Raw genomic sequence first — 115,343 nt, 5'->3', positions numbered from 1 at the left:
CGGCGCAGACTGGCAGTGTTCCTGCCGAGGCCTGGTGGTTATTCTTCGCCAACTGGTGCTGGACCGTAGCCTACGACACCATGTATGCCATGGTGGATCGAGAAGATGATTTGAAAGTTGGTATCAAGTCCACGGCTATCCTGTTTGGTCAATATGATAGGCAGATCATTGGCTTGTTTCAGCTAGCCGCGTTAGCCTGTTTTATTACGGCGGGTTGGGCGGCAGACCGTGGCCTGGTATATGCTTTAGGTGTGATTACTTTTGTTGGCTTTAGCCTTTATCAACAGAAGCTGATTTACGCTAGGGAACGTGCCCCTTGCTTCAAGGCGTTTCTCAATAATAACTGGGCAGGCCTAGCCCTGTTTGTTGCCTTAGGTGTCGATTACCTTATTTAAACTTTTCGAGACATTGAGCCTGGTGGTTCAATGTCTTTTCCTCTTCACTTTCTCCTGCTTTTTTTGCTCCATTCTCTATACTTCATCTAGTATTAGTTAGTGCTTCATTACGTCTATAGCTTCATCTCTAAATGGAATGTTTCTTGTGCCAAGACTTATGAATAGTGAGGCGTATCCCTATGTGTAATTTTATTAGATGCTCTAACGCTATTTTACCGTTGAAATTAGACGCGTATCGCGTTTGCAGAAATTCGTTTGGTATTTTACTACAATGTTAGGTTATTATTTGTTCACTTTCTCATGGTTAGAGTGAGTTTTACTGCAAAGAGTAAATGGATTTAGTTATTTATATGGAGGGATTCATGGCCTATTCAGGTACGGCTTTCGAAGCGGGAGAGTGGCAACTCTTCGAGCTTATTTTGGCTGCCAGTGTCGCAGCACTTATCATTTTTTGGTTGATTTTGACTCATTTCAAGCGCCAGGGATTTTTGTCCTGGGGCTTGGTGATTCTGGCGAGCGTTGGAATGGGGAGTCTATGTGTACATAGTCGGTTGAATGCCTTGCAGCTAGATAGCTTGCTGTCTCAAGGGAAGGGCATAGAGATTATCGATGGTGAGTTTCGTTATGGAGAGTATCATTTTCCCTATATGGCAGAGCATGGCATAGATTATCGTGAGATCAGTCTGGATGACAGAGTCATAAAGCTCTATCACTCAGGTTATCTGCCAAATTCTCGCTGTTATCGTGATTTTTATAGTGACAACCACTTCAATGATGATGTGAATCTGCGTCTCTATATTCATTGGTTCGAGAGTGATTATGAGTTCCAGCAAAAGACTTATAAACTCAAGGCACCCTGCATTATTAAAATTGAGCGGCTTAAAGCCACAGGTAATATGTCAGTGGCTACCACTATCTAATTCTGGCAGCTCAAACCTAATTTTATGTATCTCAGCCTAACTCCACGCTGTGTTGTAAGTCTAGGCTGAGTGAAAGTGTCATTGAAGTATTTTTTCTTATTAATGCCTTCCTAGTAAATAGATATCATGTAACATGATGACAACATCTGTTCGCCGGGGAGGGGGCTATGAGGCGTAGTATAAAGTTCAGGCTGATTTTTCTTGTCAGTGCAATCATCAGTTATACATTGGGTTTTCAGCTGCTTCCTGAAAACCTAGATGGGACTAATAGCCATCTCTATGTATTAGTCTTCTCAATTCTCTACTTCTTGGTACTGCCGATTACCTATTGGTATTGCATCATCAAGATGGGTGAGCAGAAGCTGTGGAAGATGCTGCTCATATTTAGCATGAGTAGCTTGATGACCAGACTTAGCTTTCCGGCCGAAATCGCCAGTTATTTCGAGTTTATCGCCTGGCTACGTTACCCGATAATTGCCATATTGCTGGCTATCGAGTTATATCTGATGGTGAGTATCATCAAGGCGTTGTGGCTGGCGCGTAACTTATCCGGTGACCCCAGAGTACACATCTTGGATTCTTTCCAAGAGGAAGACGATAAGAAGCGCTCTTTGGCATTAGTCTTAGCGTCGGAACCTGCGAGCTGGTACTACGCTATTCCTCGTTTATCACGTAATCATGTCGACGCCATTACCAAGCTAAAATTACGCTCGGCTGCTAGATGGCATTGGTTGGTTATGACTCTGGGAGCCCTTGTCATGGCCGCCTTAGCTTATGTGATCATCTCTCCCTGGAGTGAGTTGCTGGCCATTATTGTGTCGAGCATTACTGGTTATGGTGTGATCATGCTTGCTGCTAACTACAGGATCTCCCGCTATTTCTCTATCTATGGGCATCAAGATAAGCTGGTTATCAACAATAGTGTTTGGGGCTTTATATCGATAAAACTTGAGGATATAGAAAGTGTGGAAGTGGGCCGCTATCCAAGAAAAAATGACAAGGAAGGCCTGCATTTCGGCTACGGTGACAGCAGCAATATCAAGTTGAGATTTAGTAAGCCTCAGACCTATTTTGGCGGCCTGGGCCAGCTCACCGAGCGAGTCGATATTATCGATATGCATGTATCAGAGCCTCAGGTATTAGCCGACTATATCCAAGAATACTCTGAAAATATTTTTGTTAAAGATGCGCTGGTGAGTCAGAACCAAGATCGTGAACCAGCTAGTGATAACTGTGATTTCCCAGTTCAGGCTAACTCGGGTATGAATCAATGAAGAAGGCATAAATTTTTACGATTTACTCCTGTCCTTTAAAGGCTAGTCTAGGTAGGTTAGCTATTACGCCACATTAATTTATGCCAAGACTAAACAGGGATAGGTATGACGTTAGCAATAGAGCAGCTAGGTGAAGATATTTGGGCCCACGAAGATACTATGCCGTTAGGAGGGACTCAGTTAAGGCTACGAATGACTGTGGTTAAATTAGCCTGTGGTGGATTATGGCTACATACGCCCACTAAACTCAGTCCTGAATTGCAGGTGGCCATGGATAAACTCGGTCAAGTCCGCTATCTGGTTGGGCCGAGCAATGGCCATAATATTTGGTTAAATGACTGGCAAAGCGCTTATCCTGAGGCAAAAATGTATGTGAGTGGTGGCATACCGAAAAAAATCTCAATTGAAAATTATCAGGTGCTCGATGAACATTTCGACAATATCTGGAGTGATGATTTTGAAAGGCTATATATGCCTGGCGTTAGTTTTTTCAATGAATCAGTGTTTTTTCACAAGAAGTCAAAGTCGCTGTTGGTGACAGACCTTATTCAAAATCATAGTGATGCTTGTCCATCTGGTTTTGCAGGCTTGATGACTAAGTGTGTATTTAGACCTCTTGGTTTCAAGGACCAATGTGTTGCCCCTCCTTTGAAAATGGGCTTTACCATTAAGGACAAGCCAGCATTTTCCCTATTTATTACTAAGATCAAGGCTTGGGATTTCGATAAGATAGTCGTCACTCACGGCGATGTTATCACGCAAGATGCTAAAGCCGTGTTTGCTGGTTTAGTACAGAGGTTTATCGACTGATTCATCAGATAATTCATCGGTTAATGCTTACTTCCCAAAAGTCGCATGTCTTAATCAGCTGGCTTTATTTTGTTATGCCATATAGCTATTTACTCTTATAGCTTGATGTATTCTTCACAGATTAGGTTAGACTTTACACTTCTGCATTTTTTACAGATATTTCATTTTTACATCTTCTTCGTTCATTATTTAAGAGTTTACGTCATATGCGTTATGAAGTTTGGGAACAGCTTAGGGTAGAAGCCGAAGCCTTGGTTCGTAAGGAACCTTTACTTGCCAGTCATGTTTATTCATCGATACTCAATCATGAGTGTCTGGGATCGGCGCTCAGCTTCATCGTGGCTAATAAACTCTCAGATGGGGTAGTTTCTCCCTTTACCTTTCGTGAGCTATTCGATAAAGCCTTCATTCATTGCGATCAGATGCTGACCAATGTGGCTACCGATATCAAGGCGGTGAAAGAGCGAGATCCTGCTATCGTGAGCTACCTAACAGTTATATTGAATCTCAAGGGGTTTCAGGCGATTCAGGTGCATCGGTTAGCCAATTGTCTCTGGAATCAAGGGCGCACTGAGTTAGCGCAATTTATTCAGAGCCGTAACTCGGAAGTATTCGGTGTCGATATTCATCCGGCCTGTAAGATGGGCACTGGCATCATGTTTGACCATGCTACGGGGATTGTCATAGGTGAGACTGCGGTTATTGAAAATAATGTGTCTCTGCTCCAAGGGGTGACTCTTGGTGGTACGGGTAATCAGCAGGGAGACCGTCATCCAAAAATCCGTGCCGGTGTTATGATTGGCGCTGGAGCTAAAGTATTGGGTAATCTCGAAGTCGGTGAAGGTGCCAAGATAGGCGCGGGCTCAGTGGTGTTGTTCGATGTTGCTCCCCATACTACGGTTGTAGGTGTGCCAGCGAAAGTCGTTGGTAAGCCCGAGTCCATGTGCCCGGCGGAAACCATGGAACAAACTATATTCGGGTCTGACTGCTAACTCTTAATTTAAGTAAGATGAGCTTGGTATATTTGGTAATGATCATCGTTCTTCTTAGCATGATACATGGCTATATCCGCACTCTTCATTATACTTTTTCTGCTACCGCCGTCTTTTGGGTATTGAGCTATTCCGATGCTGACGCCTATGATGAGGGAATGGCTCTCACAGCTAATCTCTTTTAGTAACTCGTTTTGGATAGCTTGAGCTATGGTGACGGCATCCTCGGCCAAGATGCATGGAAGCACTACGGCAAGCTCATCGCCACCCAATCTCGCTGCAATGGCATCTTGTGGAATAACCTTCATTATCCTCTCTGCAACGACCTGCAGTACATGATCGCCTTCAGCATGACCGAAGGTATCGTTAATCATTTTAAAATCATCGAGATCCATCATAAGGCAGCTAAATATCAGGCCTTCTGTGGCGATCAGCTTGTCGATATCTTCATAGAATTGATTGCGATTGGGCAGGCCGGTTAATTGATCATGGTGAGCTTGGTAGTGCTTCTCTCTAATGGTTATTTTTAACTTAAAGATGGTCTCCCGACTCATCTTAGTCACTAGCCAGACAAAGCCACCTCCACCACAGAAGATGATAGCTATGATTAAATCTAAGGTATCGGTTTCATGAGTAAACAGGCTCCATAGAAACCCCAGATAGCCGAAAATAAACATAAAGATCATGCTGAGCAAAACTAGCCAGCCATTATGTTGATGATCGGGAATATTGCAGACCTGGTGAGTGGGAACCAGAGAGGCAATGAGCCCTAATAATCCAATAATTACCAAGACAATCGCAAGGATATCCATAATTTTTTGTTGATAGTTCCAATAAGTTATACCAATAGGTATTAAGCAGGCTTGTTGTGGACTTTTTTTATCTGGATTAAGTATAGATGAACTTATTCTGGGTGAGAGATGTGTGAATTAGGCTCTATTATAGGGGGATAATATAGGCGTTAGTCGTTTGCTTCTTTGGCTCCTTTTCTAAGCTCATTAAGGTGATACTCTAATAGGCGATCAAGCTCACCACTCTTTCTTAATTCAAGCACTTTCTTATTGAATAGTTGGTTAATTAAATTGCCATAAGCCGACTTCTTCGACACTAGCATATGAAATGGTTCAGGTTGTGAGTTGGGAACTACTTTCCCGGTAAGGAGTTCGCCTAGGTAGTACATATTATTGATGGCTAAGGTGCCTGCGAATGTCTCTTTTCGTGCTAAGAAAAAACGACAGCGACTCTTCTGCAGCATGGTAGGCAGTTGGGATATGTCATTTATCTCATAGAGCTTATCTAAGCTGTCCCAACCAAAATTGAGGTAGTTGAAGCCTACTATTCCGCAGACTTTTCCCAGCTTGTCTAGTTCACTCAGATTCGATATATCTAAACCATCGGGGTAATTAAACTCGAGGTAGAAGTAGCTTGGAGTTATATGATAGTAGGGAGCGGAGGGAATGTAGTCGCGTATTCGTTGTGGGTTCAATGAGGCACTCATTGCGGCGTCGACTATTCCTTCATAGACCTCTTTCAGGCATCTGCGCCATGGAAGAACTATCACTTGGTATTCTATGCCTGCTGGTTCGAAAACCTGTTTTAGCAGGTCAACATCATAACCACTGGATTCTGTCTTCTTCCCTTTGACGCGTTTGAAGTAGTTAAAGGGGGGAAATTCAGTCGACTCTACACAAAATTTGAGTTTTGGTTGTAAATAGTCTTGTTCGGCCAGAGGAGCAGAGATAACAAATCCAAATAGCAGAGCCGAGATGATCCAGCTAAAACGAATTATCATAAAGCTTCTTTAGATGGTCAAGAATAAACCAAGTATAGCCTCTGTGTTCGAGGCCGATTGTCTTGAATCGTTTTAGATAGACCTAGCTCTAAGTGTACCTATATTACCTTCAAAAAGGCCGCTACTATCGGGTCGTCTAATTTATTGTTTCTGCAACAGCAACCTAGCTCGAAGGGGGGATATCTATGGGGGTGGGGATGATTTGAATTCTATCTCGCACCGGACTGTTATTAATCACAATTTCAGGTGTGATACTCACCCCACATCCCAATGCCACCATAGAGGCTATTGCCTCTTGTCCGGAGACCTGAGCATAGATATTGGGAATGAGGCCCAGCTGCTTAAACCAGTTGTCGATGCGTCGTCTCCCCGGCCCATGTTCAGGCACGATAAAGGGCAGACGGTCCCAGGGAGTATAAGATTCCGTTAATAATTCCTGAACCTGACAGCGGTATGTTGGCGCTATGATGACCAGGGGAATGTCATCTATCTTGGCGAAGTGCAGATTCTCTGGGAAAGGATCCGGCAGCGCGGCGATGGCGATATCGACGCGGTTATTTTTGACTTCACTAACCGCGTTGGCGGCGTCACCTGTCGTCAATGTTATTTCAACAAGAGGATGCTCCCGCCTAAAGCTATCGAGTAGCCCGGGAAGATGGCTATAAGCTGCTGTTACCGAACAGTAGAGGTTCAATCTTCCCCTGAGCAGATCTTGCTTAGGATCAATCTTAGTCTTGAGCTTGGTCCAGTGATCTAAGGTCTGTTCGGCGAAGTGGCGATATTCGACGCCGGCGCTGGTCAGGGCAACACTGCGGTTATCTCGTAGGAAAAGCTTGGCACCTACCTCATCTTCCAGCCTCTGCATGACCCGGCTCAAGGTCGAAGGACTGACGTGCATCGCCTGAGCTGTTCTGGAAAAATGCAGGCTTTCCGATAAGTGCAGGTAAAGTTTGATTGTTTTTATATCCATTTTTACCTCATCAGAATCTAGGGTCGGAGCTAATCAGTATTGCAAAAAATGCAATGCAGTATCCCGAATATATCATTTTAAGCAATCAAAATCATGAGCTATAGTGATCTCAATCACTGCTCGTGCTCACGTTATCTAAGCGCATGAAGCAGCTCTCCTCAATTCGATACAGAAGGTGGTACATCAGATGGCTAACTATTTTAACTCTCTGAATTTGCGTCAACAATTAGAACAGCTGGCTCAGTGCCGCTTTATGGATCGTAATGAATTTAGCGAAGGCTGCGATTTCATTAAGGGGTGGAATATCGTCATTCTAGGGTGTGGTGCACAGGGCCTCAACCAAGGTTTGAATATGCGTGACTCTGGTCTGAATATCGCTTATGCACTTCGCGCCGAGGCGATCGAAGAGAAACGTGCTTCATACCAAAAGGCGACTGGAAACGGTTTCCGCGCTGGCACTATCGAGGAGCTTATTCCTGATGCCGATCTTGTGCTTAACCTGACGCCAGATAAACAGCACACTAACGCCGTGACTACTATAATGCCGCTTATGAAGCAAGGTGCAACTCTGTCTTACTCTCACGGTTTCAATATCGTTGAAGAGGGCATGCAGGTTCGTGAAGACATCACAGTCATCATGGTTGCCCCTAAGTGTCCTGGTACCGAAGTACGTGAAGAGTATAAGCGTGGTTTCGGCGTACCGACTCTGATCGCTGTTCACCCTGAGAATGATCCTAAGGGTCAAGGTTTCGATATCGCTAAGGCATATGCCAGCGCTACCGGTGGTGATCGTGCGGGTGTGCTCCACTCATCATTTATTGCCGAAGTTAAGTCTGACCTTATGGGTGAGCAAACTATTCTCTGTGGCATGCTACAAACTGGCGCTATCTTAGGTTACGAGAAGATGGTTGCCGACGGTGTAGAGCCTGGCTATGCGGCGAAACTGATTCAACAAGGTTGGGAAACCACCACTGAAGCGTTAAAGCATGGTGGTATCACCAACATGATGGATCGCCTGTCTAACCCTGCCAAGATCAAAGCATTCGACATGGCTGAAGAGTTAAAGGTCATTCTTGCTCCTTTGTTCGAGAAGCACATGGATGACATCATAGGCGGTGAGTTCTCTCGCACCATGATGGTCGATTGGGCCAACGACGATGCAAACTTGCTTAAATGGCGCGCCGCTACCGGTGAAACAGCCTTCGAAAATGCACCCGTTAGCGATGAAGATATCGACGAGCAAACCTATTTCGACAAAGGTATTTTCCTTGTGGCCATGATCAAAGCGGGTGTCGAGCTTGCGTTCGATACTATGACTTCTGCCGGCATAGTCGAAGCGTCGGCTTATTACGAGTCGCTACATGAAACACCACTCATAGCTAACACAATCGCACGTAAGCGTCTTTACGAGATGAACGTGGTTATCTCTGATACCGCTGAATATGGTTGTTACTTGTTTAATCACGCCGCCGTGCCTATGTTGCGCGACTACGTCAATGCCATGTCTCCAGAGTACCTAGGTCGCGGACTAAGCGACAGCAGCAATGGTGTCGATAACCAACGTCTGATCGAAGTTAATGCTGCCATTCGCGGTACTGGCGTTGAGAAGATAGGTGCCGAGCTACGTGGTCATATGACGGCTATGCAGCAAATCGTCGAAGAGAAGTAAAAGATAATTTCAAGATTGAGGCTAGGCTGACCGAAAAATCAAAGGATCATTTTTGACGTATCGTTTGAATAATGAAACTAAGTGTTTCTTCTCGGTAAAAGGTTTTTGTTGTGTTTTTTATTGGCTTTGTGGTATTGATTAGTGGTCTCGCGATCTTAATCGAGAAGACACCGAATTCAAGCAAACTAATTAGGATACAGTCTAAGCATGTTAAACCAGGCAGCCCTACTCATTATTGAGATTATTACCGTGGTGATTATTAGATCACAGCGGGGGGCTCCCATGGCGCATCGACAAACCTAATTAGGTAAAGATTGCAACTAACCCTCCGCTCCGCAAGGACCGGGGGGTTTTTCGTTTAAAGCCCGACTAAGAAAGATGCAAAAACGGCTTTACCCTACAAATACTGAACCGTTAAGGTTTGGCAGAAAGTGAGAGATGCAGATGGAACAAGGGCAGACACAGCAAGGCAATTCAGAGGCAGGACAAGCGGATAGTGGGCAGATGATGCGCGGCGCCGATGCCGTGATCAAGGTGTTAGTCGACCATGGGGTAACGAATATTTTTGGTTACCCCGGCGGCGCTATCATGCCGATTTATGATGCGCTTTACGGTGCGCCAGTGGAACACCTTCTGAGTCGTCACGAGCAAGGAGCCGCATTTGCAGCCTTAGGTTATGCCCGCGCGACAGGCAAGACTGGAGTGTGTTTCGCGACGTCGGGTCCCGGGGCTACCAATTTGGTGACCTCATTGGCCGATGCCTTGCTCGACTCCGTGCCTGTTGTCGCCATCACAGGTCAGGTCTCTACCGCCGTGATTGGCACCGATGCTTTTCAGGAAATCGATGTCTTGGGCATGTCGTTGTCGTGTACCAAGCACAGCTTCATGGTGACCGAAATAGAACAGCTGGTCCCCACCCTGTATAAGGCGTTCGAGATAGCGGCTTCGGGGCGTCCGGGTCCAGTGCTGGTGGATATTCCTAAGGATATCCAAATTGCTATGTTTGAGTACTCTACTCCCAAACAGGAGAAGTATCCTCAGCCTCAAGCTGATGCTAGTAAACTTGATGATGCTTTGACTCTGCTTAAGCAAGCCCATAAACCTATGCTCTATGTAGGAGGCGGCGTAGGTATGGCAAGAGCCGTTCCTCAATTACGTGAATTTATCCAGCTGACGGGTGTGCCCTCAGTGGCAACACTAAAGGGTCTGGGTACCATTGAGAAAGAGACGTCGGGTTATCTGGGCATGTTAGGCATGCATGGCTCCAAGGCGGCCAATATTGCCGTTCAGGAGTGTGACTTGTTAATCGTGGTTGGCGCTCGTTTCGATGATCGGGTTACCGGCCGTCTAGCGACCTTTGCCGAACATGCCAAGGTGATTCATTTAGATATCGATGCGGCGGAGCTCGGTAAGTTACGCCTGCCGGAAGTCGCCATTGCTGGCGATCTACGTCAGGTGTTGCCCGCATTGGCGACCGAGTTGGCTATTGCTCCCTGGCGCGAAGAGGTTGAGCAACTGAAAGCCGAGCATACGTGGAAATACGATCGCCCCGGTGAGCTAATATTCGCCCCTGCCATGTTGAACCGCTTAGCCGCTAAACTGCCGGAAGATAGCGTGGTGACTTGTGATGTTGGTCAGCACCAGATGTGGGTGGCCCAGCATATGTGGTTCCGTAATCCTGAAGATCACCTGTCCAGCTCAGGTCTGGGGACTATGGGATTCGGCCTTCCTGCCGGCATCGGCGCTAAGGTGTCCCGTCCCGATGCAACCGTAGTGGTCGTCTCAGGCGATGGCTCATTTATGATGAATGTGCAGGAACTCACCACCATCAAACGCCGTAAATTGGCGGTTAAAATCTTGCTGATAGATAACCAGAAGTTAGGCATGGTGAAGCAGTGGCAGCAGCTCTTCTTCGAGGAGCGTTACAGCGAGACTGACCTGTCCGATAACCCGGATTTTGTCACCTTGGCATCGGCATTCGATATTCCCGGTCGCACCATTACCACCACAGATCAAGTAGAAGAAGCGTTAGATCATCTGGTGAATTGCGAAGGCCCATACCTGCTGCATGTGAGGATTGATGATGCTCACAATGTTTGGCCACTCGTCCCCCGGGGGCCTGTAATCGCGACATGATGGAAGAGATGGACAAACAGACTTAAAGCCTAGTGCAGGAAAGAACAAGTGGATAGGGAGTAGAGATGAGTTATCAATTGAGCTTAACCTTAGTGCAGCAGCCTGAAGTACTAGAGCGTGTATTGAGAGTGGTACGCCATAGGGGCTTTAAAGTGACCAAGATGGATATGCAGTTAGAAGGTGAGCAAGGTGTTGGGCTCGCTATGCATGTCGAAGGTGAGCGGGCCATCGAGCTGCTGACTAATCAGCTAGATAAGCTTTTCGATGTTGTCGATTGTCGGGTACATGCTTAAGGCCTATAGATACTGACGGCAGATTATTAGATTAGCGATAATAACAAAGTAAACAGTTAACGCCTGTTGTAGTGAATATTGAAAGTAGAGTGAGGAAATAGAGATGACCGCGAAGAAAGCAGAGTTTATATGGTTCAATGGTGAGATAATGCCTTGGGGTGATGCCAAGGTACATGTAATGTCTCACGGCTTACATTATGGCTCTTCTGTCTTCGAAGGGATCCGTGTCTATGATACTCATCTGGGCCCGGCGGGATTTCGCTTAACCGATCATGTTCAGCGTCTGTTCGATTCGGCTAAGATTTATCGCATGCCAATTCCCTATATACATGATGAGATTATGCTGGCCTGTCGTGACAGCGTGCAGAAGAATGGTCTCAAGAGTGCCTACATTCGTCCGCTGGCCTTCTATGGTGATGTAGGCATGGGGATAACCCCGCCTAAAGATGCCGTGTGTGATGTCATGGTTGCAGCATTCCCCTGGGGCGCCTATCTAGGTGAAGACAGTATGGAAGCTGGGGTCGATGTGGCTGTGAGCTCATGGAATCGTCTGGCACCCAATACCATACCTACTGGCGCTAAGGCTGGTGGTAACTACTTGTCATCGATTCAGATCTCGACCGAAGCTAAGCGTAACGGCTTCGATGAGGGTATAGCCCTCGATGTGAATGGTTTGGTCAGCGAAGGTGCTGGCGCTAACCTGTTCGTGGTCAAGAAAGGTAAAATCTATACACCGCCAGCAACCGCTGCTATTTTGATGGGTTTGACCCGAGATAGCATCATCATTTTGGCTCGAGAGAAGGGTTATGAAGTGGTTGAAGAGGCCATGTCTCGTGAGTTCCTCTATCTCGCCGATGAGATATTTATGACTGGCACCGCGGCTGAAATAGTGCCTGTGCGTAGCGTCGACAGAATTGATGTCGGTGCAGGGAAGCGTGGTCCCATCACTAAGTCGATACAGGAAAGCTTCTTTGGCCTGTTTACCGGTGAGACCGAAGACAAGTGGGGTTGGTTAGAAGTGCTTTAAAAGAAGGCCCTAGGTTTTATGACCTAGGAGCTAGGTCATAGGAAAGACAAAGAATAAAGACACTTAAGATGCATTCATTCTTAGGTTTGAGAATTAACTAGAAAGGTAACAGCAGAGGGCTCCTAGGAACTAGGAACTAGCACCTCGAACCTTCTCAATAAGGACAATCGCAATGCCTAAATTACGTTCAGCTACCAGTACCGAAGGTCGTAACATGGCCGGAGCTCGCGCCCTATGGCGTGCTACCGGCGTCAAAGATAGTGATTTCGGTAAGCCAATTATTGCGATTTCCAACTCATTCACGCAATTTGTTCCCGGTCATGTGCATCTCAAAGATATGGGCTCGTTAGTCGCTGGCGCCATAGAAGAAGCGGGCGGAATCGCCAAAGAGTTTAATACTATCGCGGTAGATGACGGTATCGCCATGGGTCACGGTGGCATGCTCTATAGCCTACCTTCTCGTGAGCTTATTGCCGACAGCGTCGAGTATATGGTCAATGCCCACTGCGCCGATGCCTTGGTGTGTATTTCCAATTGTGACAAGATTACTCCTGGCATGATGATGGCGGCTCTTCGCCTAAATATTCCGGTAATTTTCGTCTCTGGTGGCCCTATGGAAGCGGGTAAGACTAAGCTTTCGGGTAACATCATCAAGCTGGATCTGGTGGATGCCATGGTGGCGGGGGCGGACGATCGGGTCTCGGACGAAGATAGCGAGAAGATTGAGCGTAGCGCCTGCCCTACCTGTGGTTCATGTTCCGGTATGTTCACCGCTAACTCGATGAATTGCTTGACCGAAGCCTTAGGCCTGTCTTTGCCGGGTAATGGCTCTATGCTTGCCACTCACTCCGATAGACGCGAGCTCTTCTTAGAGGCGGGTCGCCGTATCATGGACTTGGCTACCCGTTACTACAAGCATGATGATGAGTCTGCTTTGCCACGCAATATCGCTAACTTCAAGGCATTCGAGAATGCCATGACCTTAGATATCGCTATGGGCGGCTCCAGCAACACGGTATTGCATCTATTAGCCTCGGCCTATGAGGGAAAAGTTGATTTTACCATGGCTGATATCGACAGGTTGTCCCGCCTGGTGCCTCATTTGTGTAAGGTGGCACCTTCGACTCCCAAGTATCATATGGAAGATGTGCATCGCGCCGGCGGCGTGATGGGGATCTTAGGCGAGCTTGACCGGGCAGGTCTCATTCATAATGATGCCTATCATGTGGCAGGGGCAAGCTTGAAAGACGTGCTGGCCAAATGGGATATAGCTCAGAGTAAAGATGAAGCGGTACATAAGTTTTTCTCGGCAGGACCTGCGGGCATCCCAACCACTAAGGCCTTCAGCCAAAGTTGTCGCTGGGATAGTGTTGATGATGACCGCGAAGGCGGTTGTATCCGTAAGCGTGAATTTGCTTTTAGCCAAGAAGGTGGCCTAGCAGTGCTTTCCGGCAATATTGCCATCGATGGTTGTATCGTCAAAACTGCAGGTGTGGATGAAGAGAATCATATCTTCATCGGCTCTGCCCGTGTGTTTGAGAGTCAGGACGATGCCGTTGCCGCTATCTTGGGCGGTAAAGTGGTTGCGGGTGACGTGGTCGTTATTCGCTACGAAGGCCCTAAAGGTGGCCCGGGTATGCAGGAGATGCTTTATCCAACCAGTTACCTTAAGTCTCGCGGCCTGGGTAAGGCGTGTGCGCTTATCACTGATGGTCGTTTCTCCGGCGGCACTTCCGGCCTGTCTATCGGCCATGTTTCGCCAGAAGCTGCGGCTGGTGGCACCATAGGTCTGGTTGAGACCGGTGACAGAATTGAAATCGATATTCCGGCGCGCTCGATCAAACTCGCTATCAGCGATACTGAATTAGCGGCTCGTCGTACAGCAATGGAAGGGCGTGGTAAGCAAGCCTGGAAGCCTGTGGGTCGTGAACGCTCCGTATCTCTGGCACTCAAGGCTTATGCCTTGCTTGCGACCAGTGCCGATAAAGGCGCGGTGAGAGATGTCACCATGCTGGAGGATTAATATGTTGGCATTAGCCTCAAAATCTAAGTTAGATCTGGCTCACTATTATTTGCAGAAGACCTTATTGTCTTCTGTCTATGATGTGGCCAAAGTCACGCCACTCTCTAGTTTGAATAAGCTGTCGGCCCGCTTGGGCTGTCAGGTGTTCCTCAAGCGCGAAGATATGCAGCCTGTGCACTCATTTAAGCTGCGTGGTGCCTATAACAAGATCTCTGAACTCACAGCCGATGAGTGTCGGCGTGGTGTGGTGTGTGCGTCTGCGGGCAATCATGCTCAGGGTGTGGCAATGTCGGCCGCCGCCCGTGGTATCAGTGCGGTGATTGTGATGCCGGAAACGACTCCGGATATCAAGGTCGATGCGGTCAGGCGTCTCGGCGGTGAGGTGGTACTTTACGGCCAGGCGTTCGATCAGGCTAATACTTATGCTCAGGAGCTTGCGGCTGCAGATGGTCGCGTCTATGTGGCGCCATTCGATGATGAGGCAGTGATTGCCGGACAGGGCACCATTGCCCAGGAGATGCTGCAGCAACAAAGAGACTTAGAAATTGTCTTTGTCCCTGTGGGTGGTGGCGGTCTGATCGCCGGTATTGCCGCGTTTTATAAGGCTGTTATGCCTCAGGTTAAAATTATTGGCGTCGAGCCGGAAGATTCTGCCTGTTTAAAGGCGGCATTAGAGGCCGATGAGCGGGTTATTTTACCTCAGGTCGGCTTGTTTGCCGATGGCGTTGCCGTTAAGCAGATTGGTGCCGAGCCATTTAGGCTTGCCCGGGAATATGTCGATGATGTGATAACCGTTAGCTCGGATGAGATCTGCGCCGCGGTGAAAGATATCTTCGAAGATACTCGCGCCATAGCGGAGCCTGCAGGAGCCCTGGCTCTGGCTGGCCTGAAGAAATATATGGGTGATGCCGGTCAGGGCGAGAAAGTGGCCGCCATTCTCAGTGGCGCTAATGTGAACTTTCATAGCCTGAGATATATCTCCGAGCGCTGTGAGCTTGGGGAGAAAAAAGAGGCTATTCTGGCGGTTAAAGTCCCTGAACGTCCGGGGATCTTCCTGCGCTTCTGTGAACTGTTAGAAAAGCGTGTGATGACTGAGTTTAATTATCGCTTCAGCAGTCGGGATAAGGCAGTAGTTTTCGCCGGGATCCGTCTATCGGAAGGTCAGATCGAGCTGGATAAGATCATTGCAAGATTGGAGAATGATGGCTTCGAGGTGCAAGATCTCTCCCATGATGAGACGGCGAAATTACATGTGCGCTATATGGTGGGCGGGCATCCGCCGGAGAAGCTCGATGAGCGCCTGTTCAGTTTCGAGTTTCCCGAGCATCCTGGCGCCTTGTTTAAGTTTCTGACGACCCTGCAGAGTAAGTGGAATATCAGTCTGTTTCACTATCGAAACCATGGCGCCGCCTTTGGTCGCGTCTTGGCTGGCTTCGAGGTTCCCGAGTCCGATAACCTGGCATTCCAGCAGTTCTTAACCGAGCTGGGCTTCGTCTATCATGAAGAGACCCAGAGTCCGGCTTATAAGCTCTTCTTAGATAATCGAGATTAAGAGCGTGATTAGCCTTAGGCTTGCTTGGCTCGAAATACTTCGCTCTAATAGCGAATAAAATAGAGGACGCATATGCGTCCTTTTTTATGTTACCTTTTAAACGCTGGTTTGAATTTGGATATCAAGCATTAGTCTTTAGTCCATTGTTTATAGGTATAGATAGAAAATAAGATGCCATAAGGCACATGAATCGCTTCACTATAGTCAAAGTGACGCTAGATGATTTAATACGTAGGGAATGAGTATGTGGTCTTAAGACTAGGTACTAATCAATTAGTTAACCATTACCTTTAATACCAATCGGTATAAAGGTGTGGTCACTTTCTTATACCGATTGGTATATTGAGAAGGATTTTTCGAGGAAGTTATATGTTAGCAGCACCTAGTATCGATGCGTTTAATCCCCCGCGTAGAATCTTGATGGGGCCAGGTCCCTCCGATGTCTATCCTGAAGTATTAGCCGCTCAAGCTCGCCCCACTATCGGTCATTTAGATCCTCTGTTTATTGCCATGATGGACGAGCTTAAGGCGCTTATTCAGTATGCCTTCCAGACTAAGAATGAGATGACCTTAGCCGTGTCGGCGCCGGGTAGTGCCGGCATGGAAACTTGCTTCGTTAACTTGGTTGAGGCGGGTGAGAAGGTAATTGTTTGTCGCAACGGCGTGTTTGGTGAGCGTATGCGCCAAAATGTCGAGCGTGTTGGAGCCACGGCTGTGGTAGTCGATAATGAGTGGGGAGAAGCGGTCAGTCCTGCCGATGTCGAGGCGGCATTAAAGGCGCATCCGGATGCTAAGTTTCTTGCTTTCGTTCACGCAGAAACCTCTACAGGTGCACTGTCTGATGCTAAAACCTTGTGTGCTCTGGCGAAGCAGTATAATTGTTTATCTATAGTCGATGCCGTAACCTCAGTGGGCGGCGTCGAGCTTAGGGTCGATGAGTGGGGCATAGATGCCATCTATGCCGGCAGCCAGAAGTGTCTCTCTTGTGTACCAGGGTTGTCGCCAGTGTCATTTTCTCCGGCTGCGGTTGAGAAGATTAAGAGTCGCACCACCCCAGTGCAGAGCTGGTTTTTGGATCAAACCTTGGTCATGGGCTATTGGAGTGGTACCGCCGATAACAGTGTCAAACGCAGTTATCATCATACGGCGCCTGTTAACGCGCTTTATGCCCTGCATGAGTCACTGCGCTTGCTGGCCAAAGAAGGCTTAGCGGCTTCGTGGCAACGTCACGCCGATATGCACCAGGTGCTCAGACAAGGACTCGAGGGATTAGGGCTTAAGTTCGTGGTCGAAGAGACTTGCCGTCTGCCTCAGCTCAATACCGTCTATATTCCGGAAGGAGTCGATGATGCCGCAGTGCGTAAGCAGCTGTTGGAAAATTATAACCTCGAAATTGGCGCCGGCCTCGGCGCCTTAGCAGGTAAAGCATGGCGCATAGGCTTGATGGGCTTTGGTGCTAGAAGAGAGAATGTAGCGCTTTGTCTTAAAGCCTTGGAAGAAGTATTGAATTAGATCTAATATTGGTCAAAATAATCCGTAATCGAATGCCAGTAAGTTAGACTTACTGGCATTTTTTATCCGTTAACCTTTTTGCTTACCCCGAGTTAAGATTGTTACCGTAACAGCTCGCCTGAGGTAAGGGGGTGTCCTCTGTTATCTTTAATTCGCCAAAGCGTGCTGATATTTGGCTGTAGAGCTCAGGATACTTGAGTCGTAGCAGTGCTAATGCTCTTTTATGGTAGTCGTGTACAGGTGGCGAGAGTTGCATCAATACCTCTAGGTAATCCAATACTTCATTTGGATTGAAGTAATAGCTTGAATCTATTACTAAGTATAAAGGGTCTGTGCCGATAGGGTTATCATGATAGTCACTCCTTTGGCTGACTAAATAACGGAGTAAATCTAATTTACGTCTCTCGATGCTATGATAAATAAGCGTCTTTCCTGTGTGATCCCTTCCTGTAATATCGAGTCCATTGATGTGTAACTCTTCGAAATAAGTTGAGTTATTTCCTCCAAACATCATCAGTAACGTAAAATCTATCTGCTCCTGCCTAAGTTGACTACTTTGCAAAGCTTGATAATAACTGGCATCCCATGGGAGGATTTGATAGAAAAACCAGCGCAGCTGTGCCTCTGTTAAATTAGCGGATTCAATGATTTTTATTACTTCAAAAATTTTATTGTTACGCAGTTTCTTACCAAAAACCTTAGATTCTAGTTCTTTATTTCTTGGGTGGGAAAGTGGGAGAGCCATTTCTTGGCGGTTCATAGAACATTGTGCTAATACTGGATCGATATTGTGAAGGTTGCTCGCATTCACTGCTCTATTCTCATTTTCTAGCTGAGCAGTATAATAGTTAAGCGTTTTTGGTTGCCATTCTTTATCGATTTTAGAAATTCTAGCTTGGCAGGAAAGTAATTGTTCTGGTGAAGCCTCTTTCTCAAGTAATAGGTCTCGCTCTTGCGTGAGTCTAACGATCAGTTTTGCATCAGGGTCGAAAGGTAACCTTTTTCTAGCTTGTATTTGCGTTAGGTCTAGCTGATAGTGAGTTATCAGCGAGGTGAGTTGTTCTTCAGTAAAATGATAAGAGTTTCGCGGGAAGGAGCCTGATACTGATTGATCTGTTTGTGTATCGAAGAAGGCGGGTGCATTTAGGCCTTGTAGTTGTTCAATAATATTAACCTGACTGATAATCGCATCCTCCTCGTTATTACTTGCTAGTACATAGTATAAATTGGCTAAAGCATGCTCCATAGTTGAGCCAAGATAAGCATCGTTAGACAGTGTACCGTTTTGTTGTAATAGCTCGGCGACAACTTTGTCTTGTCCGTGAAAAGCTGCGACATCAATCAATAATAGCTTTTCCTTCCCCATCAATCCGTAGCCAAGTAGTTGGTTAATATCATTTAATTTATTTATGGCTTCAGTTAAGGTTTTTTGTGATATATCTTCCTGTTCGACTAACCAAGCGACATCATCAATACTTAACTCTGTTATTTCAATAAGTTGTAATGCGGCTTTATCGGTTAAATCGGCAATATTTTCTAAGACTGGTGTGGGTACTCGTGTTGTTATCTTGAAATATTCAGGTAGTTCAGGAAATTCATCCTTTAATTTTTCACTTATGTTTGCATCTTGCAGGTCTAATTTTGAATGTTGTTTTAATTGTTCAGCGCGCCAGCTGGCGGCGAAATTAGAGTTTGAGAAGTGATCGATTGCCGATGTGATGTCATCAATCGAGTATCCCTCATTGAGGTATTTACTCCAGTTTTGGGAACGACCAAAATTATCCGATTTAACACGGTTATTTTTAATGAGTTGCTTGCACTGCTGATAATCGGTGACGGATAGGCTGGGTGCGTGAGTATCCATCTCTTCTGATGCATTAACTGTGTTGGTCACAGTATCAATATCGCTCACATTAGACTGAGCCGGTACTTTTTGAGGGGTAGGCCATAAAAAGTAAAATACAATAGTCACAATTATGGTGACCATTGTGATGAGCCGTGTGCGTTTTTCTTTCACTTAGTTTCTTCCCTAAAGCTGAGTAAAATTAATTGAGGTATTATCTCTTTTTCGTCATTGATAAGAGAGTGATAGCTGATTTCTATCGACTATCACACTGAGTTTACAGGCTTTAATTCTTATGTGGAAATATATTAATAGCGCATAATTGCACTTGATATCCTTAACCCTATAAAGCTAGGCTTAGTTCTGTTTGAATTTGTGTTCTCCACCAGTACTGACTTTCTCTTATCTGTTTAGTTTTTGTAATTTCTACTATTTGCCCCATAACGGGTGTAACCAACTTTACATCTGCAGCGTCTGCCAGCTCTACAATTTTCTCTAGAGGTTCATACCAGCTGTGAAAGGCCAGATCGAAGGTGCCATTGTGGATCGGCATCATTTGATGTCCTCTAAGGTCTATATGGGCTTGCAGGCTTTGCTCTGGAGTCATATGGATTGTTGGCCAGTCTTTGTCATAGGCACCTGTTTCTACCATGGCCAGATCGAATGGGCCAAATCGTTCACCTATCTGTTTAAAGCCATCGAAATAGCCAGAATCTCCGCTAAAGAAGAGTTTGTTTGTCTCTGACTCTATGACATATGAGGCCCATAAGGTCTCATTTTTATCGAATAGTCCACGGCCTGAGAAGTGTTGGGTCGGAGTCGCGGTTAATGTCACCTTGCCAAAATTGGCCGATTGCCACCAATCCAGACTCTGAATGTGAGTCGCCGGGACTCCCCATTTTATTAAGTGCTTATCTACGCCTAAGGGACAACAAAATGCTTCACTTTATTAGCTAAAAATTTGATTGTTTGCTTATCCAGATGGTCATAGTGATCGTGAGAGATCATCACACCATCAATGTGTGGTAGAGATTCGAGACTGATCGGGGGTTGATGGAAGCGCTTTGGTCCGGCAAAACTGAAAGGAGAGGCTCTGTCACTGAAAACCGGGTCGATTAGCCACCTTTGTCCTGAGATTTGAATGAAAATGCTCGAGTGTCCGAGTCGAATAACGCTATCCTGTTCGAGTGGTAGTTGCTCGAGTGAATGTGCAGTTTGCTCAATGAGGGGGATAGCATTTTTCGGTAGTGCATCGATGCGATCTTCGGTGATATAGCGTTTTAGCAATGGAAGAATCGCAGTGTTCTCAGTGAAGTCTTTAGCGGTATTGATATAGCCACCATCAAGATTATGGTGCGGCGCTAGGCTATTAACTGTCTCAGATAAATCTGTTTGTGACTGTGTAGTGGCAAGCATAATGCCTCCTATGAGTAAGCTGATGATTATTATCGTTAGTTTCATAAATAAGGTGTTTAACGAAAGTAAACTATACTGTGTAGTTTACTTTGTGTTTTTGAAAAGTAAACTGATTAGTGTAATATAGTCGCTGGTAATCTGAGTTTAATGAAATAAGAAGCTGAAAATGCAAGAGAAAAAAATATCCCGCTCCGAGTTAAAACGTGCAGCTATTATTCAGGCTGCCATGACTGAGTTTGAGGCGAAAGGCTTTCAATCGGCGAGTATGGATGATATTGCCAAGGGAGCGGAAGTCTCTAAGCGTACGGTTTACAATCATTTTTCTAATAAAGATGCCTTGTTTAGCGCGATCATGGTTGAGATGATGTCGCTGCTTTGTGCATTTGAACATGTGCCTTTTTCAACTGAAGGTTCACTGGAAGATCAACTTAGGCTGTTAGTTGCCCATGAAGTTTCGCAACTCAGATCTGAGGCCTTTCTCTCTATGGCCAAGGTGATCATTGCCGAGGCTATTCACTCTCCCGAGCTTATTCAGGATGCGATGAATGAGTTCAGTAAGCAGGAATCCCCCTTGACGAGTTGGTTTTATGCGGCGGCGGATGCCGGTGTGCTTAAAACCAAACACCCCGAACTTGTGGTTACGCAATTTATGGCGGTGATCAAGGCGTTTTGTTTCTGGCCTCAGCTGATACAGGGGGCTGAATTTCCCGATGAACAGCAAATTGACCTGATTTCGGATACTGCGGTGCAGATGATACTGAAGCAATATACTTAGCATTACGCTAGCTAGTTTTAGCTCGAGTGAAATTAAAATGAAGCAACAGCAGGCATAGACTGCATCTGCTGTCATTCGTTTTAAACTAGACTACTTAATGGCTTAGAAATGATGAGTAACGACTCTACATGATTCGACATGGAGAGTCGTTTACTAGGTAGGCCTAAGTATTAAATAGCTGCACTATGATCAAAATGATCAGAAGTGGGCAGACAAACTTCACATAGATTGGCCATAGACGCCAGAATAGACTGTTGCTATCAGCTCCCTCTTGAGCCTGGATCTCTTTAAGTAGGTCGTTGCGTTGCCATACCCAGCCTAAATAGATGGCGATACCCAGGGCGATGAGGGGTTGAGCTCTCTCTGTGGTCAAGGTGATCATAAAGCTAAATAACTGCTCAAAATTCCAAACTAGGCTCAATGACAACACCATGATTAAGGTGCCAATTAAGTAGGTTGCCTTGTTGCGGCCGATCTCTCTCTTCTCCATCAGGTAGCTGGTGGGGACCTCGACGATAGAGATAGCCGATGTCAGACCTGCGATAGTCATCAAGATGAAGAATACCAAGGCTAAAATATACTGCAGGTTACCACCTAAGGTATCGAATAACGCAGGTAGCACGGTGAAGACTAGAGTATCAGAATTCAGCAGGCTGCCATCTGCGGCGAAAATCTGTACGCCGTTATGCTGCGCCACATACATGGCTGGAATGATCATCAGCGCGGCCAGGAAGGCCACACTTGTGTCCATTAGGGTGACATAGGCGGTGAGCTTAGCTATGTTCTCTTTTTCATTCAGGTAAGCGCCATAGACCATCATGGCACCAGTACCTATGGTCAATGAGAAGAATGTCTGTCCCAGAGCTCCGACGAGCACGTCGCCATCCCAGATTTGTGAAAAGTCAGGAACGAGTAGTACCTCTAGCCCTGTCATGGCGCCGGGTAGAGTCAGTATGTAGACAACGCCTAAGACTAAGATGCCTAGCAGCAGAGGCATTAAACGTTTAGACCAGCGCTCGATCCCCTGTTGTACTCCCTGACGTATCACCCAAATCACCATTAATATGAAGATGGCGGTAAACACTAAGTTGCGCGACAGTGAGAAATCCATCAACCAGACGGAGGCCTGTGAGAATCCGAATATTTTCGCTATTGGGGCTAGAGCAAAGCTGACAAACCAGCCGGATAATATGGTGTAGAAGGTACAGATAAGGGTTGCGGTAACGATAGAGGTGAAGCCAATCAGTTTACCTATGTTTCGGCTTACTGGACCCGTACCTATCTTGCCCATTGCGTCGGCTGGGTTAGTCTGGCCATGACGACCAATCATCAACTCGGCGACAAGCATGGGATAACCTAAAATGACTATAAGTACCAGATAGACTAAGAGAAATGCGCCACCGCCATGGGTTGCGGCTTGCGTCGGAAAGCCCCAGATATTACCGACACCGACGGCGGAGCCTGCGGCGGCCATGATAAAGCCTAGTCTTGAACTGAAATGGTTAGTGTCTGTGGAACTCATGCTTATCTCTCACTTTTTGATGAGGACGCATCATAGTCTTTTATTTTAGCTGGTCAATGAAGGTTTATATCAAAAAAAACAACATTTGAGATTGTATATCCTGATAATTCATAAATGTTTGGTGATTCCGATCTATTTTGGCGGTTTTTTTGAAATGATATTGCTTTGTGGTTGTCTGCGCTGTGCGATACGCAAGAATATTGCGTATTCAACTTTATTCATTTTTGCGATCGACAAGCGACAAATTAAGCTATTTTGGGCAGTGGAATGCTGGTTTGGCTTTTCACTTGTTTCAATACGAAGCTGGAATGGACTCCGGCTATATGAGGATGTGTGGTTAATTTATCGAGTAAGAAGAGTTTGAACTGGTTCATGTCCTCAACTAACACTTTTAGCTGATAATCGGCATCGCTGCCAGTGAGCAGACAGCATTCCTGTACCTCGTCATAGCTGCTTACCTTGGCCTCAAAAGACTCCAGAATTTCTTTCGCGTGTTTCTCTAGTCGTACCTGCACATAAGCTGTGAGTGACAGATTAAAATGTTCGGCAGAGAGTATGGTGGCATAACCTGAGATAAAACCGGATTCTTCCAGGGCTTTTACTCTGCGAGAGCAAGGGGAGGGCGATAAGCCTACCCGTTCGGCGAGTTCCTGATTGGAGAGCCGCCCCTGACTCTGCAGCAGGCGTAAGATATCCAGATCAATTTTGTCTAGTTGCAGTTCTGCCATAGGAAGCTCATTAGTGTTTAGGTAAGTAAGATATCAATCCAGATGTTTGTCGCTAATGATATCCCATTCTATCGAGTCGTGGTTAGCCAAAGAGAAGTCTTTATAGCGATTGGTATTATCTCTTTGGCATCATGGCTACTGATTCGCTTTTATCTGTCGTGGTGCTAGCCTGGATGAAATTGACCAGATAAAAGGAAATACCTTGTGAATAACCAATAGACTGATAAGTCCGATTATTCCACCGAGTAGAGTCGATGCGAGCACATCTTGAGTCCAGTGCATTCCCAATAGCATTCGGCTGAATCCCATGGCAATACTCCAGAAAAAGAGCAAACCAGGTATCCATATATTACCTGCTATCAGGAGGTAATAGCTGGCAACCATGGTCAAGGTGATAGCAAATAGTGTGTGCCCCGATGGAAAGGAAAATCCTATCTCGTGTTGCCAATGTTGCTTAACTAATGGCGCTAAGGTGATCTCTGTGTTGGCGTGTTCAACCTGATTGACTGCCGCCATCATCTGTATTTTGCGCTCCGTTTTAGAAAGAGTGTAAAAACTATCGGTGTTAAGCAGGTTATGTTGATCTAGCCAGACCGCATTAGGGCGCGCCTCATTGAAGAAAGGCTTAAGGAAATGGTTGAGTCCGAGTGTGGTACACATACTCAGTGAGATAGCGAGAAACAGACTAAAAAATCTTGAATGCTCCAGTCTTCGATAGCTAAGGAATAATATTAACAGCACGGTCGCTACGCCATAGGGAGCCGTTCCGGTCGAAGTGATCCAAAATAGTGTTTCGGCGGCTGTGGAATCGAGAGACAACCAGGGAAATAGCGATGCGTCAGAGACAAACAGTATACCGGGTATGATGAGCAGGACAAACCAGCCCAATATCATAGGAAATAGCACGGCAGACCTAAAGGGGAAAGGACGCTTCAATGGCATGGCCTCATTTTAAAAGTGCATAGGCTAACTTGCGCATTCGCGGCAAGCTAGCCTAGTTGGCGGAAATATCAATTAAATATCGTTAACTTGATGGATCGACTCGACTTGTTTTATTGGGTTTGTCTGAGTTCAAAGTCTCTTGTCCTGCCCCTCGAGTGACAAACATAAGAAGCAACATGATGACCACTAAGAGCCCGGTCCCCATTAGCAGGGCATAATCTTCCAGCTTGAGGATGGAGTAGAGCACAGTATACAGGGCAATCAGCATGGCTGACATGATTCCACCGCGTTTGATACAGGATGTAGCACTTGCCACATAGGCCGAAACTGAAATGACCGGGACGCTGGCCGCTATGATGTAAGCCAGTGAAAAGGTTAAGTGCTCAGATAGAGACAGTAGCAAGAGATAAAATAGTGTCATAGCGCATCCCACCAGCAGATATTGGATTAGACTCAGGCTGGTCTTCTGACCCAATTCAAATATCAGTAATATGATGAAACTGAGTACGATAAACAACAGGCCGTATTTCACCGAACGCTCAATTTTACCGTAGTGGGTGACAGGCTCGAACAGTACCGTATTGGCTTCTATCTCCCTCAAGTCGATCTCTTGATTCTTGCTAAAAACTTGGGGAAAATTGCGACTGAGGTGGCTGATCTCCCAGTTGGCACTAAAACCCTGCTTAGTGACTTCTCTATGTGCCGGAAGTATTCCCTTGAAACTGGGGTGGGGCCAATCGGCGCTGATCTTGATGCTGGTCTGCTCACCCAGAGGGAGTGCGCTGATAGATTGTGAACCTCTCAGTTTAACGGCAAAATTTAAGGTTAATTTCTTCTGCCCACTTTCTAGCTTGATGGGCTGGTGGAAGCCACGTTCCAGACCTATCTGGTTTGACAGGCCTGTGCCCGACATTATGCTGGATTGCATGATTAATGCCCCTGTAGATTCACTTATCAGCTCGAAAGTCTCTATTTTATCTATGGCTTGATTGGCCGATATGCCGAAGACGATACGGGCATTTTCGATATCGAACTTAGACATGTTTGGCACCTTGGCTGCTGCTACTTCGAAGTTCGCCGAGCCTGTGATGCGGGCATTGTAGACCAGAGACTGAAATATGCCTCTGGAACGAAAGTCATGGGTGAGATCGATATTTAGCGCTAGCTGCTTAGGTAAAATCACCAGTTCATTTTGATAAGTGCTGGTAAATTTTCTGACCTTGCCTTCGTCATTGATTGTCTCTTGCACAACTTGATAGGTATAGGGCACGACCAGAGCTGGCCCGGATATCTGCTGTCGCTCTCCCCAAGATTGACCTATCTCCTCCACCACTTGGTGATATAAGTTCTCCCTTTCCCAAACCATATCCATCACTAATCCCAATGGGATGAGTGACAAAAGAGACAAGAGTGCAACCAGTAGTATTTTATGGGTAAGATTAGTTTTAGCTGAAGTCAAAAGATCTAACATGAAAAATCCCTCTAATGTGATAGGCATCATTTAAACAAATTCCTTCATGGATATGGGGGCTAAGCTATGATCAATGATGGCGAAAATAGGGCAATCTGGTGAGGAATTGAGGAGTAAATACCAGTTCCATTAAGTAAGTGGTCATTCAGCGGGAGTTAAAAATGCTGTAGGCAAGTAAGGGGATTGAAGCTAATAGTTATTCTATATCGAAAGCCACTTGCGCAGCATAGAGTGTTTTTCCCTTTGCCTTAAACATCAGCCGCACTACGTGAGCTTCTCAGGGCTTCTACTTCTGTGTTGCATTGTCTTAAAAGGGAATAACCATTTTCTCAACAATGCGCCTTGAATTAACAGCCCTGAGAGAGCTCTGAATTGAGCATAAATTTAATGGAATTGGTATTATCCCGATTGATATTAGTGTGGGTGATGTATTTTTATTCAGTTTCGATGAAATAGCGATTCCGATTTAAGGGTCTATTGCTGCATCTGAATTGGAGATTGAAATGTTTGAGAAAAAATCTATACCAGCGTTAGCCGCTGCACGCGTGTTATTGGGACTCTTCCTACTGACCACAGCAATGAATCGATTTACAGCCCTAGATGTCGGCTATTTTTCTAAACAACTCGCGGCCATAGGCTTGCCTGACTTCCCTTGGCTATCGGCTTTGTTAGGTGTCATGCAGCTCATAGTCGTCGCGGCGTTAATCTTTCCTAGGCATAAATTGAGCCATGCAGTCCTCTATCTCTATTCGCTAATAGCCTTGATACCTATGCTGATGTTATTCACCCACCCGGTTTGGATCGATAGTCTGGGTGGTTTCCCAGCTATCGGTGCCGGACAGGGATTGATTAAGTATCTGGCCATAGTCGGCGTCTCTGTTTTTATTGCCTCTCATTACGCTGGTCATCAAAAATTAAATAGGTTTTCACTTAAGGTTATCTGGGCCGGAGTGGTATTGGTGATGCTGTGGATAGGCGGTATGAAGTTTACTCAGTTCGAAGCCGATGGCATCGAGAGGTTGATGGCAACGAGCCCACTATTTAGCTGGATTTACGATTTTTTTAGTGTACTTCATGGCTCATACTTTATCGGAGTGGTTGAGTTGCTTGCGGTCTTCGGTCTTATTATCGGTAGTAAATATGCCTGGGCCAGAACATTGGGCTTAGCGGTAGCGGCATTGACCTTTCTGGCGACCCAGACCTTTATCATCAGCTTACCCGCTTATGAGATGAGCCAAGGTGTTCCTCTATTGACCGGGAGTGGTCAGTTTATCGTGAAGGACCTGGTCTTGCTGGCAGGATGTATATTGCTGCTCACTACAACGAACAGATCAGAAGCCGAATAGCTGCAATAAGAAGTAAAGCAATAAAAAGAGCGCTTAAGCGCTCTTGATTTGTGTCATGTCTTATATCGATTGATATAATTTGAAACTTATTCGCTTTCACTCTCGTTGAGTCGCTTCTCTAGCGCATCGACTTGTGCCTGTAGGGCTTCTAATTTTTCACGGGTCTTGAGTAAAACATGTTGCTGAACTTCAAATTCTTCATGGGACACCACATCCAACTTCATCAATTGGTTTTGCAGGATCTGTTTACTCTTATCTTCAAATTCACCGGCGAATTGCTTCAGACCACTTGGCAGGCTTTCGGCTAATTGCTTAGCAACTTCTTCAATTTTCTTTGGATTTATCATTATCTATGGTCCGCCGTTGGCTAATGCTATAAATACGAGTGCTTTAATATTAGCTGGATTGTACCTGAGCATACTCGCTATTGGAAAAAGATTACTCACAAAAGTTGAGTTATTGAATTTAATGCAAATAAAAGGCCTGAATAATACCAATTAGTATTATCCAGACCTTAGTGTTCTAGAACCTAGAACCTAGAACCTAAGCTTTTGATGTATCGAGCCTTGGCTCCTCGTCAAACACGGGTAGAGGTTCGTGTCTCTCTGCTAAATAAGTGTAGATAACCGGCAGAACAAACAGGGTGAACAGTGTGCCTATAGCTAGGCCTGATACTATCACTAGACCTATGTTGAAGCGCGCCACCGCGCCGGCTCCAACTGCGAATAGCAGAGGAATAAGGCCGGCAATCATGGCCGCCGTCGTCATCAGGATTGGGCGTAAACGTACGGTTGCCGCAAGCTTAATCGCATCCATTTTACTCAAGCCGTTATGGAGTTGCTCCTCCTTGGCGACTTCACACATCAAGATACCGTGCTTGGTAATCAAACCCACTAAGGTGATCAGACCAACTTGGGTATAGATGTTCATCGACGACAGACCAAAGACATGAGTCCAGCCTAGGGCGATGAGTGCACCACTGATGGCGAGTGGCACTGAGACCAAGATCACCAGAGGGTCGCGGACACTCTCGAACTGACTCGCCAGCACCAGGAAGATGATCGCCAGTGCCAGGCCGAAGGTGGCAAAGAGGGCTGAGCCTTCGGTGACATACTGACGTGATTCTCCCAGGAAGTCATAGCTGTAGCCTTTTGGCAGATCGGTATCACCTATATTTTGCAAGAAGGTGATTACATCCCCATAGCCACTCCGGGTGTGGCTACACCGCTCACCGTCAGTGAATTCATCTGATTAAAGTGTGGCAAGGATCTCGGCTCAGATATCATCTCAATATCCACCAGGCTAGATAGCGGGATCGAACGGCCGTCGGCGGCTTTCACGTAATAGCCGTGGAGTGATTCCGGATTGGCGCGGTACTTACGCTCAACCTGAGGAATAACTTCATATGAGCGGCCATCTAAGTTGATGCGGTTCACATAGCCATCGCTCATCATAGTGGTCAGGGTCACACCGATATCTTGCATCGTGATGCCGTAAGTGCCGGCTAAGTCCCGCTTGATGTGCAGCTTCATGGTGCCCGAGTCGAACTTGAGGTCGATCTTCGAGTAAACAAACAGTGGGCTATTCTGCACCTTCTCAAGCACACCACTGCCAATTTGGAACAGGCTCTCGAACGAGTTTGAGGTGGTGATAACGAACTGTATGGGTAAGCCGCTGGATGCACCAGGAAGTTCTGGCATCTGGAAGGTGGTGACCGCCATTCCCGGAACTTCTTTAACTTCTTTACCGAGTATCTTCTGCATCTCTTTCTGAGATTTATCACGCTCACTCCAAGGGACGAGTGGCGCGATACCGAAGGCTTGATTAGAGTTAGGTACGCCGACAAAAGCCAATGATGCGGCGGCTTCCGGGTGGGCCTTAATCATGTCGGTGACTATTGCCATATTAGCCTGGATATAGTCTAAGTTAGCCGTCGATGGTGCAGTGCCCATCATCATGACCACACTCTTATCTTCGTTCGGCGCAAGCTCTGACGGGATAAAGTGAAACATCACCGGCAGAGAGGCGAAAACGATAGCCCCGAAGCCGATGACCACGGGACGTTTTTCCATCACGGCATTGAGCATGCTCTGATAACGCTTAGTCATGCCTTCAAGGAAGTTTTCGACGCCACGCTCGAAACGATTAGGAGCTGTGTGAGGCTTGAGTATTTTGGAGCACATCATAGGTGACAGTGTCAGTGCCACGATCCCCGAGATAAATACCGCGCCGGCTAAGGTCAGGGCAAACTCTTTAAACAAAGATCCTGTTATGCCTCCCATCAGGGCGATAGGCGCATAAACGGCTGCCAAGGTGATGGTCATGGATATTACGGGAAGTGCAATTTCTCGGGTCCCGATAATGGCAGCCCTGAAAGGTGTTTCACCTAGCTTGATGTGTCTGTCGACATTCTCCACCACCACGATGGCGTCATCCACCACCAGGCCGATGGCCAGCACCATGGCCAGGAGTGTCATCAGGTTCAGAGTAAAGCCGAACATCTGCATGATGATGGCTACCCCGATCAGTGATAGAGGAATGGTGACTATCGGTATGATAACGGCGCGAAAAGAGCCTAGAAATAGGGTTATCACCACGATAACGATCAACGAGGCTTCACCAATTGTCTTGATCACTTCGTTGATCGACTCATCGATGGCGAGAGAGGAATCATACAAGATGCGTGTCTTCATCGAGACCGGCAGGTTACGCTCGATATCTGGCATCATAGCGCGTGCATCGGCTGCGACGACTAAGGGGTTAGCCGTCGGAGTGACATCCAGTGCAACGACCACAGCTTCTTGTCCATCGGCCAAAGCGCGGTAGATATCGTGACTCTTCTCCAGACTCACATCGGCAATATCACCGAGACGAATAATCAGACCCTCTTTGCTGCCTATAACGAGTTTCTTAAGCTCATCGACGGTGGCGACTTGAGTATCTGCCGTACCATTGAATAGGGTAAACACCCCATTGGCCTGACCCACGGCAGATTGATAGTTGTTAGCCTGTAGCACCTGCATCACCTCGGATGAGGACAAGTTAAAGCCCCCCATACGAGCGGGATCTAACCATATTCTCATGGCGTATTTGATGCCGCCATAGAGATTAACTTTAGCAACCCCATCTATGGTGAAGAGTTCAGGTTTTACCACCCGCTCCAGATAATCAGTTATCTGGCTCGAGTTGATCTGATCGCTATAGAAGGAGATATACAGGACGGAAGTCTGTGAACCTGTAGACATATCCACGGTAGAGTCTTCGGCCTCTTTAGGAAGCTGAGATCGCACCGAGTTAACCTTAGCCAGAATATCGGCCAGGGCGCCATTGGGATCGGTGTTGAGTTTCATGTACACAGTGATCTTGGAGGTACCAAGAGAGCTGTCTGAGGTCATGAAGTCGACGTTATCGGCCTGAGCAAGGGCTTGTTCCAATGGCTGGGTAATAAAGCCCTGGATCAGGTTTGCATCGGCACCATAGTAGCTGGTGGAGACGGTGACCACGGTATTGGTCATCTCAGGGTATTCACGGACCTGCATGCTGTTAAGGGAGTAAAGTCCTAATAGCAGCAGGAGCAAGCTTATCGAGGCGGCGAGTACCGGCCTGCGAATAAAAATATCAGTAAAGCGCATTGCCAGCTCCTATTAAAGTTGTGGCATCGTGGCCGGAGGAGTCAGAGCTTTATCCTCGGTCACTTTGACTTTGCTGTTATTGTTTAGTCTGATCTGGCCGGAGGTCACGATAAGATCGTTAGCCTTCAAGTCACCACTGACTAAGGCGTTATTACCATTACGCTCGAGTACTTCGACATTGATCTGCTTAACTCGTTTGATCATGTTTCCATCTTCACTCACCTCATGGATGACATAGATAGAGTTACCGTAGAGGGTAAAGTTGATGGCTGTCTGTGGCAGCACAAATTGGTTCGTCAATTCTGGCAGTAGAATGGCGACACGGGCAAACATGCCACTGCGTAGCTTAGCGTCTATGTTAGGTATCTTGGCTTGAATCTGGATCAAACCGCTTTGATAGAAAACGGCGGGCTCGATAGCCGATATCATACCTTTGAACGGATGCTCAGGGTAGGCATCGACATAGACATGAATCGTTTGTCCTTTTGAGATACGTGGTAATTGGTTCTGGGGGACGGTGAAGCGAATCTTCATGGTGCTGATATCTTCGAGTCGAACGATATCTGTACCTGTCTGCAGGTATTCTCCTAAATTAACGCTACGGATCCCGATAAGACCGCTAAATGGCGCATCGATTTCTCTGCGTTCTATAGTGGCATTCAGGCTCTCAATATCTGCCTTAAGTGCCAGGTATTTAGCTTCACTGTTGTCTAGATCTTGCTTAGATACCGACTTTTGCTTATACAGAAGTACCAGCCGTTTATAATCGGCCTCTGCAGCTGGAAGCTGAACCATCTTACTCTTAAGGTTGGCTTTTTCTACCGCCGAGTCGAGTACGATTAAGCTCTGGTCAAGCTTGACCTCACTACCGTTTTCGAAGTTAATTTCAGATACCACACCTGAGAGTTCATTGGCAATGGTGAGTCCTTGGTTAGGCTCCACAAACCCAATGGCATCGATTGTGGGTTGCCAGTTGACACTCGTTAGAGTCAGTGTCGTAACTGGTGATTCGGGCTCTGGCATATTAGCGATGGCATCGGCAATTTTAGCCTTAACCATCAAGTTAAAGCCTATCACTGAGCCGAATGCCAGCAGAGCGATGATTAGCATAATCAGGGTCCATTTTTTCATAGTCCTGATAGCTCCTTGTGAGTTAAGTTAGGTAAATCGGTTTGGCTGAAAGCGCCGCTGGCAGTATCAGGTTGGTTCATATCATTCATAGTCCTGATAGCTTCTTGTGAGTTAAGTTAGGTAAATCGGTTTGGCTGAAAGCGCCACTGGCAGTATCAGGTTGGTTCATATCATTCATAGTCCTGATAGCTTCTTGTGAGTTAAGTTAGGTAAATCGGTTTGGCTGAAAGCGCCGCTGGCAGTATCAGGTTGGTTCATATCATTCATAGTCCTGATAGCTTCTTGTGAGTTAAGTTAGGTAAATCGGTTTGGCTGAAAGCGCCGCTGGCAGTATCAGGTCGGTTCATATCATTCATTTTCCTGATAGATCCTTGTTAGTTAAGTTTGTTGCGCAGGTAATGGTTTGCCAGCATAAATTACAGACAAGCTCTAGCTCTGCCTTATCGTATGTTAATTGGCCACGGCGGATGCTGCGTCCTAGAGCGACGGCGGGCTCCAGAGAAATGGCATAGAGAGCCTTGTTTTGCAGGGAGTGAAACAGGCCTTCAGCCTTACCTTCTTCGAAGAACATATGTAGATCGCCAAAAGTTGTTTTTTCGAACGTCTGATGAGGATCTGAGTCTATGCCCGGCAGATGAATATACTGCTCGTAGCTGAGATTTGTCTGTGTGCGCTTACGACCAAAATCGACAATATTAAACCAGATACGCTTGAACCTTTGCTCCAAGGTGCCTATACGGCTGTCTTTTAAGATATGGTTGGCGACGACACGCAGTACATTCTTTCTCAATTCGCCGATCAACTCATCTTTATCTTTAAAATATCTGTAGATAGTGCCGGCGGCGACACCTGCTTCATTGGCTATTTGTTGCATAGATAGCCCTTGCAATCCTTTGGTGGAGATGATCTTCTCGGTCGCATCGAATATCAGTTGGCGTTTGTTATCCATGATAGGTTTACACTCTGTATGAATGAACGTTCATTCACTATTCTATGTCAACGGATTGCCGATCGCAATTCTCAATGTGTGAATATAATAATAGCTGCTTTATCTCGCTTGAATAGTCAGTCTAGTCTGTCATAGACAGCTGATGTGAAAGTAAGTTTTATTCGAACGAAGTTCTGAATTAATTAAACTGGTTGAGAAATTTAAATTGTCAGATTGAAACGTTAGAGTTTCTGGTATGATCACCTGCTTCAAACCCCTTTTAATCTTGGTAAAAGTAACCCCATGAAGCTAAACCCCGGACAAGATGAAGCCGTACATTATGTATCTGGCCCCTGCCTAGTACTTGCGGGGGCTGGTAGTGGTAAGACTCGAGTGATCATCAACAAGATTGCTCATCTGGTGCAGAACTGTGGTTACAAGGCTAGGTCCATCGCGGCGGTGACCTTTACCAATAAGGCTGCACGTGAGATGAAGGAGCGTGTAGCTAAATCCATGGGGCGTAAAGAGGCTCGCGGCTTATGGATCTCGACATTTCATACTCTGGGCCTGGAGATTATCAAGAGGGAGCATAAGGTCGTTGGCCTCAAAGCTGGTTTTTCCCTGTTCGACGATCAAGATACCTTGGCCCTGCTCAAAGACCTTACCGAAGATGAGCTCGATGGAGATAAGGACCTTCTCAGATCCTTGATGACGACGATTTCTAATTGGAAAGGGGATCTGGTGATCCCAACTCAGGCGGTGAAGTTAGCTAAGGATGAGCAATCACAACTGTTTGCCGCTCTCTACGCAAGATATGCCCAGCATATGAAGGCCTACAATGCCCTGGATTTTGATGATCTGATTTTAATTCCGACACTCATACTCAGGCACAATGCCGAGGTGAGAACGCGTTGGCAGACACGTATTCAATATATGCTGGTGGATGAGTATCAAGATACCAACACCAGCCAATATGAGATGGTGAAGCTTCTGGTGGGAGATAGGGCCCGTTTCACCGTGGTGGGCGACGATGATCAATCTATTTATTCATGGCGAGGGGCGAAGCCACAGAATCTGGTGTTATTGGGTAAAGACTTCCCCGCTCTACGTTTGATTAAGCTAGAGCAAAACTATCGCTCTAGCCAAAGGATCTTAAAAGCCGCGAATATTCTCATCGCTAATAACCCTCATATATACGAGAAGACACTGTTTAGTGAGCTTCCCTACGGTGAACCGCTACGAGTATTGATCGCCGCTAACGAGGCACAGGAAGCAGAGCGGGTCATTGCCGAGATGATCCGTCACAAGTTTATGGGGAAAACCCAATTTGGAGATTATGCGATCCTCTATCGTGGCAATCATCAATCTCGTCTGCTGGAGCGGGCGCTGATGACGAACCGCATCCCCTATAAACTCAGTGGTGGTACCTCATTCTTCGGCCGGGCCGAAATCAAAGACATCATGGCCTATCTCAGACTAGTGGTGAACCCTGATGATGATAATGCCTTCCTGCGCGTGGTGAATCTGCCTAAACGTGGAATAGGCCCATCAACTCTGGAACGTTTAGGTACGTTTGCCAATGAACGACAAATTTCTATGTTTGAGGCCAGCTTCGACTCTGAGTTGAATCATCATCTGCCTCCGGCGGCCATGGCTTCTCTCTACAAGTTTGGCAAGTTCATTGTCGATACCGGTGAGACCGTGACTCGGGTGAGCCTATTGAGGCCATTAAGCACTTGATACGTAATATTAACTATGAGGATTATCTCTACGAGACCAGTACCAGTGCCAAGGCGGCGGAGATGAGGATGAAAAACATCTCCGAGTTGTATCGCTGGGTCACTGAGATGCTCGAAGGGGATGAACTTGACGAAGGCATGACCTTACCTGAGGTGGTTACCCGATTAACCTTGCGTGACATGATGGAGCGTAACAGTGAGGATGAAAATGGCGATCAGGTTCAGCTGATGACGCTGCATGCCTCTAAAGGCCTGGAGTTTCCGTATGTGTTTATGGTGGGCACCGAAGAGAGAATTTTACCCCACCAAAGCAGCATAGATGAGGATAATGTCGATGAAGAACGTCGTCTGGCCTATGTCGGCATCACCCGAGCGCAGCAACAGCTCTGGTTTGTACTGTGTCGTGAACGTCGTCAATTCGGTGAGACTATGCGCTGTGAGCCAAGTCGTTTTCTGTTGGAGCTCCCTCAGGATGATCTAATCTGGGAGAATCGTAAACAAGTGCAGAGCGAGAACCAGAGGCAGGAAACCAGCAAGTCTAATATCGCCAACTTGAGAGATATGTTTAAAAAGTAGACTCTTAAATAAACGGATCACTGTACATTAGGGCGCGGAAATCATATCGCGTTCTTGCGCTTAGCACTACGACATAGAGTTAAGCGCAAACTAAATCCTTGGTGATTGAATTCAGATGAATAACATTGCCAAGGGCTTGCCCCTGACCTAGATCGAAACCTATCTCCAGCAGTGTCTCTTTTTGCTGTATAGCACAAATTCCATCCACAAAAACTACGAGTTCCAACGCCTGGGCGGTTAAGTAGTGGGCCTTTAATAGCTTAAGATGTTGCTCACTGTTGAGATGAGTGGTGTAACTAGGGTCAAGCTTTAAGCCTTGCAATGGTAAGAAGGTTAAGCTGCTCAAGGCGCTATGGGCACTACCATAGCCAGTCAGCCCAAGATTAATCTTCAGCTTTTGAAGAAGTTCAAATGCATTGATATGGTTATCCGTATCTAAGATAAACCCTTTCTCATCGAAAAATAGCCAGAGTTGCTCAAGGGGGAATATAAGCTCCTTAAGCTTATTTTTCAGCTGTCTGACAGCATGTTTATGCTTCAGGTGCATGGCCGAAATGTTGAGATGTAGGGGAAAGTGGTCTAAGGATTGTTCGCGCAACATCTGATGATCTGAGTTTAGTTTTTCTAGTAGATAAATATCCAGTTCGGTGGTTAAGTTGCAATGTTCGGCAATGTTATTGAGCTGGACCTGCTTTACTTTACCTAGCAAAGGATGATTCCAATACAAGCGTGGCTCTAAGGCTACCGTAGATAGCTTTTTCAAATTTTGAATCGGTAGATAACTCAGGTGCAGCTCTCGGTTTGATATCGCTTGTTTTAATTCAATTTCAAGCTCGACATCTTTGACTAACTGTTGATGCGACTTATCATCGAAGATAACATAGCAACCTTTGCCCTGGGACTTGGCCTGATACATGGCTGCATCGGCGTCACGTAACAGGGACTCGGCCGTGTCTGACTTATGATTACAGCTAAATGCGATTCCTATACTGGCACCTGAGGTGAAACTTTGGTTGGCTAATTCATAGGGGCGTGATAATTCTGTGAGAATACGCTCGGCAACCTCTTTCGCATCATTGGTACCATTGATGCTGTCGAGTAATATCACAAATTCATCTCCACCGATCCGCCCTAAGGTGTCATTATCGCGAATACACAGGCGTAGGCGCCTTGAGGTCTCAACCAGAAAGCGATCACCTTGCTGATGACCTAAGGTGTCATTAATGAGCTTGAATCTATCGAGATCGATAAATAGCAGACCAAAGCGATCTAGCCCATGTCGGCGAATATGCTTTACGGCTTGTGTCAGGCGCTCCATAAACATGCCGCGATTTGGCAGTCCAGTCAGGCTATCGTGATTAGCGTCATAAACAAGTTGTTCTTCCGCTTTACGTCTTTGGGCTACTTCTTTCTCTAAATCCTGATTTAACATAGCCAGAGCCCGGGTCCGAACGACGACTTTCTCTTCTAGCTGTTCGTAGCTGGACTTAAGCGATTCAGCGGAGAGTTTCTTCTCGATCGCGGTGGCTATGTGTTGAGAAACGAAAGTCAGCAGATCGAGATCTTTATCTTGGTAACTCTGGGACATACATAGGCTATAGATGGTTAAGGCACCACGAACCTGCCCATGGATAAATAAGGGGATGCCAATCCACTGATATACGTCTTGGGTATAGTTGAGTTCAGGCATCTTTGAATAGACAATCCCAACGTCTATCAAGGCATCAAGATCGGTACGTTGGAGTAACAAAGGCCTACGGTTCTTGATGACGTATTCAGTTAAGCCATCAGATGTGGCCCTAGGTTGTGGGGCTGTAGAATCGTTCTGAGTTACATAAAAAGGAAAGTTTATACGAGTCAACTTATCGTCGAGAAGGGCTATATAGCAGTTATTCGCCGGCATTAGATGGCTTATAACTCTATGAATCTCCGAGTAGAAGGAGTCGCTATCTATGTTAGAGGTGGCAAGATCGGTAATCTCGAATAGAGATTTCTGCAGACGCTCGGCGCGACGTCTTTCAAACACTTCACGTTTGAGCTTGTCGTAAGCAACGCTTAACTCTTTGGTTCTTTGCTCTATTGCCTGTTCCAACTGTTCTCTATGTTCTAAACGTTCTAGCACACCGGAGAGTTGATAACTGACAAAGTGAAGCAGTTCTATCTCCATTTCGGAAAAGTTGATATCGGGAGAGTAACTCTGTACCACCAATACACCCGAAACCAAGTTATTGACTTTAATCGGCACACCTAACCAAAGGTGGCATGGCGCCCCTCTACTGACAATTTTTTTAGCGGCGATAAGCTGCTGAAAGCTTGTGTCATCACAAAGGAGTGTTTCACCTGACTTGAGCACGTATCCAGTGAGACCGCTTAACAGGGTCTCGGAAATTTCATCTATAGAATAGATTTTGTTGGGATGCGGGTCTTTTTCGTCGAGGAAAAAAGGAATATTCAATTTGTTAGAGCTTGGGTCTAACAAGGCAACGAAAAAATTATCCGCTGGAAGAAGCAAGTTTAGCGAGCGATGAACTTCTGAGAAAAACGCCTTCGGCGAATCCACATGAGCTGCTAGGTTTGAGATCTCTAACAGTAGATTTTGGGTGACTTCGGCTCGCTTGTATTTAAGAGCCAGACTCTTTAAGCGATCAATCCTTTTTTGCAGACGTTCAGCTTCACGGTGTGAATGTTGAACCAATTCTTCCCTAAACATGATTTCCGCCAATCGCTATTTATTATATGAGAGCTAGGATTTGGACTAAATTTGCACAAGAGATATAGATAGCACAAAAAAACAACAGAGCCAAGTCATTATTTTGACGTTTGACAGTTTAAATTTTGTCCTAAATGGATTCATTTGCTCAAATTAGTCAAAAGGTGAGCAAACAGACGAAAAAAATGCTTTTAACTGTAGACGGCGGGGCAAATAATTCATATTATGTGCGCCGCTAACAAGGCAGGCACCCATAGCTCAGCTGGATAGAGCGCACCCCTCCGGAGGGTGAGGCCGAGGGTTCGAATCCTTCTGGGTGCACCAGATTGAACAGAACGCCAAGTTAGTGAAAAAGTTGTTAGAAGTTGAAAGTCAGTGGTGATTGTAGCTCAGTTGGTAGAGCCCCGGATTGTGATTCCGGTTGTCGTGGGTTCGAGCCCCATCAGTCACCCCATTTCAACCCCTTATTTAGATTTTAGATAAGGCAGTTGTAAAGATACAAAGACTCGGATTCTCAATGAGAGAAAGTGCGCAGCTCGGTAGCGCATTCCGATTTACTCTTTATAAAAGAGAGTAAGAGTGGACCTGAGGGTCAGAGGTTCGAATCCTGCTTTTTATTAAAGGTAGGGCCGACCACATTCAGTTTCAATAGCAACAAATTCTCGGTGATTAGCGCAGCCCGGTAGCGCATCTGGTTTGGGACCAGAGGGTCAGAGGTTCGAATCCTCTATCACCGACCACATTTAAAGGTATTGAATCAAATTGATTTTGATTTGATATTAAAAGTAAAAATTTACGGACTCTTAATGAGTAGAAGTGCGCAGCCTGATAGCGTATCCCGATTTGAAACAAGAGTGGACCAGAAGGTCAGAGGTTCGAATCCTGCTTTTTATAAAAGATAGAGCCGACGACACTAAGTTTCAATAAACAAGTTTACGGTGATTAGCGCAGCCCGGTAGCGCATCTGGTTTGGGACCAGAGGGTCAGAGGTTCGAATCCTCTATCACCGACCACTTTACGAAAAACCTTCTGAGAAATCAGAAGGTTTTTTTCGTTTAAGCCAAAAAGATCAGAGGTTCGAATCCTCTCTTTTTATGACTGGATGGCCGACCACTTTCAAAAGCCTAATACTATAAGGGTGGAGTTCCTTCTTTAAATTCTTTTACTATATTTTCTCTGAATTCTGGGGTGTTTTCATATCCGTGAACACTCCCCCCATGCTCGATGACTGCTTTAAGCAATTCTTCTTTCGTATCAGCAGCAAGTGCTACTGAACATTTGACATCACCAGGGTAATTCCTACAGTCGATATAGTATCTAGACATAATAATTCTCCTTAAATGGTTACAACGCTAACTATAAATAAATCATCTTTTGGCAAGGAACACATCTACCTTAAATTGCTAGTGATGGATAATAAAATTCACCTTTCGTAAAAAGAGAGTCTCATTGTTCCTGTGTCATGAGGTTGAATTTAATATTAGTACAAGCTAGACGCTTTTTTTTAAAAGTGACTTATCGATCAAATTCCTGTCTATGAGGTTGTATTACAAGGCACTCTGGAGAAAAACTGGGTTTCCACCGCTATTCAACTATAAAAATCACAGCGTAATCACTACAGAGCTATCAAAATCATTACAGATTTTCCATTATGCCAGAGAAATGCGGCACCAAGTAAGACTGGCAAACTTAAGCTTGGGAATGACCCCCAAAAAATCAAGTGCATGAAAAAGACCAGCAGCATTTGCTATTGGTCTGATAAAGTCGTCAACCTATTTCTGGACGGGACATTAAGGATAGCTAGAGGATTCAAATCTTCTCTTTTTATGACTGGATGGCCGACCACTTTCGAAAATCCTTCTGAGAATTAGCAGACTTTTTTTGTTAAGCCAAAAAGATCAGAGGTTCGAATCCTGCTTTTTATAAAAGAAAAGGCCTCAGAAGTTAGCTGAGGCCTTTTTATTGATTGATAAGCGTATGGGGGCTAGATTTCTTCAACTTCCACAGGAGGATGGATATAGCCCATGTAGGCACTGGTTTTTAATGGTACGAAGCGTTCTAATTGCTGCTTCTCTTCTATACCTGTGACTATGACTTGAATATCTAACCCTCTCGCGACATTGATCAAGGCTCGACACAGTTCGCTACTATGTTCACTCTCGTCATAATAAGCGAAGGACTGGTCGAGTTTGACATAACTCGGTCTGAGAGTTTGTAAGTAGGCCATAGAGCCAAATTGGCGACCGAAGTGATCGATACCGAAGTGGGCACCATTATCGCGAATAATAGTACATAGGGCTTCACAAGAGTCTGGGTCGCTATATACGCCTGCCTCCGGAATGTCGAAACAGATCCGCTCAGAGAGGCTAGATGCGCGTAAAAAGCCATTTAACCATTCATGGAATTTGGGATCGCTTAGACTGTGGAAGGTTAAGTTAATGGCAATAGGCTCATAGTTTCTTTCGAGTAGCTTCTGAGTGGTTAGCGTTTCGATAAGGCATTTATCGAGCAGGGCACCGAGAGAAAGCAGTTCGACATAGGGCATAAACTGGCCAGCATGTACGGTTTTATCGCCGATTTCCAGCTGACAGTAGAGCTCTCTCTGGGTAATAGAATCACCGTCATTGAGGTGGACAGGTTGCCACTTAAATTTGAACTGTCGGTTGTTAATTGCATTACTTAGATGCTCACGCCATTGTTCACGAGTAAATAGCTGTTTCTCGTTGGTTTCGAACCAGTGAAACACCTTATCTTCTTTGATTGCTTTTTGAAGGGCATTATCAGTTTGAGCTAAGATATCCGATACCGACATCTGTCCAATACGTTCGGCAATACCGATAGAAAAGTTTTCATTTGGCTTACAGCCAGCTTTTGACATCTCTTGATTTATCGTGCGGATTAATGTTTGCAGATATTTACTGGTTTGCTCGTGCTCTGCGCTGGAGATTAAAAATGCAAACTCATAAGCTGAGATTCTAGCAATAACAGAGTTGGTGATAGCGTCTAAATGCTCTTTCATCTTCTGAGAAAGTAGTTTTATGGTTTCGTCTCGAACTTGGTATCCGTATTTACTATGGACTTCTTCTAGCCAGTCAAATTTTGCCATCACCAAGGCGCCACTCTTAGGCTCATTAAGCCAGCTGCTTAAGTGGCCCATCATATATTGACGGTTAGGTAAGCCTGAGACTTGATCGATCAGGTTTTTCTTTCTCAGCTCACCAACCTCTTCATCCAGGGAGTTAAAGATCTGCTTGAGTTGATCCGACATGCTATTAAAAGCGAGTACCACAGATTTCAGTTCCATGGTTTTAGGGATTTTCATGTCCGGGCCAAATTTACGCTGGGCGATATCTTGGGCATGCTCGGCTATTTCGTGCAAGGGGCGTAGAATCCAGGTGAGACCGACACGTGCACAGACTATGGCAATAAGGAAAAGCACAGAAAACACTATGATAGCGTTGGTCATGGTACGCCATAACTCGTGATAACCAAATCCCGGGTGGGCCGTTATCTCTAACCGGGCAAGTTGGATCCAGCCCGACGTAATAGTGCTCTCTTTCTTGATCGTTTCAAAAAAGTCCAGCTCGATAAACCATTGTGGTACACCTTGAATATTGACTGGGTTTTCCCACACTTGCTGTTTTCCATCGACGAGCCAGGTGAGTTTAACTTGTTGGTAGTAACCACCTTCGAAGATAACATTAATCAAGGTTTCGGCGCCGACAATATCACCCGCTTCAAGATCCGGAATTAACATGATCCCTAAAGAGTTACTGGTATTGTTGAGATCTGACTCCATCTGCTTGGTCAGAAAGTTCTGTGTCTCTGTAAACTGTACATAGCCTAGACTTGCCACTACTAATAAAAATAGGCCAAACAGCAGTGAGTATATCTGTCGAAACAGTGTCATCTTTCTAGCTACTCCAATCTTAATTTGGGTTTTCTGAGTCTTTCGACACCCAATCTATATTTGAGATCGTTCCACTTCGCCAGTTTCTTGGATGAACCAGCAAGAACGCCTCGTCCTTTTTCTTTGTTTAGCCATAGCTGTCGACCATTAAAACTGTATACCGGCAGCAAGTCTTTCCTTTGAGTCGCAGGTTTTATTCTTCTATCTAAATTGTCGAGTACCAAAGGAATAGAAGAGGGTTTCTCATAGTAAGCAAGCACCATGTGATATTGATTCACAGTGGTCGCTTTTACCATAGTAATCCTCAGCTTATCTTCAGGGATACCTAACTGAAGCAAGGTGAAATATTTTGCAATGGAGAAATCTTCACAATCGCCGCCATTGACACCAATAAACTCCATAGGGGTAGACCAATAATTACTATCACCCCAGAGCTTGATATCATCAACAAAACGAAAAAGATTGAAAAATTTATTCACCTTAGTGAGCTTCTCTCTTTCGCTGAGGCCTTGAGCCGAGTCGAGTACCTTAAACCAGGCTCTGGCCCTTTTTCCAGCTCGTTCACCATATCTCGACTCGAGAGTCGAGACGATGTGCTCTTTATTCAATGTTTGCGTGGGGGAGGCATATAGGCACGAAGCTACCAGAGCCAGTGCCACTAAGATGAATTGGCAGACCTTCTTGCATGATAATTTACGACTAAGCCTGCCTTTCATGGTGCTCTGTTAATTTCCCTATTCCACTTCTTCATCAACGGTATAGATATGCCATTTCATATCAGCCGTTGTGTCTTCTCCAGTGACTTCGGCAATAACGCGTCTATTTCGAGTTTGGGCCATATCTGTGCCACTCTCATCGACGGGACGATCGTAGCTATAACCTATCGCGGTTAGCCTATCGGATGCAATACTGTATTGTTCCGACAATAGCGAGGTCACTGCATCGGCTCTGTTTTGCGACAAGGCTAAGTTGTGATCGTAAGATCCTGTCTTACTACAGTGGCCTTCGATGGTGACATTAGTATTAGGAAATTCGTTCATGAAAATGGCTATGACTTCAACTTGTTCGTAATACATAGGGTCTATGTAGTGGGAATCGTTGGCGAATAAAATTTTCAGTTCAGAGCGTTCGTGAATGGGCTTTACCTTGCCACAACCATAGTTATCAATCGTTGCACCCATAAGGGTATCGTTACAGCGTTCGCGGGCGACGATGACACCGTCTTTGTCCAGATCGTTAAGATCCTGGAGTTGTGTCGTATTGCCATCCATGGTCACTATGCTTGAGCATGCACTTAGCAGAGTGATGGCTAACAGTGTTATGAAGGTTTTCATTAGTTTACTCCTCCTTCGTAACTACGATCGCCTTGCCATACATCTGGGCGAGTGACTCGCAGAGATTCAAGCAGTCGACCCGTAGCATTTAAAATACGGTATTCAGATAAAATTTCGTCGTATTCGGCTTCAAGATAGTCTTTACGTGCTTCGAATAGCTCATTCTCGGTGTCGAGCAGATCGAGTAAGGTGCGTTGGCCTAAATTGAATTGCTGACTGTACGCGACTTGAGTATCTTTGGCGGCGACCACATGGTCACGAATATACATTTTCTGCGGAACTAATAACTCATAAGCATTCCAGGCTAGGCTGACGCCTTCGACGACTTGACGATAAGCACGCTCGCGGATCTCCTTGGCTTCACCTATCTTGTAGCTTGCTTCTCTTTCTCTGGCACGATCTTTACCGCCCGAGAACAGGTTGTACTTTATTCTTACCATAGCAACGAGATCATTGCTGTGGCCGCCGACGTTTTGTGAAGCTAGCAGTGAAAAGCCATCTTCACCATCCAGATTATTATTCCAATTACCATCCAGTTCTAATGATAATTTTGGATAGTAATTAGATAGGGCTGAGTCACGCTCATTGACTGCGGCATTGATATCGCTACTTGCCGATTTTAATATTGGGTGATTATCTTGGGCTAACTTAACACTGGTATTAAGATCTTCCGGTATCATGTCATCATCGGGAACCGGCACAATCAGATCTTCTGGTTGCTTCTCGACCACACGCACAAACTGAGCCTTAGCATCATAGAAATTGTTCTTAGCCGAGATCAGATTGGCATTAGCCCTAGCACGACGTCCTGTGATCTGGGAGAGATCGGCAATTGAGCCTAAACCTGAGTCGGTTCTTTCTTTGATCTGTTCATAAATCTCTTGATGACTTACAAGGTTTTTCTCTGCCAGAGTGAGGACTTGCTCACTTTTGATATAGTTTACATAGACCTTAGTGACATCCAGTGCCATATCTTCTGCCGCGGCAAACAGTGCCCATTGTTCCGCACTAGCCTCGAAGCTGTATCTGTCGACTTCGCTCGAAGTATAAAAGCCATCGAACAGCATCTGTTTGATACTAAAGCCAGCTTCGCCGCGTTCTAGCTCGATAACACCTTCATCATCGACTTCACCGAGTCCTGCTTTTCTTCTTGTCGACGGGCTATTGGTCTGCTCCCAACCGTAGCCGCCGCTGATGTCTACCGTAGGCATATAACCAGCTATTGCCTGATTAACTTGCTCTTCACGGGCTTTGAAACGGTTGAAGGCGATACGTATTTCAGGATTAGTATCTAGTGTGTGCGCGACAGCTTGCTCCAGTGTTTGGCTATATGCCGAGGCTGGTAGTATCAGCGCGCCAACGGCTAACGCAAGAGCGCTGCGTTTTAACTGCCGAATAGTGCAGGTTTTCATGTTAACCCCTCCAGGTCGATTTTCTTGGGCCTAGCGTTCTCTGAGCGCCGTATCTTTAGCCCTTAAAATTGGATTAAGTATGTACTCTAGAACGGATCTTTGCCCAGTAATTACATCAACCGAAGTCAACATACCAGGTATAATCGGCATTTTAGTGCCATCGTCCTTAGTCAAACTTGATAAATCGGTTCTAACCCTTACAAGATAGAAACTGTTTCCCTCTTCGTCCTGTGTTGTATCGGCACTAATATGCTCTACAACGCCATTTAATCCCCCGTAACGGGTGAAGTCATAAGCGGTAACTTTGACTACGGCGGGCAAGCCAGGATGTAAAAATGCGATATCTTTCGGTAGTATTTTCGTTTCAATTAGCAATTGATCTTCCGATGGAACAATTTCTATGATGTCGATCCCAGGCTGGACCACTCCGCCTAATGTGTTGATATGAATGGTTTTTATGGTTCCGTTTACTGGTGATTTTATCTCTGCTTTATCCACTTTATCTTGTGCGCCGACCTGTGCCTCGTTCATTCGAGAAAGTTTGGTTTGCAGTTCGTTGAGTTGGGTTCTGGCGTCAGCCGCGAAATTTAATACGGCTTCACGCCTTTTTAATATTGCTTCATCCTGAGAAGCTTTGAGTTTAGGTCTTAATAATCTAAGAGAAGCGAGTTCACCCCGAATGTCGTTGACTACACGCTCTACTTTTATCAACTCGACTTCAGGCACGATGCCTTTATCGGCTAAGGGCTTGGTGAGTTCCAGTTCGCGGGAAACCAGCTGGTAACTTCTCGAAAGTGTGTCTATTTTTGACGCTAATTCTTTAGACTCTTGTTGTTTCTGCTGGATCTGGCGGGCTAAAATTTCCAGTTGATTAATCAGGCTATCCAATCGGCCTGTATATTCATTAGACTGACGTTGAATCAAGGCGGGTTCCTCCTTGATTAATTCTCCGGAAAATTGCAGTGGCCTTGGGGTTATCTTGACCTGCTCTCTCCAGTCGACAGACATGCTGGTGATCGTGATGCTGGATAATTCGGACGATAAACGAACCACGTTGGCTTGCAGGCTATATACCTCCTGAGCTTGCTGTTCATAGTCAGAGCGAAAACGAGTGTCATCGATGCGCATTAAGGCTTGGCCTTTAGTAACCATCATGCCTTCTTTGACATACATCTCCTGCATGATGCCGCCATCAAGACTCTGAATTACCTGGATTTGTGAGGAGGGGATGACTTTCCCCATGCCTGTGGTGACCTGATCCAACTCGGAAAAATAGGCCCAGAGCAGAAAGCAAACCCCCATGGCCGCGAGCGACCAAATGATTAACCTGTGGCTAGTTGGCGCATCGGTCATCATGGCGCCGTATACGTCATCGACCATCTCTAAATCTTGGGTAGTCAGATGCTTACTCATTTTTGGCTCCTGAGAGTAAGCCTTTACTCAGTTTATCTAATACCTCGTCTTTAGGACCATCTGCAATGACATGGCCTCGGTCCAGTACTATGATGCGATCCACAAGTTTAAGCAGGTGCATCTTATGGGTGATAATCAGTAAGGTTCTATCGCGGCTGACATTCTGCATCGCACGAATGAATTGCTTCTCGGCTCTGGCATCCAGGCTGGCCGTGGGTTCATCCATTAGCAGCACAGGAGGATCATTCAAGGTTGCTCTGGCTAACGCGACAGTCTGCCTCTGACCACGGGAGAGGGATTGACCGCCTTCGCCAACCTGTTGATCTAGGCCTTCGGTCTCCAGATCGGTAAACAGATTGATTCCGGACAGCTGTACCGCCCTAATGAGTTGATGTTCGGATACCTGTCTGGTACCAAACAAGATGTTATCTCTTATTGAACCATGGAACAGGGTGATATCCTGAGGTAGGTAGCCAAAGTTCCTACGAAGGTCGGTGGGATGTATTTGAGCCGAATCTAACCCATCATACCTAAGGCTTCCTTTTGTCGGCTGGTATAGGCCTACAAGCATCTTAGCCAGGGTACTCTTGCCTGAGCCATTACGACCAATGATAGCTATGCGTTCACCGGGTTTGATGTTGAGTGACATGGTGTGCAGCACAGGCTTCTCAGATCCAGGATAGGAGAAGCTGATATGGTCGGCATTGATCTGGCCTTCCAGGCGCTGACGGCTGACAAGATGCCCTTTGTTTTCAAACTCATCTTCCTGCGCCATGATCTCATTTAGCTGACGCAAAGCGCTGGCGGTGTGGTTGCCTCGGGTCATCAAGCCTGCTAATTGTGCCATCGGAGAGATTGCACGGCTCGATAAGATAACCGCAGCTATAATGCCACCCATAGATATCGCATTATCTGCGACTCGGTAAACACCCAAGATAACCACACACACGACTGAAAGTTGTACGGTGAAATTGGCCAGGTTAGTCACAGAGGTTGATAACTTTTTCGATTTTAACTGCCAGTTTGCCGTATGACCTATCATCTGTTGCCAGCTCTTCTGAACCAGGCCTTCGGCGCCACTGGATTTGATTGACTCCAGAGAAGCTAGGGATTCAATAAGGTGGCCATGTTTGAGGCTGGAGAATTTATTACTCTCTTCTATCGCGGCTTTCAGTTTAGGCTGTACGATTAAGGTATAACCGATAATGATGATACTGCCTATTAGCGGGATAATTGCGAGATCACCGGCCACAACGTAGATAATGATCATAAAGAAGATAGCGAAGGGTAGATCCACCAGAGTCGTAATCGTCGCAGAGGTTAAAATTTCTCGAATGCTATCAAATTCACCCAGTTGTTTAGCCATACCACCTACACTCGGTGAGCGCTTCTCTAATGGAATGCCAATGGCTTTAGCAAACAGTCGTGAGGAGACGATGATATCGACCTTCTTACCTGCGACGTCGATAAGATAAGCTCTTAGTTGCCGCATGATAAGATCAAACACATAAGCAATTCCTGCGCCTATGGCCAAGACCCACAGAGACTCGAATGCTAGGTTAGGCACCACTTTATCGTAGACATTCATGATAAAGAGAGGCGAAACCAGGGCGAATATATTAACCAATACCGAGGCGATCAACGCATCTCGATAGATAGGCGCAGAATCTTTAAGGGTCTGTAACAACCAGTGGCTGCTAGTGTCATGCTGGTGAACATCGAAACCCATATCGCCGCGGTATTGTTGTTTAACCAGAAACAAGTAACCGACATAGATCGCTTCTAACTCTTCTATGGATAAGACCTGTTCACCACCAGTTTCAGGCAGCTGAATCACGGCTCTGTCTTTATCGAAATCTATCTCCCTGAGCAGGCAGGCTTTCTTATCTTTAAGCAGCAAGATACAAGGTAAGAAGATCGGCGATACTTGATCTAGGCCCTTACGGGTTAATTTTGCCGTTAAGCCCGCACGGCCAGCGGCTTGGGGAACCAGATCAGGTGTTAGGACACTAGAGGATAAGGGGAGCCCTGCCGCCAGCGATTCGCTGGAGCATGGGCTACCGAAATATTCAGTAAGTAGGACTAAACTGTCTAGCAAGGGGTCGACAGAGACTCTTTGTGACGCAGAGACTGTCCATTGCTCAGTTTTATGAGAAGCAGTTACAGGCACCTAAAACTTATCCTTAAGAATTATGCTAAGAATTTATTGCATTTGTATTATGAAATTATTAATCATAATGACCTATATTACTATAGGCCATTGTTAGATTTAATTTTTATTTAAGGAATTAGGTGCTGGATTTGTTCATCTTGTTGTGAGTTAGACTCCGATCCTGAATTATAGGCAAACGCTGTTGAGCTAGACGATGCAGAAGCTTGATTATCTATGATCAGAGCACCATCACCATTGTTACCGAGCAAACCATTAATTATTGCTTCATCAGTCGCACCATATGCCGTGGATAGGTCGACACCATCGAGAACGATTAGTTGATCGACATTACCATCATGATTCGCATCAATTTCGATCGTCGTCGTACCATTATTCACAGTGAAATGCAGGTACTGACCCAGATTACCGGCATTTTCACCTTGTAATAGGTCACTAAGGTCTAGCTTATCTTCTCCGAGATTGAAGTCGGTAATGTGATCGGTTCCCGTAGAGCCTGCAGACCAAACAAAGGTATCGGCACCTATGTCATTTGTATTCGTTCCACCAGTCAGTGTATCGTCACCGAGTCCGCCAATAAGGATATCATCACCTAGACCCCCGATAAGGACATCGTTACCGCCTTGGCCGAAGAGGAGATCATTTCCTTCCCCGCCATAGATTGTATCTGCGCCGTCATCGGTGCGAGACACATCGAATACTCCTGGGTTTGCTGTGACAAATTCATGGACATCTTGCACTGAAACATCTGCAAGGTTCTGGCTGGTCTCTTGAGCTACGTACTTTTGTAGTGCCGTATAACCTTGGCCTTCGATATTATCGAATTTAACCAAGTCGCCGAAGATGATGTCATTACCAGCTGCTGCGTCGACGGTATCATCGCCTTGAATCAGTGTTTGCTCTGAACCCAGAATGATGTTGGCGAGATCGGATGCATTGATATTGGCATGAGCCTGACCATCTGAGTCATATGGAATCAAATCATCTAAATCAATTCCACTGCCAATACCGATGGCTTCAACTTCAGATACGGTATTGAGAACAGAAAATGCAGCTAATGCTTGCGCTTCAGCTTCTGCATCTGACCCATTGGTTATCAGGCTAACAACATAGTTCCCATTAGCATCCTCTTTTAAGGCGCCTTGCAAGCTGCTCTTCCACTGGCTGCCATCTTTATACCAATAGTTTACATTGCCGTATTCATCTACGATCACTTTACCTGCATGTACAAGTTCTTGGCCTGGAACGTAATCTGAAAGTAAGTCTGATAAATGCTTATCATTTTGGGATCCTGATGGATTGTAAACCCAAACATTATCCGGTGAGGTGTCGACAACATAGTTGTTGGTTTCACCATCGGTGATGAAGTAAGTAAGATTAGTACCATCGTTTGACGCAGCTTCACCGTTGTTAAACCATTCTGTGACAACTTCAAATGCAGCTTCATAGTTCGTTCTGCCACCGCTATAGATGGTATCAAGTGCACCTTCTAAGTTGGAGATAGCATTTGAATCAGATAAATCAACTGAAACATTAACTTTAGTGCCGGTATCGAAATCGACGAGCAGAATGTTTACCACACCGGCATGAGCACCAGCAGCGCTAGCCTTGAGAGTATTGAATACCTCCAAAAGCTGAGCTTTTGCGGTATTGACATTACTGCTTCCCATGCTGCCAGATGAATCAAGAATAAAGGCGATATTGTAGTTTTCACCTTCAACAACTTGAATACCCGTGGAATCACTGACAATGACGTCATGGTTTTCTGTGCCTGTAATATTGTCATCGCCATATGAGCCATTGTCTTGGGCATAGTCGCGCAATGAAATGTTTAGCGGTACTGAACTTGTCTCGGAATCATTATTGCTGAACTCAGTGCTAGTTACGCTAACGGTTAAGGCAAACTCTAAATCGCCAGCATAATCTTCTTCTACTTGAAGTTTTAGATCGTTTAGCTCAGCAGTCGTTAGTGTCCAACTACCGTTACCATTATTGACTCCAGCTGATAGATAAACGCCATTTGGTACGCCGCTAATAGTTACTTCCGATAGGGTTTCACTTCCATCGTTATCGGTTAAAGCAACGTCAATATCCAGTGGGATTTCTTTAAGCTGTACTTGAGTCAGAGAGCCATCAGGACCAACGACATAAACGCTGTCAGCAAATATCAGACGCTCAACTTGATAAAGGTGGTCACCCGCATCTAAGTTTGTTGTATTGACCGAGCTGGCATCAACTCCTCGACTATCATTGATTAGTAGATACGGCGTTACTGAATGATCAAAGTGATTAGTTATGGTGTAGTCGGCAAAGTTACCCGAGTAGATGGCTGTATCAGTTCCTGAACCACCGTAGATAGAGTCATTTTGCCCGCCGCCGATGAAGATGTCATCACCTGCATTGCCATGCAATGAGTCAGCTTGTGCGCCGCCAATTAATATATCGTTGCCAGTGCCCCCACTGAGTGAGTTTTGAGCATTCTCACTACCTTCAATGAATGAGTTCTCATTCCCAGAGACTGCATGTTGGCCAGCTAATACCGCCTCGATATTAGTGCCAAACACCACATCATTAACTTGAACACTAGCTGGAACACTGGTATCCATCGGAGTCTTATCAATCCAAACCAAGTCGCCAGCAGATGCTGATAGAACTGGTGCATCAGCGTCTGCTGTAATATTAATAGTAACGGTAGAGGCATTACTATCGGTTGTTCCGTCTGTCGCAACATAATCAAATTCAGCCAGTGCGTCACCACGGTTACCTATACTACCTTGATTACCATCGGCCTGATCGTCATTTGGAACAAATCGGACTTGGCCTGCATCAAACATAGCAGAGCTTAATAGCATACCAACCGCAACAGCCTCCCAAGAGCCATTGTTGAGATACTGTAAGCTACCATTGGCGGCGTTTGGAAGGTTTGTTGTTCTAATCGATAGGTTAGCTTTCGCCGTATCTGTGTCACTGACGTTGAAGTCACTCCACTGCAAGATAAGCGCTGTATCCTCAGTGCCTTGAACTGAACCATCAATTGTTATAGGAGCGGCATCGACATGAGGTGTGATAGCAAAGTGACCCGTTACACTGTCACCGTCACCATCAGTAGCTACAACATTGAAGTCTATCTGACTGTCAGATGGGCTTTGCATCGCCTGGTATTGATAAAACTCCCACTGGCCAGTCGCTGGGGTGAATTCGACTTTAAAAATAAGCTCACCAGAGGCCGTTTGTCCCAGCATGGTATTATCAGACTGAGTCATTAGAATCGTTTCACCACTTGCAGTCAGCAGAGCATTTTCATCACTCCCCGTAAATACAAGTGAGCCAAAACCATCGGCTCCCCAATGAGTATCGACTTCTCCGGATGCATAACCAATGGCTTGTGCATCGGTACCGAGGAATTCGATAGACTTGATTGTTATATCGCTATTGTCACCGTGTGCGGCATTGAACCCATTATCGGTTGACTTGATTACTAGCTGATCGAAGCCCCCCTGGAGCACCTCAAAGACTGCGGCATAGTTACCATCTGATGCATCCGAGCTAAATGTTTGTGTTGCGATTAGCTGGCCATCTCGATAAAACTCAACCACGCCAACTTCAAGCTCCCCACCAAACATATTGGCAAACTCAATGTTAACGCCATAAGCCACGGTACCTGGATCTAATGTGATGATTATCTCTTCGGAGGCTTCTGAACCATCGGCAAACTTACGGAAATCTACTTCGTTGGAGATATTGTGGTAAGGGGATCCTACACTGTTAACGCCAATGCCATTACTGGTACTGTTGACGCTGGCATCAATCAATGTTGAATCTGTAGAAGATGTGAATCCTCGAGCTGTAATAGTGAAACCATCAAAATCAATAGAGCTAGAGTTACCACTTTGACCAGTGAGCGAGAATTCACCAATAAGACTATCTGGAATATCTATGTCGGTAACAACTTCTGCAGCTGAATCGGTAATCTCCGGAGCATCATCCTCAATCGTAACGGTAAAGTTTCCGTTGGTTATAGAGCCATTCCCATCATCGACTGAAATGCCGAAGTCTAATGATATGTTGTCTTCACTAGTTGCATTTGTGTGATCGACTGGAGCCAGTAAGGTTACATCGTAGCCCCAATCTCCAGGTGTATTACCTGCAGGAGCCGTAAGCACTACAGACATCACTTCAAGGTAAGAGTTTTCACCTGAAGTACCAATGAAACCTGTAAGAGTTTGTGAACCTGCATCCCAAGACCACTGAACCGTTATGCCGCCGGAAGTTAGTGGAGAAGTAGGACCTGACAAGGCGACAGTCAGCGTATCACCATCAACATCTTCAATACTGATAATACCACTTGCAGCAATAGCATTCGTCGTATCTGTATCACCAGTGTCATCAACTAGGCCATCAGTGAGGCCCTCTTCTGAGACTCGAGCATTGGTAGTTGTTGTGATGTCAGCCGGGTCGTTGGCGCCGACAATGGTGATGATCACGTTGTGTGAGGCGGTGCCATCGGCACTGGTCACTGTGATGGTGCGGGTCAGCGTCTGGCCGTCAGTCAGTGACTGCACATCGGCGTGGCTGTTATTTAGGGTGTAACTCCAGTTGCCGTCAGCGTCGATGCTAAAGCTACCGTAGTTGCCATCGGCCACATCAGATTGTACCTGGAATACCGCTTCGCCGCTGTCGACGTCGGTGACGGTCAAGCTGCCAGAGACCATTTCAACGGTCACTGCATCGGTATCGGTTGCACCATCTTCAGTGACGGTACCGGCATCGCTATCGCCCTGGCCGACGGTGATGTCAGCCGGGTCGTTGGCACCGACAATGGTGATGATCACGTTGTGTGAGGCGGTGCCATCGGCACTGGTCACTGTGATGGTACGGGTCAGCGTCTGGCCGTCAGTCAGTGACTGCACATCTGCATGGTCGTTATTAAGTGTGTAAGTCCAGTTGCCGTCAGCGTCGATGCTAAAGCTACCGTAGTTGCCATCGGCGACATCAGTTTGTACCTGGAATACCGCTTCGCCGCTGTCGACGTCGGTGACGGTCAAGCTGCCAGAGACCGATTCAACAGTATCGACATCGGTATCGGTTGCGCCATCTTCAGTGACGGTACCGGCATCGCTATCGCCCTGGCCGACGGTGATGTCAGCCGGGTCGTTGGCGCCGACAATGGTGATGATCACGTTGTGTGAGGCGGTGCCATCGGCACTGGTCACTGTGATGGTACGGGTCAGCGTCTGGCCGTCAGTCAGTGACTGCACATCTGCATGGTCGTTATTAAGTGTGTAAGTCCAGTTGCCGTCAGCGTCGATGCTAAAGCTACCGTAGTTGCCATCGGCGACATCAGATTGTACCTGGAATACCGCTTCGCCAGTATCCACATCGGTGACGGTCAAGCTGCCAGAGACCATTTCAACGGTCACTGCATCGGTATCGGTTGCGCCATCTTCAGTGACGGTGCCGGCATCGCTATCGCCTTGGCCAACGGTGATGTCAGCCGGGTCGTTGGCACCGACAATGGTGATGATCACGTTGTGTGAGGCGGTGCCATCGGCACTGGTCACTGTGATGGTACGGGTCAGCGTCTGGCCGTCAGTCAGTGACTGAACATCGGCGTGGTCGTTATTAAGTGTGTAAGTCCAGTTGCCGTCAGCGTCGATGCTAAAGCTACCATAGTTGCCATCGGCGACATCAGATTGTACCTGGAATACCGCTTCGCCAGTATCGACATCGGTGACGGTCAAGCTGCCAGAGACCATTTCAACGGTATCGACATCGCTGTCAGTCAGACCATCTTCAGTGACGGTACCGGCATCGCTATCGCCCTGGCCGACGGTGATGTCAGCCGGGTCGTTGGCGCCGACAATGGTGATGATCACGTTGTGTGAGGCGGTGCCATCGGCACTGGTCACTGTGATGGTACGGGTCAGCGTCTGGCCGTCAGTCAGTGACTGCACATCGGCGTGGTCGTTATTAAGTGTGTAACTCCAGTTGCCGTCAGCGTCGATGCTAAAGCTACCGTAGTTGCCATCGGCGACATCAGATTGTACCTGGAATACCGCTTCGCCAGTATCCACATCGGTGACGGTCAAGCTGCCAGAGACCATTTCAACGGTCACTGCATCGGTATCGGTTGCGCCATCTTCAGTGACGGTGCCGGCATCGCTATCGCCTTGGCCAACGGTGATGTCAGCCGGGTCGTTGGCACCGACAATGGTGATGATCACGTTGTGTGAGGCGGTGCCATCGGCACTGGTCACTGTGATGGTACGGGTCAGCGTCTGGCCGTCAGTCAGTGACTGCACATCTGCATGGTCGTTATTAAGTGTGTAACTCCAGTTGCCGTCAGCGTCGATGCTAAAGCTACCGTAGTTGCCATCGGCCACATCAGATTGTACCTGGAATACCGCTTCGCCAGTATCGACATCGGTGACGGTCAAGCTGCCAGAGACCATTTCAACGGTCACTGCATCGGTATCGGTTGCGCCATCTTCAGTGACGGTACCGGCATCGCTATCGCCCTGGCCGACGGTGATGTCAGCCGGGTCGTTGGCGCCGACAATGGTGATGATCACGTTGTGTGAGGCGGTGCCATCGGCACTGGTCACTGTGATGGTACGGGTCAGCGTCTGGCCGTCAGTCAGTGACTGCACATCGGCGTGGTCGTTATTAAGTGTGTAACTCCAGTTGCCGTCAGCGTCGATGCTAAAGCTACCATAGTTGCCATCGGCGACATCAGATTGTACCTGGAATACCGCTTCGCCAGTATCCACATCGGTGACGGTCAAGCTGCCAGAGACCATTTCAACGGTCACTGCATCGGTATCGGTTGCGCCATCTTCAGTGACGGTGCCGGCATCGCTATCGCCTTGGCCAACGGTGATGTCAGCCGGGTCGTTGGCACCGACAATGGTGATGATCACGTTGTGTGAGGCGGTGCCATCGGCACTGGTCACTGTGATGGTACGGGTCAGCGTCTGGCCGTCAGTCAGTGACTGCACATCTGCATGGTCGTTATTAAGTGTGTAACTCCAGTTGCCGTCAGCGTCGATGCTAAAGCTACCGTAGTTGCCATCGGCCACATCAGATTGTACCTGGAATACCGCTTCGCCAGTATCGACATCGGTGACGGTCAAGCTGCCAGAGACCATTTCAACGGTCACTGCATCGGTATCGGTTGCGCCATCTTCAGTGACGGTGCCGGCATCGCTATCGCCTTGGCCAACGGTGATGTCAGCCGGGTCGTTGGCGCCGACAATGGTGATGATCACGTTGTGTGAGGCGGTGCCATCGGCACTGGTCACTGTGATGGTACGGGTCAGCGTCTGGCCGTCAGTCAGTGACTGCACATCGGCGTGGTCGTTATTAAGGTGTAACTCCAGTTGCCGTCAGCGTCGATGCTAAAGCTACCGTAGTTGCCATCGGCGACATCAGTTTGTACCTGGAATACCGCTTCGCCGCTGTCGACGTCGGTGACGGTCAAGCTGCCAGAGACCATTTCAACGGTATCGACATCGCTGTCAGTCGCCATCTTCAGTGACGGTGCCGGCATCGCTATCGCCTTGGCCAACGGTGATGTCAGCCGGGTCGTTGGCGCCGACAATGGTGATGATCACGTTGTGTGAGGCGGTGCCATCGGCACTGGTCACTGTGATGGTACGGGTCAGCGTCTGGCCGTCAGTCAGTGACTGCACATCTGCATGGTCGTTATTAAGGTGTAACTCCAGTTGCCGTCAGCGTCGATGCTAAAGCTACCGTAGTTGCCATCGGCACATCAGATTGTACCTGGAATACCGCTTCGCCAGTATCGACATCGGTGACGGTCAAGCTGCCAGAGACCATTTCAACGGTATCGACATCGCTGTCAGTCAGACCATCTTCAGTGACGGTGCCGGCATCGCTATCGCCCTGGCCGACGGTGATGTCAGCCGGGTCGTTGGCGCCGACAATGGTGATGATCACGTTGTGTGAGGCGGTGCCATCGGCACTGGTCACTGTGATGGTACGGGTCAGCGTCTGGCCGTCAGTCAGTGACTGCACATCTGCATGGTCGTTATTAAGTGTGTAAGTCCAGTTGCCGTCAGCGTCGATGCTAAAGCTACCGTAGTTGCCATCGGCGACATCAGATTGTACCTGGAATACCGCTTCGCCAGTATCCACATCGGTGACGGTCAAGCTGCCAGAGACCATTTCAACGGTCACTGCATCGGTATCGGTTGCGCCATCTTCAGTGACGGTGCCGGCATCGCTATCGCCTTGGCCAACGGTGATGTCAGCCGGGTCGTTGGCGCCGACAATGGTGATGATCACGTTGTGTGAGGCGGTGCCATCGGCACTGGTCACTGTGATGGTACGGGTCAGCGTCTGGCCGTCAGTCAGTGACTGCACATCTGCATGGTCGTTATTAAGTGTGTAAGTCCAGTTGCCGTCAGCGTCGATGCTAAAGCTACCGTAGTTGCCATCGGCGACATCAGATTGTACCTGGAATACCGCTTCGCCAGTATCCACATCGGTGACGGTCAAGCTGCCAGAGACCATTTCAACGGTCACTGCATCGGTATCGGTTGCGCCATCTTCAGTGACGGTGCCGGCATCGCTATCGCCTTGGCCAACGGTGATGTCAGCCGGGTCGTTGGCACCGACAATGGTGATGATCACGTTGTGTGAGGCGGTGCCATCGGCACTGGTCACTGTGATGGTACGGGTCAGCGTCTGGCCGTCAGTCAGTGACTGCACATCTGCATGGTCGTTATTAAGTGTGTAAGTCCAGTTGCCGTCAGCGTCGATGCTAAAGCTACCGTAGTTGCCATCGGCGACATCAGATTGTACCTGGAATACCGCTTCGCCAGTATCCACATCGGTGACGGTCAAGCTGCCAGAGACCATTTCAACGGTCACTGCATCGGTATCGGTTGCGCCATCTTCAGTGACGGTGCCGGCATCGCTATCGCCTTGGCCAACGGTGATGTCAGCCGGGTCGTTGGCACCGACAATGGTGATGATCACGTTGTGTGAGGCGGTGCCATCGGCACTGGTCACTGTGATGGTACGGGTCAGCGTCTGGCCGTCAGTCAGTGACTGACATCGGCGTGGTCGTTATTAAGTGTGTAAGTCCAGTTGCCGTCAGCGTCGATGCTAAAGCTACCATAGTTGCCATCGGCGACATCAGATTGTACCTGGAATACCGCTTCGCCAGTATCGACATCGGTGACGGTCAAGCTGCCAGAGACCATTTCAACGGTCACTGCATCGGTATCGGTTGCGCCATCTTCAGTGACGGTGCCGGCATCGCTATCGCCTTGGCCAACGGTGATGTCAGCCGGGTCGTTGGCACCGACAATGGTGATGTTCACGTTGTGTGAGGCGGTGCCATCGGCACTGGTCACTGTGATGGTACGGGTCAGCGTCTGGCCGTCAGTCAGTGACTGCACATCTGCATGGTCGTTATTAAGTGTGTAACTCCAGTTGCCGTCAGCGTCGATGCTAAAGCTACCATAGTTGCCATCGGCGACACAGTTTGTACCTGGAAGACCGCTTCGCCAGTATCCACGTCGGTGACGGTCAAGCTGCCTGAAACCATTTCAACGGTCACTGCATCGGTATCGGTTGCGCCATCTTCAGTGACGGTACCGGCATCGCTATCGCCCTGGCCGACGGTGATGTCAGCCGGGTCGTTGGCACCACAATGGTGATGATCACGTTGTGTGAGGCGGTGCCATCGGCACTGGTCACTGTGATGGTACGGGTCAGCGTCTGGCCGTCAGTCAGTGACTGCACATCTGCATGGTCGTTATTAAGTGTGTAACTCCAGTTGCCGTCAGCGTCGATGCTAAAGCTACCATAGTTGCCATCGGCGACATCAGATTGTACCTGGAATACCGCTTCGCCGCTGTCGACGTCGGTGACGGTCAAGCTGCCAGAGACCATTTCAACGGTCACTGCATCGGTATCGGTTGCGCCATCTTCAGTGACGGTGCCGGCATCGCTATCGCCCTGGCCGACGGTGATGTCAGCCGGGTCGTTGGCGCCGACAATGGTGATGATCACGTTGTGTGAGGCGGTGCCATCGGCACTGGTCACTGTGATGGTACGGGTCAGCGTCTGGCCGTCAGTCAGTGACTGCACATCTGCATGGTCGTTATTAAGTGTGTAAGTCCAGTTGCCGTCAGCATCAATGCTAAAGCTACCATAGTTGCCATCGGCCACATCAGATTGTACCTGGAATACCGCTTCGCCAGTATCCACATCGGTGACGGTCAAGCTGCCAGAGACCATTTCAACGGTATCGACATCGCTGTCAGTCAGACCATCTTCAGTGACGGTACCGGCATCGCTATCGCCCTGGCCGACGGTGATGTCAGCCGGGTCGTTGGCGCCGACAATGGTGATGATCACGTTGTGTGAGGCGGTGCCATCGGCACTGGTCACTGTGATGGTACGGGTCAGCGTCTGGCCGTCAGTCAGTGACTGCACATCGGCGTGGCTGTTATTTAGGGTGTAACTCCAGTTGCCGTCAGCGTCGATGCTAAAGCTACCGTAGTTGTCATCGGCGACATCAGTTTGTACCTGGAATACCGCTTCGCCGCTGTCTACGTCGGTGACGGTCAAGCTGCCAGAGACCATTTCAACGGTCACTGCATCGGTATCGGTTGCGCCATTTTCAGTGACGGTGCCGGCATCGCTATCGCCTTGGCCAACGGTGATGTCAGCCGGGTCGTTGGCGCCGACAATGGTGATGATCACGTTGTGTGAGGCGGTGCCATCGGCACTGGTCACTGTGATGGTACGGGTCAGCGTCTGGCCGTCAGTCAGTGACTGCACATCTGCATGGCTGTTATTTAGGGTGTAAGTCCAGTTGCCGTCAGCGTCGATGCTAAAGCTACCGTAGTTGCCATCGGCGACATCAGTTTGTACCTGGAATACCGCTTCGCCAGTATCCACATCGGTGACGGTCAAGCTGCCAGAGACCATTTCAACGGTCACTGCATCGGTATCGGTTGCGCCATTTTCAGTGACGGTGCCGGCATCGCTATCGCCTTGGCCAACGGTGATGTCAGCCGGGTCGTTGGCGCCGACAATGGTGATGATCACGTTGTGTGAGGCGGTGCCATCGGCACTGGTCACTGTGATGGTGCGGGTCAGCGTCTGGCCGTCAGTCAGTGACTGCACATCTGCATGGTCGTTATTAAGTGTGTAACTCCAGTTGCCGTCAGCGTCGATGCTAAAGCTACCATAGTTGCCATCGGCGACATCAGATTGTACCTGGAATACCGCTTCGCCAGTATCGACATCGGTGACGGTCAAGCTGCCAGAGACCATTTCAACGGTATCGACATCGCTGTCAGTCAGACCATCTTCAGTGACGGTACCGGCATCGCTATCGCCCTGGCCGACGGTGATGTCAGCCGGGTCGTTGGCGCCGACAATGGTGATGATCACGTTGTGTGAGGCGGTGCCATCGGCACTGGTCACTGTGATGGTACGGGTCAGCGTCTGGCCGTCAGTCAGTGACTGCACATCTGCATGGTCGTTATTAAGTGTGTAACTCCAGTTGCCGTCAGCGTCGATGCTAAAGCTACCGTAGTTGCCATCGGCGACATCAGTTTGTACCTGGAATACCGCTTCGCCGCTGTCGACGTCGGTGACGGTCAAGCTGCCAGAGACCATTTCAACGGTATCGACATCGCTGTCAGTCAGACCATCTTCAGTGACGGTACCGGCATCGCTATCGCCTTGGCCGACGGTGATGTCAGCCGGGTCGTTGGCGCCTGTTATTGTTATTGTTAAAGTCTGTGTTAGCGACTCAACACCATCAGTTGCCGTATAAGTGAAAGTGACATCGGCAGTGGTTCCTGCCGCTAAGGCTTCAGCTAGTACGCCATTGGCCACAAAGCTGTAGCTACCATCGGCGTTCATGGTGAGCGTGCCGTACTCGTTCACCACTATACCCGCTGCGCCATCGGCAACAGCAGTGGCTGCACCTGTAGTGCCAGAGAGGATCCCTGTGACAGTAAGTTCATCGCTGCTATCAACATCAGTGTCATTACTGAGCACACCGTTATCGGTGTTGACGGTGAGGGTGGCGTTCTCATCGACATCACTGATATCTGCTACTAAGACTGGTGCGTCATTTTCTGGCGTTACTGTGATAGTTAGAGTCGCAGTTTCACCTGTATTCGTCGTATATGTAACGATCGGTGCTACACCATTCCAATTGTCCCATGGCATGAATGAGTAACTGCCATCAGCTTCCATAGAGAAGACACCACTGAAAAGCTCCATACCTTCACCAGCAAGGTAAACTGTTGGGTCGTCTCCGATGGTGAAGCTTACTACTTCAGTGTTTTCACTTTCATCGTTTGTCAGAACATTACCAGTTGCTGTAACCTCCTCATTGACAGAGTTTGTATCATTGGCCGTATCTGTATTGTCATCATTGACGACTATGGTGAGTGTCGCTGATTCGCCGGTATTAGTCGTGTAAGTAATTACCGGGACATCGCCATTCCAGTTTTCCCAAGGAGTAAATGTATAGCTACCGTCTGCATTAAGCTCTAGCGTACCGCTAGTAAGCTCAACGCCTTCACCAGTTTGGTAGACTGCATTGCTGCCTTCAACGGTAAAGCTTACAACGCTAAGCGCATCATCGACATCTACATCGTTATCAAGCACGTTGCCCGTTGCGACAGTGTCTTCATCGATAGTCTTGCTGTCATTGGCGAGTACACTTGGATCATTGACTGGCGTGACCTCTAAGGTCAGAGTCGCGGTAGAGTCGGTATTGGTTGTATAAGTGATGACAGGAACTGAGCCGTTCCAATTTTCATTTGGCGTGAAGGTATAGGTGCCATCTTCATTGATGACCAGTGTGCCGCCTTCAAGCTGTACTGTTGTACCAGCGGTGTGGGTTTCACCATTTACTTCGAAGCTAACCACAGACAGATTATTGTCGATGTCTGAGTCGTTATCTAATACGTTGCCTGTTGCCACGCTATCTTCGTCGATAGTGTTGCTGTCATTAGCGAGTACACTCGGGTCATCAACTGGCGTGACCTCTAAGGTCAGAGTGGCTGTAGAACCTGTATTGGTTGTATAAGTGATGACAGGAACTGAGCCGTTCCAATTTTCATTTGGCGTGAAGGTATAGGTGCCATCTTCGTTGATGACCAGTGTGCCACCTTCAAGTTCGACGGTAGTGCCTGCAGTGTGAGTTTCACCATTTAGTTCGAAGCTAACCACAGACAGATCATTGTCGATGTCTGAGTCGTTATCTAATACGTTGCCTGTTGCCACGCTATCTTCGTCGATAGTGTTGCTGTCATTGGCGAGTACACTTGGATCATTGACTGGCGTGACCTCTAAGGTCAGAGTCGCGCTAGAGTCGGTATTGGTTGTATAAGTGATGACAGGAACTGAGCCGTTCCAATTTTCATTTGGCGTGAAGGTATAGGTGCCATCTTCATTGATGACCAGTGTGCCGCCTTCAAGCTGTACTGTTGTACCAGCGGTGTGGGTTTCACCATTTACTTCGAAGCTAACCACAGACAGATCATTGTCGATGTCTGAGTCGTTATCTAATACGTTGCCTGTTGCCACGCTATCTTCGTTGATAGTGTTGCTGTCATTAGCTAGTACACTTGGGTCATCGACAGGCGTGACCTCTAAGGTTAGTGTCGCGGTAGAGCCAGTATTAGTTGTATAAGTGATAACAGGAAGAGTGCCATTCCAGTTACTCTCAGGGGTGAAAGAGTAGCTACCGTCTTCGTTGATGACGACAAATCCACCTTCAACACTGACAAAGACTCCGGCGTCATATGTAATACCGTCAATCTGAAAACTTACTACTGTAAGGTCATCATCAACATCTGAATCATTATCGAGTACGTTACCTGTCGCTGTTTCACCTTCATTGATCGTGTTTGAATCATTATTAACAATACTAGGATCATCAACAGCGATGACGTTTAGCGTCAACGTGGCAGTTGAGCCTGTATTAGTTGTGTAGGTGATGACAGGGACTGTGCCGTTCCAGTTTTCATTTGGCGCGAAGGTATAAGTGCCATCTTCATTGATGACTAGTGATCCACCTTCTAGTTGAATCGTTGTGCCTGCTGTGTAATTTTCGCCGTCAACTTCGAAGCTGACGACAGACAGGTCATCATCTATGTCTGAATCGTTATCTAATACATTGCCTGTCGCGACGCCATCTTCATCGATAGTGTTGGTGTCGTCAGCTAATATGGACTCGACATCATAGTTTTCTGATGTATTAGCAGTACCTTGTGCTCCGCCAGCTCCAAAGCCATATACAACAGCCTCTATAACTGTATCTGGGTCATTAACTAGCTCAGATCCTGCAACTTCAATCGAGAAGGTGCCGTCGGCATTCATCTCTGTCTGATAGGTTTGACCATTAATCGTGATAATGACTATACCGACAGTAATAGAGGCATCTGCCGAAACTGTACCAGTGACAGTAATGGTCTGATTGCCCTCTGCATCGGTAATTAAGTTATCACCCGTAATTGGATCGATATCTATGCTTACCGCTGTATTGGAAGGGCCATCATTATCGAAGATTCGCAGTGTACCTTGGGCGTCGACGAGAGCCGCATTTACTGGGTCGGTCAGGTTGACAATTGCAAACTCAGGGCTGTCTTCGATGATTAAATCATCAACAATCGGCACAGTGATATAGGCGGTTGTTTCACCCGGAAGGAAGGTTACTGTGCCAGATACAGCGATGAAATCTTCGCCAAATAGTGCTGACAGCTCTTCTGTACTGTAGTTAACGGTGATTGTTTCTGTGCTTGCCTCGCTCAATGTGAGGGTAAATACTGCGTTTTCCATCCCTTCAATCACGATAACATAATCAATATCTATCTGGGGGAGGCCTGAACCATCGGCATCATTGTCAAAAATGGCAAATTGCAGTGTTTCATCGTAAACATTTTCACCCGTGACTTGGGCAACGAAATACTCGGTAGGCTCTATAGCTACATCATCAAAGATAGGTACACGTATGATGACACTGTCGTTTCCAGCCTCTAAGACAAAGCCAAAAACAGGACGAGGAATACTGCCGCTATAGTCAACCGATGTGACTGTCATAGTCTGCCAAGTGAGGCCACCATCATTCGAATACTCTAGTGGTACTAGATAGTCATCGGCGTATTCAGCAATTGGAAAACCAAGCTGCTCACTCATGATCTCACTGGTAAAGTTGATTTCTAATAGTTGATCATCTGCGAAGGTTAGTTCACTGTTTAAGGTAAACTGATTGAAGCCGTCATGCTCAAATACATCGGGAATATCCGCTGAAAGATGTGATTTAAATTGATCTTGTGTTGCTGAAGTGACCTCTCTGAAGGCGGTCCAATCTTCTACACGGTAATCGATACTTAGACCTTCTAAGTCATATTGAGTTATACCAGCATTGAGAATTATCTCGTAATTACCGTTCCCAAGATCGACGAGTGTACCTATGTCGGCAAAGTCAGCATTAAGTTGTACATTTTTAACGACTAAATTTTCAGTTGTTACCTGCTGACCTGAAGCGCCTGCGAGTAGGTCGTTAGCTGTAAAGGTGATCTTTCCATCTAATTCATTGTAATTGTAGGTAATTAGCCCGCCAGGTACATCAAGTATATCAGCTGTACGATCGTCTGCTGTTACCGGCCCGCGATCACCGGCTAAGTCATCGATAGTGTCGGCAACATGATCCATTGCCAGGGTCTCGAATATATTCGCGCCGCTAGGGTCTAACTCTGAGTCTCGAGTGAAGATAATACCCAGCTCAGCCAGTACGAGAGATAACATCTCTTTACCCGCAGTTGCTAGATTCAGTGGCTGACCAGTAGTGGGGTCGACATAGCCCGTTAATGCTTCATGAATCGCTGCAATAATGTTGATGTTAGATGCGTAACTATCATCCAAATTGACTATACTATTAGTCTGTAAGACACCATCGTCGGTTCCATCACTGAGGTCGTTATCTAGAGCCTGTAAGAAGATAGCCATGTTCTCAACATAGTTCATGTTGCTATCTGACAAAGATGTACCAGCAATGTCTTGAAGGAAAAGAATAGTGCCTTGAATTGCATCTGCACTAAAGCTAGCAATGATGACGTCACCAATACTAAAGGTGATGGTATCGCCTGGGTTATAAGCAAATGAACCATCAGCTCCTACATCACCGGTAAATCCACTTAGGCCTGATGACGTCGTATAGGCAACACCATTGACAAAGTTATCGGTAAACTGGGCTATGTTAACGTTATCTGTTATTTGATTGTCTGTTTGAGCCAAAGAAAGGTTAGCCGTTAATGCCGCATTTGCATCAAGAGGTGCACCGAAAGAGGTGTCGAAGCCTGAACCTGCTAAAGTTTCATCACCGCTACGTCCTAACGATACAAAGTCACCACCTTCGTTACCATTTGCACCAGCACCTGCTGCGGTATCGGGCCCTTCTGTAGGATCTTCACCTGCTGCGATTTGAGCTTGAATAGCTTGAATCTCGTCAGTAATTGACGTGTCAGCATCTGCTATTTCAGAAGTTTCATCTTGTGCTGCTGCACTGGAGAAAGTTGCGCCATCTTCATAAGCTATTTCAAGCTCTGCATCTTCAGGGATAAAGAGTGTTGTGCCAACCGGAAGTTGTTCACCAGGTGCTATGAGCCGTCTTTCACCGTTTATTTCAACGGCGATCTCTCCATTAGCAATTAAAACTTGTCCGTGTTGTGTGGTGACTAAAGATTTCATTCTTAACTCCAAGCAAATAGTATCAACAGTGCAGCTCTGGTAAACCCTTTTCCCAACGTCAGCAGCATATCCTTACAATGGGATCACAAATGTTAACCCATGTAGTGGCGGTGGTCAATTTGTTGACGGTTGAATATCTATTTGTGGGTAATCCGATAGTTTTACGTGCTTCAAAATTGCTGCGTGTCGGTTAGTTGTGTTGAATGTTGTGTTTTTGTGTTTAGCTGACGGCAGGGGGCTATTGAGGTTTTTTTACTGGTTTGTTAGTTCAATTTGGCACTTCTTGCCATCGAAAGGATTCAGTCAAGTGTTGTCAGGCATCGAAGTGTCAAAAATAGATAACGGTCCGGGATGTGCTAGATAATGTAATCGCTGGTAAGAAAGGGGTAACGGGTTCGAAATCGTGCTCAATTTGTACTTCTACAACTTTGCCGGCACTTTGATCGCGAAGTTGATTCGCGTCCTCTTCCCATGTAGTGGTAACTCGTATTCGTTCTAGAGGCTGTGCCCTTTGCAACACATGAGCCTCAATTTTCGCATCGTTAGTCGGTGAATCTCCTACTCTACGTAAATCATCACCAGCTTCAGCGCCTCTGACTACAGCATAACGCACACCTTCTCGAGCAGCATGAGCAACGGCTCCGTATGCGTATATCATCCTGGCACCATCGAGAATAGCAAACAGAATGAGAAAAAATATGGGAGCGACAATTGCAGCTTCTACCGCAGCTAAACCTTTTTGGAATTTGCTAGACTTCTTACCGAATAGCTGGCTTGATTGTTTATATTTTTTCATCGCTATTGTGCCCTAATGGTAGCAGTTCTGCTTATTACAAGTTGATTGGGTATGAGTGGATAAGAAACTACGGTACGAAAATCGCGTGTTGCAGTTACCTCCACAAATATCTCAACCTGACCAGTGCATAAGTTGTTAGTACAAAATACTTCACTACTGCTACCAGAGCATTTACATACACGTTTCGAACTTACAGCCACCGGATCTGAGTTAAAGGCATCACTAATGAGATCGCTCGCTTCCGAAAGTGCAGAGGCCCTTATTCCAGATGTGTCAATGACGAGATTGGTACTTTGCGCCGCATACCCCGCTGCTGCACGTGCGGCATTAGTCGTGGTAATCGACACATACATGACACGACCGAAATCGATTACTGCCAGCATAATAAAAATGATAATAGGTAAAACAATGACGGCTTCGATGGCTGCAACCCCCTTTTGTTTAGTTGAGCTCAAAGTGAAGTGCTTTTTTACATCCATTTATTACTCCTTACTCAACTAAGGTGACCCGTTTTAGTGGGGAGCCCCCTGAGCCGGTGAAATTACTAATCTCCACGGTCGAGCCACTTGAAATTTCTAAGAACTTCGACACTAAGATAGTATCTGATGGGTTACCCGTTGAGTTACTGTGAAACTTAAGGTGCTGATTACCTACGTATATTGCTCCGGCTAAGGTTGCCGTCACGCTGCTATCTATTCTGTTTAGTGGGTAAGAGCCTGGATTATCAGAGGAGGGGGCATCTCTATCTGAAAAGAAGAGTATGCCATCTAGATCGTTGACACATTCACTGCCGCTAGCGCCGCCGTTACAGAGTGGCGCGGAAAAGTTAACTTCAGAGCTTGAGTTGATATCCAGAGTCCAGAACCATTCTTTACCTTTTTCAGGGTCATGATCTGAATCAGGGTCATCACAGGCCCAATAGCAAGTGTTATAAAATGAAACTCCTGGGCCGATGGCTTCTGAGTCTGCTCCTTCAACAGTGAGCCCACCGCCTCGAAGAATGTATACCCCAGTACTAAGGTTTGCAGTGCCTTTTTTCACTAATATGCCGCCACAATAAGTACCTGAAAATAGATCGACTGAGCCATTGGTATCTATGGTGTATGGCTCATAGGGGCCACCTGAGTCTTTCTTTTTTCCACTACATCCACTGGCATTACAACTCTCCTCCGGCGGACATGCGCCAGAGGTTCTATCCACTGTCGGCGGCGTTAGGCCTGCAAAAGGGTCTGGAGCGGGTAAGGGGGATTCTTCGGGTGGTAAGCCCATGCCGCTGAGAGGGCAGTTCCCATTATTATCACATTGATAGGCCTCGCCGCCTAAATCACAAGTTTGTCCGGTTGTATAACCTCCAACAACAGTGATCATGCCGGCTTTCACACAAGCTCCACTCTCAACCACGCTGGCTGCACCGCTATCGTCTGAATTTACCCAAATTCCACAGCGTGCGTCGAGTACTGAGTCACTAGTGACTTCGAAGGCTTTTTTTTGTTCGTTGTCGAGGACATATACGCAGTTGATCCCGCTGGCGGTGTTACCATTCGCTACGGCTCTTACCTTGTAGGGGATAGAATCTATGTCGAGTATTTGTGAGAAGAAGGTGAGGGTTGGCTGGGTGATGATCACTTCTACTGAAAAGGGATCACCGATATAGAAGCCTGATAATGGTGGATGGTTAATCTCGACGTTGATACCTTGGTTACCTTGAGTAAAGCCGTTGACTATGGCTTCTGCGTTAGCCGCTGTGACAATAGTGAGGTGGTCTCGGCCATAAAACTTTTCGAAAGCTCCAGCTAATGCTGCCGCATCGGCGGCAGTTTGCGCTCGTCGATAATCAGAATAAACTTTCCCTGAGTCTAAGGCTAAGCCAGCCATGGCGATTAAGGCGAGTAAAGACACCACAGCTAATGGTGCGATAATGCCTTTCATCTTTCGGCCCAGAGAGCTTATTTCGACCATGAAAGCACCTTAGTTTAGTTCTTGTTAGTCATTCCTCACTTAAGTCTAGTAGCGATAATCTTGTTCATCAAATAAGTAAAAATGAGCAGGCTAATGAACTCATTAACCTGCTGTAATTAAGCAACATCTACGATGAGTGCATTATTATCGAGTAAACCTTGGATAATGGCTTGATCACCAACTCCGGCTAAACTGGTTCCTTGAAGAAGAATAGTGATAGTGTCGGTGCCTCCCCCATTACCATCAAGATCGATAGTGATAATCGTATCTCCGCCTGAAACATCGAAAGATAAATAATCAAGGAGGTCTACCGCATCATCAGTTTCACCAGAAAGAAGCTCGGAAAGGTCGAGTACATCTTCTAAAGCATCGAAGTCCAATACAGTATCGCTTTCGCCGTTGATTGAATCAGTATTCCAGGTGAAGGTGTCATCGTCTGCACCTCCGTGCATCTCGTCATCACCTCTGCCACCAACTAATTCATCGGTGCCATCACCTCCAAACAACAGATCGTTACCGCTACCACCTAGTAGCAGGTCATCTCCCCCTTGACCAAACAAGATATTGTTGCCATCACCGCCAGTAAGAATATCATCTCCGTCGTTTTCCCGAGATACATCGAAGTCACTCGCATTTTCTGATACGTAGGTGTGAACCTCATAAATTGAGATATTACCATCTAAATTTAAATCGCTACCCGTTTGATCATCGACATATTCGACAAGTGCATCGAACCCTTCTAAATCAATACCGTCAAACTCAATCAGATCACCAAAGATAATATCGTTACCATTTCCCGCATTTAGATCATCATCACCGGGCAACAAGGCTGTTTGTAAGATGGCATCTGCTAAGTTATCGACATCGACACTCGTCAGTGGGGTAGCACCCGAGTCGAATTGATCCAGTATATAATCTGGGTCATTTGGGTTAAATGCATTTCCTAGCCCTATTGCTTGGACGTAAGTCAGGTTTTCAAAGGTGAGCAATGCAAAAGCTGCAACGGCAGCGAGGTAAGCTTCTTCATAGTTATTATCATCATCACCAGGTCTTGTGGGCTCACCATCAGTAACGAAGAAAGTGTAATTCATCCCTATGTTTGTTGAAGCCAATCCAGAAGTAAACCAAGTGGTCGCAAGGTTAAATGCGGCCTCATAATTTGTCCAACCATCACTATTCATATCTTCTAGAGCTGCCTCAATGATACTTGCATCTAAATTTGATAAATCAATATTTAGAAGAATTTCAGCACCTGTATTGAAGTCTATTACTAAGATATTTACGACTCCGGGATTACCTTGACCAATGGTCGATATCAACTGGTTTAACACATTTGTTATCTGCGTTCTGGCGGTATCAACTGCGCTCCCCATACTGCCAGAAGTATCAATAATAAAGGCTATATTATAATTCTGACCTGGGCCGAAGCCTGTTGTATCACCTATGAGAACATCATGGGCATCGCCAGTTTCTACAGTGGTGTCATCTTCTGGTCCAAATGTTTCTTCAGAATAGACCTCAAAATAAACCGTTGCTGTATCTGTGTCGCCATTGCCATCATCTATGGTGTAGGTGAAACTGGTTGGCGCATCCTCACTACCGTCGTGTTCAAAAGTAAAATTACCATCCTCATTAATAAATAAGGTGCCGCCAGTTATTTCAACTTCGGCATCACCATTATTATCAAACACTACTGCGACACCATTGATGTGCGTGATTAGCAAAGTATCACTATCAATATCACTATCGATACCGTTACCCGTATCATCATCAATGATGTTGCCGATTACTGATTCGCCTTCGTCTACATGGTAGGTATTGTTTCGGGCATCAGGTATAAAGTTTTCAGGCTCTAAGGTGATGGTGAAGTGTCCATCGTTTTCGGGGGTGAATATGACTGCATCTCCATCGTTATCTGTTGCACCATAGGCAAACTCTAAATCGATTGGCGTATTGAAAAGTGTATCTACTGAGGATAAACCGATGACTTGGAAAGCGTCTCCGCTGAAATAGGATATTTCAATGGACATAATAGACAAGCCATTAGGCGCTACCTCCTCGAGAACTAAGGTGCCATCAATAATAGCGCCAACTACGTTCTTAGTTGTTCCATTTGAATAAGTCACAACATAGTCGATAACACTATTGCCATTATTTTGTCCATTGTTACCGGTTCCAAGGCTTATTGCTGCAAGTGAGGTTCCATCTATACCATATTCGAATTTAATGGCTTCATTTGAGCCCACAGAGTTTTGAGGGCCAACTCCAATGCCATGTACATTTGAATTGACTGAAGAGGCTGAGCCATTGAAAGTACCGGTTATGGTAGAGATAACCATAGCCGCCTGATCATCTTGAGCGTAAATGGAGCCGTCTGTGTCGACATAGTAGGCGGCATTGTTACCTGCAGGAGCGCTACCTAGGTCATAATCGATCACGACTTCAACGTCTACCTTATCGAGTAATGTGAACTTGTAATCGTAATGCCCAGTGCCATCAGGAATAGCCTGTAGGGTAAATACGGCTACATTACCCGCCATAGCGGTTAACGTATCACCGTTCATGGTATAAATTAAATCTATACCATTGGATTGCAGCCCTTGGGTAATGACTTCAAAATCTACACTACCGAAGCCATCGGCTCCAGGATCGAATAAGTTGCCAGTGATCATTTCGTTAATAGTATGAGGCATGCTGGGAGTTGCTAATTCATCTACTTCATCGAGAGGAGCATCATCTTCGATAATGACATTAAGTTCTGTACCTACATTTCCAACCCCATCATTAATGTTGACTCCAAAATTAATAGACATGAGATCTTCGGTATCATTGACAAGGTGATCCAGTGGTCCGAGTAAGTTAACGGTATATCCCACACTATAAACAGAGGCGTTAACGCTAACTGAGCCAAGCACTATAGTCATAACAACTATGTTGTTTGCAGTTCCTGTTAAGGTATTTGTATTACCGTCCCAGCTCCAGTTGACTAAAAAATCATCAGAGTAAATGTCAGTTGTTGAGGTACCTAATGACACGGTAATATCTAAGACATCTGGATTGTCAACATCTGTAAAGGTTAGTGTACCTCCATCTGTAGGAAGGTCGGTTGTATCCGTTGGATCACCTACATCATCAATAATTCCGTTTGTTAATCCTTCTTCTGAAACTATAAGGGAATCAATGTTGGTGATTTCTGGCAGGTCGTTGCTACCTTCGACTGTGATGGTGACATCATGGGTATCGGTACCACCAAATTCATCGGTAACAGTGACGGTAAAGATCTCATCATGGCTCTCGCCGGAGGACAACTCGTTAACCAGGTCGCTGTCATTTAGCGTATAGGTCCACTCGCCAGTAACAGGGTCTATGACAAACTCACCGTAGATACCGGAATCATCACCTGACCAAGTCCAACTGGCGTTATTATCGACATCGCTGGCTAATAAAGTGCCGCTAATGACATCAATACTATCTTCTATAACGGTACCGGTATCGTCAGGAATATTAAGAGAGATAATCGGCGCATCGTTGGTACCTTCGACAGTGATGGTGACATCGTGGGTATCGGTCCCCCCAAACTCATCGGTAACGGTGACGGTGAAAATTTCATTATGACTCTCATTGGAGGCGAGCTCGTTAACCAGATCGCTATCGTTGAGGGTATAGGTCCACTCGCCAGTAACAGAGTCTATGACAAACTCACCGTAAGTACCGGAATCATCACCAGACCAGGTCCAGCTGGCGTTGTTATCGACATCGGTGGCAGACAGGGTGCCACTGATGGCGGCGATACCGGGCTCAGGGGTGTTATTGTTGGCAGGGTTAGCATCAAAGTCATCAATAATCCCGACTTCGACAACCGTGCCAGTATCTTCGGCATCTAAGGTGGTGATAATCGGTGCATCGTTGGTACCTTCGACAGTGATGGTGACATCGTGGGTATCGGTCCCCCCAAACTCATCGGTAACGGTGACGGTGAAAATTTCATTATGACTCTCATTGGAGGCGAGCTCGTTAACCAGATCGCTATCGTTGAGGGTATAGGTCCACTCGCCAGTAACAGAGTCTATGACAAACTCACCGTAAGTACCGGAATCATCACCAGACCAGGTCCAGCTGGCGTTGTTATCGACATCGGTGGCAGACAGGGTGCCACTGATGGCGGCGATACCGGGCTCAGGGGTGTTATTGTTGGCAGGGTTAGCATCAAAGTCATCAATAATCCCGACTTCGACAACCGTGCCAGTATCTTCGGCATCTAAGGTGGTGATAATCGGTGCATCGTTGGTACCTTCGACAGTGATGGTGACATCGTGGGTATCGGTCCCCCCAAACTCATCGGTAACGGTGACGGTGAAAATTTCATTATGACTCTCATTGGAGGCGAGCTCGTTAACGAGATCGCTATCGTTGAGGGTATAGGTCCACTCGCCAGTAACAGAGTCTATGACAAACTCACCGTAAGTACCGGAATCATCACCAGACCAGGTCCAGCTGGCGTTGTTATCGACATCGGTGGCAGACAGGGTGCCACTGATGGCGGCGATACCGGGCTCAGGGGTGTTATTGTTGGCAGGGTTAGCATCAAAGTCATCAATAATCCCGACTTCGACAACCGTGCCAGTATCTTCGGCATCTAAGGTGGTGATAATCGGTGCATCGTTGGTACCTTCGACAGTGATGGTGACATCGTGGGTATCGGTCCCCCAAACTCATCGGTAACGGTGACGGTGAAAATTTCATTATGACTCTCATTGGAGGCGAGCTCGTTAACCAGATCGCTATCGTTGAGGGTATAGGTCCACTCGCCAGTAACAGAGTCGATGACAAACTCACCGTAAGTACCGGAATCATCACCAGACCAGGTCCAGCTGGCGTTGTTATCGACATCGGTGGCAGACAGGGTGCCACTGATGGCGGCGATACCGGGCTCAGGGGTGTTATTGTTGGCAGGGTTAGCATCAAAGTCATCAATAATCCCGACTTCGACAACCGTGCCAGTATCTTCGGCATCTAAGGTGGTGATAATCGGTGCATCGTTGGTACCTTCGACAGTGATGGTGACATCGTGGGTATCGGTCCCCCCAAACTCATCGGTAACGGTGACGGTGAAAATTTCATTATGACTCTCATTGGAGGCGAGCTCGTTAACGAGATCGCTATCGTTGAGGGTATAGGTCCACTCGCCAGTAACAGAGTCGATGACAAACTCACCGTAAGTACCGGAATCATCACCAGACCAGGTCCAGCTGGCGTTGTTATCGACATCGGTGGCAGACAGGGTGCCACTGATGGCGGCGATACCGGGCTCAGGGGTGTTATTGTTGGCAGGGTTAGCATCAAAGTCATCAATAATCCCGACTTCGACAACCGTGCCAGTATCTTCGGCATCTAAGGTGGTGATAATCGGTGCATCGTTGGTACCTTCGACAGTGATGGTGACATCGTGGGTATCGGTCCCCCAAACTCATCGGTAACGGTGACGGTGAAAATTTCATTATGACTCTCATTGGAGGCGAGCTCGTTAACGAGATCGCTATCGTTGAGGGTATAGGTCCACTCGCCAGTAACAGAGTCGATGACAAACTCACCGTAAGTACCGGAATCATCACCAGACCAGGTCCAGCTGGCGTTGTTATCGACATCGGTGGCAGACAGGGTGCCACTGATGGCGGCGATACCGGGCTCAGGGGTGTTATTGTTGGCAGGGTTAGCATCAAAGTCATCAATAATCCCGACTTCGACAACCGTGCCAGTATCTTCGGCATCTAAGGTGGTGATAATCGGTGCATCGTTGGTACCTTCGACAGTGATGGTGACATCGTGGGTATCGGTCCCCCAAACTCATCGGTAACGGTGACGGTGAAAATTTCATTATGACTCTCATTGGAGGCGAGCTCGTTAACCAGATCGCTATCGTTGAGGGTATAGGTCCACTCGCCAGTAACAGAGTCGATGACAAACTCACCGTAAGTACCGGAATCATCACCAGACCAGGTCCAGCTGGCGTTGTTATCGACATCGGTGGCAGACAGGGTGCCACTGATGGCGGCGATACCGGGCTCAGGGGTGTTATTGTTGGCAGGGTTAGCATCAAAGTCATCAATAATCCCGACTTCGACAACCGTGCCAGTATCTTCGGCATCTAAGGTGGTGATAATCGGTGCATCGTTGGTACCTTCGACAGTGATGGTGACATCGTGGGTATCGGTCCCCCCAAACTCATCGGTAACGGTGACGGTGAAAATTTCATTATGACTCTCATTGGAGGCGAGCTCGTTAACGAGATCGCTATCGTTGAGGGTATAGGTCCACTCGCCAGTAACAGAGTCTATGACAAACTCACCGTAAGTACCGGAATCATCACCAGACCAGGTCCAGCTGGCGTTGTTATCGACATCGGTGGCAGACAGGGTGCCACTGATGGCGGCGATACCGGGCTCAGGGGTGTTATTGTTGGCAGGGTTAGCATCAAAGTCATCAATAATCCCGACTTCGACAACCGTGCCAGTATCTTCGGCATCTAAGGTGGTGATAATCGGTGCATCGTTGGTACCTTCGACAGTGATGGTGACATCGTGGGTATCGGTCCCCCCAAACTCATCGGTAACGGTGACGGTGAAAATTTCATTATGACTCTCATTGGAGGCGAGCTCGTTAACGAGATCGCTATCGTTGAGGGTATAGGTCCACTCGCCAGTAACAGAGTCGATGACAAACTCACCGTAAGTACCGGAATCATCACCAGACCAGGTCCAGCTGGCGTTGTTATCGACATCGGTGGCAGACAGGGTGCCACTGATGGCGGCGATACCGGGCTCAGGGGTGTTATTGTTGGCAGGGTTAGCATCAAAGTCATCAATAATCCCGACTTCGACAACCGTGCCAGTATCTTCGGCATCTAAGGTGGTGATAATCGGTGCATCGTTGGTACCTTCGACAGTGATGGTGACATCGTGGGTATCGGTCCCCCCAAACTCATCGGTAACGGTGACGGTGAAAATTTCATTATGACTCTCATTGGAGGCGAGCTCGTTAACGAGATCGCTATCGTTGAGGGTATAGGTCCACTCGCCAGTAACAGAGTCTATGACAAACTCACCGTAAGTACCGGAATCATCACCAGACCAGGTCCAGCTGGCGTTGTTATCGACATCGGTGGCAGACAGGGTGCCACTGATGGCGGCGATACCGGGCTCAGGGGTGTTATTGTTGGCAGGGTTAGCATCAAAGTCATCAATAATCCCGACTTCGACAACCGTGCCAGTATCTTCGGCATCTAAGGTGGTGATAATCGGTGCATCGTTGGTACCTTCGACAGTGATGGTGACATCGTGGGTATCGGTCCCCCAAACTCATCGGTAACGGTGACGGTGAAAATTTCATTATGACTCTCATTGGAGGCGAGCTCGTTAACGAGATCGCTATCGTTGAGGGTATAGGTCCACTCGCCAGTAACAGAGTCGATGACAAACTCACCGTAAGTACCGGAATCATCACCAGACCAGGTCCAGCTGGCGTTGTTATCGACATCGGTGGCAGACAGGGTGCCACTGATGGCGGCGATACCGGGCTCAGGGGTGTTATTGTTGGCAGGGTTAGCATCAAAGTCATCAATAATCCCGACTTCGACAACCGTGCCAGTATCTTCGGCATCTAAGGTGGTGATAATCGGTGCATCGTTGGTACCTTCGACAGTGATGGTGACATCGTGGGTATCGGTCCCCCAAACTCATCGGTAACGGTGACGGTGAAAATTTCATTATGACTCTCATTGGAGGCGAGCTCGTTAACGAGATCGCTATCGTTGAGGGTATAGGTCCACTCGCCAGTAACAGAGTCGATGACAAACTCACCGTAAGTACCGGAATCATCACCAGACCAGGTCCAGCTGGCGTTGTTATCGACATCGGTGACAGACAGGGTGCCACTGATGGCGGCGATACCGGGCTCAGGGGTGTTATTGTTGGCAGGGTTAGCATCAAAGTCATCAATAATCCCGACTTCGACAACCGTGCCAGTATCTTCGGCATCTAAGGTGGTGATAATCGGTGCATCGTTGGTACCTTCGACAGTGATGGTGACATCGTGGGTATCGGTCCCCCAAACTCATCGGTAACGGTGACGGTGAAAATTTCATTATGACTCTCATTGGAGGCGAGCTCGTTAACGAGATCGCTATCGTTGAGGGTATAGGTCCACTCGCCAGTAACAGAGTCGATGACAAACTCACCGTAAGTACCGGAATCATCACCAGACCAGGTCCAGCTGGCGTTGTTATCGACATCGGTGGCAGACAGGGTGCCACTGATGGCGGCGATACCGGGCTCAGGGGTGTTATTGTTGGCAGGGTTAGCATCAAAGTCATCAATAATCCCGACTTCGACAACCGTGCCAGTATCTTCGGCATCTAAGGTGGTGATAATCGGTGCATCGTTGGTACCTTCGACAGTGATGGTGACATCGTGGGTATCGGTCCCCCAAACTCATCGGTAACGGTGACGGTGAAAATTTCATTATGACTCTCATTGGAGGCGAGCTCGTTAACCAGATCGCTATCGTTGAGGGTATAGGTCCACTCGCCAGTAACAGAGTCTATGACAAACTCACCGTAAGTACCGGAATCATCACCAGACCAGGTCCAGCTGGCGTTGTTATCGACATCGGTGGCAGACAGGGTGCCACTGATGGCGGCGATACCGGGCTCAGGGGTGTTATTGTTGGCAGGGTTAGCATCAAAGTCATCAATAATCCCGGCTTCGACAACCGTGCCAGTATCGTAGCCTTCACCTTCTTGCTCTTCAGGTGGAGGGGTAATAATGGGATTATCGTTGGTGCCGGTGATGGTGATAGAGACTAGTTGCGTATTGGTTGCGCCGAATTCATCGGTGACAGTGACGAGGAAGGTTTCAACAACCTGCTCGCCTTCTGCGAGACTATCAGACGCGCTATTGTCTAAGCTGTAAGTCCACTCGCCACTGCTTGGGTCAATGATAAAGTTACCTAAGGCTGAGGTGTCATTACCATTCCAAGTTAATGTGGCACCTGAATCGACATCGATGGCAGTCAGTGTACCTGTTGCGATTTGCTCACCAGTTTGCTGTTGCTCATCTTCATCAAATTCAGTCACCGCACCAGTGGCATCTGCAACGGAGGAGGTGATAATAGGGCTATCGTTTGTACCGATAATCGTGATAGTCACTAGTTGGGTATCTGTGCCGCCAAATTCATCGGTTACTGTGACTAGGAACTGCTCTTGAGTTGATTGGTTCTCGGCTAAACTGTCGGCGGCATCGTTGTCTAAGTTATAGGTCCACTTGCCGGTATCGGGATCTATAGAGAAGCTACCTAAGCTGCCTGTTGCATCGCCACTCCAGGTGAGTACTGCACCGTTATCGACATCGGTCGCTTCGAGCATACCAGTTGCTGTTGGACTACCAGGAACAAGGGTACCGTCATCGAGGTTACCGGCTTCAATGACTGTACCTGTATCGTAACCGTCACCTTCTTGCTCTTCAGGTGGAGGGGTAATAATGGGATTATCGTTGGTGCCGGTGATGGTGATAGAGACCAGTTGCGTATCGGTTGCACCGAACTCATCGGTGACGGTGACGAGGAAAGTTTCAACAACCTGCTCCCCTTCGGCGAGACTGTCAGACGCGCTATTGTCTACGGTGTAAGTCCACTCGCCAGAACTTGGCTCGATGACAAAGCTACCAAGGGCTGAGGTATCGTTACCACTCCAGCTTAATACTGCGCCATTATCGACATCGGTGGCGGTGAGTGTACCTGTTGCGATTTGCTCACCAGTTTGCTGTTGCTCATCTTCATCAAACTCAGTTACCGCTCCAGTGGCATCATCAACTGTTGATGTGATAACAGGGCTATCGTTTGTACCGATAATCGTGATGGTTACGAGTTGGGTATCGGTGCCACCGAACTCATCGGTGACGGTGACCAGAAACTGCTCTTGAGTGGATTGTCCTTCGGCTAAACTGTCGGCGGCATCGTTGTCTAAGTTATAGGTCCACTCGCCATTATCGGAGTTTATAGAGAAGCTACCTAAGCTGCCTGTTGTATCGCCACTCCAGGTGAGCACTGCACCGTTATCGACATCGGTTGCTTCGAGCATACCAGTTGCTGTTGGGTTACCAGCAACGAGGGTACCATCATCGAGATTACCCGCTTCGATTACTGTACCTGTATCGTAACCGTCACCTTCTTGCTCTTCAGGTGGAGGGGTTATAATGGGGTTATCGTTGGTACCTGTGACGGTGATTGTGACAAGTTGGGTATCGGTTGCGCCAAATTCATCGGTGACGGTGACGAGGAAGGTTTCAACAACCTGCTCGCCTTCTGCGAGACTGTCGGAAGCACTATTGTCTGCGGTGTAAGTCCACTCGCCACTGCTTGGGTCAATGACAAAACTACCAAGGGCTGAGGTATCGTTACCACTCCAACTTAAAACTGCCCCATCGTCGACATCAGTAGCTGTTAAAGTTCCAGTTACAATGGATGTTTGAGGATCATCGACTTCTGTGACCGCTCCCGTGGCACTTTCAATGCCAGAGGTTATTGTTGGTGAATCGTTTGTACCATTTACAGTGATTGTGATTACCTGAGTTTGAGTTGCGCCAAACTCGTCCGTGACTGTGACGGTAAATAGGTCTGTAACGACTTCTCCTTCTGATAAGCTATCCGCCAATGAATTATCTAAGCTATAAGTCCACTCGCCAGTTATTGGATCAATGACTAAACTACCAAACTCTCCGCTAGCATCTCCGCTCCAAGTCAAAATGGATCCATTATCGACATCAGTGGCAGTTAAACTACCTGTTGCAGTGATGATACCGGGAACGATGGTGCCGTCATCCTCATTACCCGCTTCGATGACTAAACCTTCGTCACCAGGAAGAATGGGTCCATCTGGGCCATCAGGGTCAATAACCACGACAACGGGCTCATCATTTGTACCGGTTACAGTGATTGACAAGGTCACCTGTACACTGTCGCCATCGGCATCTGTTAACTGATAGGTAAATGTTTCAGTAACTTGCTCCCCTTCCGCTAGTGCCTGTATGTTATCTAATGAGTTATCTAGCTGATAGGTATAGCTACCATCTGCAGATATTTGTAATAGACCGAAGCTACCAGAAATGCTGGTACTTTCTGATACTGCCACAATGGTTCCGTCTGAATTAGAAATTTGTGACACGATTGCCGAGTCCGCACCTTGTGTATCGTTGAGTAGTACATTACCTGAAATTGTGGCATCACCATCTTCTGAAACGCTGTTTGTGTCGGCTACACCCGCAGGGCTATCGTCTATGATATTGACAGTGATTGCAGAAGCTGATGTGTTTCCTTCCAAATCGGTTACTAAGGTGGTGAAGGTTTGCGAGAAAGTATCGGATGCCGTATTGTCAACGCTACTGGTCATTGAGAAATTATAATCAAGCGTACCGCTATCTAGGTCGAAGCCAGTAATGACTAATATGCCGTTGGTTGTTGTTATGGTTATCGGGCCAACAAACAAGCCTCCAACAAAAATATCTATGCCATTAATGGTTAAGCTAAATATCCCTGCTTGTACATCAAATTGTAGGCTATTTGATTGAGTTAAAGCTGTTGCTAATGGGTTTGAGCCCTGCAATAAATTAGCTTCAAGTAAAGTAACGCTACTTGCATCTATTGTTGGGAGAGCAGGAATTTCCGCAGTTAAAATCAAGGGGTCCTCTGTGGGGGCGGGAGCAAAGCCAAAACCTGAGGTGTCATAGCCGGCTCCTGCTAATGTTTCATCACCCGTTCTACCTAAGGTTATATAGTCTGATCCACCTTGATTTCCTCCACCACCAGCGGCAGTTCCTGCTGCGGTTTCAGGGAGGCCCGCGGTAGGATCTTCACCCGCTAAAATTTGTGCTTGTAAGGCGGCAATTTCAGCATCCGCTGAAACTGGTGCTGTAGCAAATTCAGGAGCAGCCCCTAAGGAGCTTTCTGGTATCGGTTCGGCAAAGTGTGTCTCTGTAATTATCGTTCCATCTGCCATCTGTAAGATGAACTGAGAATTTGGCGAAAAGATCAGTTGTTCACCATCTCTAATGAGATCGCCTATAGTCACATCTCTGATATTCCCTTGTTCATCTTTGGCCTTTAATTGGCCCACAAGATTAGTGACAACTGCGTCCTGTTTAGCTACTGAAACACCCATAATCATACCCTAGAGCCGATTCTTCCAAGACGTCAGCTGCAAATTGATTGTTCAGAAATAAATTTCTGCTATTACACATATTGTTTTGAGTGTGGCTCTAATTGACGGTGAGTCAAATTAATGACTATCAGCTACAGCTGGCATGAATATTGGGTTTTTATCAGTGAAAACTGAAAACTAAAAGTTATTCAGCTGTTTGGCATTGTTGAAATAAGTTAGGTTGCAGTTCTAAATAAAAAAGTCACCTAGAAGGTGACTTTTTTAGTTTATAATCGTATAAGAATTAACCAGCGCTTGCGGCTTGTCGGTAACTTTGAATGGCCCCATTTTGTTCGCCAAGATGCTCATGGGTTTCAGCTAAAGCCAGCCAGTTGGCTTTGTTGGGTTGCTGATGACAAACTTTTTTCCAGTATGTCATGGCTTGACGATAATCTTTATTTTGCGAATGGAGCTTGGCCAGTAATATTTGGAAGTTGACCTCTTCACCGTACTTTTTCTCAAGTGAAAATATCTGTTTTCTCTCTTCGACATCAGTAGGGGAAAGTATCTTAGCAAGCGCCACCGAGGTATCTGAACAAAGCTTGCTCTTTATCTGTTTCATTAAGAGTTTCTTAGCCTCTGTTTCACGGTTGAAGTTATGCAGACCTAGGCAGTAGTTGGCTAGATATTGTGGCTCTTTTCTTTCGGGTCTACTTAACCAGTGCCATACCTTTTCTAATTCTTGTTCGCTGCTGGATTGTGCCTGAATAAGCAGAGCATTATTGGTGATAATTGAGAGGTGTAGGTAATCATCATCACTAAGTACTTGGCGCTTCTTAATTATTGGCAGCAGTAACTTTAGTGCATGCCAGTCGGTTTGAGCTTGATATAACTCCAAGGCCAATCTTAACACCGGCTGTTTGCTCTTACTCGTGGGGAGAGTTTATCTAGCTCTATTCTGGCTTTGTCTAGCTCTCCTTGTTGGAGTAAGTATCGGGTGCGGCTAGTGCTCACAGCCTTGATAGCCAATGGCTCCTGTTCCGCTTGTTGCAGGTATTTGTCTCGTGACTCGGTATTATTTTGATGCTGGGCAGCTCTTGCTGCGGCAAGTAGATTAAGGGTTGGCAGCTCACCTTTCTCTGCACCTTTAATCATGGCTTTTTCGGCTGTGGACCAATCCTCTTCCGCTAATGCGAGAGCCCCCACTAGGGTGTGTTTCCTTGCGGCTTTTCTGCGCCATTTTTCGGGGAGCAGACGGCTGCTAAGTAGTAGGTTCAGTATGAAAATAATCACCCATTCAGTTAGCTGCAGTAAACCGTAAAAAACGATAAGCGCGATAACCGCAAAAAGGACACCTGTCTCAACTTCGTAATCCCATATGGTGAAATACAGGTAACCATTCATGCCTTCAAAAAAAGGACTGATACAGAGACCGAATAAAATAATTCCCAGATAGATTAATACGCGTGTCATAGGGAAACCTCTTCAGTCACCATCAAGTTACCGTGGGTAGCCAACTGTTGAAGCATGGGAGTCGATTGAAAGTGGTTAATACTCGGCGTCTGAATTTCTAAGGTACTTAATGCATCGAGTGCTGCTAGTGTTTCTTTAGTTTGAGCTTTGCTGAGATCGAAGTATTGATAGATCCACTTCCTTGCAAGGGTCAAAGATTGTCGATAATTAACCTGATCTTGTCGGTATAGAGCAAGCTGAGATTGAAGTAGTTTATTTCTGACATTTTCAACTAGGTACCATTGTTGATCCGGTGTGAGTATGGGCGTGATATCTGTGGACCTTTTACGAATGACCACAAAATCGTCCATAAATGCCTTCCAGGATTTAGCGAGATTATCTTGCCAATCATCTATCGACTCTGTCATCTCAGGGCTGGTTGGGCGATTAGCCGCATTGGTCACATCGACTCTATTTAATGGTAGCTGGTTTAGATGCTCTATCATGTTATCCAGAGTCAGCACGGTCCCTGCAATGTCTGTGCTCTTGATTGCGGACACAGATGCTATGTCAGATGCTAACGCTTTTCTCAATGGCGTTAGCGAGGGATCTTTCATCGATTCTATACGGTCATCCGCAGCCTTGAGTAAACTAGCCGATGTGCTGGGATCTTTTTCAAGCCAAAGCTTATTACCCGCCATTCTGACCAAGTATTTTGCTTCCTCTGCCATCCAGTGATTGGGGTTACGCTGAGCCAGTTTGGCTACTCTGTCACTCAGTTGGAGCTGATTGTTTGTCAGTTTATCTATGCCAGAGTTTGTGCTGCTGGCGAGTTTATCTTGTTTTCTTTCGAGTCTCGAAATTTGCTTGGCCGGTTCATTCAAGGCTTGTTTCAGCTCAATGGATAGCGCCTGAGCTCTGTCTTTTTGAACAGCAAGTTCTTGATAGAGGTAATATCCGCCGCCGCAAGTGACAAAGGTTAGCAGTAAGATAAAAACTAGATTGAACAAAAATCCCCAAGAGACACCGGAACGCTTGGCGTTAGTATCTGATTTACTATGGATCTGTTTTGAGGGAGTGTCAGCAGTCTTAGGTTCTTTATTGACTACCACAGCGGCATTATTAGCATTTACTTCAGAGTTTAACTCTGTATGTGCTTCTACAGCATTATCATCTAATTTTTTCTTGTCCATTAAACAGTCCCTTAAAGCGATACAGCTACAAAAATGACGAGTTTAGCGCGTTTACAGGCGAACGTTACAAGCCTAGGGCTGCAAGCACTGCCTTACAGTTAGCCGCTTTTGCATTGGTAACTTGCTGAAATCCATTGGCAATAGCCTGTTCCTGTACTCGTGAGCTAGGGACTATAATATGACATGCACGCAGCCAAGCAAATAACTCTTTTGGTACAAGTTTGATTAGATTATCGAGAATTTCGCCACTGGTGATGACTATCGTGTCGATTTTGGCTTGTTGCCAGGCCTGTGCGTTGCTTTGCGATGTTAATGTCGGGCATGTCCTACGATAAACTTCCCAATAGCTAACATCGGCGCCTCTATGGATTAATTCACTAGCCAGTGCTTCTCTTCCACCGACCCCTCGAACTATGACGATCTTCTTTCTAGAGAGAGATTGGAGTTGGGGGAGTGTGAGTAACCCTTCGGTCTGTTGACAATCTTGAGGGGCTTCTTGGGCTGAGATGCCCAATTTTGAAAGCGCGTTTAGGGTCGCTTCACCAACTGCGTAAAATTGTGCCTCTAGGGGCCAGATTTGCTTAATTGCTTTGGCGGCAAATTTTACAGCATTGGTGCTGATAAATATGATGATATCCGCACGCTTAAATAAAGCCATGCCGTGACTTTGTTGCTGCACCTGAGTGGCTTCTACTTGAAGTAAAGGCGTGACAAGATGTGCGACGCCTCTGGCTAGAAGCGCCTCAACCATTAACTGATTTCGCCCATGTGGGCGGGTTAGTAATACTTTCATCTTGAGTCAGGAGTCATTGATTGCTATTCACTGAAAGTATCAATTACTTGATATAAACGGCATCAAGAATCTCTTTTGCGCCTTTGCCAAGTAGTTCTTCGGCAAGCGTGATTCCTATCGCCTTAGCGTTAGTTTTTGGTCCAACACTGGTGCCTGTGATTATCTTGCTGCCATCGGGGTTACCCACTAAGCCGCGTAGTGTTAGAGTATCACCTTGGATTTCGGCGAATGCGCCGATCGGTACCTGACATCCACCTTCCAGATGAGTATTCATCGCTCGTTCTGCAGTCACTCGAAAACGAGTCTCTGCATGCTCAAGTGGTGCGAGCAGGGCTTTTACACGCTCATCATTAGTACGACACTCGATACCTACAGCGCCTTGGCCGTTAGCTGGCAAAGAATCTTCGGCTGAGATAAAACTAGTGATACGCTCTTCAAGTTTTAGACGTTTAAGGCCTGCGGCGGCGAGTATGATAGCATCATAATTTCCAGCATCTAGCTTGCCTAATCGTGTACCAACGTTGCCACGAAGATCGGTGATTTTTAGATCGGGTCGCATGCCTCTAATCTGGCACTGGCGTCGCAGACTTGAGGTGCCAACAACGGCTCCCAGAGGAAGGTCGCCGATAGACTTGTAGTTGTTTGAAACGAATGCATCGCGTGGATCTTCGCGTTCACAAATCACCTCGAGCCCTAGGCCGTCCGGAAAGTCTACCGGTACATCTTTTATCGAGTGAACGGCAATGTCGGCTCTGTCTTCTAGCATGGCGACTTCAAGTTCTTTAACGAACAAGCCTTTACCACCTACTTTTGCCAATGGAGTATCTAAGATGATGTCACCTTTAGTACTCATAGGGAGAAGTTCAACGGTCAAACCTGGATGAAATTTTTCTAGTTCTGCTTTTACAAATTCAGCTTGCCAGAGTGCAAGGGGGCTTTTACGTGTTGCGATTCGAATGACGTTTTGAGACATGCTCGATGTTCCATCAGAGGCCTTAGATGCAGTAATGCTAACATTGCTTAGGAATAGATGTAACAAACGGGGTTTGATTCTTTGACCTCTGCCCAAAACTACTTCAGTTAAAAGTGTGATCTTGGTCTCATTTATTCCTTGTGGCAGTTAAAGCTGTTAGCATTACAGCTGTTTCTCAACCTGCCTTGGCGTGACTCTTATTGAACAATGAACAGAATCACATTATTGAAACCGCAGACCGATTAAATCGTGTCAGGCAGGCGCGTGCTCTCGCATTATTGTCTCCGCTGAAAAGAGATCTGCTTCGTCTTATTCCTGTGTTGTTGCATTACCACCGAACCGGGTATCCCGGCTATAACGGCCCTATGACACCATCTGGTGTTTTTGAGTATGCGCCAAGTGAGCAAGAACTCGCAGCTTGTGACACCTTAAGTTTAGTTAGACCTATGGTGCATCTCGTTAAGCAGGCTGCTATCGAGGGGGTGTATAGCATGGGGAGCATGTCGAGTTTCGGGCAAAACCCCAAGAGTGATATCGATGTCTGGCTCGTTCATGATCGGCTTCTCAGTAAGGAAGAGTGCCGACTACTCGAAGAGAAATCAGGTTTGTTGACGACATGGTTTGCTCAGTATGGACTCGAGGTGAATTTCTACCTGGTTCATCCCGAACAGTTTTCTGACTGTTCCCCAGATAAAGCAGAGCCTCTGCGAGCCATAGGTAACGAGCATAGCGGTAGTGCTCAACACTGGTTATTACTGGAAGAGTTTTATCGTAGTCAGATTTGTTTGGCTGGCAAGAAGGTGGCCTGGTGGCCTAATGCTCAGAACTCGCAGCAGTTATTGTTTTTAGGAGATGTGAGCCAAATCCCGGCATGTGAATATTTTGGTGCTTCACTTTGGCAACTTTACAAGGGGCTGGATAAGCCACACAAGGCACTTTTGAAGGTTTTACTGCTCGAATCTTATGCTGCTCAGTACCCGAATACCGAGTTTATCAGTGAAAAAGTGTGGCAACACACAATAGAAGGTGATTTTTCATCCGCAAACGATAGCTATTTCTTGCTCTATGAATCGATAGAAAACTATTTGATAGCACAAGATGATCCCCGTCGTTTAGAGATAGCCCGACGTTGTTTTTATTTGAAGTGCGGTGTTCGATTAAGTGAGCCGGAACAAGCGCAAGACTGGCGCTATCACAAGCTAAATAATCTGGTCGAAAGTTGGCACTGGTCCAAGAGTTTATTAGAGACCTTAGATAACTGTGAGCGTTGGCACTGTGGGCAACTGCAGTGGTTTAATGAACAGTTAAATGAGCTGATGTTAGGTTGTTATCAAACATTGCTGCAATTTGCCTCGACCCATAAACTCAGTGAGAGTTTGAAATTATCTGAACTGGGTCTGCTTACTCGAAAACTTCATACGTATTTCAGTAGTGATACCGAGCAGCTTATCGGCTTGAATCGGCTTTGGAGTGATTCAATCTCAGAGCAAGAGCTGACGATTGTCTACAGCCATAACCTGCAAGAGTATTGTTTATATTGCTGCCCTCCAAATCGGAAAGCCTTCATCGGACAAAGGGCCGTTTACCGCTCTAAGAGTCGAGCTAAGCTACTCGCCTGGGCGGTGATGAATGGCGTCAGTGAAAAAATGACCCGCTGGTATGAGCTGGCAAGTGGGGAGCGTAAATCCGTGGGTTTGACCAAGGCATCTCATTGTTTAATTGAGGTTTTTAAACCCCTCGCTAAGAAAGTGTCTAAGATGGACCTTTATCAACCTTGGCGATATCGCAAGTTAGTTTTCATGCTCAATTTTAACAGTGATTCAACGTCCCAGTGGCAGGGGCAAGAGATCATGGTCGATTATCTCAATGCCAATATTTTTTCACTGGGGCGAGCAGAGCAAAATATGTTGGAGTCAATCGATCTTCTCTGCCTTAATTCATGGGGAGAGTGGCACTGTCATCATTACCATGGAGAGCTTGCCATATTAGAGGCATTGGCCTTCATTACTCCTGGCATTCGTCGTTCAGCCGAAGACTTGAAGATCGAGGTGGTGAGTGGTTCTGTTAGGTTACAAGATCAGTTTGAGCAGACGGTGAAAAACCTGGTTCGTCGCGCGGCGCGCTTAAGCTGGAAAGTGTCCTCTTCTGCAACATTAGTTTATCCACTCAAGGTGGCTAAGGTACAGTATGGCCTGTTCTTTAATAGTAAAGGCATGGTGTATCAGGATCTTAAAGACGCTAAAGCTTTTTATCAGCAGCTAACCAAGAGTATGTTGATCGAACTGCCCAGGCCGAACTTAGGTAACGAGCCTTTTACTATGGCCCCCGCTGTGATCCAAGACTTTGCCGCCAGGGGAGCGATTCAATATTTTTTGCGTCAGAGTGATGATGATTTGGATATATTTGTTTTAAATGAAAAAAATGAGTTAAATCACTATCTCCAAAAGGGAACCAGTGTCGATGAGTTGGTGAGTGAGGTGAGCCATTTTCATGCATTCGAAGAGCCAGACATCTCGACCCAAAGGTTTAATTTGCCACAATTTTTTCGCCTGATGAGAGTGGATGGCCGATTACAGGTGATCCCTTTTGGACTATCAGTGGAAGAAGCCGAGATGGACTTTTAAGCGGATATGAATAAAGAGGGAACCTAAGGTTCCCTTTATTCATTTTCGTCAGGTATGTAGACGACTAGAGAGATAGGCTTACGCCACCTTGTTTGAGAATAGACTCTATGACGAAGGGCATGAATTCACTGCTATTTCGCTCATCAATCCACTTTCCTTCGACGAAAGAGAAATGATAACCACCAAATTTCGTCGCAAGCCAGATCTGATGCAGAGGTTCTTGCTTGTTTATTACGATCTTAGAGCCATCTTCAAACTCTAGCTGCAATACATTCCCTGATGCATCGATATCTATGTCGGCATCCTGTTCATCGATAGCAAGTTCGATAGCGTTATCTATCGCTTGAAACATCTCATCGGCGAGTTGATGAAATTGTGTGTCTGTCATTGCCATCTGTTTTCGTCCTTCAATGGGGCAAATTTGAATATTTACATAGTAACAACCGTGCTTGGTATGCTCCATTACTTTTTACGAAAATCATCTTATACCATTCCGAGTAAGTATCTGATCATTCGGCGGGAGTTCAAAGCACTGTAGGCTAGGCGAATATTTGAAGCTAATAGTTATTCTCGGCAACAAGCTCCTGCGTTGCTCTACCTCCTGCATCCATGCAGTCGTATATCGAGAACATTCAACGTAGCATAAAGGGCTTTGCCATTTTCTTTAAACATCAGCCGCACTACGTGAGGCTCTCAGTGTTTCCACTTCTGCGTTACATTGACTTAAAAGGGAATAACCATTTCCTCATCAATGTGCCTTGAATTGAAAAAACTGAGAGTCTCTGAACTGACCAGATACTTATATGGAATGGTATTAGTGCTTACTCGCAGCAAATAAATTTCAGTTTAGTATGTATTAGGCCTATATGTACTTGACGTAGAAAGCTGAACTCTGCAACATCAGTAGACTAGTAAGGGCCTTAGATCATATGTGTTCTGAGACTGAAGCGGCTAATACAGATAAGATTAAATAGTACTTAATTAGATGGAAAGATTGATGTTGAGAAAAATGAGACTGTGTTCACTGATATTGTTTGCCAGCCTTTTTGTGACCGCTTGCGGGCAAACAGGGGCGTTATATAAATCGCCAGACAAAAAAGATAACCAGAAACAAGAACAGCAGCAACCAAAGAAACAAAGTAATAAGGAATAAACTCTTGGATCATTTTCTCTATAAAAATAATGAATTATTGGCCGAAGATTGCTCTGTCGTTGAGCTAGCTCGTACCCATGGTACTCCTTTATACATCTATTCCCGTGCCACGTTAGAGCGTCATTGGCATGCATTTGATCGTGCGGTTGCCGATCATCCCCATCTTATCTGTTATGCGGTAAAAGCGAATTCAAATATTGCCGTCCTGAACGTGCTTGCGCGTTTGGGTAGTGGTTTCGACATCGTTTCCGGTGGTGAGTTGCTGCGAGTGATAGAAGCCGGTGGCGATCCCGCTAAAGTGGTATTTTCAGGTGTAGGTAAGACTGCCGCCGAAATGGAGATGGCACTTAATATAGGCATTCATTGTTTTAACGTCGAATCTGCAGCCGAGCTTGAGCAGTTAAATATTGTTGCTGGTCGTATAGGTAAGATTGCACCGGTTTCCCTGCGTGTTAACCCGGATGTCGATGCCGGCACACACCCATACATATCTACGGGCCTTAAAGATAACAAGTTCGGTATCGCTATGGAGCAAGCCGAGGCTATTTTCGTTCGCGCCGCCGCATTACCGAATTTAGAAGTTAAAGGTGTCGATTGTCATATCGGCTCCCAGCTAACCGAGATCCAGCCTTTCCTCGATGCCATGGATCGCATGTTAGCCTTAATCGATCGACTCGCTGAACAGGGCATTCATATTGAACATTTCGATGTGGGTGGTGGCTTAGGCGTGCCTTATAACGATGAGACACCGCCCCAGCCTGATGTATATGCAGCAGCTTTGCTCGAACGTTTAGGTGACCGAAATCTTAAGCTCATCTTCGAACCTGGTCGTGCTATTGCTGCCAATGCGGGTATCTTTGTGACTCAAGTGCTCTATCTTAAAGGTAACGGTGATAAACACTTTGCTCTGGTTGATGGTGCTATGAATGATCTTATTCGTCCTGCGCTTTACAGTGCTTGGCAAAATATTATCCCTGTTAAGCCGCGTGATGGTGAAACCTTAAATTACGATATCGTGGGGCCTGTATGCGAAACAGGTGACTTCTTAGGAAAAGACAGAGCGTTGAATTTAGCGGCGGGTGATTATCTGGCTGTGCGCTCATCCGGCGCCTATGGCTTTACCATGTCATCTAACTACAATTCACGCCCTAGAGCGGCCGAGTTGATGGTCGATGGGGATCAGGCTTTTGTTATTCGAGAGAGAGAAAAATTGACTCAGCTATGGCAAGGTGAGCAACTCCTGCCGTAAACTGTTTATATTAATTGATGATGTTTCTGTTTCGTTCTCAGATAAAGATAAATGGTTTATTGAGTCACGGAACAGGGCGATTTAAAGGATACCTAACTTGATCCATTTCACTAAGATGCATGGTTTAGGCAATGATTTCATGGTGGTCGACGGCGTAACACAGAATGTGTTTTTTTCGCCTGAGCAGATCAAACGCCTTGCCGATCGAAATTTTGGTATAGGTTTCGATCAGTTGCTTCTGGTGGAGCCTCCTTATGATCCCGATCTCGATTTCCACTATCGTATTTTTAATGCCGATGGCGGAGAGGTTGAACAGTGTGGTAATGGCGCACGCTGTTTCGCTCGCTTCGTGCGTAACAAGGGATTGACCAACAAACAAAAAATTAAAGTCAGTACCTCCAACGGCAAACTTACCCTGCGCCTGGAGCCTGACGGCAATGTCACTGTGAATATGGGCATTCCGGTACTCGAGCCAAGCAAGATCCCCTTTAATGCTAAGCGGCCTGAAAAAACATATTTGATACAGACCGACACTGGAGAATCTAAGGTGCAGACCTTTCTCTGTGGCGCTGTTTCCATGGGTAACCCTCATTGTGTTTTGGATGTCGAAGATATTCAGGCGGCAGATGTCGAGGGGGTTGGCGCCTTATTGACTCAACATGAGCGCTTCCCAAAGGGAGTGAATGTCGGTTTTATGCAGGTGATTAACTCAGGTCATATTAAACTAAGAGTATATGAGCGAGGCGCGGCAGAGACGCTTGCCTGTGGCACTGGTGCATGTGCTGCGGTTGTTGTGGGTCAGTTACAAGGTAAGCTCGATAAGCGTGTTCGTGTCGACCTACCTGGTGGTACCCTGACTATTAATTGGGATGGAGAGGGTAAACCTTTATGGATGACAGGGCCTGCCGAACACGTATATGACGGACAGATACAAACATGACCGAAATGACTAATGTGAAAAAACCACTGCCTTTCGATGAGATACTGATTCGAGAATACTTACTGGATAACCCTGACTTTTTCACTCGTTATCCTGAGCTGCTGTTAGCAATGCGAATTCCACATGCGGAGCGTGGGGCCGTGTCCTTGGTTGAGCGTCAACAAGAGATGCTGCGCAGCCGGATACAGCAGTTAGAGGAGGAGATCACATCCTTGATGGGGATGGCTACCCGTAATGAGATGATCTACATGTTCAATACCAGGCTCTCACTTAAACTGCTTGAATGTGAAGATCTCGGTGAACTGAGGCAAGAGTTATCCGAAGGTTTAAAAACGCAATTTCAGTTTAGTCATGTTCGATTAATTACGGTTCACGACATAGATAGCGAGTTGTCGCGTATCTGGAGTAAGCGCTTGAGCCAAGGTTATTATTTTGGTCGACTCACTACGGCAGAGTCGAAACGCTTATTTGGCTGCGAAGTTGGCTCTGTGGCCTTATCCAGATTATCTGATCAATGTGGTCAGGTTATTTTTGCCATAGCGAGTCAAAATGCGATGCACTTTCATCCGGAAATGGATAACCTACTCTTGGATCAACTGAAGCAACTCATAGATCATCTACTGCCTAAACTTTAACTGTGCTCAGAACATCTTGCCAAGAGCCTGTAAGCAGCATAACGACAGGACTCGTGGCAACCAGGGTGTTTACCTATCCGCCATGAATTGAAAAAGCTGAGAGGCTCTGAATGGAGCAAATATGAACGCTAACTGGTTTAAGCGGTTTGAGAGTTACTTGAGCAGCGAGCGACAGCTTTCGGCACATACAGTACGAAATTACCTCTACGAACTGCATAGGGTCACCGACAAACTCGAAGCTAGTGCCTCTTTACCTATCTCCTGGTCTGAAATCAGCCATGAACAGATTCAGCACGTCTTGGGGCAACTACACCGCCAGGGCCTGAGTCCTCGCTCTCTGTCATTAACACTTTCTGCGGTAAAGCAGTTTTGTGACTTCTTACTGGGTGAAGGGGTCATTAACGCCAATCCAGCCAAGAGTCTGAGTGCGCCTAAGCAAAATAAACCTCTGCCAAAAAATATGGATCTCGATTCTGTTACTCACCTATTAGAGATAGACGCCGACGATCCCTTGAGTGTGCGTGATAAAGCTATCATGGAGTTGTTTTACTCCTCCGGTCTAAGACTCGCCGAGTTGGCGGCTCTAGATGTGCTTGCTATTCGCTTTGCCGAGCGGCAAGTTAAAGTGTTAGGTAAAGGAAGTAAAGAAAGGATCGTGCCTGTAGGTCGATGTGCGATTCAAGCTATCCAGGCTTGGTTAGTGTTTAGAGAGAGTATTCCTTGCCAAGACGATGCGTTATTCGTCACAGGTAAGGGAAAACGATTAGCCCATAGAAGCATACAAGCCAGATTAGCTAAGTGGGGACAAGAGCAGGCCTTGAATATGCGGGTACATCCCCATAAGTTGCGTCACTCTTTCGCGACTCATATGTTGGAGTCGAGCGCCGATCTGCGTGCGGTGCAAGAGTTGCTTGGCCATGCCAATCTCTCGACAACTCAGATATACACAAGTTTAGACTTTCAACATCTGGCAAAAGTGTACGACGGGGCTCACCCAAGGGCCAGTAGAGCCAAGAAGCTCAATAGCGCGAAAGGGGAGGAAAGCTGATGGCTCAGATATATCTCAGGCCTAGAGCCTATCAAGCGATTAGCTTCGACCTCGATGACACCTTATATGATAACGGTCCTATTATCAGGGGGGCAGAAGCTTCACTGCTGCAATTTTTACATCAAACCTATAGCGAGACACGTCGTTGGCAGAGGGATGACTGGATAAAGCTCAAAACAAGTCTTATCCAGAATCAGCCTGAGCTTGGCCATGATACAAGTGCCGCAAGACTGATCATGTTAGAACAAGGACTGCTGATGCTTGGTTACTCTCGAGAGCATGCCGAATCAGGTGCCATGGCTGGGTTGAATTGCTTCTTGCACAAGCGCTCTGATTTTACCGTTCCAAGACCTGTCATAAACTTGCTTCGAGACTTGAGTCATAAATATCCATTAATCGGCATCACTAACGGCAATGTCGATGCCGAAAAAATCGGTTTGGGTGATGTGCTGGATTTTGTGCTTCATCCTGGCGAAGGCACACTTATGAAGCCTTACCCGGATATGTTCTATAACGCCTGTCGTAGGCTCGACATTCCACTACACAGTTTACTGCACGTCGGAGATAGTCATGCATCCGATGTTATGGGAGCCAGAATGGCAGGCTGTCAGTCTGCTTGGCTCAATCCAAGCTTTGGCCGAGATAAACTGCACAGGTTCGGTCAGTTATTGCCCCATTTAGAAATTCAAGACATACATGAGTTGCAAGAATTACTCGGGTAAATTATCCACCGTCACGGAAAAGGCCAGCAGCATTTGCTACTGGCCTGATAAAACCGTCAACCTATTTCAGGACGGGACACTATTTTTAGTTATACCGATTGGTATTATTCAGACTGGGCTAGAGCCTTCGGAAACAAGATATTGTTTTCCAGATGAATATGCTGTTTCAAGTCAGCCTCAAACTCCGCCAGAGTGGCATAGCAGACACGCCAGGTGGTACAGGCATGCTCAGGTGGTTGGAAGTGATTAGTGAGCTCATGGAGCTTTTCCAGCATCTGAATAGCTTCATCATGCTCATGTTCCATGGCATTGATAGGATTGCCTATGTGACCGAAGCAGGCGTCAACAGATTCTCCGGCAGCCATGGCCCTGATTGCGGGGAATAAAATCTTCTCCTCCTTCATTAAGTGAGGCACCAGATCTTCGATTAATGCCTGAACCCAGCCAGAAAATGGCTTTATTTCCGGATAATTTTCGCCATGGGCGCGTACCATCTTCTGGCTGTATTCGAGCAGGAGTGGGGCTTTTTCTCTCACGTAGGTATGATGCGTATCTTCGATATAGTCGATCAGCTTATCGATGGCTAGTTGATTGAGTGTATCTTCCTTAGGACCCGATGTGTCTATGGCGACCAGCGCGGCTTCTACCTCGGCTAAGTCTGCACCAGATTTGTCACAGGCCGAGGCGAGTGAACGTCCGCCACCGCAACAGAAATCGATATCGAATTGACTGAATATATGCGCGGCGCGAAAATCATCCGCCACTAACTTTCCGACGCGCTGCTGGGATAGTGTGAGATCCGATTGAGAAGTTGTGCTCATACCTGCTCCAAAGCTGTAAATTATTTATACCTTTAGTGGGGATGTTATTTGGCACTCAGCTTATGGACAAGTAAAACTTGACTAAATTAGTCAGGAATAGACCTTTTTATGATGTAGATTAAACTTAGGTGAAAAATCAGACATAAAAAAACCAGCCGAAGCTGGTTTTTTTATTTAGTAAGGAAAGAACGATTAGTTCATGCCATACTTTTTCAATTTTTTACGCAGAGTGCCACGGTTGATACCCAGCATGTTCGCAGCGCGAGTCTGGTTACCGCGAGTGTGCTGCATGATGATATCTAGCAGAGGAGCTTCAACTTCGCTCAACACCATTTCATATACTTCTTCAGCTTCTTGTCCGTCCATCTGAGCGAAAAAGTTTGTTACAGCGCGCTTTACAGCGTCACGTAGTAACTGAGGCTTAATAGTACCGTTAGCTGTTTCGATTTTGCCAACTGTAAGCTGATGAGTTTCTGTGTTAGTAGTCTGATCAAACATTCGTATTCTGCTCTTTAATTAATTCTGTGCAATTTCATCAAAATAGCGTTCCACCATGGAACATTGTTTTTCAACAGTCTCCAGCCGATTAAACTCGGCACGGAATGGACGCTGTTCTTCCTGGTCCAAATACCATCCAACATGCTTTCTAGCAAAACGGATGCCCTTATACTCACCATACAGTTCATATAAGTTTTCAAGATGTTCCAGCATCACAAGATGCTTTTCATCCATCTCAACAGGCGCTAGCTTGTTACCCGTATCCAGGTAATGTTGGATTTCTCGGAAAATCCAAGGCCGTCCCTGGGCACCTCGTCCTATCATGAGAGCATCGACACCGGTATGATCGAGCACGTATCGTGCCTTCTCTGGGGTGACAATATCTCCATTAGCAATAACTGGGATCGAGATATTCTGTTTAATAGCCTTAATCGTGTCGTATTCGGCGTCGCCTTTATACATGCACTGCCGGGTTCGGCCGTGAACGGCCAATGAGGCAATGCCACAATCTTCGGCTATCTGGGCGATTTGAACACCATTCCTGTGCTCTGGAGCCCAACCGGTTCGAATCTTCAGTGTCACAGGTACATCGACTGCGGCTACCACGGCCTGTAAAATTGCTTTTACCTGCACGGGGTTTTGCAGCAGAGCTGAACCCGCTAGCTTCTTATTCACTTTCTTAGCAGGACAACCCATATTGATATCGATGATCTGTGCTCCCTGTTGTACGTTGACAACAGCGGCATTGGCCATCAATTCAGGATCGGCGCCTGCGATTTGCACTGAGCGTATCCCATTCTCACCAGCATGACTCATGCGCTGGCGGCTCTTATCTGTGTCCCAAACATCGGGATTAGATGAAAGCATCTCTGAAACCGCCATGGCAGCACCATAACGAACACAAAGATTTCTAAAGGGTTGGTCTGTGACACCTGCCATTGGTGCCACGATCAGCTGATTTTTCAGTTGATAGGGTCCAATCTGCATTCTCAACATACCTGCGCTTCAAAGGGGCGCTATAGTACGTCTTTTTTGAGTCGGTGAAAAGGTCAATAAATGACCTAGATGAAACTTTTTTTCTTGACTTTTGCGAGCTGAGAATAGTTAGGCGGAACAAGGTGTGCTGCTCAATACAGCTATTTACGTATTCCTGTCAAGCGACTCCATTCTTCTTTGTGAGCCGGCTCATCCATATCGAACCATTCGGTGTAAAATTCAGCAACTTCATCGGCTTGTTCTTTTAACAGGCCTGACAGTGCTAATTGACCACCAGGTTTTACTTTTTTAGCAATTAATGGGGCTAATTCACGTAGTGGCCCCGCAAGTATGTTGGCAACCAAGATATCGGCCTTAAGATCCTGCGGTTGATCTTCCGGAAGGTAGAGGCTGATCTGATCCAATACGTCATTGCGCTCGGCGTTGGCCTTCGAAGCTTCGATTGCCTGATAATCAATGTCGATTCCAGTGACTTTTTTAGCACCTAATTTTAGCGCCGCGACGGCTAAGATGCCTGAGCCGCAACCGAAGTCGATGACCTCTTTATCGGTTAACTCCAGTCCATCTAACCATTCGAGACATAAAGCGGTAGTCGGGTGAGTACCTGTACCGAATGCTAAGCCTGGATCTAATATCACGTTAACCGCTTGGGGATCTGGGATTTCACGCCAACTAGGACAGATCCAGAGTCGTTTGCCGAATTGAATTGGGTGGAAGTTATCCATCCATTCACGTTCCCAATCTTTATCTTCGACCTGCTCGATCTTATAACTAAAATCGGTACCTAAATAAGGCACTAATTTTAGTTGCTCAACGAGGATAATAAGATCTCTATCGGCTTCGAATAACGCAGTCAGTACGGTGTGACTCCAAAGTGGTGTTTCACCCAAGGTTGGTTCGTAAATGGGGGTATCTTTACCATCTTCTAGGGTAATAGATAGTGAACCTTCTTCCATCAGCAGATCGCTTAATGCATCTGCGTGTTGGCTATCGGTATCAATTTTCAGTTGGATCCAAGGCATGGAATCGTCTCGTTACTTGTAAAATTGCGGCTATTGTATACCCAAGCCTGCATGTATTGCGAGTTTCAAAGCAATGTAGGGGCTGAGTCTGGCTAGGTAAACATACAAAGCGATCATAAGTGATGAATCCAGGTGTTTATTGGTGAGTAATTAGTTGCGCTATTACTTATCTTGCTGAAATGAATATAAATGTACCATTGATTGTCTCGTTTGAATGCTTGTCGTAACCAATTGAATTAAAGTGGTTAATTGGTCTTACCTCTGTTTGCTCACTTAGCCATTGTTTGTGACAGGCATCAAATACTCAGACTTAATCTAGTGAGTTAAATCACGAAATGTCTAGGGCACATCTCACATCAATGATCTTCCTGCTAGAGTGTAAATCCCGACAATAGGCAGATAAGAACATGACTGTGAGAACTCTATTACCCGCATCTAGTATTTTAGGTATCGGCGGACATCCTTGGTCTGCGAAAGCCGATAAAATTCAAAGTGCCACAGGTATCTTGTTGGGCTGTTTCTTATTAGCACATCTACACTTCGAATCGAGTATTTTGCTGGGTAAAGAAGCGTTTTATCAGGTGGTGCAAATACTGGAAGGCGGCATGTTTAGCGAAACGGGCCATGGTTTTCCTATTGTTACTAAAATATTTTCAATTTTCATTTTGCTGGTTGTGATCCTACATGCGGCGGTTGCGCTGCGTCGTTTCCCTGCGCAAATTGGCCAGTGGCGAGCACTTCGCAGGCACATGAATGTCATCAAGCACAAAGATAGTCATGCCTGGTTCTGGCAACTTGTTACCGGCTTTATCTTATTTTTCTTAGCCCCAGTACACATATTTACCATGATCACCAATCCTGAAATTGGTCCTCACTTATCTGCTGAACGTGTTTATCACGCCAATGCCTGGTTGCTCTATGCCTTGTTGCTTCCTGCTGTGGTTATCCATGCCATGATTGGTTTGTACCGTGTTGCAGTGAAGTGGGGGATAACCGCTAACCGATCAGGTTTAAGAAAGCTGGCAAAAGTCATGATTATTTACCTGATTACTATCGGTGTACTTAGTTTAGTTTCATATATTTACATAGGTAGCGGTTTATCTTTGCCTATAGAACCTTATGTCCCAACTGGCCATTAGTCTTGATTAGATAAGGATATCCTTGATTATTTAGAGCTGAATTGATCTACCTCACTGTAATTGAGTGATTTGTGGGCGACATTATCATTACCCTTTATAAGGTTTTTAGATCATGTAGCAACTCAACATTCAGTGAGGACATATGACTATTAATGATTCTGCAATCGCAGAAAGTACGACAAATACAATAACGACAACAAGTACAAAAATTAAGACGCAAGGAAGACGATGGACTGCCTGGCTCGATATCAGTCAGAGCCTTTCTGGTGTGATTTTAACGTTGTTCTTATGGACGCATTTAGTCTTGGTTTCATCCATCTTACTCGGTGGCGATGCGATGAGCTGGGTTGCAGGTTTGATGGAACTGAGTTTTTTGAGCAGCGACGGCCATGGCTATCCTTGGATAGTTTCGCTTATTGCCATAGGGATTGGTGCGTTAGCTTTCATTCATGTCTTGGTAGCACTGCAAAAATTACCGCTGAGTTTAAAGCAGCAGCTAGCGCTTAGAAAGCAGATGAGCGCCATCAAGCATGGTGATACTCAGCTTTGGGTGTGGCAGGCCATTACCGGTGTCATTATCTTTGTCTTACTGCCGGTGCACCTTTGGCTTATCGGCTCGGCGCCAGCAACCATAGGCCCATCGGGCTCGGCGAGCAGGATCTGGAACGATGGGGTTTGGCTCTTATATCTGCCGTTGTTGTTGAGTGTTGAATTACATGCCGCCATCGGTATTTACCGGGTAGCGATAAAGTGGGGGGTGGCCAGAGACTTGAATACCCGCGCACGTATGAAAAAGATAAAAAATATCATTAGTGTCATCTTTGTTTTGATTGGATTGGCATCATTATTGGCTTTTTTACCCTATGCATAATTGTAAGAGAAGGTCCGAGTTCCTAGGGGGGAGACCCTAGGGCAATTGGATGATGCAGAGTTGTAGGACTGGCTTTAGCCGGGAGGGAATAAACCCATGAACATCGGGGCTAAAGCACCCTCCTACAGGGGAGAGAATACACCCATGAATATCGGGGTTAAAGCACCCTCCTACAGGAAAGATGCTGCTAGCGCTATCGGGGCCTAGTCCTTCGAATAGGCGTAGCCGTCCGCGTAGCGATAGGCCGAAGGCCGTCGTCTTAGCTTTAACCTTCAGCTCTTATTACTTTGAACTTACGGCTTAAAACTTAGAACTTACGGCTTAAAACTTAAAAAACCAGAACCCTAGGCTTTAAAAGGAGCAAGTGTGAAACTGATATATACCGATTCTTTAGTGGTTGGAGCCGGATTGGCTGGCTTACGAGTTGCCATCGCCTCCAAGGAGCGCGGACTCGATACTCTAGTGCTTTCTCTCATTCCTGCTAAGCGGTCACATTCCGCTGCAGCGCAAGGGGGCATGCAAGCGAGTCTGGGTAATACCGTGAAAGGAATGGGTGATGATGAAGATATTCATTTTCAGGATACGGTAAAGGGTTCCGACTGGGGTTGCGATCAGGATGTCGCGCGTATGTTTGCTCACTGTGCCCCAAAGGCTGTAAGAGAGCTGGCAAACTGGGGCGTACCTTGGACTCGGATCACAGAAGGCCCAAGACAGGTCGTGGTGAATGCGGAAAAGGTCACCATAGAAGAGGCCAAAGAAGCTCATGGTTTGATCAACGCCCGCGACTTCGGTGGTACTAAGAAATGGCGTACCTGTTATACCGCAGATGGTACCGGACATTCCTTGCTTTATGCGGTCGATAACAAGGCAATTTCGATGGATATTCCTGTCCATGAACGTGTCGAAGCTTTGGCAATCATTCATGATGGTAAGCGTTGTCACGGTGTTGTAGCACGCTGCCTGGTAACCGGAGAGCTAAGAGCCTATATCGGCAAATCGACCACTATTGCTACTGGCGGTTACGGCAGGATTTATGAAGTATCGACCAATGCCATCATCTGCGAAGGCATCGGCCAGGCGCTCGCCTTGGAAACTGGCGTTGCCAAACTTGGCAATATGGAAGCGGTACAGTTCCATCCGACTGCCATCGTGCCTGTTGGCATTCTGACGACCGAAGGTTGTCGCGGTGACGGTGGCTTGCTAAGAGATAAAGATGGCCATAGGTTTATGCCGGATTACGAGCCTGAGAAGAAAGAACTGGCTTCCCGTGATGTGGTTTCTCGTCGCATGACTGAGCATATGCGTAAGGGCAAGGGGGTTGATAGTCCCTATGGTCCGCATTTGTGGCTCGATATTACGCTTCTTGGTCGTAAACATGTTGAAACTAATCTGCGTGAAGTGAAAGAGATATGTGAGAATTTCCTGGGGATTGACCCTGCTAAGGAGTGGATCCCGGTTCGCCCGACTCAACATTATTCTATGGGAGGGATTCGTACCGATAAAACGGGTCAAAATCCTCAACTCAAAGGCTTGTTTAGTGTCGGTGAGGCTGCGTGCTGGGACATGCATGGCTTCAATCGACTAGGTGGTAACTCGCTGGCGGAAACCGTCGTCGGTGGCATGATTATCGGTAAATATGTTGCCGATTTCTGTCAAGAAAATAGCTTAGAGATCGATACAAATCTCGCTGAGTCGTTTGTTGATAAGGTACGCGACGAAATTGATGATCTGATTGAAGGCGGTGGAACAGAGAGCCCGTTTGTGCTCAGGAAAGAGATGCAAAGGATCATGATGGATTATGTGGGTATTTTCCGCAATGGTATTGAACTCGATAAAGCGGTTTCTGAGCTCCAAGGGCTACTGGAACGCTCGCGTGATATTGGCCTTAAATGTAGCAAGCGTCATGCCAATCCTGAATTGGTCGAAGCGCTTAGGGTGAAGCGCATGATTAAAGTTGCACTCACTGTGGCATGCGGCGCGGCCGCACGTACAGAAAGCCGCGGTGCCCACGCTCGAGAAGACTTCCCCCAAAGAAACGATAAAGACTGGTTGAATAGAACGCTTTCGAGCTGGCCTGATGAGAATGCACTCTCGCCAGAGCTGAGTTATGAGCAGCTGGATGTGATGAAGATGGAGCTGCCCCCTGGGTATCGAGGATACGGTATCGACAATGCTATTACTCATCCTGATACAGAAAAGCGGGAGCAGGAGATCGCCGACATCATCAGCGAGCTTGGAGAAGATGCCGATCGTTATCAGAGGCAAAATGCAATTATGCCCTACGAAGTTCCCAAGGCTCTACAGCCTAAAAATGAACGCTTAAGTGATAACTTGACCGAAAGCGGCGAGTGTGTGGAAAAAGTGGGAGAAACAGTTGAATGAGCCAAATAGAGACTAAGGGTCGTACCTTAACATTTAATATCTTCAGATATGATCCACAAGAAGTGGGTGATAAGCCCAAGATGGTGAAGTATCAAATTGAAGAGACGCCTGGCATGACAGTGTTTATCACGCTGAACATGCTACGTGAGCATCAAGATACCTCTCTGCAGTTTGATTTTGTCTGTCGTGCAGGTATTTGTGGTAGTTGCGCCATGGTGATCAATGGCTTTCCGACTCTGGCATGTCGAACCTTGACCAAGAATTACCCCAAAGGGGAAATAACCTTGATGCCTCTGCCTGGCTTCGAGCTGATAGGCGATCTCTCGGTGAACACCGGCAAGTTTATGCGTGAACTAGCTGAACGACTTAAGCTTTGGCTACACCCAATGAGTGAAGATGCCGACGTTCATAGGCTCGAAATACCTATGTCTCCGCAAGAGGCGGCTAAACTCTATGAGCTTGAGCGCTGCGTCGAATGTGGTGTCTGTGTATCTGCTTGTGCCACTAAGCAGATGCGAGAGACCTTTGTCGGCGCTGTGGGCATGATGAAGCTGGCCAGATTCGAGCTCGATAGTCGAGATAGTCGCAGTACAGAAGATTTTTATCATGTCATAGGTAACCAGGATGGTGTGTTTGGCTGCATGACCCTACTCGGTTGTCAGGATAATTGTCCCAAGGACTTGCCCCATATGCAGCAGATAGCGTATTTGCGCCGTAAGATGGCAATGGCTCAGTTTTAGTTTCCTGCATACTCTGTCTAGCCCCAAAGCCTGCTTCAAGCAGGCTTTCTTTTTTGTCGAAGAGCCGATAGCATCGGTGAAGTGGAAGCTGAAAAACTTACTTTGAGAAAGACGAATGCAAATAAACGATCTTATGCTTTTTGTTCGGGTTGCCGACTGCGGTAGCATTACCGCGGCTGCGACTGAGCTGGAACTCTCTCCTGCAGCGGCCAGCGCCGCGTTGAAACGACTGGAGAAGCAACTCGAAACCAGTTTATTTATTCGAAGCACGCGGAGCCTCAGGCTGACGGATACGGGCGAGCGTTATCTGATCCATTGTCGCAGGGCGTTGGCGGATTTGAGTTTAGGACAGCAGGCTATCGATGATGTGAAAGAGAAAATCTCAGGCGTCGTCAGTCTGGCTGTGCCTTCCGATACTGGGCGAACCGTATTACTTCCCTGGCTCGATGACTTCATGGATGAATATCCCCAGCTTAAATTCAGGCTGCATATTGGTGATACCCTCTCAGATTTTTATCATGACAAGATAGATGTCGCACTTCGTATAGGTACGCCAAAGGACTCCTCCTTAGTCGCATTTCAGATAGCTAAGGTGAAGAGGCTGTTGTGTGCCTCCCCGGAATATATTGCTAAACATGGTGAGATCACATCTATCGAGCAACTATCAGATCATAACTGCTTGTTCTTTATGTTAGATGAGCGAACTCATGACCAGTGGCGCTTCACTAAAAATGGCCGTGAGTTTAAGGTGAGAGTCACAGGTAATCGAACCTGTAATGACGCCGAAGTTGCACGTCGTTGGGCCGTGGCAGGCAAGGGGTCGTATATAAATCTGCTTTGGATCTTGGTGAAGATATATTAAGGGGAAGACTCGTCCCTATGCTGAAGGATTTTGAGGGAGAGGGTGCTGACCTCTATCTGGTTTGCCCGGGAAGAGAGCATGTCACACCGGTTATTCTCTTGCTTAGAGATATGCTTAGAGCAAGGTGTAAGCTGCGATTAGATATGAGGGGCTAGAATCTAGTTCCTAGGTAGATTTTCACAACTCTTATGACAAGAGTGCATGGAAAATAGACATAACTCTTATTACAAGAAGTCCAGACATAAAAAAGCCGCAACGAGTGCGGCTTTTTTATTGTTAGTTCTAATCGCTATGTCTTACAAGAAATAGAGGAAAAGGGATTAGCCTTTACCACCGCCTCTCATTGCGTTGAAGAACTCTTCGTTAGTCTTGGTTAAGGCTAACTTGTCGATAAGGAACTCCATGCCTGTGACTTCATCCATAGGATTAAGGATCTTACGTAGGATCCACATCTTCTGCAGCTCTTCAGGCGTCGTGAGTTTCTCTTCACGACGAGTACCAGAGCGATTGAAATCGATAGCTGGGAAGACACGCTTTTCGGCAGCTTTACGGGACAGGTGTAACTCTTGGTTACCGGTACCTTTAAACTCTTCGTAGATAACTTCATCCATCTTAGAGCCAGTATCGACAAGTGCCGTTGCTATGATGGTTAAGCTGCCACCATGTTCGATGTTACGTGCCGCACCGAAGAAACGCTTAGGACGGTGCAGGGCGTTGGCATCGACACCACCGGTAAGAACTTTACCCGATGATGGAATAACTGTGTTGTATGCACGAGCAAGACGAGTGATCGAATCCAGCAGAATGACCACGTCTTTCTTATGCTCAACCAGACGTTTGGCTTTTTCGATAACCATCTCGGCTACCTGTACATGACGGCTGGCTGGCTCATCGAAGGTTGAAGCTATGACTTCACCTTTAACCATGCGCTGCATCTCGGTAACTTCTTCCGGACGCTCATCGATAAGTAGCACCATCAATACCACATCCGGGTTATTGTGAGTGATGCTTTGAGCCATGTTCTGTAGCAATAATGTCTTACCAGCCTTTGGCGGCGCAACAATCAGGCCACGTTGACCCTTACCTATAGGTGAACATAGATCGAGAATTCTTGAAGTAATATCTTCGGTCGAACCATTACCACGTTCCATACGCAGGCGCTCTTCGGCATGCAGTGGGGTCAGGTTTTCGAATAAGATTTTGTTGCGGGAGTTTTCAGGCTTGTCATAGTTGACTTCAGATACTTTCAGCAGCGCAAAATAACGCTCACCCTCTTTTGGAGGTCTGATCTTACCGAAGATGGTATCACCGGTTCGCATGCTGAAGCGACGGATCTGACTCGGAGACACATAGATGTCATCTGGGCCGGCAAGGTAAGAAGCATCTCCGCTACGAAGGAAACCAAATCCATCCTGCAGAATTTCGAGTACACCACCACCAAAGATATCTTCACCGCTTTTGGCGTGGGCTTTTAGGATTGAAAATATGATGTCCTGCTTACGAGCACGGGCGGTATTTTCAACTTTCATCTCTTGGGCTAGCTTTACTAAGTCTGAAATCGACGTGTCTTTTAATTCTGATAAATTCATCTTGGTGGGTCTTTTTATGCGAGGTAATGCTATTTGTGATCAAGCGATCATAGAGTGTGTAAGTACAATGTGAATGTTGAACGAATAGCTAGATGTGGGTTAATAGAAAGTGTCTGGTTATTAAAGTAGCACTATAGCGACTGTGCGTCTAGGATTTTAGTATAACCTGACACAATTTAATAAATAACCTGTGTCAGGTATCACTATATCCCCAGTATCTGCCGCCATTTCACACTTTTCGTATCCGTTTACGTACAGACGGCATACAGCTGGGCTGCCTATATTCTGGGTATAGGCTTTACGCCATTTATAGTTGAGCGTCGATAAACTCTTTTAATTGAGTCTTAGACAGTGCGCCAACTTTAGTGCCTGCCAATTCGCCGTTCTTGAAAATAAGTAGTGTAGGGATACCACGAACACCATACTTAGCTGGAGATACGCTGTTTTGATCGACATTGAGTTTAGCTATAGTGACTTTACCTGCATAGTCTTCGGCTACGTCATCTAAGATTGGCGCAATCATTTTACAAGGGCCACACCACTCAGCCCAAAAATCTACTACTACAGGTAGTTCTGATTTTATTACGTCATTTTCGAAGCTGTCGTCACTTAATTGTACTATCTTGTCGCTCATGATGTTCTCCAGTTAGGGTGCCATCGCTGGTTTGTTAATGGCTTAACCTGTATATTGGGTCTGAAAAATAACTTTTCAAGGTAATTTTAATAACCTTTAAAAGTACTTTTTATAATTAGTCGCTATTTCAAACGATTGAGTTTCTTATTGCAACCCCAACTGGTATGCTGCCGCTATGAGCGAAACACATTTATCTAATCAGAAGTTTGCCGACTTTTCCCTTCATGAAGGGATAAAAACAGCACTTAACGAGAGCGGCTTTGAATTTTGCACGCCTATTCAAGCAGCATCATTACCGATCCTTTTGCAGAAAAAAGATATCGCGGGTCAAGCACAGACTGGAACAGGAAAGACTTTGGCTTTCCTTGTGGCGACTTTTGAACATCTGCTAACCACTCCTATTCCTGAAGGTCGTCAGCTAAATCAGCCGCGCGCTATGATCATGGCGCCGACTCGTGAGCTGGCTATCCAAATCGCAAAAGATGCGACGCTATTGGCAAAACATACCGGTTTGAAAGTCGGTATTGTCTATGGTGGTGAAAGCTATGAAGTTCAGCGTAAGGTGCTAGACAAGGGTATCGATATACTTATCGGTACCACGGGACGTATTATCGATTACGTCCGTCAGGGCATCATTAATCTGAGCGCGATTCAAGCTGTTGTGCTAGATGAAGCCGATCGTATGTTCGATCTTGGTTTTATTAAAGATATACGCTTTCTATTTAGACGTATGCCAGATGCTAAGTCGCGTCTGAACATGCTGTTCTCTGCAACCCTTTCTATGAAGGTGCAGGAGCTGGCTTATGATCATATGAATGAGCCTGAAAAAGTCGTTATCGCGCCGAACGAAAAAACCTCTAAGAACATCAAGGAAGAGATCTTTTATCCATCTATGGATGAGAAGATGCGTCTCCTGTTGTCACTTATTGAAGAAGACTGGCCAGAGAAGGCGATCGTTTTCTCTAATACCAAGCACAGCTGCGAAAATGTCTGGTCTTGGTTATCGGGTGACGGTCATCGTGTTGGCTTGCTTACTGGTGATGTGCCACAGAAGAAACGTATTCGTATTCTTGAACAGTTCACAACCGGTGAGCTGGACTTCTTAGTTGCTACCGATGTAGCGGCTCGTGGTCTGCATATCTCTGATGTATCCCATGTATACAACTACGATCTTCCCGATGACTGTGAAGATTACGTTCATCGTATTGGTCGTACCGGTCGTGCGGGTAAGAAAGGTGTATCTATTAGTTTTGCCTGTGAAGAATATGCATTGAATCTACCGGCGATTGAAGAGTATATTACTCACTCTATACCTGTGTCTAACTATGACAATACTGCGCTGCTTGAAGATATTCCAGCACCGATTAGAGTTCATAGAAAGCATAACAGCCGTCCTCAAGGACGGGGTGGTTCGGGTCGTTCTAATGGAAGTCGAAATGGTAATCGTAACAGCGCACCTCGCCGTCACGATAAGACCCGCAGACATTCATAAAACTCGTATTAGAAGATGACAACACCTCGCTATGCGGCTATTACCTTAGGTTCTAATAGTTTTAATATGCTGGTCGCCGAAACAGTGGTAGGCCAGCCCAAAATTATTGCTAAGTACAAGCGTAAAGTACGTCTAGCCGAAGGGATACAGGACAATGGTTCCCTGAGTGAAGAGGTGCTCTTGCGTGGACTGGACTGCTTGTCCATGTTTGCCGAGATGCTCGAGAAAGAGGGCGTCAATAGTGAGAATATCGCGGTGATCGCGACAGCGACTCTACGAAATATAGCCAATTCTGATGAATTTTGTCACCGAGCCTTACCCATCTTAGGTCATCCCATAGAAATTATCACAGGCATGCGTGAAGCCGAGCTGATCTATCAAGGCATGGTGGCCACGACTTGTGGCGAGGGTCGGCGCTTAGTTATTGATATTGGCGGGGCTAGTACCGAATTTATTATCGGTGATGGCGATAAAGTGTTATTGAAAAACAGTCTACCTATGGGCTGTGTCACCTTCAACGAGCACTTCTTTAATTCATTTCCACTGCAAGAGCTAGACTTCGAAGATGCTAAGTCCCAGGTTAAAAATACACTGGGTGCGCATTTAACAGAACTAAAAACGTTAGGCTGGCACTGCGTCGTTGGTGCATCTGGTAGCGTTCAATCTGTTGTTGAGCTTTTGAGCCATAGAAACCAATCGACTAGCATTACACCTGATGTGCTTAACAGCCTAAAACAAGAAGTACTGGCGCAGCCAGATCTGTCGATGGCAGAGATCGCTGGTTTAAACCATGAGAGAGCACCGACTTTTGCCGCTGGGATCTCTATTTTACTTGCCTTGTTTGAACTCCTTAACATAGAGAAATTAAACCTATCTGGCGGCGCACTCCGTGAAGGCGTGCTACAAACCTTAGCTAATCGCATCTAGATAAAACCTTCTATAAGTGTGCCGTTAACTCAAACTTCCTAACTTCCTAACTTCCTAACTTCCTGATTCATTCATTTACGCTTCGTTTCTGATATATGTCAGTCTACTTTTGTGTCGCGCCATAATTAGCCCCCACTCCTTTTCTTATCTCCTTTTTTGAAACAAAACAGAAACAAATTAGTTAAAAAAACCATAGCGGATATAAAAAAACATACTATCCACCAGTTTGTTAAGTTTATTAACAATTATCATCTTCAAAAACTCGAACAAGCTAAATATATCACTGAGATCGATCTTCAAATGGCCTATTTACGGGACTCTTACGTATATTGTAGATTGTATAAAATAAGCTGGTCGTGTTATCGTTTTGTTGCGCTTGGTTCACTTTGTACCCAAATCAACTAATAATATTTCTGCTAAGCGCGTATTCAGAGAAGGTTTAAGGGAGAATAAATTATGTCTGGAAGTAACGTGCTTAAGCGATTTACACCAAGAAAAACACTTGCAGCGATTGCTGTAGGTTCTGTATTGATGATGTCGGCTCCGGCGGCTATGGCTGCTGATACCAGTGTTGTTAAGGGTCACATCATTAATAGTGATGGCACAAAGATTGAGAATGCTACTATCACTTTGAAACATAAGACTAAAGGTCTTGTATATACCGTAGAAACTAACGAAAAGGGTGATTACTTCTTACGTAATGTCCCTGTTGGTGATTATGATATCAGCATCACTAAAGATGGATTTACTAAGACTCAAGAGTCAGGTGTCAGGGTGAGAATTGGCCAGCCAGTCATTCTGGATGGTCAGTTAATGGCTGTTGGTCTTGATAATGTCGAACGTATATCTGTCACCGGCAGTATGATCCGCCGTGTCGATATGGGGTCGTCAACTTCAGGTGTGACTTTCAGTCAAGATGAGCTCAACACCATGCCTGTTGATGCTGGTTTTGAAAATATTGCCTTGTTAGCGCCGGGTACTGCAGCCGCTGGTGGATCTTCATTTAATAACGCATCAAGTTTTGGCGGGTCTTCATCAGCCGAAAACGCCTATTACCTTAATGGTCTGAATATCACGGCAATTCGAACTGGCCTAGGTGCAATGAGAATGCCTTGGGAGGCTATTTCTCAGACTCAAATTAAGACAGGAGCAATTGATCCTGAGTTTGGTGGCGCAATTGGTGGTGTTATTAATGCCGTATCTAAGTCGGGTGACAATGAATTTCATTTTGGCGCCGAGGGTCGTTGGGATCCATCTTCTCTTCGTGCAACACAAGACTCTGTCTATCAAGCCGATGGCACTATTGATGAGTACGGAAATACTCAACAAGATAGCGAGGAATATAAGTATATCAAGCTTTGGGCTAGTGGTGCCATCATAGAAGATAAGCTGTTTTATTACGGCTTATATGAGCCTAATCAAGAAGATTACAGTATCGCGGGTCAAAATGTTTACGCAGAAACAGAACGAAAATCTAATCGTTGGTTCGCCAAATTAGACTGGTACGTGAGTGAAGATCACTCTATCGGCTTTATGGCAATGAATAACAAGCGTACTTGGACTAAGACTAATTACTCTTATGATTGGGAAACTAATCAAATTGGTGAGCAAGAGGGTATTGCAGCTCCTGGTGAGGATGGTGGTAGTTTATACAGTCTTAATTATAACGGCTATATCACAGATGATTTCTCTGTGTCAGCTGTAATAGGTCGAGTTAACGAAGACGTTGAAAACCGTGTCGCATCAACAAATCCTAGCGTAGTTGATAAACGAAATGGTTACATAGTTTTAAGTCAGCATACGAATGACAAAGTTGTTGAAGAGCATTACCAAAGAGATCAAGCTCGTATCGACTTTAACTGGGATCTAGAAGACCATGCCATTAGTTTTGGTGTTGATTATAGCAGTGTGTCGGTAGACTTTAGTGAAGACCAAAATGGTATCGGTGAGGCTCAAGGCTGGTGGAATATCAAAACTGCTGGTGAAAATGATAGATCTGGCGTAGCAGAAGGTGAGGATTTTGTCGAACGTCGTCGTCGTTCAACATTTGCTAATAATGATTCTGAAGTCACTTCTTTAGCTTACTATATTAATGACTCTTGGCAGGCAACGGATAATTTAGTGATTAATGCCGGTGTTCGAGTCAATAACTTTAAGAATACGGTCTCAGATGGTCGTAGCTATGTCGAATTTGATAATCAAATAGCGCCAAGATTACAGGCTATTTATGATATTTATGGCGATGGTAGCTCAAAGGTATTTGCTACTTATGGCCGTTATTTCCAGCCAGTATCTGTCAACATGAACATCAAGCAAGGTGGCTCTCAGCGAGAAGTGTATGATTATTACGAACTAGATCAACTCGATAGCGATGGTCATCCCATCATTACCGCCGATGGCTCTCCAAGCCGAGGTGTTAATACTCGTGACACCTTCGTTAACCAACAAGGTATTACCGATCCAGGTTTAATCGCTTCTTCGTCATTGAAGTCAATGTACTCCGATGAGTTTACCGTCGGTTATCAGCAGGAAGTATTTGAGACTATGTCGGCTGGCGCAAGAGTGATCTGGCGTGACCTTGGTCGCGGGGTTGAAGATACCGATGTCGAACCGATTCTAAGCAAGAAGTTAGCTGAGCTTGGCATCGAAGATAATGTAGGTCAAAATTCTTATTATGTTCTACAAAATCCAGGTGACGCGGTGACCTTGAGCTATGATTTCGATGGCGATGGTAAAGTGGATAATGTGACGCTTTCACCAGAAGAGATGGCGTTAGATTCGATGCAACGTCATTATCTGGCACTCGAGTTAACTTTAGATGGGCAAGTGACTGATGATCTGCGTATCAACTCTTCTTACACCTTGTCTCATAACTGGGGTAATACAGAAGGGCTGGTTAAAACAGATAATGATCAGGCCGATCCAGGTTGGACTACCTCATATGACTATGGCGACCTAATGGATCATGGTTATGGTGATCTGCCCAACGATCACACCCATGTATTCAAGTTCAATGGTGCCTATAATATTACCGATGAATTGATTCTTGGTTTTGTTGCTAGTGTAAGTTCGGGTCGCCCGCAAAACTATTTCTCAGTACACCCGAAGGTGTAGATAGCTGTGCACCGGGTAACCCATGGGATGCATGTATCAGTCAATATTACGGCCATGCGAGTCATTATGATGAAAATGGTGACCCATCACCACGTGGTACAGCTGGTAACCTATCTTGGGTGACAAACTTAGATCTGTCGCTAACTTATATGACTGATCTCTTCGATGGTGACTTCAGCGTTAAAGGCACTGTTTATAATGTGTTTAACACAGATACAGCCACTAATATTAACGAAGAGCGTACCGCTTATGGCGAAGATGGTTTGATGTTAAACCCTAACTACGGTATGACAACCGATCGCCAAGAGGAAAGATTCTTCTCTCTCGTAGCTCGTTATCAGTTCTAAAGCATTAAATTGAGCCAAAAGGCCGCATTCGCGGCCTTTTTTATTATCACAATTGTTAAATGTTTTCCTTCATTTTAGTCTTTATTCCATTTAGACATATTTAGATACTTTTTATACCTACTGCATTTATAGTGACTTTTAGCCACTTACAGATGATTTCTTTAGCGCTAGCTGATTGTAAAAGGTTAGGCTTTTTTGTTCAGCAAAGCCAATAATTCACTGCTTTCAACTGATTAACCCTCCGTCATTAGTCACTTCTTATCAGAATTACCCAAGCTTTAGTGAGTTGCATAAATACTCTAAAACTCTGCATTAATCCAACTTTCGCCTTGCAATGATATATTGCATACAAAATACATTATGTGATACAAATGTTGTTGCCATGTTTTGTTGTTGTTTGCTTTTTGGTTTCTGCAATCAAAGTTGACTGAGCATAGGACCTATAAAAAATATATTCTTGGGAGATGGAAGTATGAAATTTAATAAAGTTGCTAAGCTAGTCAGCTTGGCTTGTGGTGGAGTCGTAGCACTTTCAGCACCCGTATATGCTGTAGAAAATGATGAAGATACTGTAGAGCGTATCGAAGTTACCGGTTCACGCCTCAAGCGTGTCGATATGGAAGGCGCAAGCCCAGTAACCACTATTACCGCTGAAGATATGGCCAACGCTGGTTTCTCAACCGTGGGTGATGCTTTGCGCGCTTCAACATTGAACTCATTTGGTTCTTACGGCGGAACATCGAACAACAGCTGGTCTTCTCAAGCGACGATTCAGCTTAAAGGTGCCGCAGCCAGTCACACACTGACGCTGCTCGATGGTAAGCGCATGGCCAAGTCGCCTGTATTGGGTGGCGGCGCAACTAACATCAACACCATTCCAACGGCGGCAGTTGAGCGTATCGAGATCTTATCCGACGGCGCCTCTGCGATTTATGGTACCGATGCTATTGCTGGTGTTATTAACATTATCTTGAAGAAAGACTTTGAAGGTGTCGAAGTTAAAGTTCGCGCCGAAGAGCCGGATGCCGATGGCGGCGGTGATAATCACTCTGCTTCTTTCACTGGTGGCCTGAGTTCAGATAAAGGTAACTTGATGTTCACTATTGAGCATTTTAAGAAGTCAGGCATTACCTTTGCTGAACGTCCTTATACTGCTGCCCACGTAAAAGATGGACAAGATCCGAGTGATTATAGAAGTTGGATTGGTTTAAGCCAAACCGGTCGTACACTAGACATGGGGCCAAATGGCGGCTGGGAATATCAAACTCCGTTTACCAATTCTGACTTAAACTGTGCCGATGTTTATGGTGATAACTTCACCGGTCCACTGGGTGATAGTAAATATGCTGGCGAGACTTCTTGTGCCTATGACTATACAAAAGCTGCCTATAATGATGTCGATCAAGAGCGTACATCTACACTACTGTCGTATTCTTATGAGCTGAGTGAAGATATTCAGCTTACTGCGCGTGCCTACTGGGCATCAAATAAGACCACTGATATTTCGGCGCCAATTCCTGGTTATATCAGCTTCCCACAAGCTATGCCTGCTTACACTACTGCGGAAGGGCTAGACTTACGTGCAGTACCTGAAGGCGGCGCTATGCTATATCGTTTCGATACCGCTGGAAACCGCGTTCGTGAAAGTACCGATAGTATCTATGATTTCTTAGTCGGTCTCGATGGTACAACAGATAGCTTCGATTGGAATGCGTCAGTTTCGTACAACAAGTATGACGTATTTAAGTGGGGAACAGGCTATCAACTAAAAGGCGCGACTACTGATTTAGTTGGTGCCTGGGATGATGATACAAATTCATTTGAAGGTTGGGATCCACGAGATCCAAACTCAGAAATGCCTAGCGGTGCCACGGCTAACTCAGATGCTCGTCTGACTAGTAGTGCATTAGAAATCGATGGTGGTCTTAGTTTCGAGCTGTTTGAACTTGCAGGTGGAGCTACTGGTCTGTATGTCGGCGCGGCCTACCGCGAAGAGAAGCTAGATTCACAAGTTGATGCCCTCGATGAGGCGGGTTTAATTGCTGGTGGTAGTGGTGGAGCCGGTGGTAGCGGTGAGCGAGATGTCAAAGCCGTATTTATGGAGATGGCTTTCCCTGTTCTGGACAATTTAGAGGTTAATCTTGCTGCTCGTTATGATGAGTACTCTGACTTTGGCGGCACGTTTAACCCACAAGTTTCTGTTCGCTATAATGTGTTAGAACCTTTGTTACTACGCGCATCTTGGGGTACAGGTTTTAGAGCACCAACTTTGGAAGATCTAAATCAATCTACCAGTGTTGGTTATAACGATGTGACTAACTACCTTAAGTGTTATGAAGATGGCTTGGGCATCGATGGTTGTGATATCGAAGACAATGTACCTGTCTCTGTTGGTCGTAATGAAAACTTAGGTCCAGAAGAGTCTGAAAGCTATAACATAGGCATGGTGTGGGATATTACCGATAACTTCAACATGTCAGTGGATTACTGGTCACTTGAAACTGAAGGTCTTATTTCGACACTTATCGATAGTGAGATCACTCGAACTCAGGCTGAGCTTTGGGAAGCGGCCGATGCAGCTGCTCAGCCTCGCCCCGATGTCAGTGTTATCTATCCTGGTACATCTGTATCTCAAAATGGTGCGGGTAAGCTGACTGGTATGACTAACGTTTTGCAAAACATTGGTCTGAGTGAGCGTCAAGGCGTTGATACTAAGTTTGCATCAACCTTTGAAACTGAAATGGGTGACTTTAAGCTAGGCCTTGCCTGGTCTCACTACATTAAGTACACAGATTCAAGCCCTGAAGGTGGCGTGCAGACCATGTCTCGCAACTGGAGTGGTACCGAGGACTATCCGGATGATCGGGTAAACTTTACCGCTAACTACTTAGTGGGCGATCATAGCTTGTTCTATCAAGCGGATTATATCGATCACCAGTCTACTGGTGACAAGAATGATAATGGTTCTAACTACCAAATTGATTCGATCGTATACCATACACTAAGTTATTCATACACTATGCCTTGGAACAACACTATCTCTGCGGGTATTAACAACCTGACCGATGAAGATCCAAGATTCGATGCTGGTGGTGATTATGAGTCAAGTATCTATGACATCATAGGCCGCTCTTACTGGGTGTCATTTAGTCAATCATTCTAATTTTGATTAGCTAACTAGATATTTTAAAATGTAAAAAGGCACTCATCGAGTGCCTTTCTTTTTTAATTCTAAATTAGATTAGTTTAGAATTTTAGCCAAATCGATCTCTAATGAAACTTCTGGACGTTCTACTATTCGGCCAATCTCTTCGCCTTTTTGCATCACGATGAAAGTAGGGATACGGCTAAACTCATATTGGGCAGCTAAGCCTTCTGGATCTGTCTTAGTGCGATCTATGCCGATATAAGTCACCTTAATGTTCGGGTTATTCAGCTCTTCCATGATACGGATGAAACGCGGTGTCTCACGATGACAATCCGGGCACCAAGTGCCAATAATCACAATGATTTCAGTTGGAACCTTAAGTGACTTAAGTGGAGTTATCGCCGCTGTATCTACCTGATACTCTTTATAGCCTTCAGTAAAGTCATCGAGTTCGGTGACCAATGTTTGTGCTGCTACTAATCCGGTTAATATCACTTCTTGTTTCTCCTCGCTGCATGTGGCGATAAAGCCATCTTGCTCATCTTCGAATGCACAGCCACTGCTTGCCAGAGTCTGGCAGCTAAAAAAGAGGGCTGTAGTGGCAAGTAATGCCTTGATGTTCTGATTCATGATAATACCTCAGGCTCGGGGGAAATGACTAGCTTCGTTTGATACGAGCTTTAAGGCTATTTAAGCATTTAGTGGTAGTGGGGAGAAGAATGACACTGAATAATGCTTGGTTAGATCACATCTTAATATCGTATTTAGCGGCGTCGATCACAAAAGTCATCACTAAGAGATCTAGTGGTGGTAGAGCTAGGGGGATGGCTAGAGGCGTTCTATATTTGGAGGGATAATATCTTTAGTAATGTATAAGAAATAGCTCCAAACTTATCTCATATTGGCTGAGGTGTCTGGAGCTCGCTGCAGCTGTCGAATATTATCTATTTTTTTTCTCAGAGGTGAAGATATTCCACATCATCTGGGTGCCCGATTCTTGCCACTGAGCTACGGCAATCAGTCTGTGTTCTCTTCCTGAGATAGATGTCGGCGTTCGGTCGCTCTGATCATAGGTTTGGCTGATAATACTCTGAGTCGGAAAGCCTATCTCTTTAGCAATATCGTGTATGGTATCTACGCGGCGTTGAGCCAGGGCATGGTTATAACTGTCGCTACCTTCCGGACTGGTATCGCCTATGAGCACTAGTTTAGCTTCAGGTAAATTCATCAACTTGTGTAACAGCTCAGTGATCTTGTCGACTTCATTCTTTGATAGACGTGAACTGTCGAAATTGAACATGATCACCTTAGTTCTTTCTATAACTTGATTGAGATTTTTGGGGCAGCCATCATTAGTAATCATGGCGCCAGTTGTGGTTTGCCCGCAATTGTCTCTGGCATTGATCACGCCGTCATTATCTGTGTCTAATAGATCTCTGCTTTGAGCTTGAGCCGCATAAGGTTCAGCTGTTTGAGCGCAGCCCGTTACTAAGCCCAGAGTCAGTGCGATAAGCAAACCTGTTATTGTATTGTTCATTCTATTCATCCTCTTTCCAGGTCGTCGGCTTATCGATTCTGAATGATTCCATTAACTGTCCCGTCGCATTGATTAGCCTATAGGCTGCAATATGGTAGTTATGATGAGCATTGATATAATTTTTTCGAGCCAGAAACACTTCTACTTTTGCATCTAATACGTCGAGTAGTGAGCGTCTTCCAAGTTCGAATTGTTTGATGTAACCCTTTTCTGCAATCACGGCTTGATCGACATTTACCCGGTAAAAGCTACGCTGTTGACCGACAAAGTCATAGGAGTTCCAGGCCAGGCGCGTGCTTTCGACCACCTGTTTCTCTGTATTTTCCCTCACAGCCATCGCCTGTTGGTAACGCCATGATGCGGCTTCGGTTCTGTCTAT

General features: G+C 46.4%; 74 protein-coding genes, 4 tRNA genes and 10 pseudogenes (2 of these 88 cut by a window edge). 35 read left to right on the top strand and 53 right to left on the bottom strand.

Annotation, left to right across the window (positions count from 1 at the left end; translation table 11 throughout):
- The 5 genes from ubiA to cysE all read left to right on the top strand — a co-directional run.
- Positions 1 to 395 carry the 3' end of a 4-hydroxybenzoate octaprenyltransferase gene (ubiA, locus tag FM037_RS25385; RefSeq protein WP_144049137.1) on the top strand. Its footprint begins 469 nt before the window's first position, so 395 of the gene's 864 nt are visible here — the last part of the coding sequence; its start codon lies beyond the left edge, outside the window; it ends in the stop codon at positions 393 to 395.
- 332 nt (positions 396 to 727) lie between these two features.
- Positions 728 to 1,315, top strand: coding sequence for a hypothetical protein (locus FM037_RS25380; protein WP_227993200.1), 588 nt, complete (start codon positions 728 to 730; stop codon positions 1,313 to 1,315).
- A gap of 167 nt (positions 1,316 to 1,482) precedes the next feature.
- Complete coding sequence (locus FM037_RS25375; RefSeq protein ID WP_144048286.1) at positions 1,483 to 2,589, top strand: hypothetical protein; 1,107 nt, start codon at positions 1,483 to 1,485, stop codon at positions 2,587 to 2,589.
- A 105-nt stretch (positions 2,590 to 2,694) separates the two neighbouring features.
- Positions 2,695 to 3,399, top strand: a complete 705-nt coding sequence (locus FM037_RS25370) for a DUF4336 domain-containing protein (protein ID WP_144048285.1) — start codon at positions 2,695 to 2,697, stop codon at positions 3,397 to 3,399.
- A 206-nt stretch (positions 3,400 to 3,605) separates the two neighbouring features.
- On the top strand, positions 3,606 to 4,391 hold the full coding sequence (gene cysE, locus FM037_RS25365; protein ID WP_144048284.1) for a serine O-acetyltransferase: 786 nt from the start codon (positions 3,606 to 3,608) through the stop codon (positions 4,389 to 4,391).
- An 8-nt stretch (positions 4,392 to 4,399) separates the two neighbouring features.
- Here cysE and FM037_RS25360 read toward each other — a convergent pair whose 3' ends face one another.
- The 3 genes and pseudogenes from FM037_RS25360 to ilvY form a co-directional block, all read right to left on the bottom strand.
- Entirely contained in the window at positions 4,400 to 5,203 is an 804-nt protein-coding gene (locus tag FM037_RS25360) for a GGDEF domain-containing protein (protein WP_144048283.1), read from the bottom strand.
- A gap of 149 nt (positions 5,204 to 5,352) precedes the next feature.
- Entirely contained in the window at positions 5,353 to 6,183 is an 831-nt protein-coding gene (locus FM037_RS25355; RefSeq protein ID WP_144048282.1) for a substrate-binding periplasmic protein, read from the bottom strand.
- 98 nt (positions 6,184 to 6,281) lie between these two features.
- Positions 6,282 to 7,153: pseudogene (gene ilvY / locus FM037_RS25350) on the bottom strand (HTH-type transcriptional activator IlvY).
- 187 nt (positions 7,154 to 7,340) lie between these two features.
- Between ilvY and ilvC the strand changes: the two are divergent.
- From ilvC to FM037_RS25310, 7 genes and pseudogenes are all read left to right on the top strand, one after another.
- Positions 7,341 to 8,822 (top strand): ketol-acid reductoisomerase, encoded by a 1,482-nt coding sequence (ilvC, locus tag FM037_RS25345; RefSeq protein WP_144048281.1) that lies wholly within the window; start codon positions 7,341 to 7,343, stop codon positions 8,820 to 8,822.
- A gap of 507 nt (positions 8,823 to 9,329) precedes the next feature.
- Positions 9,330 to 10,984 (top strand): annotated as a pseudogene (ilvG, locus tag FM037_RS25335) (acetolactate synthase 2 catalytic subunit).
- A 39-nt stretch (positions 10,985 to 11,023) separates the two neighbouring features.
- Positions 11,024 to 11,251, top strand: coding sequence for an acetolactate synthase 2 small subunit (gene ilvM / locus FM037_RS25330; protein ID WP_144048279.1), 228 nt, complete (start codon positions 11,024 to 11,026; stop codon positions 11,249 to 11,251).
- 103 nt (positions 11,252 to 11,354) lie between these two features.
- Complete coding sequence (locus FM037_RS25325) at positions 11,355 to 12,278, top strand: branched-chain amino acid transaminase (RefSeq protein WP_144048278.1); 924 nt, start codon at positions 11,355 to 11,357, stop codon at positions 12,276 to 12,278.
- Between the two features lie 172 nt (positions 12,279 to 12,450).
- Entirely contained in the window at positions 12,451 to 14,301 is a 1,851-nt protein-coding gene (ilvD, locus tag FM037_RS25320; RefSeq protein WP_144048277.1) for a dihydroxy-acid dehydratase, read from the top strand.
- A 1-nt stretch (position 14,302) separates the two neighbouring features.
- The gene (ilvA, locus tag FM037_RS25315) at positions 14,303 to 15,853 is read left to right on the top strand and encodes a threonine ammonia-lyase, biosynthetic (protein WP_144048276.1); all 1,551 of its coding nucleotides are present in this window, start codon (positions 14,303 to 14,305) and stop codon (positions 15,851 to 15,853) included.
- Between the two features lie 369 nt (positions 15,854 to 16,222).
- Positions 16,223 to 17,365 (top strand): pyridoxal-phosphate-dependent aminotransferase family protein, encoded by a 1,143-nt coding sequence (locus FM037_RS25310; RefSeq protein WP_144048275.1) that lies wholly within the window; start codon positions 16,223 to 16,225, stop codon positions 17,363 to 17,365.
- 82 nt (positions 17,366 to 17,447) lie between these two features.
- Here FM037_RS25310 and FM037_RS25305 read toward each other — a convergent pair whose 3' ends face one another.
- The 3 genes from FM037_RS25305 to FM037_RS30235 form a co-directional block, all read right to left on the bottom strand.
- Positions 17,448 to 19,382, bottom strand: a complete 1,935-nt coding sequence (locus FM037_RS25305; RefSeq protein WP_144048274.1) for a hypothetical protein — start codon at positions 19,380 to 19,382, stop codon at positions 17,448 to 17,450.
- 169 nt (positions 19,383 to 19,551) lie between these two features.
- Positions 19,552 to 20,085 carry an MBL fold metallo-hydrolase gene (locus tag FM037_RS30240; RefSeq protein ID WP_324617143.1) on the bottom strand — a complete coding sequence of 178 codons (534 nt, stop codon included), beginning with the start codon at positions 20,083 to 20,085 and terminating at the stop codon, positions 19,552 to 19,554.
- A gap of 44 nt (positions 20,086 to 20,129) precedes the next feature.
- Entirely contained in the window at positions 20,130 to 20,624 is a 495-nt protein-coding gene (locus FM037_RS30235) for an MBL fold metallo-hydrolase (RefSeq protein ID WP_324617100.1), read from the bottom strand.
- Positions 20,625 to 20,790: 166 nt separating this feature from the next.
- On the opposite strand from FM037_RS30235, the gene FM037_RS25295 reads away from it, so the two are divergent.
- On the top strand, positions 20,791 to 21,399 hold the full coding sequence (locus tag FM037_RS25295) for a TetR/AcrR family transcriptional regulator (protein ID WP_144048273.1): 609 nt from the start codon (positions 20,791 to 20,793) through the stop codon (positions 21,397 to 21,399).
- A gap of 163 nt (positions 21,400 to 21,562) precedes the next feature.
- On the opposite strand, the gene FM037_RS25290 is transcribed toward FM037_RS25295, so the two are convergent.
- The 4 genes from FM037_RS25290 to creD form a co-directional block, all read right to left on the bottom strand.
- Positions 21,563 to 22,921 (bottom strand): sodium-dependent transporter, encoded by a 1,359-nt coding sequence (locus FM037_RS25290; RefSeq protein ID WP_144048272.1) that lies wholly within the window; start codon positions 22,919 to 22,921, stop codon positions 21,563 to 21,565.
- A gap of 245 nt (positions 22,922 to 23,166) precedes the next feature.
- Complete coding sequence (locus tag FM037_RS25285) at positions 23,167 to 23,649, bottom strand: Lrp/AsnC family transcriptional regulator (RefSeq protein ID WP_144048271.1); 483 nt, start codon at positions 23,647 to 23,649, stop codon at positions 23,167 to 23,169.
- Between the two features lie 135 nt (positions 23,650 to 23,784).
- Positions 23,785 to 24,591, bottom strand: a complete 807-nt coding sequence (locus FM037_RS25280) for a phosphatase PAP2 family protein (RefSeq protein ID WP_229381020.1) — start codon at positions 24,589 to 24,591, stop codon at positions 23,785 to 23,787.
- 82 nt (positions 24,592 to 24,673) lie between these two features.
- Positions 24,674 to 26,092 (bottom strand): cell envelope integrity protein CreD, encoded by a 1,419-nt coding sequence (creD, locus tag FM037_RS25275; RefSeq protein ID WP_407695617.1) that lies wholly within the window; start codon positions 26,090 to 26,092, stop codon positions 24,674 to 24,676.
- Positions 26,093 to 26,565: 473 nt separating this feature from the next.
- Here creD and FM037_RS25270 point away from each other — a divergent pair, with 473 nt between their 5' ends.
- Positions 26,566 to 27,408, top strand: coding sequence for a DUF417 family protein (locus FM037_RS25270; RefSeq protein WP_144048270.1), 843 nt, complete (start codon positions 26,566 to 26,568; stop codon positions 27,406 to 27,408).
- A gap of 86 nt (positions 27,409 to 27,494) precedes the next feature.
- Here FM037_RS25270 and ubiK read toward each other — a convergent pair whose 3' ends face one another.
- The 4 genes and pseudogenes from ubiK to FM037_RS25250 form a co-directional block, all read right to left on the bottom strand.
- Complete coding sequence (ubiK, locus tag FM037_RS25265) at positions 27,495 to 27,755, bottom strand: ubiquinone biosynthesis accessory factor UbiK (protein ID WP_144048269.1); 261 nt, start codon at positions 27,753 to 27,755, stop codon at positions 27,495 to 27,497.
- Positions 27,756 to 27,951: 196 nt separating this feature from the next.
- Positions 27,952 to 31,040, bottom strand: a pseudogene (locus tag FM037_RS25260) (multidrug efflux RND transporter permease subunit).
- A gap of 12 nt (positions 31,041 to 31,052) precedes the next feature.
- On the bottom strand, positions 31,053 to 32,171 hold the full coding sequence (locus tag FM037_RS25255; RefSeq protein ID WP_144048268.1) for an efflux RND transporter periplasmic adaptor subunit: 1,119 nt from the start codon (positions 32,169 to 32,171) through the stop codon (positions 31,053 to 31,055).
- A 352-nt stretch (positions 32,172 to 32,523) separates the two neighbouring features.
- Positions 32,524 to 33,120 carry a TetR/AcrR family transcriptional regulator gene (locus FM037_RS25250; RefSeq protein ID WP_144048267.1) on the bottom strand — a complete coding sequence of 199 codons (597 nt, stop codon included), beginning with the start codon at positions 33,118 to 33,120 and terminating at the stop codon, positions 32,524 to 32,526.
- A gap of 282 nt (positions 33,121 to 33,402) precedes the next feature.
- Here FM037_RS25250 and rep point away from each other — a divergent pair.
- Positions 33,403 to 35,414 (top strand): annotated as a pseudogene (gene rep, locus FM037_RS25245) (DNA helicase Rep).
- A 79-nt stretch (positions 35,415 to 35,493) separates the two neighbouring features.
- On the opposite strand, the gene FM037_RS25240 reads toward rep, so the two are convergent.
- Positions 35,494 to 38,124 carry a sensor domain-containing diguanylate cyclase gene (locus FM037_RS25240; RefSeq protein ID WP_144048266.1) on the bottom strand — a complete coding sequence of 877 codons (2,631 nt, stop codon included), beginning with the start codon at positions 38,122 to 38,124 and terminating at the stop codon, positions 35,494 to 35,496.
- Between the two features lie 247 nt (positions 38,125 to 38,371).
- On the opposite strand from FM037_RS25240, the gene FM037_RS25235 reads away from it, so the two are divergent.
- The 4 genes from FM037_RS25235 to FM037_RS25220 all read left to right on the top strand — a co-directional run bounded on the left by FM037_RS25235 (position 38,372) and on the right by FM037_RS25220 (position 39,137).
- Positions 38,372 to 38,448 (top strand) — tRNA-Arg (locus FM037_RS25235).
- Positions 38,449 to 38,502: 54 nt separating this feature from the next.
- Positions 38,503 to 38,578, top strand: a tRNA-His gene (locus FM037_RS25230).
- 209 nt (positions 38,579 to 38,787) lie between these two features.
- A tRNA-Pro gene (locus FM037_RS25225) sits at positions 38,788 to 38,864 on the top strand.
- A 196-nt stretch (positions 38,865 to 39,060) separates the two neighbouring features.
- Positions 39,061 to 39,137 (top strand) — tRNA-Pro (locus tag FM037_RS25220).
- Between the two features lie 117 nt (positions 39,138 to 39,254).
- Here the strand turns inward: FM037_RS25220 and FM037_RS25215 are convergent.
- The 28 genes and pseudogenes from FM037_RS25215 to hemC form a co-directional block, all read right to left on the bottom strand.
- Entirely contained in the window at positions 39,255 to 39,449 is a 195-nt protein-coding gene (locus tag FM037_RS25215; protein WP_013053116.1) for a DUF1059 domain-containing protein, read from the bottom strand.
- 659 nt (positions 39,450 to 40,108) lie between these two features.
- The gene (locus FM037_RS25210; RefSeq protein ID WP_144048265.1) at positions 40,109 to 42,034 is read right to left on the bottom strand and encodes a bifunctional diguanylate cyclase/phosphodiesterase; all 1,926 of its coding nucleotides are present in this window, start codon (positions 42,032 to 42,034) and stop codon (positions 40,109 to 40,111) included.
- 8 nt (positions 42,035 to 42,042) lie between these two features.
- A complete protein-coding gene (locus tag FM037_RS25205) occupies positions 42,043 to 42,750 on the bottom strand; it encodes a transglutaminase-like cysteine peptidase (protein WP_144048264.1) in 708 nt (235 codons plus the stop codon).
- 18 nt (positions 42,751 to 42,768) lie between these two features.
- Positions 42,769 to 43,368 (bottom strand): OmpA family protein, encoded by a 600-nt coding sequence (locus FM037_RS25200; protein ID WP_144048263.1) that lies wholly within the window; start codon positions 43,366 to 43,368, stop codon positions 42,769 to 42,771.
- A complete protein-coding gene (locus FM037_RS25195) occupies positions 43,368 to 44,780 on the bottom strand; it encodes a TolC family outer membrane protein (RefSeq protein ID WP_144048262.1) in 1,413 nt (470 codons plus the stop codon). Before FM037_RS25195 ends, FM037_RS25200 begins: the two co-directional genes overlap by 1 nt.
- 30 nt (positions 44,781 to 44,810) lie before the next feature.
- A complete protein-coding gene (locus tag FM037_RS25190) occupies positions 44,811 to 46,193 on the bottom strand; it encodes an HlyD family type I secretion periplasmic adaptor subunit (protein WP_144048261.1) in 1,383 nt (460 codons plus the stop codon).
- Positions 46,186 to 48,363 carry a type I secretion system permease/ATPase gene (locus tag FM037_RS25185; protein ID WP_144048260.1) on the bottom strand — a complete coding sequence of 726 codons (2,178 nt, stop codon included), beginning with the start codon at positions 48,361 to 48,363 and terminating at the stop codon, positions 46,186 to 46,188. Before FM037_RS25185 ends, FM037_RS25190 begins: the two co-directional genes overlap by 8 nt.
- 110 nt (positions 48,364 to 48,473) lie before the next feature.
- Positions 48,474 to 50,969 (bottom strand): type I secretion C-terminal target domain-containing protein, encoded by a 2,496-nt coding sequence (locus FM037_RS30045; RefSeq protein ID WP_267874906.1) that lies wholly within the window; start codon positions 50,967 to 50,969, stop codon positions 48,474 to 48,476.
- A gap of 1,815 nt (positions 50,970 to 52,784) precedes the next feature.
- A pseudogene (locus FM037_RS30040) lies at positions 52,785 to 55,858 on the bottom strand (VCBS domain-containing protein); the annotation flags it as partial.
- A 22-nt stretch (positions 55,859 to 55,880) separates the two neighbouring features.
- Positions 55,881 to 56,054 carry a VCBS domain-containing protein gene (locus FM037_RS25170; RefSeq protein ID WP_185976908.1) on the bottom strand — a complete coding sequence of 58 codons (174 nt, stop codon included), beginning with the start codon at positions 56,052 to 56,054 and terminating at the stop codon, positions 55,881 to 55,883.
- Positions 56,042 to 56,107: pseudogene (locus FM037_RS30500) on the bottom strand (hypothetical protein); the annotation flags it as partial. The gene FM037_RS25170 and the pseudogene FM037_RS30500, both read right to left, overlap by 13 nt.
- A gap of 140 nt (positions 56,108 to 56,247) precedes the next feature.
- Positions 56,248 to 57,876 (bottom strand): annotated as a pseudogene (locus FM037_RS25160) (VCBS domain-containing protein); the annotation flags it as partial.
- Positions 57,877 to 57,948: 72 nt separating this feature from the next.
- Positions 57,949 to 65,121 (bottom strand): retention module-containing protein, encoded by a 7,173-nt coding sequence (locus tag FM037_RS25150; protein WP_144048254.1) that lies wholly within the window; start codon positions 65,119 to 65,121, stop codon positions 57,949 to 57,951.
- Positions 65,122 to 65,449: 328 nt separating this feature from the next.
- Complete coding sequence (locus FM037_RS25145) at positions 65,450 to 65,917, bottom strand: TadE family protein (protein WP_144048253.1); 468 nt, start codon at positions 65,915 to 65,917, stop codon at positions 65,450 to 65,452.
- Positions 65,918 to 65,919: 2 nt separating this feature from the next.
- Positions 65,920 to 66,396: a TadE family protein gene (locus tag FM037_RS25140; protein ID WP_144048252.1), complete on the bottom strand. Its 477-nt coding sequence runs from the start codon at positions 66,394 to 66,396 to the stop codon at positions 65,920 to 65,922.
- Positions 66,397 to 66,406: 10 nt separating this feature from the next.
- A complete protein-coding gene (locus tag FM037_RS25135; protein WP_144048251.1) occupies positions 66,407 to 67,876 on the bottom strand; it encodes a pilus assembly protein TadG-related protein in 1,470 nt (489 codons plus the stop codon).
- Positions 67,877 to 67,992: 116 nt separating this feature from the next.
- A complete protein-coding gene (locus tag FM037_RS25130) occupies positions 67,993 to 72,402 on the bottom strand; it encodes a VCBS domain-containing protein (protein WP_407695678.1) in 4,410 nt (1,469 codons plus the stop codon).
- 110 nt (positions 72,403 to 72,512) lie between these two features.
- Entirely contained in the window at positions 72,513 to 73,280 is a 768-nt protein-coding gene (locus tag FM037_RS30495; protein ID WP_407695677.1) for a VCBS domain-containing protein, read from the bottom strand.
- Complete coding sequence (locus FM037_RS25100) at positions 73,268 to 73,690, bottom strand: VCBS domain-containing protein (RefSeq protein WP_144049130.1); 423 nt, start codon at positions 73,688 to 73,690, stop codon at positions 73,268 to 73,270. Before FM037_RS25100 ends, FM037_RS30495 begins: the two co-directional genes overlap by 13 nt.
- Positions 73,645 to 75,045: a VCBS domain-containing protein gene (locus FM037_RS25095; RefSeq protein ID WP_407695676.1), complete on the bottom strand. Its 1,401-nt coding sequence runs from the start codon at positions 75,043 to 75,045 to the stop codon at positions 73,645 to 73,647. The genes FM037_RS25100 and FM037_RS25095 overlap by 46 nt, the downstream gene beginning before the upstream one ends.
- Before the next feature lie 110 nt (positions 75,046 to 75,155).
- Entirely contained in the window at positions 75,156 to 75,578 is a 423-nt protein-coding gene (locus FM037_RS25090) for a VCBS domain-containing protein (RefSeq protein ID WP_144049130.1), read from the bottom strand.
- Positions 75,533 to 75,955: a VCBS domain-containing protein gene (locus tag FM037_RS25085; RefSeq protein WP_144049131.1), complete on the bottom strand. Its 423-nt coding sequence runs from the start codon at positions 75,953 to 75,955 to the stop codon at positions 75,533 to 75,535. Before FM037_RS25085 ends, FM037_RS25090 begins: the two co-directional genes overlap by 46 nt.
- On the bottom strand, positions 75,910 to 76,332 hold the full coding sequence (locus FM037_RS30490) for a VCBS domain-containing protein (protein WP_144049130.1): 423 nt from the start codon (positions 76,330 to 76,332) through the stop codon (positions 75,910 to 75,912). The genes FM037_RS25085 and FM037_RS30490 overlap by 46 nt, the downstream gene beginning before the upstream one ends.
- A complete protein-coding gene (locus FM037_RS25075) occupies positions 76,287 to 80,084 on the bottom strand; it encodes a retention module-containing protein (protein WP_185976905.1) in 3,798 nt (1,265 codons plus the stop codon). Before FM037_RS25075 ends, FM037_RS30490 begins: the two co-directional genes overlap by 46 nt.
- A 283-nt stretch (positions 80,085 to 80,367) precedes the next feature.
- A pseudogene (locus FM037_RS25070) lies at positions 80,368 to 81,536 on the bottom strand (heme biosynthesis HemY N-terminal domain-containing protein).
- Positions 81,533 to 82,708 carry a uroporphyrinogen-III C-methyltransferase gene (locus FM037_RS25065; RefSeq protein WP_144048246.1) on the bottom strand — a complete coding sequence of 392 codons (1,176 nt, stop codon included), beginning with the start codon at positions 82,706 to 82,708 and terminating at the stop codon, positions 81,533 to 81,535. Before FM037_RS25065 ends, FM037_RS25070 begins: the two are co-directional and overlap by 4 nt.
- 64 nt (positions 82,709 to 82,772) lie before the next feature.
- Complete coding sequence (locus FM037_RS25060) at positions 82,773 to 83,501, bottom strand: uroporphyrinogen-III synthase (RefSeq protein ID WP_144048245.1); 729 nt, start codon at positions 83,499 to 83,501, stop codon at positions 82,773 to 82,775.
- Between the two features lie 43 nt (positions 83,502 to 83,544).
- The gene (gene hemC / locus FM037_RS25055) at positions 83,545 to 84,474 is read right to left on the bottom strand and encodes a hydroxymethylbilane synthase (protein WP_144048244.1); all 930 of its coding nucleotides are present in this window, start codon (positions 84,472 to 84,474) and stop codon (positions 83,545 to 83,547) included.
- A 200-nt stretch (positions 84,475 to 84,674) separates the two neighbouring features.
- Between hemC and FM037_RS25050 the strand changes: the two genes are divergently transcribed.
- Positions 84,675 to 87,098 carry a class I adenylate cyclase gene (locus tag FM037_RS25050; RefSeq protein ID WP_144048243.1) on the top strand — a complete coding sequence of 808 codons (2,424 nt, stop codon included), beginning with the start codon at positions 84,675 to 84,677 and terminating at the stop codon, positions 87,096 to 87,098.
- A 64-nt stretch (positions 87,099 to 87,162) separates the two neighbouring features.
- On the opposite strand, the gene cyaY is transcribed toward FM037_RS25050, so the two are convergent.
- Entirely contained in the window at positions 87,163 to 87,492 is a 330-nt protein-coding gene (gene cyaY, locus FM037_RS25045; RefSeq protein ID WP_144048242.1) for an iron donor protein CyaY, read from the bottom strand.
- Between the two features lie 603 nt (positions 87,493 to 88,095).
- Here cyaY and lptM point away from each other — a divergent pair.
- The 6 genes from lptM to FM037_RS25015 all read left to right on the top strand — a co-directional run bounded on the left by lptM (position 88,096) and on the right by FM037_RS25015 (position 92,845).
- Complete coding sequence (gene lptM, locus FM037_RS28895) at positions 88,096 to 88,251, top strand: LPS translocon maturation chaperone LptM (RefSeq protein ID WP_144048241.1); 156 nt, start codon at positions 88,096 to 88,098, stop codon at positions 88,249 to 88,251.
- Between the two features lie 4 nt (positions 88,252 to 88,255).
- Positions 88,256 to 89,500: a diaminopimelate decarboxylase gene (gene lysA / locus FM037_RS25035; protein ID WP_144048240.1), complete on the top strand. Its 1,245-nt coding sequence runs from the start codon at positions 88,256 to 88,258 to the stop codon at positions 89,498 to 89,500.
- Positions 89,501 to 89,597: 97 nt separating this feature from the next.
- Entirely contained in the window at positions 89,598 to 90,440 is an 843-nt protein-coding gene (dapF, locus tag FM037_RS25030; RefSeq protein ID WP_144048239.1) for a diaminopimelate epimerase, read from the top strand.
- Positions 90,437 to 91,075 carry a DUF484 family protein gene (locus FM037_RS25025; RefSeq protein WP_144048238.1) on the top strand — a complete coding sequence of 213 codons (639 nt, stop codon included), beginning with the start codon at positions 90,437 to 90,439 and terminating at the stop codon, positions 91,073 to 91,075. The genes dapF and FM037_RS25025 overlap by 4 nt, the downstream gene beginning before the upstream one ends.
- Before the next feature lie 121 nt (positions 91,076 to 91,196).
- Positions 91,197 to 92,123: a tyrosine recombinase XerC gene (gene xerC, locus FM037_RS25020; RefSeq protein WP_144048237.1), complete on the top strand. Its 927-nt coding sequence runs from the start codon at positions 91,197 to 91,199 to the stop codon at positions 92,121 to 92,123.
- Positions 92,123 to 92,845 (top strand): HAD-IA family hydrolase, encoded by a 723-nt coding sequence (locus FM037_RS25015; RefSeq protein WP_144048236.1) that lies wholly within the window; start codon positions 92,123 to 92,125, stop codon positions 92,843 to 92,845. The genes xerC and FM037_RS25015 overlap by 1 nt, the downstream gene beginning before the upstream one ends.
- A gap of 104 nt (positions 92,846 to 92,949) precedes the next feature.
- Here the strand turns inward: FM037_RS25015 and ric are convergent, their stop codons facing one another.
- The 4 genes from ric to prmA all read right to left on the bottom strand — a co-directional run bounded on the left by ric (position 92,950) and on the right by prmA (position 96,182).
- Entirely contained in the window at positions 92,950 to 93,666 is a 717-nt protein-coding gene (ric, locus tag FM037_RS25010; protein WP_144048235.1) for an iron-sulfur cluster repair di-iron protein, read from the bottom strand.
- Positions 93,667 to 93,858: 192 nt separating this feature from the next.
- A complete protein-coding gene (gene fis / locus FM037_RS25005; RefSeq protein ID WP_005496187.1) occupies positions 93,859 to 94,164 on the bottom strand; it encodes a DNA-binding transcriptional regulator Fis in 306 nt (101 codons plus the stop codon).
- An 18-nt stretch (positions 94,165 to 94,182) separates the two neighbouring features.
- Positions 94,183 to 95,151, bottom strand: coding sequence for a tRNA dihydrouridine synthase DusB (gene dusB / locus FM037_RS25000; protein WP_144048234.1), 969 nt, complete (start codon positions 95,149 to 95,151; stop codon positions 94,183 to 94,185).
- 149 nt (positions 95,152 to 95,300) lie between these two features.
- Positions 95,301 to 96,182 (bottom strand): 50S ribosomal protein L11 methyltransferase, encoded by an 882-nt coding sequence (gene prmA, locus FM037_RS24995; RefSeq protein WP_144048233.1) that lies wholly within the window; start codon positions 96,180 to 96,182, stop codon positions 95,301 to 95,303.
- Positions 96,183 to 96,589: 407 nt separating this feature from the next.
- Here prmA and FM037_RS24990 point away from each other — a divergent pair, with 407 nt between their 5' ends.
- The 5 genes and pseudogenes from FM037_RS24990 (at position 96,590) to FM037_RS24970 (ending at position 102,331) form a co-directional block, all read left to right on the top strand.
- Entirely contained in the window at positions 96,590 to 97,321 is a 732-nt protein-coding gene (locus FM037_RS24990) for a fumarate reductase cytochrome b subunit (RefSeq protein WP_144048232.1), read from the top strand.
- A 142-nt stretch (positions 97,322 to 97,463) separates the two neighbouring features.
- Complete coding sequence (locus tag FM037_RS24985; protein WP_152831326.1) at positions 97,464 to 98,192, top strand: fumarate reductase cytochrome b subunit; 729 nt, start codon at positions 97,464 to 97,466, stop codon at positions 98,190 to 98,192.
- A 366-nt stretch (positions 98,193 to 98,558) separates the two neighbouring features.
- Positions 98,559 to 100,574: a fumarate reductase flavoprotein subunit gene (locus FM037_RS24980; RefSeq protein WP_144048231.1), complete on the top strand. Its 2,016-nt coding sequence runs from the start codon at positions 98,559 to 98,561 to the stop codon at positions 100,572 to 100,574.
- On the top strand, positions 100,571 to 101,314 hold the full coding sequence (locus tag FM037_RS24975; RefSeq protein ID WP_144048230.1) for a fumarate reductase iron-sulfur subunit: 744 nt from the start codon (positions 100,571 to 100,573) through the stop codon (positions 101,312 to 101,314). The genes FM037_RS24980 and FM037_RS24975 overlap by 4 nt, the downstream gene beginning before the upstream one ends.
- A gap of 115 nt (positions 101,315 to 101,429) precedes the next feature.
- A pseudogene (locus tag FM037_RS24970) lies at positions 101,430 to 102,331 on the top strand (LysR substrate-binding domain-containing protein).
- A 165-nt stretch (positions 102,332 to 102,496) separates the two neighbouring features.
- Here FM037_RS24970 and rho read toward each other — a convergent pair.
- Both rho and trxA read right to left on the bottom strand, forming a co-directional pair.
- Positions 102,497 to 103,765 carry a transcription termination factor Rho gene (gene rho, locus FM037_RS24965; protein ID WP_144048229.1) on the bottom strand — a complete coding sequence of 423 codons (1,269 nt, stop codon included), beginning with the start codon at positions 103,763 to 103,765 and terminating at the stop codon, positions 102,497 to 102,499.
- Between the two features lie 307 nt (positions 103,766 to 104,072).
- Positions 104,073 to 104,399 (bottom strand): thioredoxin TrxA, encoded by a 327-nt coding sequence (gene trxA, locus FM037_RS24960; RefSeq protein WP_144048228.1) that lies wholly within the window; start codon positions 104,397 to 104,399, stop codon positions 104,073 to 104,075.
- 175 nt (positions 104,400 to 104,574) lie between these two features.
- On the opposite strand from trxA, the gene rhlB reads away from it, so the two are divergent.
- The 4 genes and pseudogenes from rhlB (at position 104,575) to FM037_RS24940 (ending at position 113,442) form a co-directional block, all read left to right on the top strand.
- A complete protein-coding gene (rhlB, locus tag FM037_RS24955; RefSeq protein ID WP_144048227.1) occupies positions 104,575 to 105,891 on the top strand; it encodes an ATP-dependent RNA helicase RhlB in 1,317 nt (438 codons plus the stop codon).
- Between the two features lie 15 nt (positions 105,892 to 105,906).
- A complete protein-coding gene (locus tag FM037_RS24950; RefSeq protein WP_144048226.1) occupies positions 105,907 to 106,818 on the top strand; it encodes a Ppx/GppA phosphatase family protein in 912 nt (303 codons plus the stop codon).
- Positions 106,819 to 107,274: 456 nt separating this feature from the next.
- A pseudogene (locus FM037_RS24945) lies at positions 107,275 to 110,279 on the top strand (TonB-dependent receptor).
- A gap of 472 nt (positions 110,280 to 110,751) precedes the next feature.
- Positions 110,752 to 113,442, top strand: a complete 2,691-nt coding sequence (locus FM037_RS24940; protein WP_144048225.1) for a TonB-dependent receptor domain-containing protein — start codon at positions 110,752 to 110,754, stop codon at positions 113,440 to 113,442.
- 78 nt (positions 113,443 to 113,520) lie between these two features.
- On the opposite strand, the gene FM037_RS24935 is transcribed toward FM037_RS24940, so the two are convergent.
- From FM037_RS24935 to FM037_RS24925, 3 genes are all read right to left on the bottom strand, one after another.
- Entirely contained in the window at positions 113,521 to 114,057 is a 537-nt protein-coding gene (locus FM037_RS24935) for a thioredoxin family protein (RefSeq protein WP_144048224.1), read from the bottom strand.
- A 310-nt stretch (positions 114,058 to 114,367) separates the two neighbouring features.
- Positions 114,368 to 114,964, bottom strand: a complete 597-nt coding sequence (locus tag FM037_RS24930; protein ID WP_144048223.1) for an OmpA family protein — start codon at positions 114,962 to 114,964, stop codon at positions 114,368 to 114,370.
- Between the two features lies 1 nt (position 114,965).
- A protein-coding gene (locus FM037_RS24925; RefSeq protein ID WP_144048222.1) for a TolC family outer membrane protein crosses the window boundary here: on the bottom strand, positions 114,966 to 115,343 show its 3' portion. It continues 918 nt past the right edge of the window; only the last 378 of its 1,296 coding nucleotides appear in the window; its start codon lies beyond the right edge, outside the window; the stop codon is at positions 114,966 to 114,968.

It is taken from the genome of Shewanella psychropiezotolerans, from assembly GCF_007197555.1.
Lineage (GTDB): Bacteria > Pseudomonadota > Gammaproteobacteria > Enterobacterales > Shewanellaceae > Shewanella > Shewanella psychropiezotolerans.
The sequence above is the reverse complement of the archived record's forward strand: the minus strand, read 5'-3'. Positions and strand labels throughout refer to the sequence as shown.

What these genes read in the sequence shown, in the direction of transcription:
- FM037_RS25380 (WP_227993200.1), top strand. Translation starts at nt 728, where the DNA reads ATGGATTTAGTTATTTATATGGAGGGATTCATGGCCTATTCAGGTACG.
- FM037_RS25375 (WP_144048286.1), top strand. Translation starts at nt 1,483, where the DNA reads ATGAGGCGTAGTATAAAGTTCAGGCTGATTTTTCTTGTCAGTGCAATC.
- FM037_RS25370 (WP_144048285.1), top strand. Translation starts at nt 2,695, where the DNA reads ATGACGTTAGCAATAGAGCAGCTAGGTGAAGATATTTGGGCCCACGAA.
- cysE (WP_144048284.1), top strand. Translation starts at nt 3,606, where the DNA reads ATGCGTTATGAAGTTTGGGAACAGCTTAGGGTAGAAGCCGAAGCCTTG.
- FM037_RS25360 (WP_144048283.1), bottom strand. Translation starts at nt 5,203, where the DNA reads ATGGATATCCTTGCGATTGTCTTGGTAATTATTGGATTATTAGGGCTC.
- FM037_RS25355 (WP_144048282.1), bottom strand. Translation starts at nt 6,183, where the DNA reads ATGATAATTCGTTTTAGCTGGATCATCTCGGCTCTGCTATTTGGATTT.
- ilvC (WP_144048281.1), top strand. Translation starts at nt 7,341, where the DNA reads ATGGCTAACTATTTTAACTCTCTGAATTTGCGTCAACAATTAGAACAG.
- ilvM (WP_144048279.1), top strand. Translation starts at nt 11,024, where the DNA reads ATGAGTTATCAATTGAGCTTAACCTTAGTGCAGCAGCCTGAAGTACTA.
- FM037_RS25325 (WP_144048278.1), top strand. Translation starts at nt 11,355, where the DNA reads ATGACCGCGAAGAAAGCAGAGTTTATATGGTTCAATGGTGAGATAATG.
- ilvD (WP_144048277.1), top strand. Translation starts at nt 12,451, where the DNA reads ATGCCTAAATTACGTTCAGCTACCAGTACCGAAGGTCGTAACATGGCC.
- ilvA (WP_144048276.1), top strand. Translation starts at nt 14,303, where the DNA reads ATGTTGGCATTAGCCTCAAAATCTAAGTTAGATCTGGCTCACTATTAT.
- FM037_RS25310 (WP_144048275.1), top strand. Translation starts at nt 16,223, where the DNA reads ATGTTAGCAGCACCTAGTATCGATGCGTTTAATCCCCCGCGTAGAATC.
- FM037_RS30235 (WP_324617100.1), bottom strand. Translation starts at nt 20,624, where the DNA reads ATGCTTGCCACTACACAGTCACAAACAGATTTATCTGAGACAGTTAAT.
- FM037_RS25295 (WP_144048273.1), top strand. Translation starts at nt 20,791, where the DNA reads ATGCAAGAGAAAAAAATATCCCGCTCCGAGTTAAAACGTGCAGCTATT.
- FM037_RS25290 (WP_144048272.1), bottom strand. Translation starts at nt 22,921, where the DNA reads ATGAGTTCCACAGACACTAACCATTTCAGTTCAAGACTAGGCTTTATC.
- FM037_RS25285 (WP_144048271.1), bottom strand. Translation starts at nt 23,649, where the DNA reads ATGGCAGAACTGCAACTAGACAAAATTGATCTGGATATCTTACGCCTG.
- FM037_RS25280 (WP_229381020.1), bottom strand. Translation starts at nt 24,591, where the DNA reads ATGCCATTGAAGCGTCCTTTCCCCTTTAGGTCTGCCGTGCTATTTCCT.
- creD (WP_407695617.1), bottom strand. Translation starts at nt 26,092, where the DNA reads ATGATGCCTATCACATTAGAGGGATTTTTCATGTTAGATCTTTTGACT.
- FM037_RS25270 (WP_144048270.1), top strand. Translation starts at nt 26,566, where the DNA reads ATGTTTGAGAAAAAATCTATACCAGCGTTAGCCGCTGCACGCGTGTTA.
- ubiK (WP_144048269.1), bottom strand. Translation starts at nt 27,755, where the DNA reads ATGATAAATCCAAAGAAAATTGAAGAAGTTGCTAAGCAATTAGCCGAA.
- FM037_RS25255 (WP_144048268.1), bottom strand. Translation starts at nt 32,171, where the DNA reads ATGAAAAAATGGACCCTGATTATGCTAATCATCGCTCTGCTGGCATTC.
- FM037_RS25250 (WP_144048267.1), bottom strand. Translation starts at nt 33,120, where the DNA reads ATGGATAACAAACGCCAACTGATATTCGATGCGACCGAGAAGATCATC.
- FM037_RS25240 (WP_144048266.1), bottom strand. Translation starts at nt 38,124, where the DNA reads ATGTTTAGGGAAGAATTGGTTCAACATTCACACCGTGAAGCTGAACGT.
- FM037_RS25215 (WP_013053116.1), bottom strand. Translation starts at nt 39,449, where the DNA reads ATGTCTAGATACTATATCGACTGTAGGAATTACCCTGGTGATGTCAAA.
- FM037_RS25210 (WP_144048265.1), bottom strand. Translation starts at nt 42,034, where the DNA reads ATGACACTGTTTCGACAGATATACTCACTGCTGTTTGGCCTATTTTTA.
- FM037_RS25205 (WP_144048264.1), bottom strand. Translation starts at nt 42,750, where the DNA reads ATGAAAGGCAGGCTTAGTCGTAAATTATCATGCAAGAAGGTCTGCCAA.
- FM037_RS25200 (WP_144048263.1), bottom strand. Translation starts at nt 43,368, where the DNA reads ATGAAAACCTTCATAACACTGTTAGCCATCACTCTGCTAAGTGCATGC.
- FM037_RS25195 (WP_144048262.1), bottom strand. Translation starts at nt 44,780, where the DNA reads ATGAAAACCTGCACTATTCGGCAGTTAAAACGCAGCGCTCTTGCGTTA.
- FM037_RS25190 (WP_144048261.1), bottom strand. Translation starts at nt 46,193, where the DNA reads ATGAGTAAGCATCTGACTACCCAAGATTTAGAGATGGTCGATGACGTA.
- FM037_RS30045 (WP_267874906.1), bottom strand. Translation starts at nt 50,969, where the DNA reads ATGGATACCAGTGTTCCAGCTAGTGTTCAAGTTAATGATGTGGTGTTT.
- FM037_RS25150 (WP_144048254.1), bottom strand. Translation starts at nt 65,121, where the DNA reads ATGAAATCTTTAGTCACCACACAACACGGACAAGTTTTAATTGCTAAT.
- FM037_RS25145 (WP_144048253.1), bottom strand. Translation starts at nt 65,917, where the DNA reads ATGAAAAAATATAAACAATCAAGCCAGCTATTCGGTAAGAAGTCTAGC.
- FM037_RS25140 (WP_144048252.1), bottom strand. Translation starts at nt 66,396, where the DNA reads ATGGATGTAAAAAAGCACTTCACTTTGAGCTCAACTAAACAAAAGGGG.
- FM037_RS25135 (WP_144048251.1), bottom strand. Translation starts at nt 67,876, where the DNA reads ATGGTCGAAATAAGCTCTCTGGGCCGAAAGATGAAAGGCATTATCGCA.
- FM037_RS25075 (WP_185976905.1), bottom strand. Translation starts at nt 80,084, where the DNA reads ATGGGTGTTTCAGTAGCTAAACAGGACGCAGTTGTCACTAATCTTGTG.
- FM037_RS25065 (WP_144048246.1), bottom strand. Translation starts at nt 82,708, where the DNA reads ATGGACAAGAAAAAATTAGATGATAATGCTGTAGAAGCACATACAGAG.
- FM037_RS25060 (WP_144048245.1), bottom strand. Translation starts at nt 83,501, where the DNA reads ATGAAAGTATTACTAACCCGCCCACATGGGCGAAATCAGTTAATGGTT.
- hemC (WP_144048244.1), bottom strand. Translation starts at nt 84,474, where the DNA reads ATGTCTCAAAACGTCATTCGAATCGCAACACGTAAAAGCCCCCTTGCA.
- cyaY (WP_144048242.1), bottom strand. Translation starts at nt 87,492, where the DNA reads ATGGCAATGACAGACACACAATTTCATCAACTCGCCGATGAGATGTTT.
- lptM (WP_144048241.1), top strand. Translation starts at nt 88,096, where the DNA reads ATGTTGAGAAAAATGAGACTGTGTTCACTGATATTGTTTGCCAGCCTT.
- FM037_RS25025 (WP_144048238.1), top strand. Translation starts at nt 90,437, where the DNA reads ATGACCGAAATGACTAATGTGAAAAAACCACTGCCTTTCGATGAGATA.
- xerC (WP_144048237.1), top strand. Translation starts at nt 91,197, where the DNA reads ATGAACGCTAACTGGTTTAAGCGGTTTGAGAGTTACTTGAGCAGCGAG.
- FM037_RS25015 (WP_144048236.1), top strand. Translation starts at nt 92,123, where the DNA reads ATGGCTCAGATATATCTCAGGCCTAGAGCCTATCAAGCGATTAGCTTC.
- ric (WP_144048235.1), bottom strand. Translation starts at nt 93,666, where the DNA reads ATGAGCACAACTTCTCAATCGGATCTCACACTATCCCAGCAGCGCGTC.
- fis (WP_005496187.1), bottom strand. Translation starts at nt 94,164, where the DNA reads ATGTTTGATCAGACTACTAACACAGAAACTCATCAGCTTACAGTTGGC.
- dusB (WP_144048234.1), bottom strand. Translation starts at nt 95,151, where the DNA reads ATGCAGATTGGACCCTATCAACTGAAAAATCAGCTGATCGTGGCACCA.
- prmA (WP_144048233.1), bottom strand. Translation starts at nt 96,182, where the DNA reads ATGCCTTGGATCCAACTGAAAATTGATACCGATAGCCAACACGCAGAT.
- FM037_RS24990 (WP_144048232.1), top strand. Translation starts at nt 96,590, where the DNA reads ATGACTGTGAGAACTCTATTACCCGCATCTAGTATTTTAGGTATCGGC.
- FM037_RS24985 (WP_152831326.1), top strand. Translation starts at nt 97,464, where the DNA reads ATGACTATTAATGATTCTGCAATCGCAGAAAGTACGACAAATACAATA.
- FM037_RS24975 (WP_144048230.1), top strand. Translation starts at nt 100,571, where the DNA reads ATGAGCCAAATAGAGACTAAGGGTCGTACCTTAACATTTAATATCTTC.
- rho (WP_144048229.1), bottom strand. Translation starts at nt 103,765, where the DNA reads ATGAATTTATCAGAATTAAAAGACACGTCGATTTCAGACTTAGTAAAG.
- trxA (WP_144048228.1), bottom strand. Translation starts at nt 104,399, where the DNA reads ATGAGCGACAAGATAGTACAATTAAGTGACGACAGCTTCGAAAATGAC.
- rhlB (WP_144048227.1), top strand. Translation starts at nt 104,575, where the DNA reads ATGAGCGAAACACATTTATCTAATCAGAAGTTTGCCGACTTTTCCCTT.
- FM037_RS24950 (WP_144048226.1), top strand. Translation starts at nt 105,907, where the DNA reads ATGACAACACCTCGCTATGCGGCTATTACCTTAGGTTCTAATAGTTTT.
- FM037_RS24940 (WP_144048225.1), top strand. Translation starts at nt 110,752, where the DNA reads ATGAAATTTAATAAAGTTGCTAAGCTAGTCAGCTTGGCTTGTGGTGGA.
- FM037_RS24935 (WP_144048224.1), bottom strand. Translation starts at nt 114,057, where the DNA reads ATGAATCAGAACATCAAGGCATTACTTGCCACTACAGCCCTCTTTTTT.
- FM037_RS24930 (WP_144048223.1), bottom strand. Translation starts at nt 114,964, where the DNA reads ATGAACAATACAATAACAGGTTTGCTTATCGCACTGACTCTGGGCTTA.